The 112,482-nt window shown below is 72.4% G+C and carries 104 protein-coding genes and 1 tRNA gene (1 of these 105 only partly in view); 43 read left to right on the top strand and 62 right to left on the bottom strand.

Going from position 1 to position 112,482, the window contains the following annotated elements:
• Positions 1-684 carry the 3' portion of a TDT family transporter gene (locus ABZ898_RS15565; protein WP_361658023.1) on the top strand. Its footprint begins 438 nt before the window's first position, so 684 of the gene's 1,122 nt are visible here — the last part of the coding sequence; its start codon lies off the left edge, out of view; its stop codon occupies positions 682-684.
• Here ABZ898_RS15565 and ABZ898_RS15560 read toward each other — a convergent pair.
• The 4 genes from ABZ898_RS15560 to ABZ898_RS15545 all read right to left on the bottom strand — a co-directional run bounded on the left by ABZ898_RS15560 (position 596) and on the right by ABZ898_RS15545 (position 5,092).
• Positions 596-1,315 (bottom strand): helical backbone metal receptor, encoded by a 720-nt coding sequence (locus ABZ898_RS15560; protein WP_361658020.1) that lies wholly within the window; start codon positions 1,313-1,315, stop codon positions 596-598. The two genes, ABZ898_RS15565 and ABZ898_RS15560, sit on opposite strands and share 89 nt — an antisense overlap.
• Positions 1,315-1,887 carry an XRE family transcriptional regulator gene (locus ABZ898_RS15555; protein ID WP_361658017.1) on the bottom strand — a complete coding sequence of 191 codons (573 nt, stop codon included), beginning with the start codon at positions 1,885-1,887 and terminating at the stop codon, positions 1,315-1,317. Before ABZ898_RS15555 ends, ABZ898_RS15560 begins: the two co-directional genes overlap by 1 nt.
• 330 nt (positions 1,888-2,217) lie before the next feature.
• On the bottom strand, positions 2,218-4,017 hold the full coding sequence (locus tag ABZ898_RS15550; protein ID WP_361658014.1) for an ABC transporter permease/substrate binding protein: 1,800 nt from the start codon (positions 4,015-4,017) through the stop codon (positions 2,218-2,220).
• The gene (locus ABZ898_RS15545) at positions 4,010-5,092 is read right to left on the bottom strand and encodes a betaine/proline/choline family ABC transporter ATP-binding protein (protein ID WP_361658012.1); all 1,083 of its coding nucleotides are present in this window, start codon (positions 5,090-5,092) and stop codon (positions 4,010-4,012) included. Before ABZ898_RS15545 ends, ABZ898_RS15550 begins: the two co-directional genes overlap by 8 nt.
• Positions 5,093-5,279: 187 nt before the next feature.
• On the opposite strand from ABZ898_RS15545, the gene ABZ898_RS15540 reads away from it, so the two are divergent.
• Together ABZ898_RS15540 and ABZ898_RS15535 are read left to right on the top strand one after the other, a co-directional pair.
• Positions 5,280-6,200: a 5'-3' exonuclease gene (locus ABZ898_RS15540; protein WP_361658009.1), complete on the top strand. Its 921-nt coding sequence runs from the start codon at positions 5,280-5,282 to the stop codon at positions 6,198-6,200.
• Positions 6,201-6,313: 113 nt separating this feature from the next.
• Positions 6,314-7,162: a siderophore-interacting protein gene (locus tag ABZ898_RS15535; RefSeq protein WP_361658006.1), complete on the top strand. Its 849-nt coding sequence runs from the start codon at positions 6,314-6,316 to the stop codon at positions 7,160-7,162.
• A 15-nt stretch (positions 7,163-7,177) separates the two neighbouring features.
• Here ABZ898_RS15535 and ABZ898_RS15530 read toward each other — a convergent pair whose 3' ends face one another.
• On the bottom strand, positions 7,178-7,759 hold the full coding sequence (locus ABZ898_RS15530) for a GNAT family N-acetyltransferase (protein ID WP_361658003.1): 582 nt from the start codon (positions 7,757-7,759) through the stop codon (positions 7,178-7,180).
• A gap of 69 nt (positions 7,760-7,828) precedes the next feature.
• Between ABZ898_RS15530 and ABZ898_RS15525 the strand changes: the two genes are divergently transcribed.
• A complete protein-coding gene (locus ABZ898_RS15525; protein WP_361658002.1) occupies positions 7,829-8,782 on the top strand; it encodes a pseudouridine synthase in 954 nt (317 codons plus the stop codon).
• Between the two features lie 21 nt (positions 8,783-8,803).
• On the opposite strand, the gene ABZ898_RS15520 is transcribed toward ABZ898_RS15525, so the two are convergent.
• The 16 genes from ABZ898_RS15520 to ABZ898_RS15445 all read right to left on the bottom strand — a co-directional run bounded on the left by ABZ898_RS15520 (position 8,804) and on the right by ABZ898_RS15445 (position 25,158).
• Positions 8,804-10,315 (bottom strand): cytochrome P450, encoded by a 1,512-nt coding sequence (locus ABZ898_RS15520; RefSeq protein WP_361658000.1) that lies wholly within the window; start codon positions 10,313-10,315, stop codon positions 8,804-8,806.
• A 47-nt stretch (positions 10,316-10,362) separates the two neighbouring features.
• Positions 10,363-10,995, bottom strand: coding sequence for an ATP/GTP-binding protein (locus ABZ898_RS15515; protein ID WP_361657998.1), 633 nt, complete (start codon positions 10,993-10,995; stop codon positions 10,363-10,365).
• On the bottom strand, positions 10,976-11,386 hold the full coding sequence (locus tag ABZ898_RS15510; protein ID WP_361657995.1) for a DUF742 domain-containing protein: 411 nt from the start codon (positions 11,384-11,386) through the stop codon (positions 10,976-10,978). Before ABZ898_RS15510 ends, ABZ898_RS15515 begins: the two co-directional genes overlap by 20 nt.
• Positions 11,383-11,790 (bottom strand): roadblock/LC7 domain-containing protein, encoded by a 408-nt coding sequence (locus ABZ898_RS15505; RefSeq protein WP_361657992.1) that lies wholly within the window; start codon positions 11,788-11,790, stop codon positions 11,383-11,385. The genes ABZ898_RS15510 and ABZ898_RS15505 overlap by 4 nt, the downstream gene beginning before the upstream one ends.
• Positions 11,787-13,430 (bottom strand): ATP-binding protein, encoded by a 1,644-nt coding sequence (locus tag ABZ898_RS15500; protein ID WP_361657989.1) that lies wholly within the window; start codon positions 13,428-13,430, stop codon positions 11,787-11,789. Before ABZ898_RS15500 ends, ABZ898_RS15505 begins: the two co-directional genes overlap by 4 nt.
• A 299-nt stretch (positions 13,431-13,729) precedes the next feature.
• On the bottom strand, positions 13,730-16,582 hold the full coding sequence (locus ABZ898_RS15495; protein WP_361657986.1) for a DEAD/DEAH box helicase: 2,853 nt from the start codon (positions 16,580-16,582) through the stop codon (positions 13,730-13,732).
• A gap of 113 nt (positions 16,583-16,695) precedes the next feature.
• The gene (tatC, locus tag ABZ898_RS15490; protein ID WP_361658405.1) at positions 16,696-17,592 is read right to left on the bottom strand and encodes a twin-arginine translocase subunit TatC; all 897 of its coding nucleotides are present in this window, start codon (positions 17,590-17,592) and stop codon (positions 16,696-16,698) included.
• 90 nt (positions 17,593-17,682) lie between these two features.
• The gene (gene tatA, locus ABZ898_RS15485) at positions 17,683-17,967 is read right to left on the bottom strand and encodes a Sec-independent protein translocase subunit TatA (protein ID WP_361657983.1); all 285 of its coding nucleotides are present in this window, start codon (positions 17,965-17,967) and stop codon (positions 17,683-17,685) included.
• 257 nt (positions 17,968-18,224) lie between these two features.
• Positions 18,225-18,419 (bottom strand): hypothetical protein, encoded by a 195-nt coding sequence (locus ABZ898_RS15480; protein ID WP_361657980.1) that lies wholly within the window; start codon positions 18,417-18,419, stop codon positions 18,225-18,227.
• Positions 18,420-18,439: 20 nt separating this feature from the next.
• Positions 18,440-18,673, bottom strand: coding sequence for a hypothetical protein (locus ABZ898_RS15475; RefSeq protein WP_361658402.1), 234 nt, complete (start codon positions 18,671-18,673; stop codon positions 18,440-18,442).
• Positions 18,674-18,738: 65 nt separating this feature from the next.
• Positions 18,739-19,773, bottom strand: a complete 1,035-nt coding sequence (locus ABZ898_RS15470) for a WYL domain-containing protein (RefSeq protein ID WP_361657977.1) — start codon at positions 19,771-19,773, stop codon at positions 18,739-18,741.
• Between the two features lie 20 nt (positions 19,774-19,793).
• Positions 19,794-20,747: a WYL domain-containing protein gene (locus ABZ898_RS15465; protein WP_361657974.1), complete on the bottom strand. Its 954-nt coding sequence runs from the start codon at positions 20,745-20,747 to the stop codon at positions 19,794-19,796.
• 177 nt (positions 20,748-20,924) lie between these two features.
• Positions 20,925-21,305, bottom strand: a complete 381-nt coding sequence (locus tag ABZ898_RS15460; RefSeq protein ID WP_361657971.1) for an FKBP-type peptidyl-prolyl cis-trans isomerase — start codon at positions 21,303-21,305, stop codon at positions 20,925-20,927.
• A 74-nt stretch (positions 21,306-21,379) separates the two neighbouring features.
• Positions 21,380-22,381: an FKBP-type peptidyl-prolyl cis-trans isomerase gene (locus ABZ898_RS15455; RefSeq protein ID WP_361657969.1), complete on the bottom strand. Its 1,002-nt coding sequence runs from the start codon at positions 22,379-22,381 to the stop codon at positions 21,380-21,382.
• Positions 22,382-22,527: 146 nt separating this feature from the next.
• Positions 22,528-23,889 carry a Pup--protein ligase gene (pafA, locus tag ABZ898_RS15450; RefSeq protein ID WP_026249154.1) on the bottom strand — a complete coding sequence of 454 codons (1,362 nt, stop codon included), beginning with the start codon at positions 23,887-23,889 and terminating at the stop codon, positions 22,528-22,530.
• A gap of 9 nt (positions 23,890-23,898) precedes the next feature.
• Entirely contained in the window at positions 23,899-25,158 is a 1,260-nt protein-coding gene (locus ABZ898_RS15445; protein ID WP_361657966.1) for an MFS transporter, read from the bottom strand.
• Positions 25,159-25,307: 149 nt separating this feature from the next.
• On the opposite strand from ABZ898_RS15445, the gene ABZ898_RS15440 reads away from it, so the two are divergent.
• Positions 25,308-26,324 carry a LacI family DNA-binding transcriptional regulator gene (locus ABZ898_RS15440; protein ID WP_361657964.1) on the top strand — a complete coding sequence of 339 codons (1,017 nt, stop codon included), beginning with the start codon at positions 25,308-25,310 and terminating at the stop codon, positions 26,322-26,324.
• Positions 26,325-26,418: 94 nt separating this feature from the next.
• Here ABZ898_RS15440 and prcA read toward each other — a convergent pair whose 3' ends face one another.
• From prcA to arc, 6 genes are all read right to left on the bottom strand, one after another.
• A complete protein-coding gene (gene prcA / locus ABZ898_RS15435) occupies positions 26,419-27,201 on the bottom strand; it encodes a proteasome subunit alpha (protein ID WP_361657961.1) in 783 nt (260 codons plus the stop codon).
• Positions 27,202-27,265: 64 nt separating this feature from the next.
• Positions 27,266-28,111, bottom strand: a complete 846-nt coding sequence (prcB, locus tag ABZ898_RS15430) for a proteasome subunit beta (protein ID WP_361657958.1) — start codon at positions 28,109-28,111, stop codon at positions 27,266-27,268.
• On the bottom strand, positions 28,063-28,320 hold the full coding sequence (locus ABZ898_RS15425; protein ID WP_361657955.1) for an endonuclease VII domain-containing protein: 258 nt from the start codon (positions 28,318-28,320) through the stop codon (positions 28,063-28,065). The genes prcB and ABZ898_RS15425 overlap by 49 nt, the downstream gene beginning before the upstream one ends.
• Before the next feature lie 186 nt (positions 28,321-28,506).
• Positions 28,507-28,725: a ubiquitin-like protein Pup gene (locus tag ABZ898_RS15420; protein ID WP_188339892.1), complete on the bottom strand. Its 219-nt coding sequence runs from the start codon at positions 28,723-28,725 to the stop codon at positions 28,507-28,509.
• 167 nt (positions 28,726-28,892) lie between these two features.
• Complete coding sequence (gene dop / locus ABZ898_RS15415) at positions 28,893-30,404, bottom strand: depupylase/deamidase Dop (protein WP_361657951.1); 1,512 nt, start codon at positions 30,402-30,404, stop codon at positions 28,893-28,895.
• A gap of 234 nt (positions 30,405-30,638) precedes the next feature.
• Complete coding sequence (arc, locus tag ABZ898_RS15410) at positions 30,639-32,405, bottom strand: proteasome ATPase (RefSeq protein ID WP_361657948.1); 1,767 nt, start codon at positions 32,403-32,405, stop codon at positions 30,639-30,641.
• Positions 32,406-32,915: 510 nt separating this feature from the next.
• Here arc and ABZ898_RS15405 point away from each other — a divergent pair.
• Complete coding sequence (locus ABZ898_RS15405) at positions 32,916-33,218, top strand: ferredoxin (RefSeq protein ID WP_361657946.1); 303 nt, start codon at positions 32,916-32,918, stop codon at positions 33,216-33,218.
• 69 nt (positions 33,219-33,287) lie between these two features.
• Here ABZ898_RS15405 and ABZ898_RS15400 read toward each other — a convergent pair whose 3' ends face one another.
• From ABZ898_RS15400 to ABZ898_RS15390, 3 genes are all read right to left on the bottom strand, one after another.
• On the bottom strand, positions 33,288-33,875 hold the full coding sequence (locus ABZ898_RS15400; protein ID WP_361657944.1) for a hypothetical protein: 588 nt from the start codon (positions 33,873-33,875) through the stop codon (positions 33,288-33,290).
• 195 nt (positions 33,876-34,070) lie between these two features.
• Complete coding sequence (locus ABZ898_RS15395; RefSeq protein ID WP_030812697.1) at positions 34,071-34,973, bottom strand: tRNA (adenine-N1)-methyltransferase; 903 nt, start codon at positions 34,971-34,973, stop codon at positions 34,071-34,073.
• Positions 34,974-35,037: 64 nt separating this feature from the next.
• On the bottom strand, positions 35,038-36,423 hold the full coding sequence (locus ABZ898_RS15390) for a site-2 protease family protein (protein ID WP_361657941.1): 1,386 nt from the start codon (positions 36,421-36,423) through the stop codon (positions 35,038-35,040).
• A 288-nt stretch (positions 36,424-36,711) separates the two neighbouring features.
• Here ABZ898_RS15390 and ABZ898_RS15385 point away from each other — a divergent pair, with 288 nt between their 5' ends.
• Together ABZ898_RS15385 and ABZ898_RS15380 are read left to right on the top strand one after the other, a co-directional pair.
• Positions 36,712-37,518 carry a PD-(D/E)XK nuclease family protein gene (locus ABZ898_RS15385; protein ID WP_361657938.1) on the top strand — a complete coding sequence of 269 codons (807 nt, stop codon included), beginning with the start codon at positions 36,712-36,714 and terminating at the stop codon, positions 37,516-37,518.
• Between the two features lie 14 nt (positions 37,519-37,532).
• Entirely contained in the window at positions 37,533-38,204 is a 672-nt protein-coding gene (locus ABZ898_RS15380) for a response regulator transcription factor (protein ID WP_361657936.1), read from the top strand.
• An 83-nt stretch (positions 38,205-38,287) separates the two neighbouring features.
• Here the strand turns inward: ABZ898_RS15380 and ABZ898_RS15375 are convergent, their stop codons facing one another.
• The 4 genes from ABZ898_RS15375 to metH all read right to left on the bottom strand — a co-directional run bounded on the left by ABZ898_RS15375 (position 38,288) and on the right by metH (position 46,374).
• A complete protein-coding gene (locus tag ABZ898_RS15375; protein WP_361657933.1) occupies positions 38,288-39,868 on the bottom strand; it encodes an ABC transporter substrate-binding protein in 1,581 nt (526 codons plus the stop codon).
• A gap of 63 nt (positions 39,869-39,931) precedes the next feature.
• Complete coding sequence (locus tag ABZ898_RS15370; RefSeq protein ID WP_361657930.1) at positions 39,932-41,536, bottom strand: ABC transporter substrate-binding protein; 1,605 nt, start codon at positions 41,534-41,536, stop codon at positions 39,932-39,934.
• Between the two features lie 433 nt (positions 41,537-41,969).
• Positions 41,970-42,671 carry an HAD family phosphatase gene (locus ABZ898_RS15365; protein ID WP_361657927.1) on the bottom strand — a complete coding sequence of 234 codons (702 nt, stop codon included), beginning with the start codon at positions 42,669-42,671 and terminating at the stop codon, positions 41,970-41,972.
• A gap of 184 nt (positions 42,672-42,855) precedes the next feature.
• A complete protein-coding gene (gene metH / locus ABZ898_RS15360) occupies positions 42,856-46,374 on the bottom strand; it encodes a methionine synthase (protein ID WP_361657924.1) in 3,519 nt (1,172 codons plus the stop codon).
• Between the two features lie 291 nt (positions 46,375-46,665).
• Between metH and ABZ898_RS15355 the strand changes: the two genes are divergently transcribed.
• The 6 genes from ABZ898_RS15355 to ABZ898_RS15330 all read left to right on the top strand — a co-directional run bounded on the left by ABZ898_RS15355 (position 46,666) and on the right by ABZ898_RS15330 (position 56,010).
• Positions 46,666-47,430, top strand: coding sequence for an IclR family transcriptional regulator (locus ABZ898_RS15355; protein WP_361657921.1), 765 nt, complete (start codon positions 46,666-46,668; stop codon positions 47,428-47,430).
• A 220-nt stretch (positions 47,431-47,650) separates the two neighbouring features.
• The gene (locus tag ABZ898_RS15350; protein WP_361657919.1) at positions 47,651-48,442 is read left to right on the top strand and encodes an MIP/aquaporin family protein; all 792 of its coding nucleotides are present in this window, start codon (positions 47,651-47,653) and stop codon (positions 48,440-48,442) included.
• 88 nt (positions 48,443-48,530) lie between these two features.
• Positions 48,531-50,069, top strand: a complete 1,539-nt coding sequence (gene glpK / locus ABZ898_RS15345) for a glycerol kinase GlpK (protein WP_361657916.1) — start codon at positions 48,531-48,533, stop codon at positions 50,067-50,069.
• Positions 50,070-50,122: 53 nt separating this feature from the next.
• Entirely contained in the window at positions 50,123-51,742 is a 1,620-nt protein-coding gene (locus tag ABZ898_RS15340) for a glycerol-3-phosphate dehydrogenase/oxidase (RefSeq protein ID WP_361657913.1), read from the top strand.
• 211 nt (positions 51,743-51,953) lie between these two features.
• Positions 51,954-54,923, top strand: coding sequence for a hypothetical protein (locus tag ABZ898_RS15335; RefSeq protein ID WP_361657911.1), 2,970 nt, complete (start codon positions 51,954-51,956; stop codon positions 54,921-54,923).
• Positions 54,924-55,017: 94 nt separating this feature from the next.
• Positions 55,018-56,010 carry a PAC2 family protein gene (locus tag ABZ898_RS15330; protein ID WP_361657908.1) on the top strand — a complete coding sequence of 331 codons (993 nt, stop codon included), beginning with the start codon at positions 55,018-55,020 and terminating at the stop codon, positions 56,008-56,010.
• Positions 56,011-56,088: 78 nt separating this feature from the next.
• Here ABZ898_RS15330 and mshC read toward each other — a convergent pair whose 3' ends face one another.
• From mshC to ABZ898_RS15310, 4 genes are all read right to left on the bottom strand, one after another.
• Positions 56,089-57,318 (bottom strand): cysteine--1-D-myo-inosityl 2-amino-2-deoxy-alpha-D-glucopyranoside ligase, encoded by a 1,230-nt coding sequence (mshC, locus tag ABZ898_RS15325; RefSeq protein ID WP_361657905.1) that lies wholly within the window; start codon positions 57,316-57,318, stop codon positions 56,089-56,091.
• 113 nt (positions 57,319-57,431) lie between these two features.
• Positions 57,432-58,277, bottom strand: a complete 846-nt coding sequence (locus tag ABZ898_RS15320; RefSeq protein ID WP_361657902.1) for an SCO1664 family protein — start codon at positions 58,275-58,277, stop codon at positions 57,432-57,434.
• Positions 58,241-58,831, bottom strand: a complete 591-nt coding sequence (locus ABZ898_RS15315; RefSeq protein WP_361657899.1) for a DUF3090 domain-containing protein — start codon at positions 58,829-58,831, stop codon at positions 58,241-58,243. The genes ABZ898_RS15320 and ABZ898_RS15315 overlap by 37 nt, the downstream gene beginning before the upstream one ends.
• A 114-nt stretch (positions 58,832-58,945) precedes the next feature.
• A complete protein-coding gene (locus tag ABZ898_RS15310) occupies positions 58,946-59,632 on the bottom strand; it encodes a histidine phosphatase family protein (protein ID WP_361657896.1) in 687 nt (228 codons plus the stop codon).
• Between the two features lie 98 nt (positions 59,633-59,730).
• Here ABZ898_RS15310 and corA point away from each other — a divergent pair, with 98 nt between their 5' ends.
• On the top strand, positions 59,731-60,729 hold the full coding sequence (corA, locus tag ABZ898_RS15305) for a magnesium/cobalt transporter CorA (RefSeq protein ID WP_361657893.1): 999 nt from the start codon (positions 59,731-59,733) through the stop codon (positions 60,727-60,729).
• A 12-nt stretch (positions 60,730-60,741) separates the two neighbouring features.
• Here the strand turns inward: corA and ABZ898_RS15300 are convergent, their stop codons facing one another.
• Together ABZ898_RS15300 and ABZ898_RS15295 are read right to left on the bottom strand one after the other, a co-directional pair.
• Positions 60,742-61,530 (bottom strand): ferritin-like domain-containing protein, encoded by a 789-nt coding sequence (locus tag ABZ898_RS15300; protein WP_361657891.1) that lies wholly within the window; start codon positions 61,528-61,530, stop codon positions 60,742-60,744.
• A 207-nt stretch (positions 61,531-61,737) separates the two neighbouring features.
• The gene (locus ABZ898_RS15295; RefSeq protein ID WP_361657888.1) at positions 61,738-62,793 is read right to left on the bottom strand and encodes an LLM class F420-dependent oxidoreductase; all 1,056 of its coding nucleotides are present in this window, start codon (positions 62,791-62,793) and stop codon (positions 61,738-61,740) included.
• A 160-nt stretch (positions 62,794-62,953) separates the two neighbouring features.
• On the opposite strand from ABZ898_RS15295, the gene ABZ898_RS15290 reads away from it, so the two are divergent.
• Complete coding sequence (locus ABZ898_RS15290; protein WP_361657885.1) at positions 62,954-63,937, top strand: aldo/keto reductase; 984 nt, start codon at positions 62,954-62,956, stop codon at positions 63,935-63,937.
• Positions 63,934-66,240 carry a helix-hairpin-helix domain-containing protein gene (locus ABZ898_RS15285; protein WP_361657882.1) on the top strand — a complete coding sequence of 769 codons (2,307 nt, stop codon included), beginning with the start codon at positions 63,934-63,936 and terminating at the stop codon, positions 66,238-66,240. Before ABZ898_RS15290 ends, ABZ898_RS15285 begins: the two co-directional genes overlap by 4 nt.
• An 84-nt stretch (positions 66,241-66,324) precedes the next feature.
• Here ABZ898_RS15285 and ABZ898_RS15280 read toward each other — a convergent pair whose 3' ends face one another.
• Positions 66,325-67,002 carry a hypothetical protein gene (locus ABZ898_RS15280; protein ID WP_361657879.1) on the bottom strand — a complete coding sequence of 226 codons (678 nt, stop codon included), beginning with the start codon at positions 67,000-67,002 and terminating at the stop codon, positions 66,325-66,327.
• A gap of 47 nt (positions 67,003-67,049) precedes the next feature.
• Between ABZ898_RS15280 and ABZ898_RS15275 the strand changes: the two genes are divergently transcribed.
• Entirely contained in the window at positions 67,050-67,238 is a 189-nt protein-coding gene (locus ABZ898_RS15275) for a DUF5703 family protein (protein WP_361657876.1), read from the top strand.
• Positions 67,239-67,322: 84 nt separating this feature from the next.
• On the opposite strand, the gene ABZ898_RS15270 is transcribed toward ABZ898_RS15275, so the two are convergent.
• The 3 genes from ABZ898_RS15270 to ABZ898_RS15260 all read right to left on the bottom strand — a co-directional run bounded on the left by ABZ898_RS15270 (position 67,323) and on the right by ABZ898_RS15260 (position 70,223).
• Complete coding sequence (locus ABZ898_RS15270; RefSeq protein ID WP_361657873.1) at positions 67,323-68,396, bottom strand: chaplin family protein; 1,074 nt, start codon at positions 68,394-68,396, stop codon at positions 67,323-67,325.
• A gap of 120 nt (positions 68,397-68,516) precedes the next feature.
• A complete protein-coding gene (chpH, locus tag ABZ898_RS15265; RefSeq protein ID WP_361657870.1) occupies positions 68,517-68,750 on the bottom strand; it encodes a chaplin ChpH in 234 nt (77 codons plus the stop codon).
• Positions 68,751-68,897: 147 nt separating this feature from the next.
• On the bottom strand, positions 68,898-70,223 hold the full coding sequence (locus ABZ898_RS15260) for a M20/M25/M40 family metallo-hydrolase (protein ID WP_361657867.1): 1,326 nt from the start codon (positions 70,221-70,223) through the stop codon (positions 68,898-68,900).
• Positions 70,224-70,410: 187 nt separating this feature from the next.
• Between ABZ898_RS15260 and ABZ898_RS15255 the strand changes: the two genes are divergently transcribed.
• Both ABZ898_RS15255 and ABZ898_RS15250 read left to right on the top strand, forming a co-directional pair.
• Positions 70,411-70,498 (top strand) — tRNA-Leu (locus tag ABZ898_RS15255).
• 63 nt (positions 70,499-70,561) lie between these two features.
• Positions 70,562-70,984, top strand: coding sequence for a YchJ family metal-binding protein (locus tag ABZ898_RS15250; protein ID WP_361657865.1), 423 nt, complete (start codon positions 70,562-70,564; stop codon positions 70,982-70,984).
• Between the two features lie 4 nt (positions 70,985-70,988).
• On the opposite strand, the gene ABZ898_RS15245 is transcribed toward ABZ898_RS15250, so the two are convergent.
• Positions 70,989-71,690, bottom strand: coding sequence for a FadR/GntR family transcriptional regulator (locus ABZ898_RS15245; protein WP_361657862.1), 702 nt, complete (start codon positions 71,688-71,690; stop codon positions 70,989-70,991).
• A 142-nt stretch (positions 71,691-71,832) separates the two neighbouring features.
• On the opposite strand from ABZ898_RS15245, the gene ABZ898_RS15240 reads away from it, so the two are divergent.
• The 3 genes from ABZ898_RS15240 to ABZ898_RS15230 are packed head-to-tail and all read left to right on the top strand — an operon-like array spanning position 71,833 to position 74,584.
• Entirely contained in the window at positions 71,833-72,351 is a 519-nt protein-coding gene (locus ABZ898_RS15240; RefSeq protein ID WP_361657859.1) for a gluconokinase, read from the top strand.
• A gap of 57 nt (positions 72,352-72,408) precedes the next feature.
• Complete coding sequence (locus ABZ898_RS15235) at positions 72,409-73,806, top strand: gluconate:H+ symporter (protein WP_361657856.1); 1,398 nt, start codon at positions 72,409-72,411, stop codon at positions 73,804-73,806.
• A gap of 13 nt (positions 73,807-73,819) precedes the next feature.
• The gene (locus ABZ898_RS15230) at positions 73,820-74,584 is read left to right on the top strand and encodes an SDR family oxidoreductase (RefSeq protein ID WP_361657854.1); all 765 of its coding nucleotides are present in this window, start codon (positions 73,820-73,822) and stop codon (positions 74,582-74,584) included.
• 31 nt (positions 74,585-74,615) lie between these two features.
• On the opposite strand, the gene ABZ898_RS15225 is transcribed toward ABZ898_RS15230, so the two are convergent.
• The 3 genes from ABZ898_RS15225 to ABZ898_RS15215 are packed head-to-tail and all read right to left on the bottom strand — an operon-like array spanning position 74,616 to position 76,933.
• Positions 74,616-75,242 carry a cytochrome b/b6 domain-containing protein gene (locus ABZ898_RS15225; protein WP_361657851.1) on the bottom strand — a complete coding sequence of 209 codons (627 nt, stop codon included), beginning with the start codon at positions 75,240-75,242 and terminating at the stop codon, positions 74,616-74,618.
• Positions 75,226-75,984: a molybdopterin-dependent oxidoreductase gene (locus tag ABZ898_RS15220; RefSeq protein WP_361657848.1), complete on the bottom strand. Its 759-nt coding sequence runs from the start codon at positions 75,982-75,984 to the stop codon at positions 75,226-75,228. Before ABZ898_RS15220 ends, ABZ898_RS15225 begins: the two co-directional genes overlap by 17 nt.
• Before the next feature lie 4 nt (positions 75,985-75,988).
• A complete protein-coding gene (locus ABZ898_RS15215) occupies positions 75,989-76,933 on the bottom strand; it encodes a hypothetical protein (protein WP_361658399.1) in 945 nt (314 codons plus the stop codon).
• Positions 76,934-77,354: 421 nt separating this feature from the next.
• Here ABZ898_RS15215 and ABZ898_RS15210 point away from each other — a divergent pair, with 421 nt between their 5' ends.
• The 6 genes from ABZ898_RS15210 to ABZ898_RS15185 all read left to right on the top strand — a co-directional run bounded on the left by ABZ898_RS15210 (position 77,355) and on the right by ABZ898_RS15185 (position 81,882).
• The gene (locus ABZ898_RS15210) at positions 77,355-78,248 is read left to right on the top strand and encodes a DMT family transporter (RefSeq protein WP_361657845.1); all 894 of its coding nucleotides are present in this window, start codon (positions 77,355-77,357) and stop codon (positions 78,246-78,248) included.
• A gap of 18 nt (positions 78,249-78,266) precedes the next feature.
• Positions 78,267-78,782 carry an NUDIX domain-containing protein gene (locus ABZ898_RS15205; protein WP_361657842.1) on the top strand — a complete coding sequence of 172 codons (516 nt, stop codon included), beginning with the start codon at positions 78,267-78,269 and terminating at the stop codon, positions 78,780-78,782.
• 21 nt (positions 78,783-78,803) lie between these two features.
• Positions 78,804-79,196 carry a DUF202 domain-containing protein gene (locus tag ABZ898_RS15200; RefSeq protein WP_361657840.1) on the top strand — a complete coding sequence of 131 codons (393 nt, stop codon included), beginning with the start codon at positions 78,804-78,806 and terminating at the stop codon, positions 79,194-79,196.
• Positions 79,193-79,513 (top strand): DUF202 domain-containing protein, encoded by a 321-nt coding sequence (locus tag ABZ898_RS15195; protein WP_361657837.1) that lies wholly within the window; start codon positions 79,193-79,195, stop codon positions 79,511-79,513. The genes ABZ898_RS15200 and ABZ898_RS15195 overlap by 4 nt, the downstream gene beginning before the upstream one ends.
• A 125-nt stretch (positions 79,514-79,638) precedes the next feature.
• Positions 79,639-80,661 carry a phosphotransferase family protein gene (locus tag ABZ898_RS15190; protein ID WP_361657834.1) on the top strand — a complete coding sequence of 341 codons (1,023 nt, stop codon included), beginning with the start codon at positions 79,639-79,641 and terminating at the stop codon, positions 80,659-80,661.
• A 6-nt stretch (positions 80,662-80,667) separates the two neighbouring features.
• Positions 80,668-81,882, top strand: coding sequence for an acyl-CoA dehydrogenase family protein (locus ABZ898_RS15185; protein WP_361657831.1), 1,215 nt, complete (start codon positions 80,668-80,670; stop codon positions 81,880-81,882).
• Between the two features lie 55 nt (positions 81,883-81,937).
• Here ABZ898_RS15185 and ABZ898_RS15180 read toward each other — a convergent pair whose 3' ends face one another.
• Both ABZ898_RS15180 and ABZ898_RS15175 read right to left on the bottom strand, forming a co-directional pair.
• Entirely contained in the window at positions 81,938-82,531 is a 594-nt protein-coding gene (locus tag ABZ898_RS15180) for a TetR/AcrR family transcriptional regulator (RefSeq protein WP_361657828.1), read from the bottom strand.
• A 111-nt stretch (positions 82,532-82,642) separates the two neighbouring features.
• A complete protein-coding gene (locus ABZ898_RS15175) occupies positions 82,643-83,416 on the bottom strand; it encodes an SDR family NAD(P)-dependent oxidoreductase (RefSeq protein ID WP_361658396.1) in 774 nt (257 codons plus the stop codon).
• 182 nt (positions 83,417-83,598) lie between these two features.
• Between ABZ898_RS15175 and ABZ898_RS15170 the strand changes: the two genes are divergently transcribed.
• Complete coding sequence (locus ABZ898_RS15170) at positions 83,599-84,840, top strand: DUF1343 domain-containing protein (RefSeq protein ID WP_361657825.1); 1,242 nt, start codon at positions 83,599-83,601, stop codon at positions 84,838-84,840.
• Positions 84,841-84,880: 40 nt separating this feature from the next.
• Here ABZ898_RS15170 and ABZ898_RS15165 read toward each other — a convergent pair whose 3' ends face one another.
• Positions 84,881-87,673, bottom strand: a complete 2,793-nt coding sequence (locus ABZ898_RS15165; protein WP_361657823.1) for a penicillin acylase family protein — start codon at positions 87,671-87,673, stop codon at positions 84,881-84,883.
• A gap of 256 nt (positions 87,674-87,929) precedes the next feature.
• On the opposite strand from ABZ898_RS15165, the gene ABZ898_RS15160 reads away from it, so the two are divergent.
• Both ABZ898_RS15160 and ABZ898_RS15155 read left to right on the top strand, forming a co-directional pair.
• On the top strand, positions 87,930-88,532 hold the full coding sequence (locus ABZ898_RS15160; RefSeq protein WP_361657820.1) for a hypothetical protein: 603 nt from the start codon (positions 87,930-87,932) through the stop codon (positions 88,530-88,532).
• Between the two features lie 22 nt (positions 88,533-88,554).
• A complete protein-coding gene (locus ABZ898_RS15155; RefSeq protein ID WP_361657817.1) occupies positions 88,555-89,280 on the top strand; it encodes a 3-keto-5-aminohexanoate cleavage protein in 726 nt (241 codons plus the stop codon).
• Positions 89,281-89,309: 29 nt separating this feature from the next.
• Here the strand turns inward: ABZ898_RS15155 and soxR are convergent, their stop codons facing one another.
• Positions 89,310-89,765, bottom strand: coding sequence for a redox-sensitive transcriptional activator SoxR (gene soxR / locus ABZ898_RS15150; protein WP_361657814.1), 456 nt, complete (start codon positions 89,763-89,765; stop codon positions 89,310-89,312).
• A gap of 105 nt (positions 89,766-89,870) precedes the next feature.
• Here soxR and ABZ898_RS15145 point away from each other — a divergent pair, with 105 nt between their 5' ends.
• Positions 89,871-90,332 carry a MaoC family dehydratase gene (locus tag ABZ898_RS15145; RefSeq protein ID WP_361657811.1) on the top strand — a complete coding sequence of 154 codons (462 nt, stop codon included), beginning with the start codon at positions 89,871-89,873 and terminating at the stop codon, positions 90,330-90,332.
• A gap of 22 nt (positions 90,333-90,354) precedes the next feature.
• On the opposite strand, the gene ABZ898_RS15140 is transcribed toward ABZ898_RS15145, so the two are convergent.
• From ABZ898_RS15140 to ABZ898_RS15130, 3 genes are all read right to left on the bottom strand, one after another.
• Positions 90,355-90,978 (bottom strand): TetR/AcrR family transcriptional regulator, encoded by a 624-nt coding sequence (locus ABZ898_RS15140; protein WP_361657808.1) that lies wholly within the window; start codon positions 90,976-90,978, stop codon positions 90,355-90,357.
• A 57-nt stretch (positions 90,979-91,035) separates the two neighbouring features.
• Positions 91,036-91,347 (bottom strand): YiaA/YiaB family inner membrane protein, encoded by a 312-nt coding sequence (locus ABZ898_RS15135; protein WP_361657805.1) that lies wholly within the window; start codon positions 91,345-91,347, stop codon positions 91,036-91,038.
• Positions 91,348-91,417: 70 nt separating this feature from the next.
• Positions 91,418-92,569 carry an acyl-CoA dehydrogenase family protein gene (locus tag ABZ898_RS15130; protein ID WP_361658393.1) on the bottom strand — a complete coding sequence of 384 codons (1,152 nt, stop codon included), beginning with the start codon at positions 92,567-92,569 and terminating at the stop codon, positions 91,418-91,420.
• 100 nt (positions 92,570-92,669) lie between these two features.
• Between ABZ898_RS15130 and ABZ898_RS15125 the strand changes: the two genes are divergently transcribed.
• Genes ABZ898_RS15125 through ABZ898_RS15115 form a run of 3 tightly spaced genes read left to right on the top strand, consistent with a single transcriptional unit; the run spans position 92,670 to position 95,068 of the window.
• A complete protein-coding gene (locus ABZ898_RS15125; protein ID WP_361658391.1) occupies positions 92,670-93,326 on the top strand; it encodes a TetR/AcrR family transcriptional regulator in 657 nt (218 codons plus the stop codon).
• 40 nt (positions 93,327-93,366) lie between these two features.
• Positions 93,367-94,080: a helix-turn-helix domain-containing protein gene (locus tag ABZ898_RS15120; protein WP_361657802.1), complete on the top strand. Its 714-nt coding sequence runs from the start codon at positions 93,367-93,369 to the stop codon at positions 94,078-94,080.
• Between the two features lie 55 nt (positions 94,081-94,135).
• Entirely contained in the window at positions 94,136-95,068 is a 933-nt protein-coding gene (locus tag ABZ898_RS15115; RefSeq protein WP_361657800.1) for a DMT family transporter, read from the top strand.
• Between the two features lie 28 nt (positions 95,069-95,096).
• Here ABZ898_RS15115 and ABZ898_RS15110 read toward each other — a convergent pair whose 3' ends face one another.
• The 4 genes from ABZ898_RS15110 to ABZ898_RS15095 all read right to left on the bottom strand — a co-directional run bounded on the left by ABZ898_RS15110 (position 95,097) and on the right by ABZ898_RS15095 (position 100,657).
• Entirely contained in the window at positions 95,097-96,179 is a 1,083-nt protein-coding gene (locus ABZ898_RS15110) for a Zn-dependent alcohol dehydrogenase (RefSeq protein ID WP_361657797.1), read from the bottom strand.
• A 13-nt stretch (positions 96,180-96,192) separates the two neighbouring features.
• Entirely contained in the window at positions 96,193-97,581 is a 1,389-nt protein-coding gene (locus ABZ898_RS15105; protein ID WP_361657794.1) for an aldehyde dehydrogenase family protein, read from the bottom strand.
• Positions 97,582-97,679: 98 nt separating this feature from the next.
• Positions 97,680-99,938, bottom strand: a complete 2,259-nt coding sequence (locus ABZ898_RS15100; protein WP_361657791.1) for a molybdopterin oxidoreductase family protein — start codon at positions 99,936-99,938, stop codon at positions 97,680-97,682.
• 104 nt (positions 99,939-100,042) lie between these two features.
• A complete protein-coding gene (locus tag ABZ898_RS15095) occupies positions 100,043-100,657 on the bottom strand; it encodes a TetR/AcrR family transcriptional regulator (RefSeq protein WP_361657788.1) in 615 nt (204 codons plus the stop codon).
• 184 nt (positions 100,658-100,841) lie between these two features.
• Here ABZ898_RS15095 and hmgA point away from each other — a divergent pair, with 184 nt between their 5' ends.
• The 4 genes from hmgA (at position 100,842) to ABZ898_RS15075 (ending at position 105,403) form a co-directional block, all read left to right on the top strand.
• Positions 100,842-102,155 (top strand): homogentisate 1,2-dioxygenase, encoded by a 1,314-nt coding sequence (hmgA, locus tag ABZ898_RS15090; protein ID WP_361657785.1) that lies wholly within the window; start codon positions 100,842-100,844, stop codon positions 102,153-102,155.
• 61 nt (positions 102,156-102,216) lie between these two features.
• Positions 102,217-102,966 carry a GntR family transcriptional regulator gene (locus tag ABZ898_RS15085; protein ID WP_361657782.1) on the top strand — a complete coding sequence of 250 codons (750 nt, stop codon included), beginning with the start codon at positions 102,217-102,219 and terminating at the stop codon, positions 102,964-102,966.
• A gap of 45 nt (positions 102,967-103,011) precedes the next feature.
• Complete coding sequence (locus ABZ898_RS15080; protein ID WP_361657780.1) at positions 103,012-104,160, top strand: type ISP restriction/modification enzyme; 1,149 nt, start codon at positions 103,012-103,014, stop codon at positions 104,158-104,160.
• 46 nt (positions 104,161-104,206) lie between these two features.
• The gene (locus tag ABZ898_RS15075) at positions 104,207-105,403 is read left to right on the top strand and encodes a CaiB/BaiF CoA-transferase family protein (protein ID WP_361657777.1); all 1,197 of its coding nucleotides are present in this window, start codon (positions 104,207-104,209) and stop codon (positions 105,401-105,403) included.
• Positions 105,404-105,498: 95 nt separating this feature from the next.
• Here ABZ898_RS15075 and ABZ898_RS15070 read toward each other — a convergent pair whose 3' ends face one another.
• From ABZ898_RS15070 to ABZ898_RS15060, 3 genes are all read right to left on the bottom strand, one after another.
• Positions 105,499-105,768: a hypothetical protein gene (locus ABZ898_RS15070; protein ID WP_361657774.1), complete on the bottom strand. Its 270-nt coding sequence runs from the start codon at positions 105,766-105,768 to the stop codon at positions 105,499-105,501.
• A 128-nt stretch (positions 105,769-105,896) separates the two neighbouring features.
• The gene (locus tag ABZ898_RS15065; protein ID WP_361657771.1) at positions 105,897-106,718 is read right to left on the bottom strand and encodes an anti-sigma factor; all 822 of its coding nucleotides are present in this window, start codon (positions 106,716-106,718) and stop codon (positions 105,897-105,899) included.
• Positions 106,715-107,302 carry a sigma-70 family RNA polymerase sigma factor gene (locus tag ABZ898_RS15060; RefSeq protein ID WP_361657769.1) on the bottom strand — a complete coding sequence of 196 codons (588 nt, stop codon included), beginning with the start codon at positions 107,300-107,302 and terminating at the stop codon, positions 106,715-106,717. Before ABZ898_RS15060 ends, ABZ898_RS15065 begins: the two co-directional genes overlap by 4 nt.
• Before the next feature lie 157 nt (positions 107,303-107,459).
• Here ABZ898_RS15060 and ABZ898_RS15055 point away from each other — a divergent pair, with 157 nt between their 5' ends.
• The 3 genes from ABZ898_RS15055 to ABZ898_RS15045 all read left to right on the top strand — a co-directional run bounded on the left by ABZ898_RS15055 (position 107,460) and on the right by ABZ898_RS15045 (position 112,330).
• Positions 107,460-108,995, top strand: coding sequence for a DUF4331 domain-containing protein (locus ABZ898_RS15055; protein WP_361657766.1), 1,536 nt, complete (start codon positions 107,460-107,462; stop codon positions 108,993-108,995).
• Between the two features lie 102 nt (positions 108,996-109,097).
• The gene (locus ABZ898_RS15050; RefSeq protein WP_361657763.1) at positions 109,098-110,573 is read left to right on the top strand and encodes a tetratricopeptide repeat protein; all 1,476 of its coding nucleotides are present in this window, start codon (positions 109,098-109,100) and stop codon (positions 110,571-110,573) included.
• The gene (locus ABZ898_RS15045; RefSeq protein WP_361657761.1) at positions 110,570-112,330 is read left to right on the top strand and encodes a nickel transporter; all 1,761 of its coding nucleotides are present in this window, start codon (positions 110,570-110,572) and stop codon (positions 112,328-112,330) included. The genes ABZ898_RS15050 and ABZ898_RS15045 overlap by 4 nt, the downstream gene beginning before the upstream one ends.
• Positions 112,331-112,482 lie beyond the last annotated feature (152 nt).

The following is a 112,482-nucleotide window of genomic DNA, read 5'->3' as shown; positions in this document are numbered from 1 at the left end:
CCGGTGTGGCTGCTGCCGCTGGTCGCGCCGATGGTGTCGGCCGCGCTGGGGCCCGCCCTGGTGCCGTATCTGCCGCCCGGCCCGCCCCGCGAGACCATGCTGCTGGGCTGCCTCGCCCTGTTCGGGCTGAGCATGCTGGCCACGCTGCTGATGCTGCCGCTGCTCCTGGCCCGCCTGCTGTTCCACGGCCCGCTGCCGCTCGCGACGACCCCGGCCCTGTTCCTGGTCCTCGGCCCGCTGGGCCAGTCCACCACCGCGACCGGCGCGCTCGCGGATCAGGCGCCGGGCGTCGTACCGGCGCCGTACGACGAGGGGCTGGCGGTGTCCGCCGTGCTGTACGGGGTGGCGGTCATGGGGTTCGCGCTGCTGTGGCTGGCCTTCGCCGGCGCGCAGGTGGTGCGGGCGCGGCGGCTCGGCATGCGGTTCTCGATGACCTGGTGGGCGTTCACGTTCCCGGTGGGCACCTGTGTGACCGGCGCGGCCTCCCTGGCCCGGCACACCGGGCTCGCCGCGTACACGGGGCTCGCGGTCGGGCTGTACGCCCTGCTGCTGCTCGCGTGGGCCGCGGCGGCGACCGGTACCGTGCGCGGGCTGCTCAGCGGAGCGCTGCTGCCAGCGCCCCGGCCAGCACTTGGGGAGCTTCGGCCAGCGAGGGTCCGTACCAGGTCAGGTGCCGTCCGCTGACGAGGGCGCAGGCGGGACGGGGGAACGCCTCGGGGCCGTCGTCGGCGGTGAAGCGGTACGGCTCGTCGGGCAGCACCACCAGGTCGGGGTCGGCCGCGTTCAGCTCGTCCAGGGGCACGCGGGGGTAGCGCTCGGCGTGGGCGGCGTACAGGTGGCGTACGCCGAGGCGGGCCAGGACGTCGCCCGCGAAGGTGTCCCGGCCCAGCACCATCCACGGGCGGCGCCAGACCGGTACGACGGCGGTGAGCGGCCGCCGCGGCCGGGGCGGCGCGGCCCAGGCGGCCTCGGCGGCGTCCAGCCAGCCGGGGCGGGACGCGGCGCCGCAGGCCCGCAGCACCCGCTCCAGCTCGGCGAGGGCCTGCGGCACCGTCCGCACCTCGGTGACCAGCACCGCGAGGCCCGCCGCGCGCAGGGCGTCGAGGTCGGGGGCGCGGTTCTCCTCCTCGTTGGCGATCACGAGGTCGGGGGCGAGGGCGGCGATCCGGGCGGTGTCGGGGTTCTTGGTGCCGCCGATCCGGACGACGTCGAGACCGGCCGGACGCTCGCACCAGTCGGTGGCCCCGGCGAGGCCACCGGGAAGCGTCACGGCGATCGCCTCGGTGAGGGACGGGACGAGGGAGACGACCCGCACTAGCGGGACCGGTCCTGGACCGCCTCGATGTGCTCGGCGACGGCCACCACGATCACCCGGGTGTCCGGCACGGTGGCCCGCCAGCGGTGGCGGACGCCTCCGGTCAGGTACAGGGTGTCGCCCCGGCCGAGGCGGTACGCGCGGCCCTCGGCCTCGATCTCGACCGCGCCGTCCGCGACGTACATCAGCTCGTCGTTGCGGTGCTGGAACTCGCGGCCCGCGTCGTGGTCGCCGGTGAACTCCGAGGCGTGCAGTTGGTGGTGGCCGCGCACCAGGGAGCGGGTGCGGGCGGTGAAGTCGCCGTCGGCGGTCTGCTCGCCGCGCACGACGTCGACGCTGCACGCGGGGTCGGCGGCGGCGAGCAGTTCCACCGCCGTGGTGCGCAGGGCGTCGGCGAGCTTCTCCAGGGAGGTGCGGCTCGGCCGGGCCCGGTCGTTCTCGACCTGGCTGAGGAAGGGCACCGACAGACCGCTGCGCTCGGCCACGACCGCGAGGGTGAGTTCGAGCGTCCGGCGGCGCCGCCGCACGGCCGCGCCGACCCGCACGGGCTGTCGCTCCTTGTGGTCGCCCATCGCTGCGGCTCCCTCCTTCACGCGTGGCGCGGCTGCCCGGACGCCTCGTGCCGGGCGTCCCTGTCCTGAGTTGTCTGCACCCTACGCATGTTCGGCAAACCGTTTCACGCGCCTCTCACATCCCGCGCCGTCGCGAGCCCGCCGTCCTTCCGTCCCGCTTCGCGGTTCCGCGCCGTTCACCTGCTTCAAGGCCGGGGCGGGCCCGGGTGTTCCCGCCGGGCGGGGTCCGTGGCACTGCGTGGTTGACCGGATCTCCACGGTGGCCGAAAGCCGCCCAGGGGACGGACACGATGCCCGCCCCCTGTCACCGAGTGCCCCTTGGGGCGCGGTTCACCCGGCCGCGCCGCCGCGGGCCGGCGCCCAGGTGTCGGCGAGCTTCGGACGCTCCTTGAGCCAGGCGCGGACGGCGTCCTGCTCCTTGCCCTTGCCGGCCTTCTGGATGCGGGCCTCCAGACCGGTGAGCTGCTCCTCCGTCATGGAGAAGTCCTTCAGCCACTTGGCGACCTCGGGGTGGTCGGCGCCGAACCCCTTGCGCGCGAGGGTGTGCACGGTGTCGCCCTTGCCCCAGGCACCCGCCGGGTCCTTGAGCTTCTTCAGCTTGTAGTCGCTGTAGGCCCAGTGCGGGGACCACAGGGTGACGAGCACGGGCTCCTTCCTGGCGTAGGCGCGCTTCAGCTCGGTCAGCATCGCCGGGGTGGAGCCGTCGACCACCTCGTACTTGTCCTTGAGGCCGTACTGCCCGAGGACCTTGTCCTTGAGCAGGCTCATCATGCCCGCGCTGGGCTCGATGCCGATGATGCGGCCGTCGAACTCGCCGGCGTGCTTGCCGAGGTCGGCCAGGGAGTTCACGTCCTTGACGTAGGACGGGACGGACAGCTCCAGGGAGGTGGAGCCGTACCAGTTGCCGAGGTCCTCCATCCGGTCGCCGTACTTCTTCCAGTACTCGGCGTGCGTGGTGGGCAGCCAGGAGTCGGTCTCGAAGTCGAGGCGGCCGGTGGCGAGGCCGGTGTAGAGCGGTCCGGCGGCGTACTGGGTGACGGTGACCTTGAAGCCCCGCCGCTCCAGCAGCTCCTTCCAGAGGAAGGTGGAGGCGATGCCCTCGTCCCAGGGGATGTACCCGAGCTTGATCTCCTGGCCCTTGCCGATGTCCGTGCCGGAGGCGGTGGACTTGGTGGCGCCGGGGCCGAAGACGCCGAGGCCGCCCGCGACCAGCGCGAGGACGACCACCGCGACGACGGCGACGGCCGGGCGCGGCCGGTAGGACCAGGCGGTGGGCCGGGCCTTGGCGGCGGCGCGGCGGCCCAGCGGGGAGAGGTGGGTGCCGAGCGCGCCGGTCACCCGGTCGAGGTAGATGGCGAGGACGACGATGCCGACGCCCGCCTCGAAGCCGTAGCCGATGTCGAGCTGGCCGATGGCCTCGTTGACGGCTCCGCCGAGGCCGCCGGTGCCGACCATGCCGGCGATGACGACCATGGACAGGCCGAGCATGATGACCTGGTTGACGCCCGCCATGATGGTGGGCAGGGCGAGCGGGAGCTGCACCCGCCACAGGGTGTCGCGCGGGCTGGTGCCGAACGCCTCGGCGGCTTCGACCAGTTCGGCGTCGACCTGGCGGATGCCCAGCTCGGTCATGCGGACGCCGGGGGCGAGCGCGAAGATGAGGGTGGCGACGACACCGGCGGCGGTGCCTAGCCCGAAGAAGAGCATGGCCGGGATCAGCAGCACCATCGACGGCATGGTCTGGAGCAGGTCCAGCGCGGGGCGCAGGGTGGCGCTCACCGCGCGGGAGCGGGCCGCCCAGATGCCGAGCGGGATCGAGATGACCAGCGCGATGATGGTGGCGACCAGGACGAGCGCCAGGGTGGACATGGCCTTCTCCCACAGGTCGAGGGAGTCCACGAGCGCGAATCCGGCGAAGGCGAGGACACCGGCGAGCAGTCCGCGCAGCCACCAGGCGACGACGGCGAGGATGCCGGCCAGCAGCAGCGGCTGGGGGGCGTTGAGGGCGGCGTCGATGCCGTCGTACATGCCCTCCAGTACGGCGCGGATCGCGTCGAAGAGCCAGGAGAGGTGGTCGACCAGCCAGTCGACACCGGAGTCGACCCAGTCGCCGAGCGGGAGCCTAGGCACGGGCGGTCACCTTCCTCTCGTCGCGGGGGTGGTCGCAGGCGATCGGGTCCGACCGCTCGTCGCCGAGGAAGCCGACGAGGCGGCTGCCGGGGACGACACCGACCAGGGTGCGGTCGGCGTCGACGACGGCGACCGGGTGGCTGAGGCGGGCGCTGAGCGCGCACAGTTCGGTGAAGGGCGTGCCGGGCGCGGCGGTCTGGCAGCCGCAGTCGGCCTCGTCGCCGCGTACGTCGGTGTCCATGACGGCGGACGCGGTCAGGACGCGGGAGCGGTCGACGTCCTGGATGAAGGAGGCGACGTAGTCGTCCGCGGGGCGCAGCAGGATGTCCTCGGCGGTGCCGGTCTGCACGATGCGGCCGTCGCGCATGACGGCGATGCGGTCGCCCAGGCGCATGGCCTCGTTGAGGTCGTGCGTGATGAAGACGATCGTCTTGCGCAGCGTCTTCTGCAGTTCGAGGAGCTGGTCCTGCATGTCGCGGCGGATCAGCGGGTCCAGCGCGCTGAAGGACTCGTCCATCAGCAGCAGGTCGGCGTCGGTGGCGAGGGCGCGGGCGAGGCCGACGCGCTGCTGCATGCCGCCGGAGAGCTCGTCGGGCCAGGAGTCCTCCCAGCCGGCCAGGCCGCACAGGGCGAGCGCCTCGTCGGCGCGGCGTTCGCGCTCGGCGCGGGGCACGCCCTGCACGGCCAGGCCGTAGGCGGCGTTGTCGCGGACGCTGCGGTGCGGGAAGAGCGCGAAGTGCTGGAACACCATGCTGATCTTGTGGGCCCGGACCTCGCGCAGCCCGCTGTCGTCGAGCGCGGTGAGGTCCTGCCCGTCGAAGAGGACCCGCCCCGCGGTGGGCGTGAGCAGCCCGTTGAGCATGCGCAGCAGGGTGGACTTGCCCGAGCCGGACAGGCCCATGACAACGAAGATCTCGCCCGGCGCGACGGCGAAGGACGCGTCGACCACGGCGGCCGTGGTGCCCTCCCCTCGCAGTTCGTCCCGGCCGGCGCCCTGCTGAAGTCGTTCGACGGCCTGATCCGGTCGTCCGCCGAACACCTTGTAGAGATGTTCCGCTTCGATTCTCGCGGTCATGCATGTCCCTCGGCTAGGCGGCAAGGAGCGGGAGACGAGGGATGGTTGTCGCTGGGAAAGCGATCTCCCCGCTCCGGCGCGCGGCGCCTGCCCGGTCATATTTGAGCCGAACTCAGAAGTGTCCCAGGTCACACCCCCTGGCCCGGTGCGCGGGCCCGCTGTCGGTGCGGTGCGGCATGATGCGAGCGTGACCGGACGACTGATGCTTCTCGACACCGCCTCGCTGTACTTCCGCGCCTACTTCGGCGTGCCGGACTCGGTCAGGGCGCCGGACGGCACCCCCGTGAACGCGGTGCGCGGACTGCTGGACTTCATCGACCGCCTGGTCAAGGACCACCGCCCGGAGAAGCTGGTGGCCTGCATGGACGCCGACTGGCGCCCCCAGTGGCGGGTCGACCTGATCCCCTCCTACAAGGCGCACCGGGTCGCCGAGGAGCACGAGGGCGCCCCGGACGCCGAGGAGGTCCCGGACACCCTCTCCCCGCAGGTCCCGGTGATCGAGCAGGTGCTGGACGCGCTCGGCATCGCCCGGGTCGGCGTGGCCGGTTACGAGGCGGACGACGTGATCGGCACCTTCACCGCCCGCGCGGACGGACCGGTCGACATCGTCACCGGCGACCGCGACCTGTACCAACTGGTAGACGACGCCCGCGGGGTCCGCGTCCTGTACCCCCTTAAGGGCGTCGGCACCCTCCAGCTCACCGACGAGGAGTGGCTGCGCGAGAAGTACGGCGTGGACGGCCGGGGGTACGCGGACCTGGCGCTGCTGCGCGGCGACCCGAGCGACGGCCTGCCGGGCGTGCCCGGCGTCGGGGAGAAGACGGCGGCCAAGCTGCTCGCCGAGTTCGGGGACCTGGCCGGGATCGTCGCGGCCGTGGACGACCCGAAGGCGAAGCTCACCCCCACCCAGCGCAAGCGCCTGACCGAGGCGGCGCCCTATCTCGCGGTCGCCCCGAAGGTGGTCCGGGTGGCCGGTGACGTCCCGCTGCCCGCGGTGGACACCGCGCTGCCGCACGCCCCGCGCGACCCCGCGGCCCTGGACGCGCTGGCCGCCCGCTGGGGCCTCGGCGGCTCGCTCCAGCGCCTGCTGACCACCCTGGAGGCGTGATCCGGGCGGGCCGCCGAAGGGGATTTTCCGGACGAGGGGGCCCACGGGAACAGGGAACCGGCGGCGCGGGATGCTAGCTTAGGTAAACCTAACCAAGGCAGCAGGAGGCCGTCATGGCAGAGCGTCCGGGGCGCAAGCCGCGCAAGCTCCATTCCGCCCAGGTGGTGCGCACCGAGCGGCTGACCGAGCACGTCCAGCGGATCGTGCTCGGCGGCGACGGCCTCGCCGACTTCTCGGCCGGCACCTGCACCGACCATTACGTGAAGCTGCTCTTCGCCCCGGTGGTCGGCATGACCTATCCGGAGCCGTTCGACCTGGAGCGGGTCCGCGCCGAACTCCCCCGCGAGCAGTGGCCGGTGACCCGTACGTACACCGTGCGCGCCTGGGACGCCGAGCACCGCGAGCTGACCCTCGACTTCGTGATCCACGGCGACGAGGGCCTCGCCGGCCCCTGGGCCACCCGGGTCCGCCCCGGCGAGACCCTGCGCTTCTTCGGCCCCGGCGGCGCCTACGCCCCCGATGTGACGGCCGACTGGCACCTGCTCGCCGGGGACGAGAGCGCGCTGCCCGCCATCGCCCGGGCGCTGGAGACCCTCCCGCCGGGGACGCCCGCGCACGCCTTCGTGGAGGTGTCCGGCCCCGAGGAGGAGCAGAAGATCGACTCCGACGTGGAGGTCGTCTGGCTGCACCGCGGGGACCGCCCGGTGGGCGAACTCCTCATTCAGGCCGTGCGGACGCTGGACTTCCCCGAGGGCCGCCCGCACGCGTTCGTGCACGGCGAGGCGTCCTTCGTGAAGGAGCTGCGCCGGATGCTGCGCGTGGAGGCGGGCATCGCGCGCGAGGACCTGTCGATCTCCGGGTACTGGCGCCTGGGCCACAACGAGGACGGCTGGCAGGCCAGCAAGCCGGAGTGGAACGCGCGGATCGAGGCCGAGCAGGAGGGCACGGACGCGGCCGCCTGACCCGGCCGGGGCGGCTCAGTCGCCCCGGAGCCGGGCGTGCAGGTGCATGTCGTGCCAGCCGTCCGGGTGCAGCAGTGCCCGGCGCCGGGTGCCCTCCACCGCGAACCCGGCCTTCGTCGCGACCCGGCAGGACGCCTGGTTGGCCGTGGCGTGCATCAGCTCCAGCCGGTTGAAGCCGATCTCCTCGAACGACCAGCGCGCCAGCGCGTCCGTGGCGTGCCGGGCGACGCCCTGCCCGCGCGCCCCGGCCACCGTCCAGTACGCCACCTCCGCCACGCCGTCCCGCAGCCGGATCTCCCGCAGCGCGGCCCGGCCGCGCAGTTCGCCGGTGTCGGCGCGGACCACCGCCCACTGGGCGTCGCACTCGCGCGCCCACTGCTCGTGCCAGCCCTCGATCCAGCCGGCCGCCTCCTCGGGGGAGTCGCAGGACCTCGCGTGCCACTGGTTGAGCACCGGGTCCTGGAACGCGGCGTGGACGGCGGGCGCGTCCCCGGCCCGCCAGGGGCGCAGGAGCAGCCCGGCGTCGGCCGGGATCTCGGGCTGCGGCAGTCGGCTGAGGGTTCCTTCGGGCAGCACCGGGCTGGTGAGAAACGGCATGTCCGGCATCCTGCCAAGCGTCCGGCACGCGGCCAACCGGACAAGGCCGCGCCGTACCCTGGAAGCCTGATGAGACGCCGTACGCAGCCCCCGCCCGCCCCGCTCCCCCAGCGCCGGGGTGTCGACCCCGTGCGGGTGCGGCTCCCGGCCGGCGGGGCGTGGGAGACGGTGCGCGAGCATCTCGTGGCGCGGCTCACCGGCGCCGGGCCGGGCGTGGTCGAGGCGATGTTCCACGCCGGCGCGGTCGTGGGCGCCGACGGGCTGCCGGTGGGGCCCGACGCGCCGTACCGGCCCGGGATGTCCGTGTGGTTCCACCGCGAGCTGCCGCCGGAGGTGCCGGTGCCGTTCCCGGTCGAGGTGGTGTACCGGGACGAGCACATCGTCGTCGCCGACAAGCCGCACTTCCTGGCCACCACCCCGCGCGGCTCCCATGTCGGCGAGACCCTGCTGGCCCGGCTCCGGCACGACCTGGACCTGCCCGCCCTGGGCGCCGCGCACCGGCTGGACCGGCTCACCGCCGGACTGGTGCTGTTCACCGTGCGCCCCGCGGAACGCGGCGCCTACCAGGGGCTGTTCCGGGACCGCCTGGTGCGCAAGGAGTACGAGGCGGTGGCCCGGCACGACCCGGCGCTGGAGCTGCCCCGGACCGTGCGCAGCCGCATCCTGAAGGAGCGCGGGGTGCTGGCGGCGCGGGAGGTCGAGGGCGAGCCCAACGCGGTGACCCTGGTGGAGCGCGCCGCGCACCGCGAGGAGGACGGGCTGGCCCGGTACCGTCTGCTGCCCCGCACCGGCCAGACGCATCAGCTCCGGGTGCACCTGAACTCGCTGGGCGTCCCCATCCTCGGCGACCCCCTCTACCCGGAGGTGGCCCCCGCGACGGCGCCCGGCGACTTCCGGCGCCCCCTCCAGCTCCTGGCCCGGCGGCTGGAGTTCACCGATCCGGTCACCGGCGCCCGGCACGACTTCGTCAGCGGGCGCACCCTGACGGCGTGGACCTCGCCGCGGGACTGGGCCCGCGACTGAGGCCCGGCCGGCGAGCGGCCCCTATTCGCCGAGCAGCCACCGCCACAACCGCTGCCAGCGGGTGCGCGGCTCGCCCGGCGGGTCGGGCCAGGACACGGCCGGGGCGACGGGCAGGACCGGCTCCGCCCGCTCCTCGGGCCTGGCCTCCGCCCTCTCGTCCGTACCGTCCTCCCGCCGCTCCCGCAGCGGCTCGACCGGGCGCCCCACCCGGTGCGGATGCAGGGAGGACATGCTGGGCGCCCGGTTGACGTCCTGCTTCGGCTTGGGCTCGAACAGCACCGGCAGCGCGACCAGATGACGGGACGCGATCGAGGACCGCCAGCGCAGATCCTCCTCGGCGCACTCCAGCCGGATGTCCGGCAGCCGGGTCAGCAGGGCGTCCACCCCGATGTCGGCGATGGCCCGCCCGATGTCCTGGCCGGGGCATTCGTGGGCGCCGCCGCCGAACGCGAGATGCGAGCGGTTGCCCATCATGTGCGCGGTCGGGTCGGGGCGTACCCGCGGGTCGACGTTGCCCGGCGCGGGCGCGAACAGCAGCCCGTCGCCCCGCCGGATGCGCTGTCCGCCCAGCTCGGTGTCCTGCTTGGCGAAGTAGCCGAGGACGGTGCTGAACGGCGGCTCGTCCCACAGGGACTGCTCGATCGCCTCCGGCACCGTCATCTGCCCGCCGTTGAGCCGGGCACGGAACCCCGGTTCGGTCAGCACCATGCGCAGCGCGTTGGCCAGCAGGTTGGCGGTGGTCTCGTACGCGGCGAAGAGGACCAGCCGCAGATGCTCGCGGACCTCGTCGTCGCTCAGCCCCGCCTCGTGGGTGATCAGATGGCTGGTGACGTCGTCCTCGGGCCGGGCCCGGCGCCGGGTGGTGAGCCTGCTCAGCGCGCCCATGACGTAGGCGTGGCTCTCGATGGCGGTCTCGGTGCCCTTGAGCGCGTCGCGGGCGCACTGCACCATCCGGTCGCTGTACTCCTCGGGCATGCCGAGGATCTCGCACATGACGGCCATCGGCAGATGCTCGGCGAACTGCGGGACCAGGTCGGCCCGGCCCCGCCCGCAGAAGCCGTTGACGAGTTCCTGGGTGGAGCTGTGGATGGAGCGGCGCAGACCGCGGTGGTCGATGGTGTCCATCGCGGCGGTCACGGCCGCGCGCAGCCGCTGGTGCTCGTCGCCCTCGGCGTGGGCGCAGATCGGCTGCCGGGCGATGTGCGGCATCAGCGGGTGGTCGGGCTTGACCATGCCCTCCAGCAGCGGTGTCCAGCCCCGGCTGTCGCGGGTGTACTGCGAGGGGCTGCGCACCATGTGCAGGTTCTCGGCGTGCCCGAGGACCACCCACATGGGCACGTCGTCGTGCAGGAGCACGGGGGCCACGGGGCCGTGCTTCTCGCGCAGCCGCTCGTAGAGGTCGTCCAGGTCGGGGGCGTCCGGCCCGTACAGCCGGTGCAGGCCGCCGGGTCCGGTGCCGTGCGCGGGGCAGCCGGGCGGCGGGCCCGCCGCGGTGTCGGGGGTGCCCGTAGGGGTCTGGGGTTCAGGCGTCACAGTGATCGCTCCGAAAGACGGCGGGGTGGGCCCGTGGGGCCGCGGGGTCAGGTCAGGGCGCCGGACCGGGCGAGGGAGTGCAGGAAGTGCATCAGCGTCAGCAGGGCGTCCCGGCTGGAGGCGCGCCGGCGTACGTCGCACTCGATGATCGGGATCTCCGGGGCCAGGTCGAGCGCGCCGCGCAGCTCCTCGATCGCGTGGCGGGGCGCGTCCGGGAAGGAGTTGACGGCGACGACGAACGGCACGCCGCGCTCCTCCAGGCGGCCCATGACGTCGTAACTGACGTCCAGCCGGCGGGTGTCGACCAGGACGACCGCGCCGAGCGCGCCCTCGAACAGGCGGTTCCACAGGAACCAGAAGCGTTCCTGGCCGGGGGTGCCGAAGAGGTAGAGGACGAGCTTCTCGGTGATGGTGATGCGGCCGAAGTCCATGGCGACGGTGGTGGCCGTCTTGGTCTCGGAGCCGTAGTCGTCGTCCACGCCGATCCCGGCCTGGGTCATCGTCTCCTCGGTGGTCAGCGGCCGGATCTCGCTGACCGAGCCGACCATGGTGGTCTTGCCGACACCGAATCCGCCGACGATCACGATCTTCACCGCGGCCTGGGCGGTCTGCGGGAGCCGGTCCTCGCTGCGCGGGCCGGGGATCGGGGCGGGGACGGCGTCAGAGCCGTTGAAGTCCATGCATCACCGCTTCGAGGAGGGACCGGTCGGGGAGCGCCTGGCGGACGATCGGGGCGCGCGCCTGCACCAGGCCGGCGCCGATCAGCTCGGTGAGCAGCGCGGTCATCGCGCCGAAGGGCAGGTCGAGATAGGCCGAGAGTTCGGCCACGGACAGCGGATGGGAGCACAGGCGGAGCACGGCCGCCTGTTCGGGGGTGCCGGAGGGCGGGGGCGCGGAGCGCGCCACGATCAGGGTGACCAGATCGAGTCGCGCCCGCCCGCCCTCGTGCAGGCCGGTGACGGCGTAGAGCCGCTCGGGATTGCCGCTCTCCCCCTCGCCGTCCGCCCCGGGGGCCGACGGCGGCGGGGAGGGCGCCTCCCGCGGCAGGCGCCGTTTGCGTCGCGGGGTCATACGGGCTGCCCGCCGTGCCGGGGCGGAGAGGTGAGGTGGGCGCCGATCCGGACGACGAGGTCGCGCATCATGCCGCCCATCCGGCCGGGCTCGCACACGACGTCGGCGAGCACGGCGAGGTAGGCGTTGTCCCCGGCGGCCATCAGGTAGAAGTAGCCGCCGTCGATCTCGATGACGACGAGCTTCATCTCGCCGCTGCTGCCGGGCAGTTCCTGGGCGACCGCCCCGGCCAGGCTCTGCACGCCCGCGCAGGCGGCGGCCACCCGGTCGGCGGCGTCCGGGTCGCCGCCGTAGCGGGCGATGCGCAGGCCGTCCGAGGAGAGCACGACGATCATCTCGATGCCCGGTACGCCGTCGTGCAGTTGCTTGAGCATCCAGTCGAAGTTGGCACGCTGCTGGATCACTTGGGCTCCCCCTCGTCACCGGCCCCGGTGTCGGCCGGGTCGTCGATCAGATGCAGGTAGGCGGTCGGATTCCGGGTGAAGTCGGTCGGGTGGGCGCCCTCGTTGCCCTTCTTCATGCCCTCCCAGAACGCGTCGACCCACATGCCCGGTTCACGGTCCAGCAGCTTCTGCCGCTCGGGGTCGGTGCCCACAACGGGCTCAGGGGCGGGCGCGGGGCTGGACCAGACGGTGGGCCGGCCCTCGCGTTCGGCCTGTTCGGCGGCCGCCTGTTCGGCGTAGCGCTGGCTGAGCGGGACCGTCGCCCGGCTGCGGCGCTGGGGCAGTCCGTTCGCCGTCCACTCGGTGACCTCGGGGCGGTCGTCCTCCGCCGTGGCCGGGGCGGGGACGCGGGGCGCGGTGGGACGGCGGCGCTTGGGCGGGCGCTTGGGGCCCTCCAGGGCGCCGAGTTCGGGCATGGGCACGGCGGTGGCCCCGATGCCGTGCGCGGCGCCGACGCCGGGCTCGGTGGTGAGCATGTCGCGGGGGACGACGAGGATGGCGCGGACGCCGCCGTAGGCGGAGGCGCGCAGCGAGACGTCCATGTCGAAGGCGTTGCAGAGGCGGCCGACCACGGCGAGGCCGAGGCGGGGGCTGTCGCCGAGGTTGTGCGCGTCGTCGTCGGCGCGGGCGTCCAGGATCATCTGTTCGACGCGGGCCCGCCCCTCCTCGCTGAGGCTGACCCCGGCGTCCTCGATCTCGATGGCGAGACCGGTCTGCACCTCGAAGGCGGTGACGTGCACCTTGGTCGAGGGCGGCGAGTAGCGGGTGGCGTTGTCGAACAGTTCGGCGGCGGCGTGGATGACCGGCTCGACGGAGGTGCCCTTGATGTTGATGTTGACGATGGAGGCGAGGTTGATGCGGGGGAACTCCAGGATGCGGGACATCGCGCCCCGCAGCACGCTGTAGAGCGAGACGGGCACCGGCCACTGGCGGCCCGGACGGCCGCCGCCGAGCACCGAGATGGAGTCGGCGAGGCGGCCGATCAGCGCGGTGCCGTGGTCGACGCGCAGCAGGTCGTCGAAGACCTCGGCGTTACGGCCGTGGTCCTCCTCCATCTCCCTGAGTTCCTTGGCCTGCTGGTGGACGATGGCCTGCACCCGCCGGGCGGTGGTGACGAAGGCCCGCTGGGTGGCGTCCCGCATGTTGATCTCGTGCTCGGCGCCGCGCAGCGCGATCCGCAGCAACTCGCGCTGGGAGGCGGGGAGATGACGCAGCTCGGGGTCCTCGTCGACGACGTGCCGCAGGACGTCCCGCAGCCGCTCGCCCCTGCGCAGCCGGCCGAGGGCGACGGGGAGCACCTCGGAGCCGAGGCGGACGATCTCCGCGTCGTGGGCGGCGATGCGCTGCTCCAGACGCGCGGTGTGCCGGGCGTTCTCGGCCTGCACGGAACGGAGTTGACGCCCTCTGCGCACGACTTCGCCCGCGGTGGCGAGCACCAGCAGCGTGGCCACCGCCCCGCAGCAGCCGACGGCCGTCCGGGCGGTCCCCGGCACCAGGAACACGGCGACCGCGGTCACCGCGGCCATCACCAGGGCGGGCGGCAGCAGTGCCTGCGCGTAAGGACGTTCACGGACACCGGGAGGTTTCTGAACACTCACCATGGATGCCTTCTGGGAAGGAACGGTATATAGGGGAACAGGCGCCCGAATTCCATCTCAACCGGGTCCGCCGCGGGCGAGCCTATTCCGACCGGGACAGCCCCGTGTCATATTCGGCAAGCACCTGAAATCCCCCGCGCAACAGGAGTACCGTCGCCCCTATTTACACGTTCGGCATCCACTCGAACACTCTTGGTAGCGTAGGCCAGGCATGCAAAAGGGCCGGCACAAGCCGACCCTTTTCTTGGGGGCGCGGGGAACTGCGCGACAAGCCACAACCCACCCGCACTCGCCCGGGGACCTCACCCCACGGACGAGTAGGCGACAACCCCCCGCAGCAGTTGATCGACAGCCTTACGGGCGTTCTTGGCCACCGTCGAGCCCTCCGCAGGAGCAGCCGCGGCGATCTGCCCGAGAACGTCGATCACCTGCTTGGTCCAGCGGACGAAGTCCCCGGCGGGCATCTCCGCCTCGCGCAGCACCTCGTCCAGGCCCTTGCCGGACGCCCACTCGTGGGCGACCCAGGCGAACCCGAGATCGGGCTCCCGCTGCCCGACCCCCTCGGTCTGGCTGATCCGGAAGTCCTCCTCCAGGGCGTCCAGCCGGCCCCAGATCCGCACCATCTCCCCCAGCGCGGCGCGGGCCGGACCGGAGGGCAGCTTGGGCGCCATGGCGTCGTCGCCGACCCGCGACTCGTACACCAGCGCCGAGACGCAGGCCGCGAGGTCGGCGGGGCCGAGCCCCTCCCAGACGCCCTCGCGCAGGCATTCACTGGCCAGCAGGTCCAGCTCGCCGTAGAGACGGGCGAGCCGCTTGCCGTTGGCCGTGACCTCGTCGCCGCGCAGATAGTCCAGTTCGGTCAGCAGGGCCACGATCCGGTCGAAGGTCCGCGCGATGGTGTTGGTGCGGCCCTCGATGCGCCGCTCCAGCTGCGAGGTGTCACGCTGGAGCCGGTGGTAGCGCTCGGCCCAGCGGGCGTGGTCCTCGCGGTCGTCGCAGCCGTGGCAGGGGTGCGCGCGGATCGCGGTGCGCAGCCGGGCGATCTCCCGGTCGTCCGCGGCCTGCGAGCGCTTCTTGCGGGCGCGCTCGGGCGGGATGTGCCCGGCCTTGGTGCGCAGCGCGGAGGCGAGGTCCCGACGGGACTGCGGGGAGCGCGCGTTGAACGTCTTCGGGATGCGCATCCGGTCCAGCGCCTCCACCGGGACGGGGAAGTCGATCGACGCCAGCCGCTTGACCTGCCGTTCGGCGGTGAGCACCAGCGGGCGCGGCCCGTCGTGGTGGTCGAAGCCCCGGTGGCCGCCGGTCCGCCCGGCGGGCAGCCCGGGGTCGAGGACCAGGGCGAGGCCCGCGAACTTGCCGGTGGGCACGTGGATGATGTCGCCCGGCTTGAGCTTCTCCAGCGCGACGGCGGCCTCGGCGCGCCGCTCGTTGGCGCCCTGCCGGGCCAGCTCGGTCTCCCGGTCCTTGAGTTCGCGGCGCAGCCGCGCGTACTCGTCGAAGTCGCCGAGGTGGCAGGTCATGGAGTCCTTGTAGCCCTCCAGCCCCTCCTCGTTGCGCTGCACCTGCCGGGAGATCCCGACGACCGACTTGTCGGCCTGGAACTGCGCGAACGAGGTCTCCAGCAGCTCCCGCGAGCGGTGCCGCCCGAACTGCTCCACCAGGTTGACCGCCATGTTGTACGACGGCTTGAAGCTGGAGCGCAGCGGATAGGTGCGGGTGCCCGCGAGCCCGGCCAGGTGCTCGGGGCTCATCCCTCGCTGCCACAGCACCACGGCGTGGCCCTCGACGTCGATGCCGCGCCGCCCCGCACGGCCGGTGAGCTGGGTGTACTCGCCCGGGGTGATGTCGGCGTGCTGTTCGCCGTTCCACTTGACGAGCTTCTCCAGCACCACCGAGCGGGCGGGCATGTTGATGCCGAGGGCGAGGGTCTCGGTGGCGAACACGGCCTTGACCAGGCCGCGCACGAACAGCTCCTCCACGACCTCCTTGAAGGTCGGCAGCATGCCCGCGTGGTGGGCCGCGATGCCGCGCTCCAGCCCCTCCAGCCATTCGTAGTAGCCGAGGACGTGCAGGTCCTCGGACGGGATGTTGGCGGTGCGCTCCTCGACCAGGGCACGGACCTGGTCCCGCGCCTCCTCGTCGTTCAGGCGCAGGCCCGCGTGCAGGCACTGCTGGACGGCCGCCTCGCAGGCGGCACGGCTGAAGATGAAGGTGATGGCGGGCAGCAGGCCCTCGGCGTCCAGGCGTTCGATGACCTCGGGGCGCCCCGGCGTCCAGACGCGCGAGCGCTGCCTGCGCTCCCGCTCCCGGTCGGCCTCGCGCATCGCCCGGCCACGCCTGCGGTCCTGGTAGGAGGGCCGGGTGGCCTCCGTACGGGCGAGCCGGACGAGGTCGGGGTTGACGGCCTTCTTGCTGCCCTCGCCCTCCTCGAACAGGTCGTACGTCCGCCGTCCGGCCAGCACGTGCTGGAACAGCGGCACCGGCCGGTGCTCGGAGACGATCACCTCGGTGTCGCCGCGCACGGTGTCCAGCCAGTCGCCGAACTCCTCGGCGTTGGACACGGTGGCCGACAGGGACACCAGGGTCACCGACTCGGGCAGGTGGATGATCACCTCTTCCCAGACCGCGCCCCGGAAGCGGTCGGAGAGGTAGTGCACCTCGTCCATGACCACGTAGCCGAGGCCCAGGAGGGTCTGGGAGCCCGCGTACAGCATGTTCCGCAGCACCTCGGTCGTCATGACGACGATCGGGGCGTCGGAGTTCACGCTGTTGTCACCGGTGAGGAGGCCGACCTTGTCGGCTCCGTAGCGGCGGCACAGGTCGGCGTACTTCTGGTTCGACAGCGCCTTGATGGGGGTCGTGTAGAAGCACTTCTTGCCCTGCTCCAGGGCGAGGTGGACGGCGAACTCGCCCACGATCGTCTTGCCCGAGCCGGTGGGGGCGGCCACCAGCACGCCCTTGCCGCCCTCCAGCGCCTTGCAGGCGTCCACCTGGAAGTCGTCGAGGCCGAAGTCGTACATCTCGCGGAAGCCGGCGAGCGCGGTGGCCTGCTCGGCTGCCCGCACTCGGGACGCCGCGTACCGCTCGGCCGGTGAGAGGTCCTCTGTCATCGTGCTTTCGAGCGTACCGGGCCGCACCGACAACAGGACGATCATTATCGCTTCCCACGCCCACCGAAACGGACCGATCGACTCCGAGCGGGCCGCGCACACGGTGAAGGGGCCGGACGGAAGATCCGTCCGGCCCCTTCACCCGGGTCCTGCTGCGTTCAGGTGACGTCGTCGTACCCGTCGTACTGTCCGGGCGGCAGCGCCTCGACCGGGCGGCCCTGCTCGGGCACCGCGGCGGACAGCCGCTCGGGGCTGGAGACGGGCTCGGGCCGGTGGTCCAGCGGGGAGGCCTCGTCGTCGTCCAGCTCGGCCGCCTCCTCGGCGCGCTCGCGGCGCCGGTCGTTCAGCAGCGCGATGCCGACGGCGATGAAGTACAGCACCACGATGGGGCCCGCGAGCGCGATCATGCCGAAGGGGTCGGTGGTGGGGGTGGCGACGGCGCCGAAGACGAAGACGCCCATGACCACACCGCGCCACCAGCCGGCCATCCGGCGCCCGGTCACCACACCGGCGAAGTTCAGCATGACCAGCAGCAGCGGAAGCTCGAAGGCGCCGCCGAAGATGAGGATCATCCGGACGATGAAGTCCAGGACCTTGTCCATCGGCAGGATGTTCGCCGAGCCGTCGGGGGTGATGCCCAGCAGCACCCGCATGCTGATCGGCAGGATCGTGTAGGCGAGCCAGGCGCCCGCCATGAACAGCGGCACGGCCGCCGCCACGAACCCGTAGGTGTACTTGCGCTCGTTGCGGTGCAGACCCGGCGCGACGAACGCCCACAGCTGGTAGAGCCAGACGGGGCTGGAGAGGACCACGCCCGCCATGAAGCAGACCTTCACCGTGGTGGTGAAGGGCGACAGCAGGTCGGTGTAGGCGATGACGGCGCAGGAGCCTCCGGTGGACTCACCCAGGCCCTCGGTGCAGCGCGGAACCGGTTGCGAGAGGAAGGACATCAGGTTCTGGCTGTAGAAGGCGGCCACCACGGACACGACCGTGATCGCCAACATGCCCTTCGCGAGCCGGTTGCGCAGCTCACGCAGATGCTCCACGAGGGGCATCCGCCCCTCGGGGTCCTTCTCTTTCTTGCGGGCAGACTTGAGCAACCCACGTCCTCATCTCGTGCGGCAGGCCGGAAATGCGGCCGCGGGTCAGCGCTGGGTGGTGTCCGTGGGCTCGTTGACCGGGCGGGCGCTGTTCACGTCGCCGGGAGCGGCCTGGATGGTGCGCTGCGCGGGGGGCTGCTCGCCGGGGGCGGGCTGACCGGCCGGGGCGGAGGTGTTGCTCTCGTCCTTCATCGCCTTGGCCTCGCTCTTGAGGATGCGCGCGGACTTGCCCAGCGAGCGGGCCATGTCCGGAAGCTTCTTCGCGCCGAAGAGCAGGAAGACGACGACGAGGATGAGAATGATCTCGGTAGGACCGAGCCTTCCGATCATGAGTTAGTACCTTCTCACCGAGGCGGGGGTGGGGGTGCTGCCCGACCGTTCGGACGAGTGTCCGGATGGTCGCGCCGGCAGCGATCGTAACGCTCAGGGGTAAACGAGAGGCAATCCCCGTGCGTACTCCCGGTCAGCGGTACGCGCCTCGTTATCCGCACCGCGACCAGCAGCGTACCCGCACGCCTGTCCCGCATGACAGGGCGAAGTGACGCAAACCGCTTCTGGCGTGTCCGCCGCCCCGCGGACGCCGCAGGTCAGAGCGTCTCGGCGGCGCGGGCGGTGCTCACCGCGGCCCGCTCCAGGTCCTCCGCGGCCCGGCTGATCCGGCGCCCGGAGTCGGCCACCTGGGCGCCCAGCCGCCGCGCCTCCAGGAACACCCGGACGGCGAGCACCCCCAGAACCGCCAGACCCAGGAACCCCACAGCCACCGCGAACATCGCCCAGAACATGGCGACGAGCCTAGACGGTCCTAGAGCGCGGTGTGCAGCCGCAGGGTGCTCACCCCGGCCCCGCTGAGCAGCTGCACGATGCGTTCACCGGCCGGCTTGCGCACGGCCGTGCCGCACCCGGGGCAGGTGAAGGAGTAGAACGTGGTGCGGCTGGAGCCGCCGATCGCCAGGCGCAGCGCACCCGCGGCGAGCTCGAACCGGCCCCGGCAGTCGGGGCAGCCCGCCTTGAACATCACCGGGACGACGCGCCGCATCCCGGCGAACGCGGCGGCCGCCGTCACCCGCTTCGTGGTCGTCGTCCCGGGCACCGAGGTCTCGCTCACAGGGCACGCTCCGGCCTCTCGTACGGTTCGTCCCCCGCTCCGTGCCCCGCTCCGCCCTCGTACGCGGCCAGAGCCTCACTGGCGGCTCGGCGGGCGCGGTCGGCGAGGTCGGACGGCGACACGATCCGGCCGTCCGGGCCGAGCCGCAGGGCCAGCCGCCTGAGCGAGGCCGGGTCGGGGGTGCGCAGCGTGATGCGCAGACCGCCGTCGGGCAGCTCCTCGGCCTGGTCGTGCGGGTAGTACTCGGCGACCCACCGGCCACCGGGGCCGACCTCGACCACGACCTCCGGGTCCTCGACCGCGGGCTGCACCAGCCCCTCGGACAGGTCGCGCGGCTCGATCTCGGGCGGCGCGGACGGCTCGTCCAGGACCCGGATCTCCGCGACCCGGTCCAGCCGGAAGGTGCGGCGCGCCTCCGAGCGGCGGCACCACGCCTCCACGTAGGTGTGCCCGACGCTCACCAGGCGGATCGGGTCGATCTCGCGCTCGGTCAGCTCGTCGCGGGCCGGGGAGTAGTAGCGCACCCACAGCCGGCGCCGCTCGGAGATGGCCCGGTCGACATCGGCGAAGACCCCGCCCTCGGACTCGAAGGTCACCGACAGGCGGGAGCTGGCCCCGGCCGCCTCGCCGGCCGCGGTCTCCACCTTGGCCGTCGCCCGCACCAGCGCCTGCCGGTCGCTCTCGCGCAGCCCGGGCAGGGTGGCCACCGCGCGGGCGGCCACCAGCAGCGCGGTCGCCTCGTCGGCGGCCAGCCGCAACGGCTCGGCCGCGTCCTCGCCGAGCGCGGCGGCGTTGTGCCACCAGATGCGCTCGCCGTCGGTGTCGATGTCCAGCAGGTCGCCGCCGCGGAAACTGGTGCCGCACATGGGCAGCACGTCGAGGTCGCCGACGAGCTCGTCCTCGGTGACGCCGAAGGCGCGGGCCACGTCCGCGATCCGGGCGCCGGGGCGCTCGCGCAGATACGTGACCAGCGACAGCATCCGCCGGGTCTGGTCGATGGCGTTCACGGGCCTAGCCGGTTTGCCTGCCATGCTCTTGGTTCCGTTCCCCCTCAGCCCTTGGCCACGGCACGCAGCCGGTCCACGACGTCCGCCCGCAGCTCGGCCGGTTCCAGCACCACCACGTCCGGCCCGAACTCCACCAGCCAGGCGTCCAGTCCGTGCCCGTACGGGATCTCCAACTCGTCCCAGCCGTCGCCCAGTTCCCGCACCTTGGTGGCCTTGGCCCGCAAGGGGTAACCGGCGCCCGCGCGCAGCCGGATCAGCGCGGAGCGGTCGGCGGTCTCCCCCGCCCAGCCCCGCACGGTCTCGCGCACCGTCACCACGTCCGGCACCGGCGCGGTGAAGCCCGCGCCGCGCGCGCGGACCTTGCCGGTGATCCGGGACAGCCGGAAGACCCGCTCTGCGCCCCGGTCCCGGTCGTAGCCCGCCAGGTACCAGTGGCCGCGCCAGCACTCCAGCGCCCACGGCTCGACGGTCCGGGTCTCGGGGCGGGCGGCGGTCGCCTTGCGGTAGTCGAAGACCACCGGACGGCGGTCCCGGCAGGCCAGCATCAGCGGTTCGAAGGCGGCCTCGTGCACCGGGATGCGCGGCTCCAGCGCGCCGTGCGAGCCGTACGGGTCGACGTCCTCGGGCAGCCCGGCCGCGCGCAGCTTCTGCAGCGCGCCGCTGGCCGCGCCGGCCAGCCGGGCCTGCTGCCAGACCTTGGCGGCCAGGCCCAGCGCCGCGGCCTCCTCGGCGTCCAGGGTGATCGCGGGCAGCCGGTTGCTGTCGCGGCGGGCCAGATAGCCGACCTCGCCCTCGATGTTCTCCACGGTCTCGATGACCAGACCCAGCTCGCGCAGATCGTCCTTGTCCCGCTCGAACATGCGGTTGAAGGAGTCGTCCGACCCCGCTTCCAGGTACGCCTCGATGGACCCGCGCAGCTCGCGCTTGCTGAGCGGCCGCCGTGTGCCGAGCAGGCACAGCGCGAGGTTCATCAGCCGCTCGGCCTTGGCAATGGCCATCGACGCCCTACGCCTTTCCTCATGTGCTTCCGACCGTCGACCGTACCGCCCACAGGTGGCGTGGCAAAAGCCGAAGCAAAGAACGAGGGCCGATACGGACGACAAGGGTCGAAGAAGAGGGGCCCGCGCACCAGGCGCGAGCCCCTCTTCGATCAGAACCGGTCGGACCGGATCAGGTCAGCGCTTGCCCACGGCCACGAGGTCGCAGACGAAGATCAGCGTCTCACCCGGGGCGATCCGGCCACCGGCACCCCGGTCGCCGTACGCGAGGTGCGCGGGGATCACGAGCTGGCGGCGACCGCCGACCTTCATGCCCTGCACACCCTTGTCCCAGCCCGAGATGACCTGGCCGATACCGAGCTGGAAGTCCAGCGGCGTGCCGCGGTTCCAGGAGGCGTCGAACTCCTCACCCGTGGAGAACGCGACGCCCACGTAGTGAACCTTGACGAGGTCGCCGGCCTCGGCGACCTCGCCGTCGCCCTCCCAGATGTCCTTGATCTCGAGGTCCTTCGGCGGCTCGCCGCCCGGAAAGTCGACCTCGGGCTTGTCGATGCTCACGTCAAAAGCTCCTGCGTGTGTACGAAACGAAACACGGACAGTCTGTCATCCCCGCAGCTCCGGCGCCCGGAGCGCTACATCGCCGCGAGGATGTCCACCGTGAAGACCAGCGTGGCGCCCTTCTTGATCCCGCTCCCGCTCGGCGGATTGTCGCCGTAGCCCAGGTCCGGCGGCACCACGACCAGAACCCGGCTGCCCACCTTCTTGCCCGTCACACCCTGGGCGAGGCCCTTGACGACCTGCTCCATCTGCTCCACCGAGAACTGGCTCAGCCGCCCCGAACCGTACGTCTGCTGGAACACCCGGCCGCCCTGCCACTCCAGCCCCTGGAACTGGCACAGGATCGCCTGCTTCCGGGTGACCTCCTCCCCGTCACCCTCCAGCACGTAGTTCGACACCAGCTTCTTCGGCGGCGCCGACTTCGGCAGCGTCACCTTCGGCACCTTGCCGTCGGTGTTCACCGCCACCTTCGGCAGCGCCGCGTCCGTCTGCGGGATCTCCTTGCCCTTGGCCGAGCTCTTGTCGTTGTAGGAGTCCAGCAGATCGATCACGAACACCAGCGTGTCGGTCCCCTTGATGCCCGCCTGCTCGTTGCCCGAGGGGCCGTACCCCCAGGTCGGCGGCACCGCGATCTCCACCCGGCTGCCGATCTTCTTCCCCGTCAGCGCGTACCGCCAGCCGTCGATGATGCTGCCCTGCGCCAGCTGCAGCACCAGCGGATTGCGGTCGTAGGAGTTGTCGAAGACCTTCCCCGAGCTCCAGATCTGGCCCAGGTAGTTCGCCTTGATGAAGTCGTTCTCCGCCACCGCGCGCCCGCTGCCCGCGATCACCGTGCGGACCGCCAGGTCCTTCGAGGGGTCCCCCGAGCCCTTGGCGACCGTCGGCTTCTCCCCGAACTTCGTCCCCGCCGTGATGGCCGGCAGCGGCCCGTCCACGATCTTCGGCGGCGGAGGCGCCGACGGCGACGCCGAGGGGGACGCACTGGTCTTGCTCGACTTCGCATCACCGTCGCCGCAGCCGGCGAGCGTGACCAGTCCAGCGGGAACGGCGGCCATGAGGAGTGAGCGTCGGCGCACGGGAGATGCCTCGTAATCGGTCGATCTTGCGGATTGGCGTGCGCGCAACTCTACGGCGTGACAAGGGCGCCGTACGGGAAACGTACGGCGCCCGTGTGGCGCCCCGCCGGCCGGCCGCCGAAAACCCGCGGCCCGCACCGGCCGGACTACATTCCGGCGATCAGTTTCTCCACCCGGTCGTCGACCGAACGGAACGGGTCCTTGCACAACACGGTGCGCTGAGCCTGGTCATTGAGCTTCAGATGCACCCAGTCGACCGTGAAGTCCCGGCGCTGTTCCTGCGCCCGCCGGATGAAGTCACCGCGCAGCCGCGCCCGAGTCGTCTGCGGCGGCACCGACTTGCCCTCGAAGATCTTCAGGTCATTGCAGATCCGCGCCGCCTGACCCTTCTTCTCGAGCAGGTAGTAAAGCCCCCGCCGCCGGTGGATGTCGTGATACGCGAGGTCTATCTGCGCGACCCGCGGATGCGACATCGTCATGTTGTGCTTCTCGCGGTACCGCTCGATGAGCTTGTACTTCATCACCCAGTCGATCTCGGTACCGATCCGGTCGAGCTCCTCCGTCTCGATCGCGTCCAGCGTCCGGCCCCACAGCTCCAGCACCTGCGCGACCGTGCCCGTACGGATGCCCCGGCGGTCGCAGAAGTCCACCGCCTTGTCGAAGTACTCGCGCTGCACCTCCAGCGCCGACGCCTCCCGGCCACTGGCCAGACGCACCTTGCGCCGGCCGGTGATGTCATGACTGACCTCGCGGATCGCCCGGATCGGGTTCTCCAGCGTCAGATCCCGCATCACCGTGCCCGCCTCGATCATGCGCAGCACCAGATCGGTGGCGCCGACCTTCAGCAGCATCGTCGTCTCGGACATGTTCGAGTCGCCCACGATGACATGCAGCCGCCGATAGCGCTCGGCGTCCGCGTGCGGCTCGTCACGGGTGTTGATGATCGGCCTCGAACGCGTCGTCGCCGACGACACGCCCTCCCAGATGTGCTCCGCCCGCTGGCTCACGCAGTACACCGCACCGCGCGGCGTCTGCAGCACCTTGCCCGCCCCGCACAAAAGCTGCCGGGTCACCAGGAACGGGATGAGGATGTCCGCGAGCCGGGAGAACTCCCCGTGCCGCGCCACCAGATAGTTCTCGTGGCAACCGTAGGAGTTGCCCGCCGAGTCGGTGTTGTTCTTGAAGAGGTAGACGTCGCCCGCGATTCCCTCCTCGTGCAGGCGTCGTTCCGCGTCCACCAGGAGTCCCTCGAGAATGCGCTCCCCGGCCTTGTCGTGGGTGACCAGCTCGGTCACATTGTCACACTCGGGTGTCGCGTATTCCGGATGTGAGCCCACGTCGAGATACAGCCGGGCGCCGTTCCGCAGAAAGACATTGCTGCTGCGGCCCCATGACACGACACGGCGGAAGAGGTACCGCGCCACCTCGTCAGGAGACAGACGCCGCTGTCCCCTGAACGTGCACGTGACGCCGTACTCGTTCTCCAGCCCGAAAATGCGGCGGTCCATGACTGAACATTACGCCCGATCCCCTGAACTGAAACGGGGTTCGGCAGCACGATCTGGATCATTTTCCGATGAAGCCGCAACCACACCGCCCCCGGCCGGAGCCGACAGCACCCGCCCCGTGGCCAGCAGCACCAGCAACGACACGCCCCCGGCCACCCCCGGCAACGCGAACCCCCACGCCGCACCACCCGACTGGACCACCGGCCCCGCCAGCCCCGTACCCACCGACGCGCCCACCATGAACGTCGTCACAAGCCACGAGAACGCCTCCGTCACCGTCCCCGCCGGAGCATGCCGGTCCACGATGATGAACGCGCACGCGATGCACGGCGCCAGGAACACCCCCGCCACCACCGACAGCAGCACCATCGCCACCGCGCCCGGCATCAGAAGCAGCGGCAGATAACACACCGCCAGCAGCGCCACCAGCACCCGCAGGCGCCGCTCCGGCTCCCCGGACCACGGCCGCGCCCCGTACACCGTCCCGCCGGCCAGCGCGCCCAGGCCCAGCCCCGCCATCATCCAGCCGTACACCGCGTCCCCGCCGTGCCCGTCCGCGTACGACACCGACGCCACCGTGATCGACCCCATCGCGATCCCCACGAACAGGAACGCGCCCAGCAGCGCCAGCAGCCCCCGCGAACTCAGCGCACCCAGCCAGTGCGCCTCCCGCGGCTGAGACCGCCACGCCCGCGACGGCGCCGACACCACCACCCACAGCGCCCCGAGCACCCCCAGGGCGTTCAGCACCAGCAGCGCCGCCCGCTCCGACCACACCGAGACGCACAGCGTCACCAGCAGCGGTCCGACCGTGAACATCACCTCCTGCGCCACCGCGTCCAGCGCGTACGCCGTGTGCACCTGGTCCTCCCGGCGCAGCACCGACGGCCACAGCGCCCGCAGACCGCCCTCCAGCGGCGGCGTGCACAGACCCGACAGCGCCACCAGCGCGTACGCCAGACCCAGCGGACCGATCCCGCAGAACGCGAACCCCGCCATCGCCAGCGCCGACGCCACCGCCGCCGGCAACTGCACCCGCGGCTGCCCGTACAGGTCCACCAGCCGCCCCAGCAGCGGCTGCCCCACCGCGTTCGCCACCCCGTACACCGCCGCCAGCGCGCCCGCCAGGCTGTACGTGCCGCCCTCCGCGCGCACGAACAGCACCATGGCGATCGGCGCCACCGCGTTGGGCAGCCGGCCCACCAGCGTCCCCGTCAGCAGCCGCAGCGCGTGCCGCGCCCGCAGGATCTCCAGATAACCCGTCGCCATGTCCCGCCCCTTCAGCGGCCGCTCCGGCACCCCCGACCGCCGTCGCGCGATGTCCCCGAAGTGTTACGTATAACTAACGCTTTCATACGTACCATGTGCGCTGTCCGACCGTCCACACAGCACCCAGCACCCAGAGGAGCACGACCGCGGTGGCACGCAGCAGCACGCGCCCGACCAGCCGTGACGTCGCCCGCGAGGCGGGAGTCAGCCAGGCCGCCGTCTCCCTCGTCCTCGGCGACAAATGGCGCGGCCGCGTCTCCGAGACCACCGCCCGGCGCGTACGCCAGGCCGCCACCGACCTCGGCTACCGCCCCAACCTCGCCGCCCGCAACCTCCGCCTCGGCCACACCCGCACCGTCCTGCTCGTCGTCCCCGCCCTCACCACCGAGTTCTTCGCCGGCGTCTACACCGGAGCCGCCCGCGTCGCCGCCGAACACGGCTTCGGCGTCGTGCTCTACCCCTCCCCCGAAGGCGTCGGCCCCGCCCGCGACCCCTTCGCCAGCGCCCAGGCCGCCCTCGACGGCGTCATCGCCTCCTCCATGGCCGCCGACGCCCTCACCGCCATCAGCGGCGACCAGCTCCCCCTCGTCATGCTCGACAGCGACCCCGCCGGCAGCCTCGGCGCCGCCACCGTCAACCTCGACATCACCGACGGCGTCCGCCAGGTCACCGACCACCTCCTCGGCCTCGGCCACCGCCACGTCCTGCACCTCGCCGCCGACGTGCCCTCCTGGACCTTCCAGATCCGCGCCCGCGAACTCGCCGACCGCCTCGCCGCCACCCCCGGCACCCGGCTCACCACCGCCCGCGCGCCCATCACCATCGACGCCGCCCGCGCCGCCGCCGAAGCCGCCCTCAGCACGCCGGGACCCCGCCCCACCGCCATCGTCTGCGACGACGACAAGCTCGCCGCCGGCGCCTACAAGGCCGCCCGCCGCCTCGGCCTGCGCATCCCCGACGACATCTCCGTCACCGGCCTCGACGACCTCGCCCTCGCCACCGCCCTCGACCCCGAACTCACCACCGTCCGCCTCGACGCCGAACTCTTCGGCGAACGCGGCATGCAAGCCCTCCTCGCCGTCCTGGACGGCCGCGAGCCGGAACACGGGGACATCCCCGTCCACCTCGTCACGCGAGCCTCCACGGCCCCTCCACGGCCCTCCTAGACCCCTCCACGGGCCCGCAACAGGCCCACAACGGCAGGTGCCCCCGACCGGAGACCGGCCGAGGGCACCTGAACCACACCACGCGGGACGCGCCTCACTCCTTCCCGGAGCCCGACGCCCCCGAGGCGCCGTCCGGGTCGTCCGGGTCCTCCGCGCTCTCCGCCTCGGTCGCGGCACCGTTCGCCGCCAGCAACCGCGAGAGCTGACCGCCCACGATCCGCTTGAACTTCCGCTTCTGCGGCCGCGTCCGGTCCAGCACCGCCACCTCCAGACGCTCCGCCGGGATCTCCCGCTCGCCGCCGTTGGTGTCCCGCGACAGCGCCTGCACCGCGAGCTTCAGCGCCTCCGCCAGGCTCATCCCGTCCCGGTGCCGCTGGTCCAGGAACGTGCTGATCTGCTCGGAGTTGCCGCCGACCGCCACCGAACCGTGCTCGTCCACGATGGAACCGTCGTGCGGCAGCCGGTAGATCTGGTCGCCCTCCGGCGTCTCACCGACCTCCGCCACCACCAGCTCCACCTCGTACGGCTTCTCGGCCGCCGAGGAGAAGATCGTGCCCAGCGTCTGCGCGTACACGTTCGCCAGGCCGCGCGCGGTCACGTCGTCCCGGTCGTAGGTGTAACCCCGCAGGTCCGCGTACCGCACACCGCCGATGCGCAGGTTCTCGTACTCGTTGTACTTGCCGGCGGCCGCGAAACCGATCCGGTCGTAGATCTCGCTGAACTTGTGCAGCGCACGGGACGGGTTCTCGCCGACGAACACGATCCCGTCGGCGTACTGCATGACCGCCAGGCTGCGACCGCGCGCGATGCCCTTGCGGGCGTACTCGGCGCGGTCCGCCATGGCCTGCTGGGGTGAGACATAGAACGGCGTCGACACCGGTTATCCGTCCCTTTCTGTCATGGTCACTGGGATCACCTCACTGCGAAGACAGGACGCCCGCTCAGAGCAGGGCGGCCCGCGGACCGTCCGGCTCCTCCAGCCGCCGCTGGAGCACCGCGCGGGACAGCTCCGACGCCTCCTGCTCGGTCAGCCTGCGGAAACCCTCGTCGGTGATCACCGTGATGATCGGATAGATCCGGCGGGCGACGTCGGGACCACCGGTCGCCGAGTCGTCGTCTGCCGCGTCGTACAGCGCCTGCACCACCAGCGTGGTGGCCTCGTCCTCGCTCAGGTCGTCCCGGAACAGCTTCTTCATCGCACCGCGCGCGAACACCGAGCCCGAACCCGTCGCCGCGTAGTTGTGCTCCTCGCTACGGCCGCCCGTCACGTCGTACGAGAAGATGCGGCCCTTCTCGCGGTCCAGGTCGTACCCCGCGAACAGCGGCACCACGGCCAGGCCCTGCATGGCCATGCCGAGGTTGGAGCGGATCATCGTCGACAGACGGTTCGCCTTGCCCTCCAGGGAGAGCTGCGCGCCTTCGACCTTCTCGAAGTGCTCCAGCTCCAGCTGGAAGAGCTTCACCATCTCCACGGCCAGACCCGCCGTGCCGGCGATGCCCACCGCCGAGTGCTCGTCCGCCGGGAACACCTTCTCGATGTCCCGCTGGGCGATGACGTTGCCCATGGTGGCCCGGCGGTCACCGGCCAGAACGACGCCTCCGGGGAAGGTGACGGCCACGATCGTCGTGCCGTGCGGGGCCTCGATCACACCCTGCACCGGCGGCAGCGTCCGCTTGCCCGGCAGCAGCTCCGGCTGGTGGTCCGACAGGAAGTCCATGAAGGAGGACGACCCAGGCGTCAGGAAGGCAGCTGGTAGACGCCCGGTGCCACGAGTATTGGCTTCCACGAGTTTCCTTCCAGATAGGCGGCGGCCCGGCGTACGGCCTCGGGATCGTCCCCCAGCTTGCCGATGGCCGAATTGCAGTTGAAGCACAGTACGCCACGGACCCTACCCGTCTTGTGGCAGTGATCCACATGTGCGGCCGGGGCATTCAGACAGATCACACAGAGCCCGCGCTGCGCGGCGACCATGGCGTCGCGCTCGGCCTCGGTCATGCCGTAGTTCCGCTTCAGATGATGTGCGCGCCCCTTGGCAGCCCGGCAAGCTTTGCAAGCCGTCACGAGCCGACTTGTTACTGGCGAACGCCGCCCGCGGCTTTGTGGCATTGCACCGCGAGCAGCGCTTCACCTCCGCACTCCTCACTTACACCCCCGCACCTTCGATTCGAAGGCCGAATCGGCTTACTGCCCGCCCTTCTGAACGAAGCTTCGTACGAAGTCCTCGGCGTTCTCCTCGAGCACATCATCGATTTCGTCCAGGACCGAGTCGACGTCGTCGCTCAGCTTTTCCTGTCGTTCCTTGAGGTCCTCGGAGCCCTGTGCTTCCTGGGTCTGCTCCTCGACCTCTTCGGTGGAGCGTGTGGCCTTCTGCTGGCCGCCGCCGGTGTCCTTGGTCGCCATAACCCTCACCCCGCTCAGTTCGCCGTTCGGTGATGATCAGACCCTACAAGCCGGGTCCGACATCGGCCCCGTAGTTCCGGGAACGTACGGGGGCCATCTCGATGATTCCCTGACGCCGGGTTTTCCACCCTGCGAAGGGAGCCGAATCAATGCGCCGGACAGGGGTTTCAATTACCGGAGAGCACCCTGACCAGCTCGTCCGCCGTCCGGCACCGGTCCAGCAGCTCCTTGACGTGATTTCGCGTTCCGCGAAGCGGTTCCAGGGTTGGCACCCGCTGGAGCGAGTCCCGCCCCGGGAGGTCGAAGATGACCGAGTCCCAGGAGGCCGCGGCGACGTCGTCCGCGTACTGCTCCAGGCACCGGCCCCGGAAATAGGCCCGGGTGTCCTCCGGCGGCTTCGTACGCGCCCGCTCGACCTCCGACTCGTCCAGCAGCCGCTTCATGCGGCCCTTGTCGACCAGACGGTTGTAGAGGCCCTTCTCGGGGCGTACGTCGGCGTACTGGAGGTCGACCAGGTGCAGCCGCGGCGCGTCCCAGTCGAGGTCGTCACGGCGCCGGTAGCCCTCCATGAGCTGCCGCTTGGCGACCCAGTCGAGTTCCGCGGCCAGGCTCATGGGGTCCCGCTCCAGCCGGGTGAGGGTGTCCTCCCAGCGGACGAGGACGTCCCTTGTCTGGTCGTCGGCGTCGGCACCGTAGCGCTCCTCGACGTACTTGCGGGCCAGCTCGAAGTACTCCATCTGCAGCTGCACGGCGGTGAGCGTGCGGCCGCTGCGGAGCGTGACGAGGTGCTTGAGGGAGGGGTCGTGGGAGACCTGGTGGAGAGTGCGTACGGGCTGGTCCACGGCGAGGTCCACCGCGATGAAGTTGTCCTCGATCATGGACAGGACCAGTGCGGTGGTGCCCAGCTTGAGGTAGGTGGAGATCTCCGAGAGGTTGGCGTCGCCGATGATCACGTGCAGGCGGCGGTACTTCTCGGCGTCGGCGTGCGGTTCGTCGCGGGTGTTGATGATGGGCCGTTTGAGGGTGGTCTCCAGTCCCACCTCGACCTCGAAGTAGTCGGCGCGCTGGCTGAGCTGGAAGCCGTGTTCGTGGCCGTCCTGCCCGATGCCGACGCGGCCGGCGCCCGCGAAGACCTGCCGGGAGACGAAGAAGGGCGTCAGGTGGCGCACGATGTCCGAGAAGGCGGTCTCCCGCTTCATCAGGTAGTTCTCGTGCGTGCCGTAGGAGGCGCCCTTGTTGTCGGTGTTGTTCTTGTAGAGGTGGATGGGCTGGGCTCCGGGCAGCGCGGCGGCGCGTTCGGCGGCCTCGGCCATGATGCGCTCGCCGGCCTTGTCCCACAGGACGGCGTCACGCGGGTTGGTGACCTCGGGGGCGCTGTATTCGGGGTGGGCGTGGTCGACGTAGAGCCGGGCGCCGTTGGTGAGGATGACGTTGGCGAGGCCGATGTCCTCGTCGGTGAGCTGGCTGGAGTCGGCGGCCTCGCGTGCGAGGTCGAAGCCTCGCGCGTCGCGCAGCGGGTTCTCCTCCTCGAAGTCCCAGCGGGCCCGTCGGGCCCGGTGCATCGCCGCCGCGTAGGCGTTGACGATCTGGGACGAGGTGAGCATGGCATTGGCGTTGGGGTGGCCGGGGACGGAGATGCCGTACTCCGTCTCGATGCCCATTACTCGCCGTACGGTCATGCGGCCCTCCTTGCCCGGCGGCACCCTCTGTCTTGGATGCCGCTCGCGTACCGCTGGCGCTCCGGTGCGTGTGCGGTGCCCGTCCCCGCACTGCGCGACTCGGCGGTAGGAAAGAGCCTAGAACGCCTTTGCACTGGTGGGGAGATCATTTGCGTCATTGACTGCTCCGGTCGTGGCCTGAAAAAGCGAGCGGCTGCGGATGCCCGAGGCGGGCATCCGCAGCCGCTCCGCCTTTTACAGGTACTGACCGGTGTTCGCCACCGTGTCGATGGACCGTCCGGTGTCCGCGCCCTGCTTTCCGGTGATGAGGGTGCGGATGTAGACGATCCGCTCGCCCTTCTTTCCGGAGATCCGGGCCCAGTCGTCGGGGTTGGTGGTGTTGGGCAGGTCCTCGTTCTCCTTGAACTCGTCCACGCAGGCCTGGAGGAGGTGGGAGACGCGGAGACCCTTCTGGCTCTTGTCGAGGAAGTCCTTGATCGCCATCTTCTTGGCCCGGCCCACGATGTTCTCGATCATGGCGCCGGAGTTGAAGTCCTTGAAGTAGAGGACTTCCTTGTCACCGTTGGCGTAGGTGACTTCCAGGAAGCGGTTCTCCTCGGATTCCGCGTACATCTGCTCGACCGCCGTCTGGATCATGCTCTGGACAGTGATCTCCTTGTCGCCGCCGTGCTCGCCGAGGTCGTCGGAGTGCAGCGGGAGGCGCTCGGTGAGGTACTTGCCGAAGATGTCCTTGGCCGCCTCGGCGTCGGGACGCTCGATCTTGATCTTCACATCGAGCCGGCCGGGCCGCAGGATGGCGGGGTCGATCATGTCCTCGCGGTTGGAGGCACCGATCACGACCACGTTCTGCAGGCCCTCGACACCGTCGATCTCCGCGAGGAGCTGCGGGACGATGGTGTTCTCGACGTCGGAGCTGACGCCGGAGCCGCGGGTGCGGAAGAGGGATTCCATCTCGTCGAAGAAGACGATGACGGGGGTGCCCTCGCTGGCCTTCTCACGGGCACGCTGGAAGACGAGGCGGATCTGCCGCTCGGTCTCACCGACGTACTTGTTGAGCAGCTCGGGGCCCTTGATGTTGAGGAAGAAGCTCTTGCCCGCGGCCACTCCGGTCACTTCCGCGACCTTCTTGGCGAGCGAGTTGGCGACGGCCTTGGCGATCAGGGTCTTACCGCATCCGGGGGGGCCGTAGAGGAGGACGCCCTTGGGCGGCCGCAGCTCGTGCTCCTTGAAGAGGTCGGGGTAGAGGTAAGGGAGTTCGACGGCGTCGCGGATGGCCTCGATCTGGCCGCCGAGTCCGCCGATCTGTTCGTAGCCGATGTCGGGGACTTCTTCGAGGACGAGTTCTTCGACCTCGCTCTTGGGGACGACCTCGTAGACGTAGCCGGAGCGGGGTTCGAGGAGGAGGGCGTCGCCGGGGCGGATGGTGATGCCCCTGAGCGGTTCGGCGAGCCGGACCACGCGTTCCTCGTCGGTGTGTCCGAGCACCAGGGCGCGTTCGCCGTCCTCGAGGATCTCCTTGAGGGTGACGATGTCGCCGACGCTCTCGTACTCCATGGCCTCGACCACGTTGAGCGCCTCGTTGAGCATGACTTCCTGGCCGCGCCTGAGGTTGTCGAGTTCGACGCTCGGGCTGACGTTGACGCGGAGCTTGCGGCCGCCGGTGAAGATGTCGGCAGTGCCGTCCTCGTTGGCCTGCAGGAAGGCTCCGAAGCCGGCCGGCGGCTGGGCGAGCCGGTCGACTTCCTCCTTGAGGGCCACGATCTGGTCGCGGGCCTCGCGGAGTGTGTTGGCCAGGCGCTCGTTCTGCGCGGAGACGCCGGCCAGGTTGGTCTGCAGCTCGACGATCCGCTCCTCGAGAATCCTCGTGTGCCGCGGAGAGTCGGCGAGCTTGCGGCGCAGGACGGCGATCTCCTGCTCAAGATAGGCGATCTGCCCGGCCGGGTCGTCGGACCCTCGTCCCGGGCGGATGCCGCGGTTCATGTCGTCGTCGTGGGCTGCCACGGTCCTCACCTCCTCCAAGGGGAGCTGGACGCTTCCAGACCCTACCTGGGTGGGTGTCGATTGAAACCCCTAGATCACAAAGACTGTCAAGGTGTGTCGTCGGTCACCCGGTGCGCTCCCTCTCGCACGGAGGGGATACCCACTGAACGTGATGCGGAAGCCGCTTGTTCCGGGTCGGTGGGTGTCAAGACCCTCCAGGAGTGGCCGGAGTTGTCCTCAGCGGGGTGTCCGGGCGGTTCCGGGGCGGGGTGGAGGGGGTTCGTACGGTCATCACACTGAGCGACGGGGCGGGCCGGGTGGTGCGGGGTCCGGGGTGGCCGGATGTGATCGTCGGCGGCCTCTCCCCCGTCGGCCGTCCTCCTGAGCGGGCGGCGTCCTGAAGGTGCCGTCGAGGGGTGGGAGGAACCCCCCACCGCTTCGCACACGGCGGGAAAGCGGGCGGCGGAGGTAGGGTCGTGGTTGTTCGACAGCCGCCGGGCGGGTCCGTCCGGCGAACCGAGGTCAGGAGAGATGAGCGTGCAGCAGGAGGCCCCGGACGGCGAGGCGCTGGAGGTCTGGATCGACCAGGACCTGTGTACCGGCGACGGGATCTGCGTCCAGTACGCGCCGGAGGTGTTCGAGCTGGACATCGACGGGCTGGCCTATGTGAAGGACGCCGGCGACGAGCTGCTGCAGGACGTGGGGGCGACGACGCCGGTGCCGCTGCCGCTGCTCACGGATGTCGTGGACTCGGCGAAGGAGTGCCCGGGGGCGTGCATCCATGTGCGCCGTGTTTCGGACAAGGTCGAGGTGTACGGGCCCGAGGCGGACTGAGTCCGGCCGGCGGTTCCCTGCGATGACGCGCGCGTGCGACCGCATGCGCGCGTCTTGTGCGTTGTGGGGTCAGACGCCCCGGGTGTCGGCGGGGGTGGAGCGCAGGAAGGCGTGGCCGTTCCACTTCCAGGCGGCGGGCTTGCGTACGTCGGGGCAGCAGCTCGGTACGTCGTCGGAGGAGTAGCCGAGCAAGGTGGCGGTGACGGTGCGGGCGTCGAGGCCGAGGTCGGTGACGGTGAGGCGGTCGGCCGGCTGGACGAGGGTGGCGACGACGCGGGGGCTGCCGTCGGTGGCGTTGCGGGTGAGGACGTAGACGGCGTCGGGCGGGGTGCCCATGGGGGCGTCGCAGTGGACGACGGCGACGGTCTCGGGTTTGCCGTCGCCGTCGAGGTCGCCGTCGGCCTGGTGGGCGACGACGGCTTTGACGGGGCCGCAGTCCAGGGGGAAGCGGACGCCGGTGGTGCCGGGCGGGGTGGTGGCGACGGGCGCGGGGGCGGGCCTGGCCTCGGTGGTGCCGGAGGGCTGGGCCGCGGTGGCCGGGCCGGGCTGTACGAGGGAGGACAGTGCGATCACGCCGGCGACCGCGGTGGCCGTGGCGACCCAGTGGATGGGCCGGGTGTCCGTGCGGGCGAGCTCCGGGACGGCGGATTGCTGCACTAGGAGGGTCTCCTGTGGGGCTGTGCCGGTGAAGGGGTGGCCAGCATGGTGTCACACGTCACGGTGGGTGGGAACGGCGGGGCGGGTGCGGATTCGGCGGAGGTGTGGCGGGGGAACGCGAGGGCGCCGTGCCCGGGTTCCCGCGGCTGCGGGTACGGGGCACGGCGCCTTCGTGGAGTGCCGGGTGGGTGCGGGTCAGCGACCGGCGCCGCCGTCGGCGTTGGGGCCGGCGTAGTCCTCGCCGTAGGCGCCCTTGGCGGGGCGGCGGCGGCGCATGGGCGGCTCGACGCCGTCGGCCAGGCGGCGGGCGGTGAGGAGGAAGCCGGTGTGGCCGATCATGCGGTGGTCGGGGCGGACGGCGAGGCCCTCGATGTGCCAGTTGCGGATCATCGTCTCCCAGGCGGTCGGCTCGTTGAAGCAGCCGATCTCGCGGATGGACTCGACGGTCCGGGCGAGCTGGGTGGTGGTGGCGACGTAGGCGCAGAGGATGCCGCCGGGGACGAGTGCCTTGGAGACGGCCTCGAGGCATTCCCAGGGGGCGAGCATGTCGAGGATGACGCGGTCGACGTCGGTGTCGGACAGGTTGTCCTGGAGGTCGCCGACGGTGAGCTGCCAGGCGGGGTGTTCGCCGCCGAAGTAGCGCTCGACGTTCTGCTTGGCGATCTCGGCGAAGTCCTCGCGGCGCTCGTAGGAGTGCAGCATGCCCTGGTCGCCGATGGCGCGCAGCAGGAAGCTGCTCAGGGAGCCGGAGCCCACGCCCGCTTCGACGACGCGTGCGCCGGGGAAGATGTCGGCGAAGGCCAGGATCTGCCCCGCGTCCTTGGGGTAGACCACGGCGGCGCCGCGGGGCATGGACAGGACGTAGTCGGGGAGCAGGGGGCGCAGCGCGAGGTAGGCGACGTTTCCGGTGGTGCGGACAACGCTGCCCTCGGGTGCGCCGATCAGCTCGTCGTGCGGGAAGGAGCCCTTGTGGGTGTGGAAGTTCTTCCCGGCTTCGAGCGTGAACGTGTAGTGGCGGCCCTTGGGGTCGGTCAGCTGAACCTGGTCCCCGACCTTGAAGGGCCCGCGCCTGCGGGCGGCACCGGTCGGTTCGGACATGTGACCAGCCTACCGGCAGCGGAGGGGGGCGCCGACCACGGTGCCGCTGCCGTCAGGGCTGCCGTCAGGAGGGCCGTGCCATGGCCTTGACGAAGGCGCGTTCGACGTCCGCCGCGGAGAGGACGCCGTAGATCTCGCCGGTGTTCTCGATGACGAGGTACTCGGTGGCGGGGGTGGCGCGGAGGGTGTCGAGGAGTTCCTCGCCGGAGAGTTCGGCGGAGACGCGCATGCCGTCGGTGAGGTCCTGGGCGAGTTCGCTGACGGCGACCCAGGGGCGGCGGTGTTCGGGGACGCCGACGATGGCGGCTTCGCGGACGAGGGAGAGGGGGGTGCCGTCGGCGTCGACGACGACGAGGGCGCGGGCTCCGGCGGCGTTGGCGCGGCGCAGTCCTTCGGACAGGGGGGTGTCGGTCTGGACGGGGACGGCGCGGCGGGTGAGGGTGCGGGCGCGGAGGTCGGGGAGGTGTTCGCGCAGGCGGGCCATGCGGAGGCTGTTTCCGGCGCCGGTCCAGATGATGGCGGCGAGGATGGCGGCGAGCAGGGCGTCGGTGACGGTGTCCATGCCGCTGATGTCCTGGTCGCCGCCGAGGGCGCCGGACTGGTTGAGCAGGGGCAGTCCGATGAGGACGGAGACGGCGAGGGCGCGGCCGACCCAGGCGGCGGCGACGGTGCCGGTCATGGGCTTGCCGGTGATCTTCCAGACGACGGCGCGGAGCATGCGTCCGCCGTCGAGGGGGAGGCCGGGCAGGAGGTTGAAGACGGCGACGATCAGGTTGGAGATCATCAGTCCGGCGAGGAGGACGCCGGGGACGGTGCCGGGCGTCACGGGTTTGAGGGCGAGGTAGAAGAGTCCGGCGAGGACGAGGGAGAGCAGGGGGCCGACGAAGGCGAGGACGAATTCGCGGCCGGGTGTCTCGGCTTCCTTCTCGATCTCGGAGACGCCGCCGAAGAACTGGAGCTGGATGCGGCGGACGGGGAGTTTGAAGCGGAGCGCGGCGATGGTGTGGGCGAGTTCGTGGACCAGTACGGAGGCGTAGAAGGCGACCGCGAAGAAGAGGGAGACGAGGTAGCGCAGGGCGCCGAGTTCGGGCAGGACGCGGTCGAGCTGGCCGCCGAAGACCCAGGTGATGAGGGCGGCGACGAGGAACCAGCTGGGGGCGACGTAGACGGGTACGCCGAAGGGGCGGCCCATGAGGATGCCGCCGCCGGGTTCCTTGGGGCGCTCGGGGGGCGGGTCGGTGCGGGCGATCCCGGCGTGGGCGAGGGAGCGGTGTTCGTGGTCGGCGCGGTCCGCGGTGTCGGCGGGTCCGGGCCGGTCGGGGGTGTCCCGGCCCTGTCCGGGGCTGTGTTCGGGGTCGTGTTCCGGGTTCGGGGTCGGAGGCACTGGGGGGTGCTCGGCCGGGTGGTTCTCGTCCGGCCGCGGCTGCCCGTTCCCGCCGCTCACGTCCACGCTGTCCCCTCGTTCGAAGCGTCTTCCGCGCGTGACTGGGCGGAAGGGGTCTCGCCTCGATGGTATGCGGCCCGGGTGGCGTGGTCCGCTTCGGCACCCTGGTGTCCGCGGGGCGGGGGTGCGGGGCTGGGTGACTGTCGGTGCCGGGCCGTATGGTCTTGGGTCATGGAGAGCAGTGGTGAGGACAGGGGTCCTGAGGGCGTTCGGGCCGGCGAGGGCGGCGCGGAGGGTGTCGTGCGGGCCGTCGTGGCGCCTTCGTCGCTGTCTCCGTCGCGGGCGAGTGATTTCATGCGGTGTCCGCTGCTGTACCGGTTCCGGGTGATCGACCGGTTGCCGGAGAAGCCGAGCGAGGCGGCGACGCGGGGCACGCTGGTGCACGCGGTGCTGGAGCGGTTGTTCGACGCGCCGGCGCGGGAGCGTACGGCGCCGCGGGCGAAGTCGTTGGTCCCGGCGCAGTGGGACCGGTTGCGGGAGAGCCGTCCGGAGGTCGCGGAGCTGTTCGAGGGCGATCCGGAGGGTGAGCGGCTGGCGCGCTGGCTGGGTGAGGCGGAGCGGCTCGTGGAGCGCTGGTTCTCGCTGGAGGACCCGACGCGGCTGGAGCCGGCCGAGCGTGAGCTGTTCGTGGAGACGGAGCTGGATTCGGGGCTGCGGCTGCGCGGGATCATCGACCGGGTGGATGTGGCGCCGACGGGTGAGGTGCGCATCGTCGACTACAAGACGGGCAAGGCGCCGCGGCCGGAGTACGCGGAGGACGCGCTGTTCCAGATGAAGTTCTACGCGCTGGTGGTGTGGCGGCTGAAGCGGGTGGTGCCGCGGCGGCTGCAGCTCGTGTATCTCGGCAGTGGTGACGTGCTGACGTACGACCCGGTGCCGGCGGATCTGGAGCGGGTGGAGCGCAAGCTGCTGGCGTTGTGGGCGGCGATCCGGGAGGCGACGGAGACGGGGGTGTGGCGGCCGCGGCCGACGAAGCTGTGCGGCTGGTGCGATCACCAGGCGGTGTGTCCGGAGTTCGGGGGGACTCCCCCGCCGTATCCGCTGGCGGTGAGGGCGGCGGAGTCGGGTGCCGGTGGCGAGGGCACAATGGGCCCGGTCTAGCGAAGGAGTGTCACGTGGCCATCCGCGTCCTTTTGGTCGATGACCAGCCGCTGTTGCGTACCGGGTTCCGGATGATTCTGGAGGCGGAGCAGGACATCGCGGTCGTCGGTGAGGCAGGTGACGGTCTTCAGGCGCTCGATCAGGTGCGTGCGCTGCAGCCGGATGTGGTGCTGATGGACATCCGTATGCCGCGGATGGACGGGGTGGAGGCGACGCGGCAGATCACGGGTCCGGAGCGGGACGGTCCGGCAAAGGTGCTGGTGCTGACGACATTCGATCTGGACGAGTACGTGGTGGAGGCGCTCCGGGCGGGGGCGAGCGGGTTCCTGCTGAAGGACGCTCCGGCGGACGAGCTGGTGCAGGCGATCCGGGTGGTGGCGGCGGGTGAGGCGATGCTGGCGCCGAGCATCACGCGGCGGCTGCTGGACAAGTACGCGACGCATCTGCCGTCGGGTGAGGAGCCGGCGCCGAGCACGCTGCACACGCTGACGGACCGTGAGGTGGAGGTGCTGAAGCTGGTGGCGCGGGGGTTGTCGAACGCGGAGATCGCGGCGGATCTGTTCGTGTCGGAGACGACGGTGAAGACGCATGTGGGGCATGTGCTGACGAAGCTGGGTCTGCGGGACCGGGTGCAGGCGGCGGTGTACGCGTACGAGAGCGGTCTGGTGCGGCCGGGCGCGCAGTAGCGGGTCCTGGTACGGCCGAGGGCGCCCCTTCCTGGTGGGAGGGGCGCCCTCGGTGTTGTGCGGGCGGGTGTGTCCGGGCGGGGTCAGCTCTTGCTGAGTTCCCAGAAGCGGAACACGGTGGAGGCGTCGAGGCAGTATTCGAGGCCGTAGACGCCGTCGCGGACGACGGCGTACTGCTTGGCCTGCCAGACGGGCAGCAGGGGCAGTTCGTCGGCGACGATGTCCTGGAGCTGGCCGAAGTCCCTGTCGGTGGCGGCGCGGTTGCTCTGGGCGGCGGTGGCGGGGAGCAGGGTGCCGGTGAGGCGGGTGTTGTCGTAGTGGTTGGCGAGGACGTTGCCCTTGCCGAAGAAGGGGGCGGTGAAGTTGTCGGCGTCGGGGTAGTCGGGCACCCAGCCCTTGACGTAGACGCCGTACTTGCCGTCGGCGATGTCCTTCTCGTACTGGCCGAAGGCGACGGACTGGACGTCGGCTTCGAAGAGGCCGCTGGCGTTGAGCTGGTCGGCGACGGCGCGCAGTTCGGCGTCGGTGGCGGGGCCGTAGCGTGCGGGGGTGGACCAGAGGGTCAGCTTGACCTTGCCCGTGATGCCGTCGGCGCGCAGGGCCTGGGCGGCCTTGGCCTTGGAGGGGCGGGCGCCGTAGGTGTCGAAGAAGGCGGTGTTGTGGCCGATGATGCCGGCCGGGATGATCGAGTACAGCGGGGTGGCGGTGCCCTGGTAGACGTTGTGGATGAGGGCGTCGCGGTCGAGCAGGTGGGCGATGGCCTTGCGGACGCCGAGCTTTCCGGCGACGGGGTCCTTCATGTTGAAGACGAGGTGCTGGACCTCGGCGCTGCTGCCCTCGATGACCTCGATGCCCTTGGTGCCTTCCTGGCTGTCGATGTCGGTGATGTCGCGGGCGCTGAGGCCGCGGTAGGCGAGGTCGATGTCGCCGCCGAGGAGGGCGGTCTTCAGGGCCTTCTGGTCGCCGTGGAAGAACTTGAGGGTGACGCCGTTGTTCTTGATGTCGGCGGTGCCCTGGTAGTGCGAGTTGACCGAGAAGACGGCCTGGCCCTTGTCGAAGGAGTCGAGCTTGTAGGGGCCGGAACCGATGGCCTTCTTGTCGGTGCGCAGCCGGCCGGCGTCGTACTGGCGGTGGTCGACGATGGAGCCGGCGCCGGAGGCGATCTTGCTGGGGAAGGTCGCGTCGGGGGCGTTGAGGCGGAAGACGACGGTCTTCTCGTCGGGCGTCTCGACCTGCTCCAGCGTCGGGAACATGACAGCCGGACCGGCGGGGTCGTTGATCTTCAGCAGGCGGTCGAAGGAGAACTTGACGTCCTCGGAGGTGAGGGAGTCGCCGTTGCTGAACTTCAGGTCGTCCTTCAGCTCGCACTTGAAGACGGTGGCCCGGGTGTCACGGAACGAGCAGGACCTGGCGAGCTCCGGCTCGGGCTGGGTGCCGCCGTTGGGGAAGCTGAGAAGCGACTGGAAGACGTTGTTGAACAGCAGCCAGGAGCCTGGGTCGTAGCCGGATGCCGGGTCGGTGGCCAGGACGTCGTCGGACATCCCCATCACCATCGCCTGGCCGGTGCCCTCGGCGTCGCCGGTCTCGGAGCCGCAGCCGGTCAACAGGCCGCAGGCCAGCCCCGCCACCACGGGCAGGACCGGCCACTGGTTGCGCATGTTCACAGCAGTGCCTTGTCGTCGGTTCGTGGCCCGGAGCCGCCGTCGCGGCTCCGGGTACGGGAGACGTCAGCCGCTCACACCACGGCCGAGCTCCCACAGCTGAAGCGTCGAGGAGGAGTTCAGGGCGTACGAGGTGCCCGTGATGTCGTCCCGCGCGGCGACGTACTGCTTGCCCTGCCACAGCGGCAGCACGGGGACGTCCTCGGCGACGGTGTCCTGGATGTCGGTGAGGATCTTGTCGGCGTCGATCCGGTTCGCCTCGCGGCGGGACTCGGGGATCAGGCTCCGCTCGATCTCGCTGTTGCTGTAAGGCGAGTTGAGGAAGTTGTCCTTGTCGAGGAAGGGCGCGAGGAAGTTGTCGGCGTCGGGGAAGTCGGGGAACCAGCCCATGCCGTAGACGTCGTAGCGGCCCTTCTGCTCCGCGGGGCGGAAGGTGGCCCAGGGGTGGCCCTGGATGGTGACGTCGAAGACTCCGCTGTCGTTGAGCTGCTTCTGCAGGACCTCGAACTCCTGCTTGGTGGCGGAGCCGTAGTGGTCGGTGGTGTAGTGCAGGGTCAGCTTGACCGGGGCGGTGACGCCGGCCTTGGCGAGCAGCGCCTTGGCCTTGGCGGAGCTGGGGTCGCCGTACTTGTTGAAGAACGAGTTGGAGTGGCCGGCGAGGGTGGCGGGCACCAGGGAGTACAGCGGCTCGGCCTGGGTGCCGTAGACCTTGGAGATCAGCTCGCCGCGGTTGATGACCTGGGCCATGGCCTGGCGGACGGCCTTGTCCTTGACGGTCGGCGCGTCGGTGTTGAAGGCGAGGTAGCGGATCTCCAGACCCGGCATGTCGACCAGGTCGGCGTTGGAGTCGGCGCCGCCGTCGAGCTTCTGGATCTGGCCGGGCGACATGGTGCGGCTCATGACGTCGATGTCGCCGCGGTCGATGGCGGCACCCATGGCGTCGGCGTCGTCGAAGGAGCGGATCTCCACCTTGTCGTTGTTCACCGTGGAACTCCCCTTGTACGAGGGGTTCTTGGTGAAGACGCCGCTGACCATGGCGTCGCCCTTGACCTCGGCCTTGAAGGTGTACGGGCCGGAGCCGTCGACCTCGAAGCCGTCGCGCAGCTTGTCCTTGGAGTACGTCTTGGGGCTGACGATGCCCGCGACCGGGGTGGACAGCTTGAACGGGAAGGTGGCGTCGGCGGTCTTCAGGTGGAAGATGACCTCGCGGTCGCCCTGCGTCTCGACGGTGTCTACGGTGTTCAGCAGGGCCGCCACACCGCTGTCGGCCTGGAGCTTGAGCGCGCGGTCGATCGAGAACTTCACGTCGGCGGCGGTGACGGGCTCGCCGCTGGCGAACTTCAGTCCGCTGCGCAGCTTGCAGGCGTAGCGCTCGTTGCCGGTGTCGGTGAAGCTGCAGCTCTCGGCGGCCTCCGGGACGGGGCTGCCCTCACCCTTGGGCTGGGTCATCAGGGTCTGCACCGTCTGGCGCAGGATGTTCCAGGTGCCGACGTCGTAGGCGTAGGCGGGGTCCAGGGGCGCGGGAGCGTCGCTCGTGGCCGTGAACCGGTCCGTGGTGCCGACGACGATGGGGTCGCCGTTCTTGGCCCCACTGTCGGTTCCGCCACACGCGGCGAGAACCGGCGTGAGCAGGCCGGCCACTGCCGGCAGCACCAGAGTCTTGCGGTTCATGCGGGACTTTCTCCAGAGCTGTTCGATTCCGTGAACCCGGCAAGCGAGGGTGGCGCGGCGGATCACGGGGGTTGCTGCGATGTTGTCGCGTCGACATTAGTCCGCGCCCGCAGCGCGGTTCGAGGCCGCCCGAGTTGAGGGTTCATCACGGAGTGAAACCGGGTGCGGACGCACCGAAAAACCGACAGCGACAGGATTCGTACAACGGTTCATCAATGCGGACACAACGGCCCGCGGACGGCGGGCGCGGCGGGGATTTCTGCACACGCGGGCAGCCTTGTCGAGGCCGCCGGGAGTGGCGAACGTCACAGTGTCAACTGCGGTCCGGAATACCGGAATTAAGCCACCCGGGCGGCCCGGGAATTCGCTCCGGGGCACGGATTCCGGGGAATTGCGCCCTGGTCAGCATTGTTTTCGCACGCTGGGTGAACGCCTAGTGCGTGAGCGTCATCAGCCCGCGCAGAAAAGACAGGTCGACCTGTTCCAGTGAGGGTACGACGGTGCGGCGTTCGGCCGGGACGATGGGTGCGATGGAGGGGACGGCGACCACGTGGCAGCCGGCCGCCTCGGCGGCGGCGACTCCGGTCGCGGTGTCCTCGATGACGGCGCACCGGGCCGGGTCGGCGCCGAGTCCGGCGGCCGCGAGGAGGTAGGGGTCGGGGTGCGGCTTGGTGCGGGAGACCTCGTCGCCGCCGATGGAGAGGGTGAAGTGGTGCGGGCCGAGGGTGGTCAGCACGCGGTCGATGATGCGCCGGTGGGAGGCGGAGACCAGGGCGGTGGGGATGCCGTGCTCGTGGAGTTCGGCGAGCAGCCGGGCGGCGCCGGGCATCAGCGGGAGGTGGCTGCCGATGCGGGCCTCGAAGCCGTCGTTGAGGAGGACGGAGAGTTCGGCGAGGGTGATGGCGGCGCCGGTGGCCTCGATGAGGAAGCCGGCGCTGCGGGTCATGGGGCCGCCGACGACGACGTGCCGCCAGGACTCGTCGAGGGTGTGTCCGAGGGCGGCGAAGACCTCGACCTCGACGTCCCACCAGAAGCCCTCGGTGTCCACCAGGGTGCCGTCCATGTCGAGGAGGACCGCTTGAAGGGCGGAGCCTTCGGCCGTACAGGTTCCGAGCGCGGGGACCGTGCTGGTCATCCGGGCGCACCTCCTTGAGGGACGATCAGGCCGGTTCCCGGAAAGGGAACCGGCCTGCGGTGGACCGATAAGCATACGTCGCCGGCGCGCGAAGCGCCTCGTTTACGACCGGCGTGGCGGGGTACGCGGCCTTTTCTCCCGGCGTGGGGCGCCGGAGGCAGGCGCGTGTGCCCGTTTCGGCAGGTCAGCGGGCGTTGAAGTACTTCGCCTCGGGGTGGTGGATCACGATGGCGTCGGTGGACTGCTCGGGGTGGAGCTGGAACTCCTCGGACAGGTGGACGCCGATCCGCTCGGGCTGGAGCAGGTCGGCGATCTTGGCGCGGTCCTCCAGGTTGGGGCAGGCGCCGTAGCCGAGGGAGAAGCGGGCGCCCCGGTACTTCAGGGCGAACATGTCCTCGATGTCGGCGGGGTCCTCCCCGGCGAAGCCGAGTTCGGCGCGGACGCGGGCGTGCCAGTACTCGGCCAGCGCCTCGGCCAACTGGACGGAGAGGCCGTGCAGTTCGAGGTAGTCGCGGTAGGCGTTGGCCTCGAAGAGCTTGGCGGTCTCCTCGCCGATGCGGGAGCCGACGGTGACGACCTGGAGGCCGACCACGTCCCGCTCGCCGGACTCCTCCGGGCGGAAGTAGTCGGCGAGGCAGAGCCGGCGGCCCCGGCGCTGGCGGGGGAAGGTGAAGCGGGTGCGCTCGTTGCCGTCCTCGTCCAGGATGATCAGGTCGTCGTCCTTGGAGACGCAGGGGAAGTAGCCGTGGACGACGGCGGCTTCCAGCAGGTTCTCGGTCTGGAGGCGGTCCAGCAGGCCGCGCAGGCGGGGGCGGCCCTCGGTCTCGGCGAGTTCCTCGTAGGTGGGGCCGTCACCGGCGCGGGCCTGCTTCAGGCCCCACTGGCCCTTGAAGAGGGCTCCCTCGTCCAGCCAGGAGGCGTATTCCTTGAGCTGGATGCCCTTGACGACGCGGGTGCCCCAGAAAGGCGGGGCGGGCACCGGGTTGCCGGTGCTGACGTCGGAGCGGACGTGGCCCTCCTGCGCGGGCTCCTCCGGGAGATCCGCGGCGGGGGTGGCGCGGACCCGGCGCTGCTTGAGCTCGGGGAGCTGGGCACCGGGCACTCCGCGCTTGACGCCGATGAGGGCGTCCATCAGGCGCAGGCCCTCGAAGGCGTCGCGGGCGTAGCGGACCTCGCCCCCGTAGATCTCGTGGAGGTCCTGCTCGACGTAGGCGCGGGTGAGGGCGGCGCCGCCGAGGATTACCGGGTAGTCGACCGCGAGGCCGCGCTGGTTCAGCTCCTCCAGGTTCTCCTTCATGATCACCGTGGACTTGACCAGGAGGCCGGACATGCCGATGACGTCGGCGCGGTGCTCCTCGGCGGCGTCCAGGATCGCGGAGACGGGCTGCTTGATGCCGAGGTTGACGACGTTGTAGCCGTTGTTGGACAGGATGATGTCGACGAGGTTCTTGCCGATGTCGTGGACGTCGCCGCGCACGGTGGCCAGCACGATGGTGCCCTTGCCCTCGGCGTCGGACTTCTCCATGTGGGGTTCCAGGTGCGCGACGGCCGTCTTCATGACCTCGGCGGACTGGAGCACGAAGGGCAGCTGCATCTGGCCGGAGCCGAAGAGCTCGCCGACGGTCTTCATGCCGTCAAGCAGGGTGTCGTTGACGATGTCGAGGGCGGGCCGGTCCTGGAGGGCTTCGTCCAGGTCGGCTTCGAGGCCGTTGCGCTCGCCGTCGATGATGCGGCGCTTGAGGCGCTCGTCCAGGGGCAGCGCGGCCAGTTCCTCGGCCTTGCCGGCGCGCAGGGACTTGGCGGTGGCGCCCTCGAACAGGGCCATCAGCTTCTGCAGCGGGTCGTAGCCCTCGGCGCGCCGGTCGTGGATGAGGTCGAGGGCGGTCCGCACCTCTTCCTCGCTGAAGCGGGCGATGGGCAGGATCTTGGAGGCGTGCACGATGGCCGAGTCCAGGCCCGCCTTGACGCATTCGTCGAGGAAGACGGAGTTCAGCAGGATGCGGGCGGCCGGGTTGAGGCCGAAGGAGATGTTGGACAGGCCCAGTGTGGTCTGGACGTCGGGGTGGCGCCGCTTGAGTTCGCGGATCGCCTCGATGGTGGCGATGCCGTCCTTGCGGGACTCCTCCTGGCCGGTGCAGATGGTGAAGGTCAGGGTGTCGATGAGGATGTCCTCCTCATGGATGCCCCAGTTCCCGGTGAGGTCGTCGATGAGCCGTTCGGCGATCTCGACCTTCTTCTCGGGGGTGCGGGCCTGGCCCTCCTCGTCGATGGTGAGCGCGATCAGGGCGGCGCCGTGCTCGCGGGCGAGGCGGGTGACCTTGGCGAACCGGGACTCGGTCCCGTCGCCGTCCTCGTAGTTCACCGAGTTGATGACCGCGCGGCCGCCGAGCTTCTCCAGGCCGGCCTGGATGACGTCGACCTCGGTGGAGTCGAGCACGATCGGCAGGGTGGAGGCGGTGGCGAGGCGGCCGGCGAGTTCCGCCATGTCGGTGACGCCGTCGCGGCCGACGTAGTCCACGCACAGGTCGAGCATGTGCGCGCCCTCGCGGATCTGCTCGCGGGCCAGCTCCACGCAGTCGTCCCAGCGGGCCTCCAGCATGGCCTCGCGGAACTTCTTGGAGCCGTTGGCGTTGGTGCGCTCGCCGATGGCGAGGTAGGAGGTGTCCTGGCGGAACGGCACGGACTGGTAGAGCGAGGCGGCGCCCGCCTCGGGGCGGGGCTGCCGCTCGGACGGGGTGAGGTCGCGCACCCGCTCGACGACCTGGCGCAGGTGCTCGGGGGTGGTGCCGCAGCAGCCGCCGACCAGGGAGAGGCCGTACTCGTGGACGAAGGTCTCCTGGGCGTCGGCCAGCTCGGGGGCGGTCAGCGGGTAGTGCGCGCCGTTCTTGCCGAGGACGGGGAGGCCGGCGTTGGGCATGCAGGCCAGCGGGATGCGGGCGTTGCGGGCGAGGTGGCGCAGGTGCTCGCTCATCTCGGCGGGGCCGGTGGCGCAGTTCAGGCCGATCATGTCGATGCCGAGGGGCTCCAGCGCGGTGAGCGCGGCGCCGATCTCGGAGCCGAGCAGCATGGTGCCGGTGGTCTCGACGGTCACGGAGACGATGACGGGCACGTCGAGGCCGAGGGCTTCCAGGCCGCGCCGGGCGCCGAGGACGGCGGCCTTGGTCTGCAGCAGGTCCTGGGTGGTCTCCACCAGCAGGGCGTCGGCGCCGCCGGTGATCAGGCCCTCGGCGTTGCGCTGGTACGCGTCGCGCAGGGTGGTGTACGGGGCGTGCCCGAGGGTGGGCAGCTTGGTGCCGGGGCCCATGGAGCCGAGCACCCAGCGGGGCCGACCGTCGCGGGCGGTGAAGGCGTCGGCGGTCTCGCGGGCGACGCGGGCTCCGGACTCGGAGAGTTCGTGGACGCGCTCGGGGATGTCGTACTCGCCGAGGGCGGAGTGGTTGGCGCCGAAGGTGTTGGTCTCGACACAGTCGACACCGACCTCGAAGTACGCCTCGTGCACGGAGCGGACGATGTCGGGGCGGGTCAGGTTGAGGATCTCGTTGCAGCCTTCGAGCTGCTGGAAGTCGTCGAGGGTCGGTTCCTGGGCCTGGAGCATGGTGCCCATCGCTCCGTCGGCGACCACCACACGGGTGGCGAGTGCCTGGCGGAGCGCGGACGCGCGGGTCCGGCTGTCGGCGGAAGGGGACGTCGGCGACGAGGCCATGAAGGGGCTCCCTTGAGTGCGACGGCTGTCGGCTATGCGCCTGCCCAGGCGGACCTGGCGTGGGGCACGGCGCCAGAGTAACCGCCCGTGGGCTTGGATGGGCACAGGCGTCCACGACACGGACGCGGATGGCGGAGTCCGGCCGGGCGGGTGCCGTGGCCGGGAACATGGGTTGTCCGGGACGGTCCTGCTCAATGGCGGGAGGTCGACATCGACCGGTAGTGTTCGGCATTGCCGAACGCGTATATGACAGCTCGGCGAGCGGCCGAAGCGGACGGAGGCAGGACGGCGATGGCACGGAACATCCAGTCGCTCGAACGGGCGGCCGCGATGCTGCGTCTGCTCGCGGGCGGCGAGCGGCGGCTCGGCCTCTCCGACATCGCCTCGTCGCTGGACCTGGCCAAGGGCACCGCGCACGGCATCCTGCGCACCCTTCAGCACGAGGGCTTCGTGGAGCAGGACGAGGCGTCGGGCCGCTACCAGCTGGGCGCGGAGCTGCTGCGCCTGGGCACCACGTATCTGGACGTGCACGAGCTGCGGGCGCGGGCGCTGGTGTGGACCGACGACCTGGCCCGGTCCAGCGGGGAGAGCGTGTACGTGGGCGTGCTGCACCAGCAGGGCGTGCTGATCGTGCACCACGTCTTCCGCCCGGACGACAGCCGGCAGGTGCTGGAGATCGGGGCGATGCAGCCGCTGCACTCCACGGCGCTGGGCAAGGTGCTCTCGGCCTACGACCCGGTGGCGCACAGCGAGGCCCTCGACTCCTCCCGCAAGGCGTTCACCGACCGTACGGTGTGCGCGCCGGAGGACTTCGAGCACGTCCTGGACCTCACCCGGGCGCGCGGCTACGCGGCCGACGTGGAGGAGACCTGGGAGGGGATGGCGTCGATCGCGGCGCCCATCCACGACCGGCGCCGGATGCCGGTGGGCGCGGTGGGGATCGCGGGCGCGGTCGAGCGGCTGTGCCGCGACGGCGAGCTGCGGCCCGAGCTGATCGCGGCGGTGCGCGACTGCGCCCGCGCGGTGTCCCGGGACCTGGGCGCGGCCCGCTTCTGATCACCGGCTCCGCGTGCGGGGCCGGTCTGCTGTCCCCCCGTCCGTAACGATCCTGCCCTCTGCGTTCTTTTTCGTCCCCGGAACCCTTGACGGGTGTGCGCGGCGAAAGCAAGACTCCCGTCCGTCGGTCGGCATTGTCGAACACCTATCGGTATTAAGCGTTAGGGTGTGACTGCGCCTAGGGCCGGCTTCCCCTGGACGAAGGACAAAGGAGTCGCGGGTGTCCAGCTCCGACATCTTCATCGGCGAGACCATAGGTACCGCCATACTCATCCTGCTCGGCGGCGGTGTGTGTGCCGCCGTGACGCTGAAGGCGTCCAAGGCGCGCGGCGCCGGATGGCTGGCCATCGCCTTCGGGTGGGGTTTCGCCGTTCTGACGGCCGTCTACACCTCGGCGCCCCTCTCCGGCGCGCATCTCAACCCGGCCGTGACCCTCGCGTTGGCGATCAAGGATCACGACTACGGCAACCTCCCCGCCTACTGGGGCGGTCAGCTCCTGGGCGCGATGATCGGCGCGACGCTGGTCTGGGTGGCGTATCTCGGCCAGTTCCACGCGCACCTCACCGACCGGGAGATCGTCGGCGGTCCCGGTGCGCAGGACACGGCCAAGGCGGTCGAGGCGCAGGAAGCGGCCGCGGGCCCGGTGCTGGGCATCTTCTCCACCGGTCCGGAGATCCGGAACGCGGTGCAGAACCTCCTGACGGAGATCATCGGCACGATCGTGCTGGTGCTGGCGGTCCTCACGCAGGGCCTGAACAACGAGGGCAACGGCCTCGGCCCGGTGGGCGCGCTCATCACGGCCCTGGTGGTCGTCTCGATCGGTCTGTCCCTGGGCGGTCCGACGGGGTACGCGATCAACCCGGCGCGCGACCTCGGCCCGCGCATCGTGCACGCCCTGCTGCCGCTGCCCAACAAGGGCGGTTCGGACTGGGGCTACGCGTGGGTCCCGGTCGTCGGTCCGCTGATCGGCGGCGCCATCGCTGCGGGCATCTACAACGTCGCTTTTGCTTGATGAGTAACGATTTGCGCAAAAAGAGCCGATCATTCGAGTAAGCGCCGTCCGCACCGCACCCTCACCTCGGACCTCCCAGGAGCACACAGTGACCGACGCCCACACCGCAGGACCCTTCATCGCGGCGATCGACCAGGGCACGACCTCCTCGCGCTGCATCGTCTTCGACCGGGACGGCCGCATCGTCTCCGTCGACCAGAAGGAGCACGAGCAGATCTTCCCCAAGCCCGGCTGGGTCGAACACGACGCGAACGAGATCTGGACGAACGTCCAGGAGGTCGTCGCCTCCGCCATCGCCAAGGCCGGCATCACCCGCGACGACATCAAGGCCATCGGCATCACCAACCAGCGCGAGACGACCGTGCTGTGGGACAAGAACACCGGTGAGCCCGTCCACAACGCCATCGTCTGGCAGGACACCCGCACCGACGGGCTCTGCCGGGAGCTGGGCCGCAACGTGGGCCAGGACCGGTTCCGCCGCGAGACGGGCCTGCCGCTGGCCTCCTACTTCGCCGGACCCAAGGCCCGCTGGCTGCTGGACAACGTCGAGGGTCTGCGCGAGCGCGCGGAGGCCGGGGACATCCTCTTCGGCACCATGGACAGCTGGGTCATCTGGAACCTGACCGGCGGCACGGACGGCGGACAGCACGTCACCGACGTCACCAACGCCTCGCGCACCATGCTGATGAACCTGCACACGATGCAGTGGGACAAGAAGATCTGCGAGTCCATCGGCGTGCCCGAGCAGATGCTCCCCGAGATCCGCTCGTCCGCCGAGGTCTACGGCGAGATCACCGGCGGCAGCCTCGGCGAGCTGCTCGGCGGCATCCCCGTCGCCTCCGCGCTCGGCGACCAGCAGGCGGCCCTGTTCGGCCAGACCTGCTTCTCCGAGGGCGAGACGAAGTCGACGTACGGCACCGGCACGTTCATGGTGATGAACACCGGCGAGAAGATCATCAACTCCTACGCCGGTCTGCTGACCACCGTCGGCTACAAGATCGGCGACAAGCCGACGGTGTACGCCCTGGAGGGCTCCATCGCCGTCACCGGCTCGCTGGTGCAGTGGATGCGCGACCAGATGGGCCTGATCTCCACCGCCGCCGAGATCGAGACGCTCGCGCTCTCGGTCGAGGACAACGGCGGCGCCTACTTCGTACCGGCCTTCTCCGGCCTGTTCGCCCCGCACTGGCGCTCCGACGCGCGCGGTGTGATCGCGGGCCTGACCCGGTACGTCACCAAGGCGCACCTCGCGCGCGCCGTCCTGGAGGCCACCGCCTGGCAGACGCGGGAGATCGCGGACGCCATGACGAAGGACTCCGGCGTCGAGCTGACCACGCTCAAGGTGGACGGCGGCATGACCGCGAACAACCTGCTGATGCAGCAGCTCGCGGACGTGCTGGACGCGCCGGTGGTCCGCCCGATGGTCGCCGAGACCACCTGTCTCGGTGCCGCCTACGCCGCCGGTCTCGCCGTCGGCTTCTGGTCCAGCACCGACGAGCTGCGCGCCAACTGGCGCCGGGCCGCCGAGTGGACCCCCCGCATGGACGCGGAGACCCGCGACCGTGAGTACAAGAGCTGGCTCAAGGCCGTCGAGCGGACCATGGGCTGGCTCGAGGACGAGAGCTGACCGGTCCGGCGCAGCCGGCAGGCCAGCCTCCGACGAGGAGCTAAGTACCCGACATGACCAGTCCCACCACCCTGAAGTCCGTACCTGCCCTGGGCACGCACCCGGCCTACGGCTCCAACCCGAGCCGTGCCGAGACCCGGGAGCAGCTCGCCGGGGCGTCGTACGACCTACTTGTGATCGGCGGCGGCATCCTGGGCATCTCCACCGCCTGGCACGCCGCGCAGTCCGGGCTCAGGGTGGCGCTGGTCGACGCCGGTGACTTCGCCGGCGCCACCTCCTCCGCCTCGTCCAAGCTGCTCCACGGCGGTCTGCGCTACCTGCAGACCGGCGCGGTGAAGCTGGTGGCGGAGAACCACTTCGAGCGGCGTGCGGTCTCCCGCCAGGTGGCCCCCCACCTGGCGAACCCGCTCACCTTCTACCTTCCGGTGTACAAGGGCGGCCCGCACGGCGCCGCCAAGCTCGGCGCGGGCGTGTTCGCCTACTCGGCGCTCTCCGCGTTCGGTGACGGGGTGGGGCATCTGCTCTCGCCCTCGAAGGCGGCGCAGGACGTGCCCGAGCTGCGTACCGAGAACCTGAAGGCCGTGGCCGTGTACGGCGACGACCAGATGAACGACGCCCGCATGGCGCTGATGACGGTCCGCGCGGCCGTCGACGCGGGTGCGGTCGTGCTCAACCACGCCGAGGTGACCGGGCTGCGCACCACGCGCGGCCGGGTCACCGGCGCCGAGCTGAAGGACCGGCTCGGCGGCGAGGAGTTCGGGGTCAACGCCCGCCTGGTGCTGAACGCGACCGGGCCCTGGGTGGACCACCTGCGCCGGATGGAGGACCCGCACGCGGCCCCCTCGATCCGCCTCTCCAAGGGCGCGCACCTGGTCCTCAAGCGCACCGCCCCCTGGAAGGCGGCGCTGGCCACCCCGATCGACAAGTACCGCATCACCTTCGCCCTGCCCTGGGAGGACATGCTCCTGCTCGGCACGACGGACGAGATGTACGAGGGCGACCCGGCGGACGTGTCCGTCACCGAGTCGGACATATCCCAGATCCTGGACGAGGCCGCGTTCTCCGTGCGGGACCAGCAGCTCCGGCGGGACCTGATCGCCTACTCCTTCGCCGGGCTGCGGGTGCTGCCGGGCGGCCCCGGTGACACCGCGAAGGCGAAGCGGGAGACCGTGGTCACCGAGGGGCCGGGCGGGATGCTCTCGGTGGCGGGCGGCAAGTGGACCACGTTCCGGCACATCGGGCGGACCGTGCTGAAGAAGCTGGAGACGCTGCCGGGCCGGCCGCTCGGCGACGACTTCGAGCCGGTGTCGGAGCTGCCCAAGCGGCTGCCGCTGCCCGGTGTCGCCAACCCGCGCGCGGTCGAGCACCGGCTGCTGGTGGACCGCCCGGCGCCCGGGCCCCGGATGGCCGCCGACACCGCCCGCCATCTGGCCACCCACTACGGCTCGCTCGCCTTCGACATCGCCCGCCTGGCCAACGAGCACCCCGAGCTGGCCGAGCGGGTCCACCCCGACGCGCCGGAGATCTGGGCGCAGGTCGTGTGGGCCCGTGACCACGAGTGGGCCGAGACGGCGGACGACGTGCTGCGCCGCCGTACCACGCTCACCATCCGCGGACTGGCCACGGACGACGTGCGCGCCAAGGTGCGCGACGTCCTGGACGGCAAGCGGTAACAGGCGGTCTCAGGGGGCGGTTCCGTGTCGCGGAACCGCCCCTCGCGCATACCCGCACTTCCACCTGCCCCCCAAACACTTCCGCGCGCTCCCTCGAACGTGTTTCGAAGTGTGCGTTTAATAGCCGCTCTACGGCTAAAACGGATCTTTCCGACAGTGGTGGTCCGATGGCGGCGGAGTGGGGCGAGGCCCAGGTGCGGGGAGCGGTCATATGCGAGGCGGTTGGCACACTGCGCGGGCGCGGCGGCGCCTGGGGTTCGCCGCGTGCGGGGCCGCGCTCGCCGCGCTCGCGGCGGTCCTGCGGTTCTGGTGGCTGGACGCGGCGGTCGCGGGCGTCCTGATCTCCGCGATCGGCGCGTTCGTCTCGGTGGTGGCCCTGGTGGCCGACATCCTGCGCGGCGACGGGGACCCTCCGCTGCGTTCGGCGGCCGAGGACCGGCAGCGGGCCGCCGACGCGCTGGCCGAGGCGGTCCAGGAACAGTGGGCGGCGGAGGCGCGCGCCCGGCGGCTGCGGGACCCGATGCCGATCGAGGTCCGCTGGGGGGCGGCCGACCGGCGGCTCGCGGACCATCCGGAGAACATCCGCCGCGCCCAGCCGCTGCCCGCCCCGCGCGACGCCGTGGTCGAGCACGTCGCGGACCCCTTCCCGGTGCCGTCCGGGCGCCGGCTGGTGGTGCTGGGCGGTCCGGGCTCGGGCAAGAGCGTGCTGGCGCTGCGGTTCGTCCTCGGCAGGCTGGCCGTCCGGGCCCCGGGCGGCCCGGTCCCGGTGATCGTCCCGCTGGCCGGATGGGACCCCTGGCGCACGGGGTTGCGCGACTGGCTCGCCGAGCGGCTCGCCGACGACTATCCCCCGCTCGCCGCCACCGACGGCCGCCGCACCCTGGCCCGGGCCCTGCTGGACTCGGGGCTCGTCATGCCGGTCCTGGACGGCTTCGACGAACTGGCCCGGCCGGGCTGGGCGGAGGCCGTGCGGCGCGTCAACGCCGAACTGGACGACGATCTGCCGCTGCTGCTGACCAGCCGCAAGGAGGCGTGGACGACGGCGGTGGCCGAGGGTGACGTGCTCACCGCGGCCGAGGTGGTCGAGCTGCTGCCGCTGGACCTGGAGCAGGCGGCGGCCCACCTGGAGCGCACGGCCCGCCCGCTGCACACGGCGGACGGCACGCGGGCCACGGTGTGGACGCCGGTGCTGCGGGAGCTGCGCGAGCGGCCGGGGTCGGTCCCGGCGCGGGCGCTCACCACGCCCCTGATGGTGTCGCTGGCCCGTGCCGTCTACGGCGACACCTCCGGCGACCCCTCGGAGCTGCTGGACGCCGGGCGTTTCCCCACGGTGGCCTCGGTCGAGGAGCATCTGCTCGGGGCGTTCGTGCCCGCCGCGTTCGCCGGTTCCGGGCCGCGGGCCACCTCGGACGCGGCGCGGCGGCTGACCGTGCTGGCGCGGGCGTTGCAGCAGCGCGGCACCGGGCGGCTGGCCTGGTGGGAGCTGGAGTCGATGCTGCCGCGCGCGCTGCGGGTGTACACGCCGGGGCTGCTGGCGCTCGCCGTGCAGGCGCTGCTGGTGCTCCCGGTGATGCTGGCGCGGGTGGTGAGCGGTCAGGCCGGGACGGAGGACGTGGTGTCGGTGGGCGCCACGCTGTTCGGCCAGACGCTGGGGTTCGCGTTCGGCGCGGCCTGTCTGCTGCCGCGTGACGGCGGGCCGCCCAGAGGGAGGTTCATCCTCCGGCAGACCCTGCTGACCGCGCTGGTGAGCGGTCTGCTGTGGGCGGCGTTCGCCTGTACCGACGATCTCCGGTTCGGCTTCCGCTACGGCACGGTGACCGACGGCTGGATGCCGGACCTGCTCGGCGGGTGCCTGTTCTCCCTGCTGTTCACGCTGTTCTTCGGCATCGCGGGACTCCCCCGGCGGCCGGTGCCGCTCAGCCTGCCGTGGAGCGGGGCCGCGGGCCGGGCGGTGGCCCGTGTGCTGGGTGCCACCCTGGTGCTGGGCGGCGCCGGTTCGGCCGGGTCGGTGCTGCTGGACTCCTCGCGGGACCCGTGGACCGCGCTGATCGGCACGACCTGCATGGCGGCGGGCACGGCGCTGCTGGTCAGCGGCACGCACTGGCACGACGGCCCGCATCCGGGCCGGGCGGGCCGGGTCGGCCAGCGGTTCGCGGCCGGTGCCGTACGGGGCGCGGCGGCCGCGCTGCTGATCGGGATCACCGCGTGCACGACCGCCGGGCTGACCGCGGTCGGGGTGACGGTGCTGAAGTCGGGCGGCGCGGAGAACCTGGCGGGCAGACGGATCGACGGCTGGCGGTTCGCGGTGCGGGACGGGGTGCGTACGGCCGTCACCCAGCGGCCGCTGCGGGGCAGGATGCTGATCCCCGGCGAGGGGGCGCGGCCGGTCGCCTATCCCGGTGACGCGGAGCCGCCCGACTGCACGATCCCGATGCTGCACGACCGCGTCTGCCGTCCCTTCCTCTCCCGGCGCACGGAGTTCGAGTCGCGGAACGGGGTCGTGGTGGTGCGGCTCGCCCTCGGCGGCGGCGCGCCGACGGTGGCGCACCCGGCGAATCTGCGGTCCGTGCTGCCGCCGCCCGCGCGCGGCTGGCTCACCCAGGGGCCGGCGGCGGGTCTGCTGGCCCGCTGCCTGCCGCCGTTCGTGGCCAGCGGTGTGCTGATCGGTCTGGTGGGCGGATGCGTGTGCGGGGTGTACCGGGCGCTGAGCGTGCCGTCGGACATCATGCGGGCCACCGGTCCCGGCTCCTCGCTGCGGACCGACCGTACGGCGTCGTTCACGCGCGCGGGGGTGGTCGCGCTGCTGGTGGCGCTGGTCTGTGTGCCGGTGATGGTGCTGCCCGGCGACTGGGGCGGGATGGCGCACGTCGGGACCCGGCTGTGGCTGCCGCTGGGCGCGGCGGCGCTGGCGCTGAGCGCGTGGGGGCGGTTCGCGGTGGCCCGGGTGTGGCTGGCGGCGACCGGGCGGCTGCCGTGGCGGCTGATGGCGTTCCTGGAGGACGCCCACCGGCGGGGTGTGCTGCGCAGGTCGGGGGCGTGCTTCGAGTTCCGGCACCTGCGGCTGCAGTCCCATCTGGCGGGCGGCGGGGCGCCGGAGGCGCGGCACGGGGCGGGTCCGCCGGACGGGGCCTGGGAGCGGGCTCCGCTGCGGGGTGTTCCGGGCCGGGGTTCGGGGCAGTGATCCGTTCAGCCCCTTGCGAGGGGGCTGCTGAGGCTCCCGCAGGACGCCGTAAGGTTGGGTGGTCAGGCGAGAGCACGTCGGAAGGAGGCACTGGGTGATCGAGCTGGAGGGTGTTCCCGAGCTGATCGACCCAGTCATGGTGGCCGCGTTCGAGGGCTGGAACGATGCCGGTGACGCCGCCTCCACGGCGGTCGCGCATCTGGAACGCGAGTGGAAGGGCGAGGTGTTCGCGGCGCTGGACGCCGAGGACTACTACGACTTCCAGGTGAACCGCCCCACGGTCTTCATGGAAGGCGGCGTACGCAAGATCACCTGGCCGACGACCCGGCTCTCGGTGGTCCGCGTCGGCGGGGACAAGCCCCGTGACCTGGTGCTGGTGCGCGGGATCGAGCCGTCGATGCGCTGGCGCTCGTTCTGCAACGAACTGCTGGGCTTCGCCCATGAGCTGGGCGTGGAGCTGGTGGTGATCCTGGGCGCCCTGCTGGGCGACACCCCGCACACGCGTCCGGTGCCGGTCAGCGGGGTCACCTCGGACGCCGATCTGGCGCGCCGGATGAACCTGGAGGAGACCAAGTACGAGGGTCCGACGGGCATCGTCGGTGTGCTCCAGGAGGCCTGCACGCACGCCGGCGTCCCGGCGGTGTCGCTGTGGGCGGCGGTGCCGCACTACGTCTCCCAGCCGCCCAACCCGAAGGCCACGCTGGCGCTGCTGAACCGGCTGGAGGACCTGCTGGACCTGCGGATACCGCAGGGCGAGCTGCCCGAGGACGCGCGTGCCTGGCAGACCGGCGTGGACCAGCTGGCCGCCGAGGACAGCGAGGTCGCGGAGTACGTGCAGACGCTGGAGGAGGCCCGGGACACCGCCGAGCTGCCGGAGGCGTCCGGCGAGGCCATCGCGCGCGAGTTCGAGCGGTATCTGCGGCGCCGGGACGTGGGCGGGCCCGGCGGGCACGCCACGGCGGACGGCTCGGACAGCGGGCCCTTCCGGCGTGACACGCCGAGCGGACGCACCCGTCCGCCCAAGCCGCCGAAGCCGGAGGCGCCGGGCGCGTCCGAGGGCGACGAGGCGGACAACCCGGAGGACTGAGCGGGCCCGCGAGCGGGCTCACGGAAGAGAAGTGGGGCGGTACCCGGCCGGGTACCGCCCCTGCTTTTGTCCCTCGGCTCAGAGAGCCACGCCGAGCAGTGCGTCGACGGTACGGCTGACCACGCCGGGGGCGCCGATGTCGGTGCCGCCCTCGGCCTCCTGGCGGGCCGTCCAGCGGTCCACGGCCTCCAGGGCGGCGGGCGCGTCGAGGTCGTCGGCGAGGGCCTCGCGGACCTCCTCCACCAGCGCGTCGGCGGACGGGCCGTCGGGCCGGGAGACGGCGGCGCGCCAGCGGCCGAGCCGGTCCACGGCGTCCTGGAGCACCTGGTCGGTCCACTCCCAGTCCGCGCGGTAGTGGCGGGAGTGCAGGGCGAGCCGGATGGCGGCCGGGTCGACGCCCTCGCGGCGCAGCGTGGACACGAAGACGAGGTTGCCCTTGGACTTGGACATCTTCTCGCCGTCCAGGCCGACCATGCCCGCGTGGACGTACGCCTTGGCCATGGGGAACTCGCCGGTGAGCACCTGGGCGTGGGAGGCGCCCATCTCGTGGTGCGGGAAGGCGAGGTCGGAGCCGCCGCCCTGGACGTCGAAGCCCATGCCGAGGTGGTCCAGCGCGATGGCCACGCACTCGATGTGCCAGCCGGGCCGGCCGCGGCCGAGCGTGCCGCCGTCCCAGCTCGGCTCGCCCTCGCGGGCCGCGAGCCACAGCATCGGGTCGAGCGGGTTCTTCTTGCCCGGCCGGTCCGGGTCGCCGCCGCGCTCGGCGGAGAGCAGCCGCATGGCGGCCGCGTCCAGGTTGGACACCTGGCCGAAGTGCGGGTCGGAGTCGACGGAGAAGTAGATGTCGCCTTCGAGGTCGTAGGCGGCGCCCAGTTCCCGCAGCCGTTCCACCAGCGGGACGATGCCGGGTATGGCCTCGACTGCGCCTATGTAGTGCTGGGGAGGCAGCATCCTGAGGGCGGTCATGTCCTCGCGGAACAGGGTGGTCTCCTGGTCGGCGAGCGCGGCCCAGTCGACGCCGTCGCGCGTCGCGCGCTCCAGGAGCGGGTCGTCGACGTCGGTGACGTTCTGGACGTAGTGGACCTGCCGCTTGGTGTCGAGCCACACGCGCTGGACGAGGTCGAACGCGTTGTAGGTCGCCGCGTGACCCATGTGGGTCGCGTCGTACGGCGTGATGCCGCAGACGTAGATCCGGGCGACGGGACCGGGGTCGAGGGTGACCGGACCGTCGGTCGCGGTGTCGTGAATCCTCAGGTCGCGGCCCTGACCAGGCAGGGCGGGGACCTCGGAAGCGGGCCAGGCATGCATGTACATGAGCCTAACCGGCCATGAGCCGGCGCTACGAACCGGATCACGCCGCGGGGCGGCCGGATGGCCGGACGGGCGCTCTTGCGCCCGGCCGTCCGCCGTGCGGGTCCGCCTCAGACCGGGGGCCAGGGGATGGCGGGCCAGTCCCCGGCGGGCTCGGGGTGGACACCGGTGGCGAGGAGGGCGTCGACCCGTGCGCGGGTGGCGTCGATCTCGGCCGGGGTGAGCAGCGGGGCCAGCTTCACGGCCAGGGCGCCGCGTTCGGCGAGGGCGTCGCGCAGAGCGGCCAGGACCTCGACGGCGTCCTCGGTGAGGGGTTCGCCCGCCCAGCCCCACAGCAGGGTGCGCAGCTTGTTCTCGGCGTTGAAGGAGACGCCGTGGTCGATGCCGTAGAGCCGTCCGGCGACGGTGGGCAGGAGGTGGCCGCCCTTGCGGTCGGCGTTGTTGATCACGGCGTCGAGGACGGCGAGGCGGCGCAGCCGCTCGTCGTCGGCGTGCACGAGCAGCGCGGTGCGGCCTTCGCCGACCTCGGCGAGACCGATGGCCTTCCAGCCGGGTCCGGCCTCCTCGCCCTCGGCCAGGGCGAGGAGTTCGGCCTCGGTGCTGACCTCGATCCAGAGCTGGCACATGCCCTCGCCGAAGGGGCCGTCGCGCAGCACGGTCGGCGGGATCAGGCCCCAGCCGGTGGCCTCGGAGACCTCGTAGGCGGCGACCTCGCGGCCCGCCAGGGTGCCGTCGGGGAAGTCCCACAGCGGGCGTTCGCCGGCGACGGGCTTGTACACGCACGTGGCCTCTCGGCCGTCGAGGGCGACGGTGCAGAACAGGGCGGCGTTGGAGGCGTCCCGGATGCGGCCGCGCACGGTCAGCTCGCCGCGGGCGAGCAGTTCGGCGGCGTCCGCGTCGGTCCCCGTCCGCGCGGCGCTCACGCTCCCCGGCGGTATCCGTTCTGGCGCGGACATACGTGTCCTTCCGGGTCGAGCGGGAGGCTGCACAGCGGGCACGGCGGCCGCCCGGCGTTGACGACGTCGAGGGCGCGCTTGGCGAAGGCACGGGCCTGCGCGCCGGTCAGGCGGACCCGCAGCATCGGGGGCCCGTTCTCCTCGTCCTGGAGGAGGCGTTCCTCGGCCTCGGCGAGGTCCTCGGCGGTCTCGGCCTCCAGTTCCACCAGGGCCTGGGCCTCGACGACCATGCGCTGTTCCTCGCCGTCCCAGGCCAGGGCCATGGTGCCGACGCGGAACTCCTCGTCGACGGGGCTGTCCAGCGGTCCGGTGTCGGAGATCTCGACGGGGGCGACGGCGGGGACCGCGGCGTTGCCGCCGCTGCGGCGCACGACCTCGTCGAGGAGTTCGTCCATGCGTTCGGCGAGCGCGGCGACCTGGGCCTTCTCCAGGGCCACGCTGGTCACTCGCGGGCCCGCCGTGGCCTGGAGGAAGAACGTACGGCGTCCGGGCAGTCCGACCGTGCCGGCCACGAAGCGGTCCGGCGGGTCGTAGAGGAACACCTGACGGGACACGTCCTGTCTCCATTGGGGTCGGGATCGTTCGAGCGGTCGGAGCGTTTCACGCGGTCGGTACGGGTGTGCGGGCACCCCGCACGGCCGACCGCCTCACCCTACTGCGGGCGGCGATCACGGTGCGCCCGCACCGCCCCCGACCGGTGCGTCGTCGTCGGGGGGAGTCTCGCGGGGGGCGAGGGAGGCGAGGTCGCCGGTCTCGCCGAGGCGGACGAGATAGGGCCGCAGCCGGGTGTAGCGGATGGCGGTGACGGAGCAGGGTTCCACGGAGACGCGCTGGAACAGGTCGAGGTGGAGCCCGAGGGCGTCGGCGACGATCGACTTGATGATGTCGCCGTGGGAGCACATGAGGTAGACGGCGTCGGCGCCGTGCTCGCGCTCCACGCGCGCGTTCCAGTCGCGCACGGCCTCGACCGCGCGGGCCTGCATCTCGCGCATGGACTCGCCGCCGGGGAAGGCCGCGGCCGACGGGTGGGTCTGGACGACCTCCATCAGCGGTTCGTCCTTCAGCTCGGCGAGCTTGCGGCCCGACCAGTCGCCGTAGTGGCACTCCCCGATCCGGTCGTCGGTGCGGGGGCTGAGGCCGGGGCGGGCGTCCAGCAGCGGCTGGACGGTCTCCTGGCAGCGCTGGAGGGGGCTGACGACGATCTCGGCGAGCGGCAGCCCGTCGAGCCGGCCCGGCAGTGCGGCGGCCTGCTGGGCGCCGCGTTCGTCGAGGGTGACACCGGGTGTCCAGCCGGCGAGCAGACCCGCGGTGTTGGCGGTGGAACGGCCGTGCCTAACGAGGATCAGGGTGGGCATGCGGCCCAGCGTAGACCGGCGCCGCCGGGTGGTGATCCGGGGCGCTCCATCACGGTCCCCGCGTGCGCGCGGGGCGGGACGGCGGGACAATGCACTCCGTGATCTTCGACTGTGCCATCTACCGCGACGGACATCGGACCGATTCGTCCGACGACCCCGCGAAAGCGCTGCGGGAGGCGCGGGCGGCGGACGACGCGTTCGTGTGGATCTCGCTGCACGATCCGTCGCCCGCGGAGTTCGACCGGGTCCGCGAGGTCTTCGGCCTGCACCCGCTGGCCGTCGAGGACGCCCTGAAGGCCCACCAGCGCCCGAAGCTGGAGGTCTACGACGACTCGCTGTTCGTGGTGCTGAAGCCGGTGTTCTACGAGTCCTCCCGCGACGAGGTGTCCACGGGCGAGGTCATGCTCTTCCTCGGCGACTCCTTCGTGCTGACGGTGCGTCACGGCGAGGCGTCCCCGCTGCCGGAGGTACGGCGCCGGCTGGAGGCGGACCCGGACAAGCTGCGGCACGGTCCCACCTCGGTGCTGTACGCGGTCGCGGACGCCACGGTCGACGAGTACCTGGAGGTGGCGACCGAGCTGGGGACGGACCTGGACGAGCTGGAGGCGGAGGTCTTCTCGCCGTCCGACGCCGGTTCGCGGGGCACCGCGTCCCGGATCTACCTGTTCAAGCGGCAGGTGCTGGAGTTCCGCCGGGCCACCGTGCCGCTGGCGGTGCCGCTGACCCGGCTGTCGGGGATGGCGCCGTCGACGGCCGGGGTGCCGTTCGTGGACGCGGCGGCGCGGCCGTTCTTCCGGGACGTCAACGACCATCTGACGCGCGTCAACGAGTCGGTGGAGGGCCTGGACCGGCTGGTGTCCGACATCCTCTCGGCGCATCTGGCGCAGATGGGGGTGCGGCAGAACGACGACATGCGCAAGATCTCGTCCTGGGCGGCGATGGCCGCGATCCCGACGCTGATCGCGGGGATATACGGCATGAATTTCGAGCACATGCCGGAGCTGCGCTGGGTGTGGGGCTACCCCACGGTGGTCGCGGTGATGGTGGCGCTGGAGCTTCTGCTGTACCGGAACTTCAAACGCCGCGGCTGGCTGTAGCCGCGCCGCCGCTCACGCGAACTCCGTGGCCCTGGGCGCGGGGCCGCCGAGCGCGTCGCGCCGCTCGGGCATCTCCAGGGTGACCATGCGGCGCCAGCCGAAGGCCCGCTCCCACACGTACAGGGCGTGGATGCCTGCGGCCAGGAGCGCGCTCCTGGCGCGGGACCAGCGAAGGAGGCGGCCCATGTGGGCCATCACGGCGAGGCTGACGTCCCGGTAGATCCGGATCTCGGCCAGCGCGCTCTCGCGCAGGACGCGCTGGATGGTGCGGCCGTGGCCCGCGTAGGCGAGGCGCAGCAGTTCCTCGTGGCAGTAGGCGAGGTGGTTGTCCTCGTCGTGGGAGATCATGCGCACCGCGCGGCCGATGTCGGGATGGTCGCCGAAGTGCTTGAGGAGCATCCGCATCTGCTCCGAGGCCCGCTGCTCGGTGACGCGGCTGTGCGCGAGGTAGGTGACGATGTCGCTCTCGGTCAGCGGCCGGTCGGCCTTGAGCTTGTCGTGGGACAGCCCGATGCCGCGCCGTTCGAGGAGCATCGTGTAGTCGGTGTCCGGCGGGACCTCCACGGGCTTCAGTCCGCGCTTGCGCAGCAGTGCCTCGAAGATGCGTCCGTGCTTGTCCTCGTCGGCGCCGTGCCGGGCGATCCTGGGCGCGAGGCGGCGGGCGCCGGGCGGCACCAGGGCGGCGATCCTGCCGTTCTCCCAGCCGCCCTGGGACTCGCCGCCGGCGGCGATGGAGCAGAAGAGCCGGAAGGACGCGTCGTCGTCGAGGATCTCCTCAAACAGGCTTCTGGCCGAAAGCATCGCGGGCCCCTCTCTGCACGATTCCGCAGAGAAGTAGTCAAATGCGGGTCAAGGGGGCGCGCAACAGGAGGACGGCGGCGCTGGGCCGAAGGAGGGACGGGCGGGGGCGTAACCCCGTCCGTCCCGGCGCGTTGTTCCGCGTGACGGCCGTGGCGGGGAAGACCCCCCGAGCCCCCACCACGGCCGCGAATCTTTTCCCGGCCCCCGTCAGGCGAGGCCGGCGCGCTCCAGGGCCTCGGCGCCGCCGCGCAGGGCGGCGAGCCGCTCGTCGAGGGTGAAGCCGGCCGGAGCGAGGGTGAGGGTGGTGGCGCCCGCCGCCGCGTAGGCCTTCATCCGGTCGGCGATGCGGTCGACGGAGCCGAGCAGGGTGGTCTTGTCGATGAGGTCGTGCGGGATCGCGGCCGCGGCGCCGTCCTTGTCGCCGGCGAGGTACTTGTCCTGGATCTCGGCGGCCTCCTTCTCGTACCCCATGCGCTGGGCGAGCCGGTTGTAGAAGTTCTGCTTGCGGCTGCCCATGCCGCCCACGTAGAGCGCGGTGTAGGGGCGGAAGGTGTCGGCGAGGCGGGTCACGTCGGCGTCGTCGCCGAGCGCGAGCGGGACGGTCGGGCAGATGTCGAAGCCGTCGAGGGTCTTGCCCGCCTTCTCCCGGCCGGCGCGCAGGTAGGTGACGGCGGTGTCCTCCAGGTGCTCGGCGGAGGGGAAGATCAGCAGGGCGCCGTCGGCGATCTCGCCGGTCTGCTCCAGGTTCTTCGGGCCGATGGCGGCGATGTAGAGCGGGATGTGCTCGCGCTGGGGGTGCACGGTCAGCTTCAGCGGCTTGCCGGGGCCGCCGGGCAGCGGCAGCGTCCAGTGCTCGCCCTCGTACGACAGGCGCTCGCGGGTCATCGCCTTGCGGACGATCTCGACGTACTCGCGGGTGCGGGCGAGCGGCTTGTCGAACTTGACGCCGTACCAGCCCTCGGAGACCTGCGGGCCGGAGACGCCGAGGCCGAGGCGGAAGCGGCCGCCGGAGAGGGAGTCGAGGGTGGCCGCGGTCATCGCGGTCATGGCGGGCTGGCGGGCCGGGATCTGGAAGATCGCCGAGCCCACGTCGATCCGCTCCGTGCGGGCCGCGACCCAGCTCAGCACGGTGGCGGCGTCGGAGCCGTACGCCTCGGCGGCCCAGCAGACGCTGTAGCCGAGCCGGTCTGCCTCCTGCGCCACGGCGAGGTTGTCCCCGTCCATCCCGGCGCCCCAGTAGCCGAGGTTGATCCCGAGCTGCATGACCGATCCCCTTACTCGCAAGTAACGTTCCGCGGCCGACCTTAGCGACCCATTCCCGCGCGGCCCACCCCCCTCGGGTGTCCGGTGGGGCACGCGGGCCGGTCTCCACGTTGTCCACAGGCAACCCACGGCACCACCTCTGGCCAGTAATCTCGCGCACATGGAGCAGAGGCATCTCGGCCGTACCGGCCTGCGCGTGTCCCGGATCGGACTCGGCACCCTCACCTGGGGCCGGGACACCGACGAGCACGACGCCGCGGACATGCTGAAGACGTTCTGGGAGGCGGGCGGCACCCTCGTCGACACCGCGGACGTGTACGGCGACGGGGCCGCCGAATACCTGCTCGGACAGCTGACGGACTCCCTGGTGCCCCGCGAGGACCTGGTGATCTCCACCAAGGCGGGCAGCGTGCCGGACCCCGAGCGCCGGGCCGACGGCTCGCGGGGGCATCTGCTCGCCGCCCTGGACGCCTCGCTGGAGCGCCTGGGCACCGACCACGTCGACCTGTGGCACATCCACTGCCACGACCCCGACACCCCGCTGGAGGAGACGCTCCAGGCGCTGGACCTGGCGGTGAGCAGCGGCCGCGCCCGGTACGCGGGAGTGTCGAACTTCTGCGGCTGGCAGCTCGCCAAGGCGGCCACCTGGCAGCTCGCGGCTCCGGGCATCCGCACCCGGCTGGCCGGGACCCAGCTCGAGTACTCCCTGCTCCAGCGGGGCATCGAGCGCGAGGTGCTGCCCGCGGCTCTGGACCTCGGCATCGGGCTGCTGCCCTCCTCCCCGCTGGGCCGGGGGGTGCTGACGGGGAAGTACCGGACCGGCGTGCCGGCGGACTCGCGCGGCGCCTCCGAGCACATGGCGCCGTTCGTCGAGCCGTATCTGGACGACACCGCCGGCCGCATCGTGGACGCGGTGACCACGGCCGCCGACGGGCTCGCGGTCACCCCGCTCCAGGTGGCCCTGGCCTGGGTCCGCGACCGTCCGGGCGTGACCGCACCGGTGGTCGGCGCGCGCAACGCACGGCAGCTCGCGGCGGCGTTGTCGGTGGAGGCGCTTAGTCTTCCTGACGAGATCTGCCGGGCGCTGGACGACGTGTCGGCGCCCGTGCACCGCTATCCCGATCACGACTGGAGCACCCTGTGACCACGGAGCAGACGCCTGCCGGCGGCGCGGAGGCGGCCGCCGCGGACACCGACGGCGCCACCCCGGCCGAGGGCACCTCCGGCGCAGCGGCAGAGGCCGGCCCGGCATCGTCCGGCGAGAGTGCCGGAGACGCGGAGGCGCCGGCCGGCGAGGCGGGCACCGCCACCGAGGACACCGAGGACAGCCAGGCTTCCGAAGACACCGACGACTCCGAGGACACCGAGGACACCGAGGACACCGAGGCATCCGAAGACGCCGGGACTCCGGAGGCCGCCGAGGGCGCGGGCGCGCGCTCCGAGGCGGCGGCCGAGCTGGCCGCCCAGCGGGTGGAGCGGGACCGGATCGCCCGGCGCAAGGCCGAGCGGCAGGGTCCCGTGGCGAGCGGGGGCAAGCTGAGCGGTACGGCGGCCGACCTGCTGGCCGCCGTACGGGCGGTGGAGAGCGGGGAGAAGCCGGTCGCGCCGGCGTTCACGGAGCCCGCTCCGGCCCCGCGCCGTCCCGCGCCCGAACCCGTGCGGCGCCCGGAGCCCGTCCGGGCGGCTCCGGCGCCGGACGCCGAGGCCGTGGGGTCCGTGCGCGCGGTGCTCGCCCGGGGCGGGGCGCCGGAGGGCCTGGCGGCCCAGGTGGCGGCGGCGCTGGGCGAGGGCGCCGAGGAGGCGCTGTCGGCCGATCCCTGGCAGTTGCTGCGGGTGGCGGGCGTGCGCCCGGAGCAGGCCGACGGCTTCGCGCGGGCCCTGCTGGGCGCCGAGTGCCGTCCCGACGACGAGCGGCGCGGACGCGCGCTGACGGTGTGGCTGCTGGAGCAGGCGGCCCTGGCCGGGCACACCGCGCTGGACCTCCCCGCGCTCGTCGAGGCCCTGGGCAAGCGGGGCGTGCCGGACCCGGACGAGGCCGTGCAGAGCGCGCTGGCCGAGGGCGACGCGCTGGTCTTCCAGGACGCCCTGGAGCCGGGAGCCCAGCCCGCCGCCCCTGCGGCTGCGGCTGCGGACGACGGCGAGGAGACCGTGGAGGAGGTCCCGGTCCGCGTGCTGGCGGGTCTGGAGCGGTACGCGCTCGCCGAGGAGAGCCTCGCGGACACGCTGGCCCGGCTGGTCAACTCGGCCGGCAAGGAGACCGCCGAGCCCTGGGAGGCCGCCGCGGCGGCCCTGAGCGGCGGCGCGGCCGAGCTGGCCCGCCAGGTCGCCGGGCACGGCCTGGTGCTGCACACCGGCGGCGAGGCGGCCCGCGCCGAGCCCGCCGCGCTGCTCGGCGCCGCCCGCGAGGCGGGTCTGCGCGCGTTCGCGGTCTGCCACACCCCCGACGGAGCGCGCCGCTTCGCCGCGCACCTCGGCGAGGAGCCGGGCACGGGTGCCGTGGGCACCGTCGCGGGCCTGCTGTCCGGCGCGTCGGGCCCCGGCCGGGACGCGGAGGGCGCGCTGGACCTCGATCTGCTGATCGTGCTGGACGCGCCCCAGCTGGACGTCGAGGGCGCCGCGATGCTGGCCGAGTCGCTGCCGGACGGTGCGCGGCTGCTGCTCAGCGGTGACCCGGCGGTGCTGTGGTCGACCGGTCCCGGCCGGGTCTTCGCCGACCTGCTCGCCGTGTCCGCCTGCCCGCGCGTCGCCTCCCGCGTCCCCGACCCCGGTCCGCTCGGCGAACTGGTCTCGGGCATCGGCGTGGGTGAGCTGAACCAGGTCGAGGCGCCCGGCAAGGAGGTCGTGATCGTCCCGGTGCGGGACGCGGGCGAGGCCGTGCACCGCACGGTGCAGCTGGTGGCGGACTCGGTGCCGCGCGCGTTCGGGGTCCCGCCGGAGGAGACGGTGGTGATCACTCCGGGGCACGGGGGCGCCGCGGGCACCCGCGCGCTCAACACGGTCCTGAAGGAGCGGCTGAACCCGGGCCCGGGCCGCTTCGGCGGCTTCGACCCCGGCGACCGGATCGTGCACTCCCCCGCGCCGGGCCGTCCGGTGCCGGGCCGGGTGGTGCGGGCGGACGAGGCGGGACTGCACCTTGAGTGCGCGGGCGCGCCCGTGGTCGTGCCCAGGGAGCTGGTGGAGAGCCGGGTGCGGCACGGCTGGGCGGTGACCGCGCACCAGGCGGTGGGCGGCCGCTGGCCCGCCGCCGTGGTGGTGCTGCCCGGTGACGCGGCGGGGATGCTGACCCGGCCGTGGGTGTACACCGCGTTCGGCCGGGCCGAGCGGCATCTGTCCGTGGTGCACGGCGTGGAGCAGGCGCTGCCCAGGGCGGTCGCGGAGGGCGTGGCCAAGCCGCGGACGACCCGGCTGCGCACGCTGCTGGAGGTCCAGCTCACCCCGGCGGGCTGAGCGGCCGACACGCAGAAACGGCGGTGCCGTACCGGAGGGCTCCGGTACGGCACCGCTGTTTCGTCCGCGTTCACCGCCGCCAGGTCACCGGTCGTGGTCGTCGGGCTCCGCGTCGTCGTCCTGCTCGTGCGCCTCGTGCGGCTCGTCGCTGTCGTCCCGGTCGAAGACGGCGCTGACGTCGAAGCGGCAGATCACCTGCTGGGGGTCGGCGTCCTCGAAGGGCGCGCCCAGCCATTCGCCGGGCTCGGGCGCCTCCTCGGCCGCGGTGACCCAGAGCGTGGAGTCGCCCTCCTCGAGGCCGAACTCCCGGTGCCGGGAGGCGATCTCGTCGGGCTCGTACTCGCCGAACAGGATGCCGAGCGCGCCCGGCACCGTGGTCGCGGTGTCGTCGTCCGTGAGGGTCTCCTCGAACTCCGCGGCCTCCACCCGCTGGGCCTGGGCCAGCAGCCGCCGGGGTTCGGCCACCGTGTAGTCGCGGCGGATCAGGACGCTGACGGCGTGGGGCTCCTCCGGGCCCGCGTACGGCGGCAGCGCGTCGTCGGCGCCGGGGATCTCGAAGGGGGTGACCTCGTCGTAGCGGTCGTAGAGCAGCTCGTCGTACACCTCGCCGGCCGCCGCAAGCTGATTGAACGCCTCGTGGACGGCCGAGTCGTCGTCACCCGTCCTGCGTTCGACGGCCGCCAGGTGACGGTCGAGCGCGGTCTTGACCGCCTCGGCGGCGGCGCGTACCTCGGCAGCGGTGGGCTGCGCAGCATCAGACATAGTGCAGACGCTATCCGTACCGGGCACCAGCCCGCACAATAGATGCGATGCCGGAATACGAATTCGTCGACGTGTACGTCCCCCGCGGGGTGTCCCGCCAGGAGGCCACGCGTCTACTCACGGACCATGCCGAGTACGGACACTGGGAGTTGGACCGACTGAGCCTGATGCGCGACGGCAGCCGCAGGGTGCGGTTGCGCCGGCGGATCATCCGCCAGGTGCGGGCCACGTGGTGAGGGCGCGCGAGTCGAACACTGATCGGAGCGGGCCCCGCCGGGTGTACGGCAGGGGCCCGCTCCGGTCTCGGTCACGCTCCGGGATCAGGCAGCGTTGCGCGCCTTGCGGTACAGGACCGCGCCCGCGAGCACCGCGCCGGCGCCGGCCGACAGCGCGAGGCCGAGCGGCAGGTCACCACCGGTGTGGGCGAGCTGGCCCCCGGCGGAGGCGCCGCCCTGGTACCCGGCCTGGGAGGCCCCCTGCGGGGTGTGGCCACCGCCGGTGGACGGGGTGGTGGGGCCGGCCGGGGTGGACGGCGCGGCCGGGTTCGCGGGGGTGGCGGGCTTGCCGGGCGCACCGGGTCCGCCCGGCTGGCCGGGCTTGCCCGGGGTACCGGGGTTTCCGGGAGTGCTGGGGTTTCCGGGATTCCCCGGCGTCCCGGGATTGCCGGGCGTACCTGGATTCCCCGGAGTACCGGGGTTCCCAGGCGTGCCCGGGTGTCCGGGCGTACCCGGGTTGCCCGGGTGACCGGGGTGGTGGCCGTGGTGGCCGGGGGGACACGGCTCGTCCCCGTGGTGACCGGGGTGGCCCGGGTTCCCCGGATGTCCGGGCGTGCCCGGCTGGCCCGGATGTCCGGGCGTGCCCGGGTGGCCCGGGTGGCCCGGCTGGCCGGGGTGGCCCGGGTGTCCCGGCGTACCAGGATTCCCCGGGTGGCCCGGCGTGCCCGGGTTCCCCGGCGGGTTCTGGTGGTCGCGGCCGTGGCCGCCTCCCCCGCAGCGGTTGCCCGCCGCCGCGTTCCCCACGCCGATCACGTCGACGCTGTTGCCGCACAGGTCGACCGGGATGTCGATCGGCGCCTGGACGGTGTTGCCGGAGCCGATGCCCGGCGAGTCGGTGGTGCGGCCACCGGCGTGCGCGCCCCCGGAACCGCTTCGCGCCCCGTTGCCGCAGGCGTTGCCCGCGGCCGGGTTGAGCAGTCCTACGACGTCGACGGTGTTGCCGCAGACGTTCACCGGTACGTGGACCGGGGCCTGCACGGTGTTGCCGGACAGTACGCCGGGCGAGCGGGCGGCGGAGCCGGCCGCGCCCGAGTCGGCGTGTGCGTATCCACTGGCGGCGGCGATCACTCCGGTCGCGGCCGCCATGGTCATCAGGCCCTTGCGGGTGCCCTGTCGCATGTTCTGATCCCCCCTGGGATTTCCCTGCTTCGACTGGGTGCGAGACCGGTCGGCCCCGGAGCGCGTGAGATGCGCTCCGGGGCCGACGGTTCGCTGAAGACGCCCCTCGAACCGCTGACGTCAGTCGTTGACGCAGGTGTTGCCGAAGGCGGGGTTCAGGAGCCCGATCACGTTGACCGTGTTGCCGCAGACGTTCACCGGGACGTGCACCGGCACCTGGACCACGTTGCCGGACAGGACGCCGGGCGAACCCACGGCGGCACCGTTGGCACCCGCGTCGGCGGCGGCCATGCCAGCGCCCGCGAGAACGAGTCCACCGGTGGCGACCGCGGCGGCGACGACCTTCTTGATCATTATTCCTCCTAGTTGGAAACGCGGCCCCAAGGTGCGGGGTCGCATCACCTGTAACGAGGAGGAGCTAATCGAGCTACGAGCTTATCGTCGCATTCACTCTTCTCAGTCGATCTCGCACGCCTGCCTGATTCCCCGTCACCTACGGGTTCAGGAGGCGTCGAGGAACCGGTCGAGCACCCGCACCCCGAACTGCAGCCCGTCGACCGGAACCCGCTCGTCCACGCCGTGGAACATTCCGGCGAAGTCCAGCTCCGGCGGCAGCTTGAGCGGCGCGAAGCCGAAGCCCCGGATGCCGAGGTCGTCGAACGACTTGGCGTCCGTACCGCCGGAGAGCATGTACGGCACCGCACGCGCGATCGGGTCCTCGGCCAGCAGTGCGGACTGCATGGCCTCCACGAGGGCGCCGTCGAAGCTGGTCTCGACCGCCTTGTCCGCATGGACGTCCGAGCGGCGCACGTTCGGACCCAGCAGCCGGTCGAGGTCGGTGAGGAACTCCTCCTCGTGGCCGGGCAGGAAGCGTCCGTCGATGTGCGCGGTGGCCTCGCCCGGGATCACGTTGACCTTGTAACCGGCGTTCAGCTGCGTCGGGTTGGCGGTGTTGCTCAAGGTGGCGCCGATGAGCTTGGCGATGCCGCCGAGCTTGGCGAGGGTCGACTCCATGTCCTCGGGGTCGAGTTCGGTGCCGAGAGCGTCGCCGAGTTCGTCCAGGAAGGCACGGGTGGTCTTGGTGACCCGGACCGGGAACTTGTGGCGGCCGACGCGGGCGACCGCCTCGGACAGCTCGGTGATGGCGTTGTCGCGGTGGATCATCGAGCCGTGCCCGGCGGTGCCGGCCACGGTCAGCTTCATCCAGTGCATGCCCTTCTCGGCCGTCTGGATCAGGTAGAGCCGCCGCTGGTCGTTCACCGTGAAGGAGAACCCGCCGACCTCGCTGATGGCCTCGGTGACCCCCTCGAAGAGCTCGGGGTGGTTGTCGACGAGGTAGCGCGCGCCGTAGGTGCCGCCCGCCTCCTCGTCCGCGAGGAAGGCGACGACGACGTCCCGCGGGGGCTTGCGCCCGCTGCGCAGCCGGTCACGGACGACCGCGAGGGTCATCGCGTCCATGTCCTTCATGTCGACGGCCCCGCGCCCCCACACGCACCCGTCGGCGACCTCGCCGGAGAAGGGGTCGTGGGTCCAGTCGGCGGCGTTGGCCGGCACGACGTCCAGGTGGCCGTGGATCAGCAGGGCCGGCCGGGACGGGTCCTCGCCCTCGATGCGGGCGACGGTCGAGGCGCGCCCCGGGTGCGACTCGAAGATCTTGGGCTCAAGGCCGACCTCGGCGAGCTTCCCCGCGACGTACTCGGCGGCGGCGCGTTCGCCGGGCCCCGAGTGGTCGCCGTAGTTGCTGGTGTCGAACCGGATCAGCTCGCGGCAGAGGTCCACGACCTCGTCCTCACCGGTGACGCCCTTGGCCGTGTCCGTCTCGCTCACGCTGTTTCCTCCCGCTGTCACTGCTGGTGGGTCTCCCCCATCCTCCCCCCGCACGGCCGGTACGCGTCCACCCCGCCACCGTGCGTTCACACGGCGGGGGCCGGGGCAGGGGGTGATCGGACACCCCCGAAAGCCTGGTAATGTTTCCTTCGTCGCCGCGGGGAACACCCCGCACGACAGACACCTTGTCCGGGTGGCGGAATGGCAGACGCGCTAGCTTGAGGTGCTAGTGCCCTTTATCGGGCGTGGGGGTTCAAGTCCCCCCTCGGACACCACTGAAGGACCCCTGTGGATCAGGGGTCCTTCTGCTTTCCCCGGCCCCCGGGCGGTCCGGCACAATGGCCCGCATGGCCCGACGCACCTCCCGCACCCCCTCCCGTACCGCCGCTCCCGCCTCCTGCCCCTGCGGGCTGCCGGGCGCCTACGCCGACTGCTGCGGGCGGTTCCACTCGGGGGCGGCCGCCGCGCCCAGCGCCGAGGCGCTGATGAGGTCGCGGTACAGCGCCTTCGTGGTGGGGGACGCGGGCTATCTGGTGCGGACCTGGCATCCGCGCACCCGGCCCGCCCGGCTGGACCTGGACCCGGGCATGCGGTGGACGGGGCTGGAGATCCTGGACACCGGCGACGGGTCCGCCTTCCACACCACGGGGACCGTGACGTTCCGGGCCTCCTACCGGGGCGGTTCGCTGCACGAGCGGAGCCGGTTCGAGCGGGTGGAGGGGGCGTGGGTGTACGTCGACGGGGAGTTCCTCGAGGACTGAAGCCCTACGGCACCAGGATGTCCAGCTCCTGGAGCGCGCCCATGGTGATCTCCCTGGTCAGTTCCTCGGCGCGGACGCCGTCCCCGGCGCGGACGGCCTCGGCGACCCGGACGTGCAGGGTGACGGCCGGCGGGTCGGGGTCGGCGAACATCACGTCGTGGTGGGTGCGGCCGGCGAGGACCTCGGCGACGACGTCCCCGAGGCGGGCGAACATCTCGTTGCCGGAGGCCGTGAGGATGATCCGGTGGAAGGCGATGTCGTGGATCAGGTACTGGTCCAGCTTGTGACCGCGTGAGTTGGCGACCATGCCGAGGGCGCACTCGGTGAGTTCGGCGCACTGCTCGGCGGTGGCGTTGCGGGCGGTGAGGCCCGCGGCGACGGGTTCGATCGCGGAGCGCAGCACGGTCAGCGAGCGCAGCTGGTGCGGGCGGTCGGCCCCCTGAAGGCGCCAGCGGATGACCTGCGGGTCGTAGACGTTCCACTCGTGCTTGGGGAGCACGGTGACGCCTACCCGGCGGCGGGAGGCGACCAGGTGCATGGATTCCAGGACCCGCACGGCCTCACGCATGACGGATCGGGAGACGTCGAAGGACTGCGCCAGTTCGTCGGTCCGCAGCACGCTTCCCGGCGGGTACTCGCCCGCCGTGATCGCGGGGCCGAGGGTGTCCAGTACGCGGCCGTGCAGCCCCCGGCCCGGTGTGCTCATGCACTCAGCGTACGGCCTGGATCACAGACACAAAAAGTCAGACTTATATGTCACAGGCACTTGAATTTGTCGTACCTAATAGGTTTCAGTGTGGCGACGCCGGAGTTCGGCGTCGATGTCGAAGAAGACAGCGAGGCAAGTCATGCGCACCCCCCAGGTCGTCGTCGTGATGGGCGTCGCCGGGACGGGCAAGACCACGATCGGTCCCCTGCTCGCCGCCCGGCTGGGCGTCCCGTATGCCGAGGGCGACGACTTCCACCCCCAGGCCAACATCGACAAGATGTCGGCCGGGACCCCTCTGGAGGACGCCGACCGGTGGCCGTGGCTCGACGCCATCGGGCGCTGGGCGCAGAGCCGGGCGGGCCTCGGCGGGGTGGTGAGCAGCTCGGCGCTGAAGCGGTCCTACCGCGACCGGCTGCGGGCCGAGGCCCCGGGCGCCGTGTTCGTCCACCTGACCGGTGACCGTGAGCTCATCGAGGGCCGCATGTCCCAGCGCCAGGGCCACTTCATGCCGACGGCGCTGCTGGATTCCCAGTTCGCCACGCTGCAGCCGCTGGAAGCCGACGAGGCGGGAGTCGCCGTCGACGTCAGCGGTTCGCCGGAGGAGATCACCGAGCGCGCGGCCGAGGCTCTCGCCGCGTACGCCGCCGCCTCCGCGTAGCACCCCTCGCTGCACCCCCTCAGTTCCCCCGAATCCCCGTATCTGCAAGGGAATCCCGTGACCAGACTCAGCGTCGAGATGCTGGCAGCGGACACCGTCCAGCCGATCACCTCGGCAGGCCACGCCCAGCTGGGCATAGCCGTCCTGGCGGGCATCGCCGTCATCGTTTTCCTCATCACCAAGTTCAAGCTCCACGCCTTCCTCGCCCTGACCATCGGTTCGCTGGTGCTGGGCGCGGCGGCGGGCGCGCCGCTCGACAAGGCCATCGTGAGTTTCACGACCGGTCTGGGCAGCACGGTCGCCGGTGTCGGTGTGCTGATCGCGCTGGGCGCGATCCTCGGCAAGCTGCTCGCCGACTCCGGCGGCGCGGACCAGATCGTCGACACGATCCTCGCCAAGGCGGGCGGCCGTGCGATGCCGTGGGCCATGGTGCTCATCGCGTCCGTGATCGGTCTGCCGCTGTTCTTCGAGGTCGGCATCGTGCTGCTGATCCCGGTCGTGCTCATGGTCGCCCGGCGCGGCAACTACTCGCTGATGCGCATCGGCATCCCGGCGCTGGCCGGTCTGTCCGTGATGCACGGCCTGATCCCGCCGCACCCCGGCCCGCTGGTCGCCATCGACGCGGTCAAGGCCAACCTGGGTGTGACGCTGGCCCTCGGCATCGTGGTCGCCATCCCGACCGTGATCATCGCCGGTCCGCTGTTCTCGAAGGTCGCCGCCCGCTGGGTGGACGTGCAGGTGCCCGACCGGATGATCCCGGAGCGCGCCTCGGAGAGCCTGGAGCGCCGTCCGGGCTTCGGCGCCACGCTGGCCACCGTGCTGCTGCCGGTGGTGCTGATGCTGGCCAAGGCCCTGGTGGACATCGTCGTGGACGACCCGGCGAACATGACCCAGCGGGTCTTCGACGTGGTCGGCTCCCCGCTGGTCGCGCTGCTGGCCGCGGTGATCCTCGCCTTCTTCACCCTGGGCCGCCCGGCGGGCTTCACCAAGGGCCGTCTGCAGCAGACCGTCGAGAAGAGCCTGATGCCCATCGCGGGCATCCTGCTGATCGTCGGCGCGGGCGGTGGCTTCAAGCAGACGCTGATCGACTGCGGTGTGGGCCAGATGATCCTGGAGATCTCCAAGGACTGGTCCATCCCCGCGCTGCTGCTGGCCTGGCTGATCGCGGTGGCGATCCGGCTGGCGACCGGTTCGGCGACGGTGGCGACGGTCTCGGCCGCCGGTCTGGTCGCGCCGCTGGCCGCCGACATGTCGACGACGCACACGGCCCTGCTGGTGCTGGCCATCGGTGCCGGTTCGCTCTTCTTCAGCCATGTCAACGACGCCGGCTTCTGGCTGGTGAAGGAGTACTTCGGGCTGAGCGTCGGCCAGACGGTGAAGACCTGGTCGGTGATGGAGACCATCATCTCGGTGGTCGCCGGCGGCCTGGTCCTGCTGCTGTCCCTGATCATCTAGGGGCGGTACGGCGATGACGGCTCACCCTCTCTTCGACATCAGCGGCCGTACGGCCCTGGTCACCGGTTCCAGCCGGGGCATCGGACTCGCCCTGGCCCGTGGTCTCGCCGAGGCGGGCTGCACCGTGGTCCTCAACGGACGTGACGGTGAGCGCCTCGCGCGGGCCGCGGCGGAACTGCCGGGCGACCGGGTGCACACGGCGGTGTTCGACGTGACCGACGGTCCCTCCGTGGCCGCCGGGATCGCCGGGGTCGAGGAGCGGGTGGGCCCGCTCGACATCCTCGTCAACAACGCGGGGATGCAATTGCGGGCGCCGCTGCTGGAGTTCACCGACTCCGACTGGCACCGCGTTCTCGACACCAATCTGACCAGCGCGTTCCTCACCGGGCGCGAGGCCGCCCGGCGGATGACCGAGCGCGGGCGCGGCAAGATCGTGAACGTGTGCTCGCTGCAGAGCGAGGTGGTCCGCCCCGGCATCGCGCCGTACGCGGCGGCCAAGGGCGCGCTGAAGATGCTCACCAAGGGCATGTGCGCGGACTGGGGTCCGCGGGGCGTGCAGGTCAACGGGCTGGGGCCCGGTTACATCGAGACCGAGCTGACCCGGCCGCTGGTCGAGGACGCCGAGTTCAGCGCGTGGGTGCGGGGGCGGACCCCGGCCGGGCGCTGGGGGCGTACCGAGGACCTGGTCGGCGGGCTGCTGTTCCTGGTCTCCCCCGCCGCCGACTTCGTCACCGGCCAGGTGCTCTACGTCGACGGCGGCATGACGAGCGTGCTCTGACGCGTCCGCGTGCTCTGACGCTCTTCCGCGCTCAGCGGCGCCACAGCGGGTGTTCCCGCTGAGCCCACTCCCGGCTCACGGTGCCGGTGCGCAGTCCCCGCCGCGCCTCGGGGTCACCGAGCGCCTTGCCGATGTGTCCGGCGAGGACCACTCCGGCGGTGAGGGCCAGCCAGTCGTGGACGAAGGTGGCCGAGGTGCGCCACACCAGCGGGGCGAGGTGGGTGAACCACATCAGCAGGCCGGTGCCGAGCATCACCAGGACGGCTCCGGCGATCCAGGCCGTGTAGAGCTTCTGCCCCGCGTTGAACTTGCCCGCGGGGCGTTCCGTGTACCGCTTGTCCCGGCGCAGGGCGGCGCGCAGCCAGCGCCGGTCGTGCGGGCCGAAGCGGTTGAGGGCGCCGAGGTCGGCGCGGAACGCGCGGGAGGCGAGCCCCAGCAGGACCGGCAGGGGCAGGGCGAGTCCGGCCCATTCGTGGACGCGTACGACGAGTTCGCGGCGTCCGGCCAGGACGGCGAGCTGGGGCACGTACAGGCAGGCGGCCGTCAGGACGCAGACGGCCATGAGGGCGGCGGTCGTGCGGTGCACCCAGCGTTCGGCGGGGGTGAAGCGGCGGACGCGGGCCGCGGCGGGTGCCGGGGCGTCAGCTCGTAGGGTCATCGGTCCGTCCGTTCGATCGGCCGACCCAGGCGTCGACGTCGTAGCCGCGCGTCTCCCAGTAGCCGGGCTGGACGTGGTCGGTGACGGTTATCCCGGAGAGCCACTTGGCGGACTTGTAGAAGTACATCGGGGCGACGTACAGGCGGACCGGGCCGCCGTGGTCGTGGCCGATGTCCTCGCCCTGCATGCGCAGGGCGACCAGGACGTCGGGGCGGCGGGCCTGGTCGAGGGTGAGGCTCTCCGTGTAGGTGCCGTCGAAGCAGGTGAAGCGGACGGCCTTCGCGGTGCGGCGCACTCCGGCCGCCTCCAGCAGGTCGTCCAGCCGCACGCCCTCGAAGGGCGTCTTCGGCACGCGCCAGCCGGTGACGCACTGGACGTCCCTGGTCAGCCGGGTGCGGGGCAGGGCGCGCAGGTCGGCGAGGGTGTAGGCGCGCGGGCGGTCGACGAGGCCGTCGACGGTGAGCCGGTAGTCGGCGGGGCTCTTGCGCGGGACGGACGCGGCGACGGAGTAGTACCGGAAGCCGCCGCCGTTGGGGAGCAGGCCGCTCAGTCCGGTGGGGTCCTGTCCGGAGAGCGATCCGAGCGTGCGTTCGGCGCCGCGTTGCAGCCAGGGGGCGGTGGCGACGCCGAGCGCGCCCAGGCCGAGGGTGCCGAGGAAGACGCGGCGGCCGACGGGCTTGCCGTGGGCGTCGGGGTCGTCGGGGGCTTCGGCCGGGGTGTGCCGGTCCGGATCGGGGGTCACGTCGTCATTCGAGCACGTCCGGGGCCGCCGGGGCCAGTGTGGCGTGGGTCCGGCCGAGGGCCAGGGCGTGGGCGCGGGCCCGGTGGAAGGCGGTCCGGGGGGCCTGGCCGGTGTAGGACCAGGGGGCGGGGGTGGCGTGGGGGCCGATGCGCTGGAAGAGGGCGGCGGCCTCGGCGGGGCGGCCGGCGGCGGACATGGCGAAGGCCAGGTGGTTGAGGTCGATGTGGCGTCTGGGGTGTTCGTCGTGCTCCCACTCCAGCCACCAGTCGAAGGCGCCCGCGAGGATGCGGCGGGCCCGGGGTCCGCTCCAGTGGGCGCAGGGGGCGGGGCCGGGGACGGCCGGTGCGAGGCCGGCGGCGGCGAGGACGCGGTGGCGTTCGGCGTACGCGACGACCGGGAGGACGGCGAGCGGGGAGTCGGCGGGCGCCTCGGCGGCGGCACGCTCGGCCGCGTCGTACGCCTCGTGGGACTCGGGGCCGCCGGGCGGGCGTTCGGCGAGGGCGGCGATGAGCAGGTGGTGGCCGTGGTGGTGCTCGGGATGCCGGGCGCGCAGCTCCTGGAAGGCGGCCGTCAGGTCCGCCTCGGGGCCCTGGGCGCGGGCCAGCATGAGCAGGCCCAGCCAGGGGGTGGGGTCGGCGGGGGCCAGCCCGGCGGCGGTGCGGCAGGCGGCGCGGGCGCGGCCGGGGTCCTCCTGGCCGGCCAGGGCGCGGTGGACCAGGGCCAGGGCGAGCAGGGTGGCGGCGTCGGCGGAGCCGGGCTCGTCGAGCAGCCAGTGGGCGGCCCATGTGTGGGCGCCGGGTACGGCGGCGAGCACGGTGGCGCGGTGGCCGCGCCGGTCCCAGTCGTCGCCGGTGTGCGGCAGCAGCGAGCGGGCGGAGTGCGGGCGGTCCTGGGACAGGGCGGCGCGCGCGGCGTGGAGTTCGGCGTCGCCGAGAGCGGCGTCGAAGATGCCGGGGTGCTCGGGGGCGGTGCCGCCGGGCGGTGGGGCGGGGGCCCGGTCTGTGACGGGCGGGGGCGGGGTCAGGGGCACCGCAGGACTTCCTGTTTTTCGGGCTGCCATCGGCCGATCACTCACAGCAAACTCCCCGCCCTGGTTTGCGTCAAGCGGAATCAGGGTGTTGCTGGGTTCAACCACCGCGGCAGCATGGGCACTTGGGACACAGGTGCCCAGGTCGGCGCCGGACAGGCCGGTCCGGGGGGCGGCGGTTGTGGCGTACGCCATGGCGCCGGAGGGCGGGGCACCGGAACATGACCGGACGGTTCCCCCGAAACGTGCGCCGTTTCGGGCACTCTCCCCAGTCATGCCCTTGTGGGGCGCTACAGTCGGCCACTACGCATTCGTGGCCCGGCCGATGATCGAGGTACGCAGCGTGTCCGTTCCGGTAGTCCTCCTCGCCGTGGGTGCCGCGGGGTGCCTGGGGTTCGGGTTCGTGCTCCAGCAGAACGTGGCGCGCGACGCGCCGCCCGGCGACTTCCTCTCCTTCCGGCTGCTGCTGGACCTGATGCGGGTGCCGCGCTGGCTGGGCGGTACGGCGCTGATGGTGGCCGGCATGGCGCTGGGCGCGGTGGCGCTCGGCAACGGCGAGATCTCGCTGGTGGAGCCGCTGCTCGCCACCAACCTGCTGTTCGCGCTCGCCCTGTCCCGCCGGCAGACCGGCCAGCCGGTGGGCCGGCAGGGCTGGACGGGGCTGGTGCTGCTGGCGGGCGGGGTGAGCACGTTCATCCTGGCGGGCCGCCCCCGCGGCGGCACCGCAGTCACCGATCCGGTACGGCACTGGCTGATCCTCGGTGTGATGGTGGGGGTGGCTCTGGCGCTGGCCGGCTGGGCGAAACGGTCGCGGACCACGTGGAGCCCGGTGCTGCTGGCGACGGCCGCCGGGCTTCTCTACGGCGTGCAGGACGCGCTGACCCGGGTGAGCAGCATCCGCTTCCGGGAGGGCGGCTTCACGGAGCTGTTCACCGGCGGGCATCCGTACGCGGTGCTGGCGCTGGGGGTGACCGGACTGCTGCTGGTGCAGAGCGCGTTCGAGACGGCTCCCCTGCGGATGTCGCTGCCCGCGCTGACCGCGGCGCAGCCGCTGGCGGGCATCCTGTGCGGGGTCGGCTTCCTCGGCGACCGGCTGCACACCGACACCGGGGCGCTGGCCTGGGAGGCGGCGGGGCTCGCCGCGATCGTCGCGGGCATCGTGCTGCTGGGGATGCATCCGGCGATGCCGTGCGGTGCGGCCGAGGAACGGCCGGTGCGGGATCTCCAGCGGAACTGAGCTGCTTGGATGGCGGGCATGAATCCCGCCGACGAGATCCTCGACATCGTGGACGAGCACGACCGTGTCGTCACCCAGGCCCCGCGCGGTGAGGCGTACGCCCGGGGGCTGCGTCACCGCTGCGTCTTCATCCAGGTCCGCGACGCGGCGGGCCGGCTCTTCGTGCACCGGCGCACCGCCACCAAGCTGGTCTTCCCCGCGCTGTACGACCTGTTCGTCGGCGGCGTGGTGGGGGCGGGCGAGTCCTACGACGAGGCGGCGCTGCGCGAGGCGGAGGAGGAGCTGGGGGTGAGCGGGCTGCCCGAGCCGGCGTTCCTCTTCAAGTTCCTCTACGAGGACGGGGCGGGGCTGAGCTGGTGGTCGGCGGTGTACGAGGTGCGCTGCGAGCTTCCGGTGCGGCCGCAGGCGGAGGAGGTGCAGTGGCACGCCTTCCTCACCGACGAGGAGGTGGCCGAGCGGCTCGGCGCGTGGGAGTGGGTGCCGGACGGACTGGCCGCGCACGAGCGGCTGCGGGGGTTCCGGGCGGCCGGGTGAGGGGCCGGTAGGGTCCGGCGTGTGAGCGGATTCGTGCGCAACGCCCGGCTCTGGTTCGCGCCCGAACGGGTGCGGGACGAGGGCACCACCCCGGACTACCGGTTCTCGCTGGCCAACGAGCGGACCTTCCTGGCCTGGCTGCGGACCGCGCTGGCGCTGATCGGCGGCGGTTTCGCGGTGGACCAGTTCCTGCCGCATCTGCGCTGGGCGTGGCGGGTGGGGCTGGCGCTGGCGCTGCTGGGCGCCGGGGTGCTGTGCGCGCTGCGCGCGGTGCATCACTGGGTGCGCTGCGAGCAGGCGATGCGGCGGGGCGAGGATCTGCCGGTGTCCCGGTTCCCGGCGCTCCTGAGTCTGCTGGTCGCGGTGGTGGCCGTGGCGATGGTCGTGGTGGTGCTGGCCGGATGGGCGGGATGACCGGGACCGCTCCGGCCGGCGACCCCGGGCTGCAGCCGCAGCGCACCCGGCTGGCGTGGCGGCGTACGACGTTGTCGGGCACGGTGACCGCGGTGCTGGCCATGCGTGCGGCGGTGCGCGCGGCGAGTCCGCTGACGGGGGCGGTGCTGTGCCTGCTGTGCTGCCTGTGCTGGCTGGCCTTCCTGGCGCTGGCCCATCTGCGCATCAGCACCCTGGCGGCGAGCCCGGAGCCGGCCGCGGCGACACCGCGCCTGGCGTGGGCGGCGACGGGATGCGCGGTGGCGCTGGCGGTGTGCGCGGCGGTACTGGTGACCTAGGGGCGGTCTCCGTGCCGCCCCTGTACGCCGTCTCACAGGACGGTTCCGGTGAACACACTGGACGACATACCGACCGGTCGGCATCATGTGACGCGTCCCTGTTCGCCCCTTCGTAGGAGTGCTGAATGAGCGCCGACCACCCGCCCGGACTGGATCTCGACCGGCTGCGCGCGCTGCTCGACCGTGAACGGCCCGGCCTGGTGACGGGCCCCCTGACCGGGCGGCTGATCGAGGGCGGCCGGTCCAACCTCACCTACGCCGTCTCCGACGGCACCTCGCGCTGGGTCGTCAGACGGCCCCCGCTCGGCCATGTGCTGGCCACCGCGCACGACATGCGGCGCGAGCACCGGGTGATCAGCGCCCTGCACCCCACCCGGGTGCCCGTCCCCCGGCCGGTGCTGCTGTGCGAGGACGACGAGGTGCTCGGCGCGCCGTTCTACGTCATGGAGTTCGTCGAGGGCACCCCGTACCGCACGACGGACCAGCTCGCCGCGCTCGGCCCGGAGCGCACCCGGGACGCGGTGCTGTCGCTGGTGGACACGCTCGTCGAGCTGCACGCGGTGGACCCCGCCGAGGTGGGCCTCGCCGACTTCGGCCGCCCCGAGGGCTTCCTGGACCGCCAGCTCCGCCGCTGGGGCAAGCAGCTCGACGCCTCCCGCAACCGCGAACTGGCGGGCGTGGACGAGCTGCACGCGGCCCTCGGCCGCTCCCTGCCCACCTCCCCGGCCCCGGCCGTGGTGCACGGCGACTACCGCCTGGACAACGTCCTGATCGGCGAGGGCGACCGCATCGAGGCGATCCTCGACTGGGAGATGTCGACCCTGGGCGACCCGCTGACCGACCTGGGCCTGCTGGTGATGTACAGCCGGCCGCTCGGCATGACCCGCTCCCCCGTCTCCACCACCGCCGAGGCCCCCGGCCACCCCACGCCCGCCGAGCTGATCGAGCGGTACGCGGAGCGCTCCGGGCGGGACGTCTCGGACGTCAACTGGTACACGGCCTTCGCCTGGTTCAAGCTCGCCGTGATCCTGGAGGGCATCCACTACCGGTACACCCTCGGCCAGACGGTCGGGCGCGGCTTCGACCGCATCGGGGATCTGGTGCCCGTCTTCATCGACCACGGACTGACCACCCTTCAGGAAGGCTGAGAAAAGATGGACTTCGCGTTCGACGCGCGCACCGAGGAACTGCGGGACAGGCTCCTCGCCTTCATGGACGAGCACGTGTACCCCGCCGAGCCGGTCGCCGAGGAGCAGCGGGCGCTGCTGGCCTCCCCCTGGGACACCCCGGCGGTGGTGGAGGAGCTGAAGGCCGAGGCGCGCAGGCAGGGTCTGTGGAACCTCTTCCTGCCCGACTCCGAGTACGGCGCCGGGCTGACCAACCTCCAGTACGCGCCGCTGGCCGAGATCACCGGCCGCTCCCCGCAGCTGGCGCCGACCGCGCTGAACTGCGCGGCGCCGGACACCGGGAACATGGAGGTGCTGGCGCAGTTCGGCACCGACGAGCAGAAGAAGCGCTGGCTGGAGCCGCTGCTGGCCGGGGAGATCCGGTCGGCGTTCGCGATGACCGAGCCGGAGGTGGCCTCCTCGGACGCCACCAACATCACCACGCTCATCGAGCGGGACGGTGACGAGCACGTCATCACGGGGCGCAAGTGGTACATCTCGGGGGCGATGAACCCGGACTGCGGGATCTTCATCGTGATGGGCAAGACCGACCCGGACGGCGCGGACATCCGCCGTCAGCAGTCGATGGTGCTGGTCCCCCGTGACACGCCCGGCGTGACCGTGAAGCGGGCCATGCGGGTCTTCGGGTACGAGGACCACTCGCACGGCGGGCACGCGGAGGTCGTCTTCGACCACGCGCGCGTGCCGGTGGCCAACCTGGTGGGCGAGGAGGGCGGCGGCTTCGCCATCGCGCAGGCCCGGCTGGGTCCGGGGCGCATCCACCACTGCATGCGGCTGATCGGCATGGCCGAGCGGGCCATCGAGCTGATGTGCCGGCGCGCGGTGGGCCGTACCGCGTTCGGCAAGGCGCTGGCGCAGCAGGGCGTGGTGCAGAACTGGATCGCGGACGCGCGGGTGACGGTGGAGCAGCTGCGGCTGCTGGTGCTGAAGACGGCCTGGCTGATGGACACCGTCGGCAACCGGGGCGCCCACACCGAGATCCAGGCCATCAAGATCGCCACCCCGCGCGCGGTGGTGGACATCCTGGACCGGGCGATCCAGCTGCACGGCGCGGGCGGGGTGAGCCAGGACTTCCCGCTGGCGGAGCTGTACGCGGGGGCGCGCACGCTGATGCTGGCGGACGGCCCGGACGAGGTGCACCAGCGCTCGCTGGCCCGGCGTGAGCTGAAGAAGTACCTGTAGCCCGCAGGCGGTCGTAAGGGGCGCTCGCCGTTGCGGGCGCCCCTTACGCGTGCGGTCAGGGGCGCAGGGCGCGCAGGAGGAGGTCGGCGAGGTGGTCGGCGACCTGCTGCGGGGTGAGCGGGCCCTTGGGGCGGTACCAGGTGGACAGGTGGTGCACCGAGCCGAAGTGGTAGTCCACAACGAGGTCGGCCGGGGTGGCGGTGGAGAACACGCCCTCGCGCTGGCCCTCCTCGATGAGCGCGCGGAACCGTTCGTGGTAGCGGCGGCGTTCGGCGCGGACCTGCTTGTTCTTCTCCGGGCTCAGGTGGTGCATCGAGCGGAAGAAGATCATCGCGTCGTCGAGGTTCTCGATGGTGGTGACGACGACGTCGGCGGCCGCGTCCCGTACGCGCTTCTCCACCGGCTCGTCGGCGCCGGCGAAGGTGTCCAGGCGCTCCTGCTGGAGCCGCAGCACGCGCGCGTAGACCTCGTGCAGGAGGTCGTCCTTGGAGCCGAAGTAGTGGTAGAGCGCGCCCTTGGTGACTCCGGCGGCCTCCACGATCTCCTGCACCGAGGTGCGGTCGTACCCCTGCTCGGCGAAGAGGCGGGTCGCGGCGTCCAGCAGCCGCCGCGGGACGGGCGTCCCGTCTCCGTCCGTGGTCCTGGGCACTGCCGCCACCTGCCTCTTTCGTCGTGTGTCGCTGTCGTCACCTGGCGCGGGAACGCTCCCCCGCCGGAGGATCTTCCCATCCCGCGGCGGCCGCGCCGGGCCCGGGCCGGGTCAGCGGGACTCCTCCCAGGCCCGCTGGAGGCGGTTCATGCCCCCGAGCCACTTGTCGGGCAGGGCCGCGCGGGCCTGGTAGTAGTCGGCCACCTCGGGGTGGGGCAGGATCAGGAAGCGGTCCTCGGCGATGCCCGTGAACAGGGCGTCCGCGACCTCGGCCGGTTCGATCGCGGTCGGCTGGAGCACGAGGTCGCCGGCGCTGCCGGTGGCGGCCAGCATGTCGGTGCGCACGCCCTGCGGGCAGATGGCGTGCACCTTCACGCCCCGGTGGCGGTAGGTGAGGGACAGCCATTCGGCGAAGGCCAGCGCGCCGTGCTTGGTGACGCTGTAGGAGGGCGCGCCGATCATGGTGAGCAGTCCGGCGGCGGAGACGGTGGAGACGAACCGGCCGCTGCCCTTCTCCAGCCAGTCGGGCAGCAGTTCGTGGGCGGCGCGGACGTGGGCCATGACGTTGACGTCCCAGGACACCGCCCAGGACCGCTCGTCCAGGGGGGCACCGGGGGCCCCGTCCTCGAAGGCGACGCCCGCGTTGGCGCAGTACACGTCGATGGTGCCGCCGAGCGCCGCGCGGGCCTCGGCGACGATGCCGGAGGCGTCGCCGGGCACGGCCATCGCCCCGATCTCCTCGGCCACGGCCTTGGCCTTGTCCGCGTCGAGGTCGTTGACGACGACGCGGGCACCCTCGGCGGCGAACCGGCGGGCCAGCGCGGCACCGATCCCTCCGCCCGCCCCGGTGACGACGACTCCGGCGTCCTGCACGGCTTCCACCAGCGGCCTCCTCAAGGCAACGGCTCACACGGCGGTCCGGCCGCCGCGGCGCCAGACTAACCAGTCGGTATGCCGGAGGGAAGGGGAATCCCCCGGCGGCCCCGGTCCGGCGCGTTCCCTGCCGGGCCGCCAGGCGCTAGCGTCCCCGTGGTCATGACACCCGCCGCGCTCAGGGAGGTCCTCGTATGACGCTGTCCAGACGGAGCCTGCTCGCCACCACCGCCACGGCCGGGGTCGGAGCCGCGATCCCGGCACCCGCCTCGGACGCCGGTGCGGGGCACGGCCCGCGCACCGGGTTCGAGCGGCTGGCGGCCGACGGCTACGCCCCGCTGTCCGGGCAGAAGGTCGGCGTGGTCACCAACCCGACCGGTGTCACCCGCGACGTCCGGCACATCGTGGACGTGATGCACGCCGACCACCGCGTCCGGCTGACCGCGGTCTTCGGCCCCGAGCACGGCTTCAGGGGCACCGCACAGGCGGGCGGCTCCGAGGGGCGCTACGACGACCCCGCGACCGGGCTGCCGGTCTACGACACGTATCTCAAGAGCGGCCAGGCGCTCGCCGACATCTTCACCGCCTCCGGTGTGGACACGGTCGTCTTCGACATCCAGGACGCGGGCGCCCGCTTCTACACGTACATCTGGACGCTGTACGACTGCATGGAGGCGGCCGCCCTCGCGGGCAAGCGGTTCGTGGTGCTGGACCGGCCGAACCCGGTGACCGGGCGGGCGGCGCTGGGGCCGGTGCTGCACGAGGAGTTCGCCACGTTCGTCGGGCGGCGGCCGATCGCGCAGGCGCACGGGATGACGGTGGCGGAGCTGGCCCGGCTGTTCAACGGCGAGTTCCTGGACAAGCCGGTCCCGCTGGAGACCGTGGCCATGACGGGCTGGCGGCGCGGGATGTTCTTCGACGACTGCGCCCTGCCCTGGGTGCCGCCGAGCCCGAACATGCCGACCCCGGACACGGCGCTGGTGTACTCGGGCACCTGCCTGTTCGAGGGCACCAACCTCTCGGAGGGCCGGGGCACCACGCGCCCCTTCGAACTCCTCGGCGCGGAGGGGGTCGACGGGCGCTGGGCCGAGGCGGCGGACGAGGAGGGGCTGCCCGGGGTGCGGTTCCGCGAGGCGTACTTCGCGCCGACGTTCTCCAAGTTCGCGGGGAAGACGGTGGGCGGGGTGCAGCTCCATGTGCACGACCGGGCGGCGTTCGACCCGGTGCTGACCGGGGTGGCGCTGCTGGTGACGGCCAAGCGGGCCTGGGGCGGGTTCGCGTGGCGGCCGGACAACTGGATCGACAAGCTGACCGGTTCGGAGCAGGTGCGCACGATGATCGACGCCGGGGCCGGGGCGGCGGAGGTGGCGGCCGCCTGGCGCGGGGAACTGGCGGCCTTCCGCCGGGTGCGGGCCCGCTATCTGATGTACCGCTGAGGGCGGCGGTCCCCGCGCGGGGACCGCCGCCCTCACGGGCTCACCGGTGGGAGGTGAACTCCACGACCTGCTGGTAGGTCGGCCGGTTCTGCCAGCTGATGTTGCCGTGCTTGATGCCGCCCAGGGCGCGCTGCTGGATCGAGTCGGCGCACCACTGGTTCCCGGCCGCGCACAGCTCGTCGCCCGGGTAGACCTGGGCGGCGGTGAGCCCGGCGGCCTGTTTCAGCGTGCCGAGCAGGGTGTCCCGGCAGGCGGTGAGGCTGCCGTCGCCGCAGTACTTCCGGGTGAGTCCGCCCTGCACGGGCTCGCCGAGGACCGCCCGGATGTCCTTGTGGACGTAGCTCCACCAGCCGTACTGGAAGGAGCTCCCGGCGTGCGCGCCGGTCGGGCCGTGTCCGGCGGACGGCGCCTCGTCCACGGGCAGGTTGGCGGTGAGGGCGCCGTACAGGCCGCTGCCGAGCCCGGGTTCGAACTCGGCCTTCACCAGCAGCGGCCACCAGGCGTCCAGGATGCGGATCGCGTCGGCGTCGGCGTACTTCTTCGACCCCGCCGACGTCTCGGTGCGCTTGGCACCCGCGTTCAGCCACGCCTGGAGCCTGGCCGCGGCCGCGGCTGCCGTCGGGTCGCTGATCTGCGCGGAGTTGACGACCTTCAGCAGCCCCGGCAGCACGTCCTCGGCGCGCAGGTCGGCCAGGGCCGCGTCCGCCATGGCCTGCACCAGCTTGGTCCGGGTGACCCCGCCCTGTGCGACCAGCCTGCTCACCCGGTCGTCGAGGAGGTCGCCCCGGTGCACCGAGCCCTCGCCCCAGGGCGCGGCGGTGTAGCCCTCGGCCTGTTTGTTGTTCCAGGAGATGTAGTAGTCCTGGCCGACGGAGTTGGGGTGCGCGCTCGCCGGGGTGTAGTCGGCGATGTTGGCGGCCGGGTCCCAGCCGCGCCACTCGTAGGCCGGCTGGGCCCACACCGGGAACTCGGCGTCGACGCCGGCGGCGCGGACGGGGTTGTCGCCGCTGTTGTAGTACGCGGTGTGCGACGAGTCGGCGTAGAACCAGTTGAAGGTGAAGTTGATGTGCTGGGCGGCCTTCTGGAAGTCCTCGGGGCTCTTGACGTAGCCGGGGTCGTTCAGCATCTGGAAGCCGATGATGGAGTCGGCCTCGTGCAGGTAGGAGGAGCGCAGGGTGGTGTAGGCGACCTTCTTCCCGCCGACGGTCGCCCGGTACTGCACGGGCCCGTACTTGGTCCGCCACACGCGCATGGCGTACGAGCCGGCCGCGGTGCCGTCGGCCACGGTGGGCTTCCAGGCGTTCTTCCGCTCGACCTGCTCCATCGCGGTGCAGGTGCCCCGGTAGAGGTAGTGGTGGTCGTCCTGGCACAGCTCGACCGCGTAGGTGTCGATGATGTCCTGGCCGGAGGTGGTCGCGCTCCAGGAGTAGTCCTGGCCGCGGCCGAGTTCGACGTACATGCTCAGGCCGGCGAAGGAGGCGCCGCGGGCGCTGATGCCGGGGCCCTGGATCTCCTGGAGCAGCAGCAGCTGGGGCGCGAAGTAGCCGGTCTGGGGGCCGAAGACGGCGATGGGGTGACCGCTGGCCGTGTGCTCGCCGCTGACCACGAGGGCGTTGGACATGCCGCGTCGGGCGGAGCTGAGGGTGTCCTTGGCGGCGCTGGTGGAGGTGCCCCTGGCCCTGGCGGTGGCGGCGCTGCCGGTGCGGTCGTACACCAGGGGCTCCTGGGTGACCGAGCCCGCGTCGGGCAGGGCGCGGCCCTGGGGGCTGTCGGGGCGGGTGGCGTAGGGGAAGCGCTGGCCGTCGTGGAGGGTGAGGACGGCCTCGGGGTCGTTCCGCATCCGGAAGGACTCCCAGACGCGGGTGCCCTCCTCCACGCCGTACCTGGACTGGGCGGCGATCAGGGAGAGGGCGTTGTTCACCTCGCCGCCCCCGCCGGAGCCGAACAGGGTGCCGACGACCGAGGCGAGCGCGACCAGGTCGGTGGTCTTGAAGTGGTCGATGGTGCCCGCGTTGGTGATGGAGTCCTTGTGGCCGGTGAGGACGTACTCGCCGGGGAAGTAACGGCCGCTGTCGGAGGCGTCGATGTAGGCGTTGATGCCGGCGAGGTAGGCGTCGACGTCGGCGAGGGCCTGCTGTCCGCGCTCGCCGTTCCTGGCCACGGCGCTGTCGATCTGCGCCTGGAGGTCGGCCTCGGTGTAGGGGGCCTGGCGGTAGAACTCCTGCTCCAGGCCCTGGTTGGCGGGGGCGCCGCCGGCGAAGCCGGTCAACTGGCCGCGTCCCACGTGCCGGAAGACGTCCATCAGCCACAGCCGGTCCTGGGCGGCGGCGTATCCGGCGCCGAACTCGGTGCCGTAGCGGGTGGTGCCGGTGATGTGCGGCACGCCGGTCTTCCGGTCCCGGACGATCGTGACGTCGGTGCGCCCGGCGGGCTTCTCGGTGGAGGCGACCTGGTCGGCGGGGACGCCGAAGGAGGCGTCGTTGAAAAAGTTGTTGATCTTCGCGTCGGTCAGGCCGGGGTGTCCGGTGGCGAGATTCGCGTAGGGCCCGAGCTGGTCCTCGGCGTGCGCGGGCTGGGTGCCGAAAGCCTGGTTGAGCAGGATCTGCGCCAGGGTGGCATTGCCGTTCTCACCCGGCGGAAGGATGTCCGAACACTGGCCGGAACAGTGGTCGTTCGCGGCGGTGGGAGCGCTTGTGGCGGCCACCGCCTGACCGAGCGGTGAGAGACAACCGGCGATCAGGACGCATATCGACGCCGTCTTCAGGAACCCGGAGAGTGTGCGAGGAGTTCTGAGTCTGTCGGACAACACGTTACGTGGGGTGCGCCGTGGCATGGCAGCTCCTCCCGACGGGGGTGGGCCGGACGTTACCGCCGGTATCCCCGCGAACGAAGATGAACATGCGTCAAGTTCGGTGGCCACTGAGGCCGGTGCCCGGCGGTCAACACGGAGCGCGTTATGGGAGGGCATCGGAAATCGGATGGAGCCGGATCGGCCCGCGACACGTCTATCCGGCGACGTCGCGCCAGAGCCGTACGGCGACGCCGAGGTGACCGGAGAGCGGACACAGGTGTGATGGAGGTGCAGGGCGATGGCCGGATTCCGAAGTCTGGCGAGACAAGTGCGCGACCCTCGATGCGATCTGGCGCTGCGGCGCTACTCACTGCGTAAGTGCCTGGAGCGGTTCGCTCCTTACGGGCACCGGGCCACCTGGGACCATCTGTGCGAACGGGCGGGTTTCGGCCCGGAGGACCGCTCCCCCGACCCGGTGCGGCTCGTGGCCGCGCTGGAGGAGCTGGAGCAGGCGCGCGGTGTGTGGCTGGCCTACGAGGCGGAGTTCGCCGAACGCCGGAGGAAGGAGAAGCACGACGGGCTGCGCAGGCCGGGCAGTGTGGACGACTGGCACCGGATGACCTGGGGCGGCTTCGGCGTCGCCTGGTGCGACGACCCGCGGCTGCACCCCCGTGAGCCGCTGGCCGAGGTACTGCACCGGCTGACCGGGGCGCTGGAGCGGCAGCCGGGGGCGGTGTGCCCGGTGTGCGACGGCGAACGGCTGGTGTGGCGGTACGGCCTGGACCACGAGCCGTCCGCCGGACCGGTGTGCGCGGACTGCGGCATCCTGGTGCCCCGGCCGGTGCTCACACCCGGTGCGCTGGCCTCGGCCCGGCGGGAGCGGCTGCTGATGTCGGCCTGACCGGGTACGGCACCATGGGACGGTGCAGGTCTGTCTGAACGGCGGGAGGTCGGCGGCGGACGGGGCTCATGTCCCGCTGACACCGGACGAGTTGGCGCGGTCGGCGGCGGAGGCCGTCGCCGCCGGGGCCACGGAGGTGCATGTGCACCCCCGGACACCGTGCGGGCGGGAGTCCCTGTCCGCGCGGGTGGTCGGGCCCGTCGTCGCGGCGTTGCGCGCGCGGGCCGGGGTGCCCGTCGGGGTGACCACCGGCGCGTGGGCCGAACCGGACCCCGAGGCGCGGCTGGAGCGGGTGCGGTCCTGGACGGTGCTGCCCGACTTCGCCTCCGTCAACTGGCACGAGCCGGGCGCCGGGGAGCTGGCCGGGCTGCTGCTGGCGCGGGGTGTCGGCGTGGAGGCGGGCATCTGGTCCGGCACGGACGGCGCGGCCCGCTTCGCGGCCTCGCCGCTGGGGCCGCGGGTCCTGCGGGTGCTGGCGGAGGTGACGGACCCCGGCCCGGCGGCCGCGGAGGTGTCGGCGCACGCCCTGCTGACCGCGCTGGGCGCGGCCCACGGCCGCCCCGTGCTGCTGCACGGCGAGGAGGGCGGAGCCTGGCCGGTGCTGCGGCTGGCCGCCCGGCGGGGCCTGGCGACCCGCATCGGCCTGGAGGACACCCTGCGCCTCCCCGACGGCCGTCTCGCCCCGTCCAACGGGAGGCTGGTGGCGGCGGGACTGGCCCAGTACGGCGCCGCCCGGCGCGGGGCGTAGCGGCACGGGGCCGGTGCGTGCGGGAGTCCTCACTTCTCCCGCAACAACCTTGAGCCGGCGCCGCGTTCGCCGATGACGTCGTCGGGGTTGGACAGCACGCAGGTGGCCAGGGAGAGGCAGCCGCAGCCGATGCAGTCGGTGAGGTGGTCGCGCAGCCGGTTGAGCTGGTCGATCCGGTCGTCGAGTTCGGAGCGCCACGCCTCGGAGAGCCGGGCCCAGTCGGCGCGGGTCGGGGTGCGCTCCTCGGGCAGTTCGGCGAGGGCCTCGCGGATGGTGGCGAGCGGGATGCCGACCCGCTGGGCGGCGCGGACGAAGGCGACCCGGCGCAGGGTGTCGCGGCTGTAGCGGCGCTGGTTGCCGGAGGTGCGGCGGCTGCCGATCAGGCCCTTGGACTCGTAGAAGTGCAGGGCGGAGACGGCCACGCCGCTGCGCGCGGACAACTGGCCTACGGTCAGCTCGTGGATCTTCTCGGGAAGCTGGGGCACCGTGCCGAGCCTACCGACCCGCCAGGGGGCCGAGCCGTTGACAGGTGCCGCGCACACCACCATGCTAAGCAGTTGCTTAGACACGCGACGCGAGAGGCCGGGATCATGGCAGAACCGAGGACCTTCACCTCCCCCGACGAGCTGAAGGCGGCCGTGGGCGAGCAGCTCGGCCACACCGACTGGCTGGAGGTCGACCAGAAGCGGATCGACCTGTTCGCGGAGGCCACGGGCGACCACCAGTGGATTCACGTGGACCCGGAGAAGGCGGCCGCGGGCCCGTTCGGCACCACCATCGCGCACGGCTACCTCACCCTCTCCCTGCTCCCCCTGTTCGGGCCGCAGCTCATCGCGGTCGAGGGCGTGCGGATGGGCGTCAACTACGGCACCAACAAGGTCCGCTTCCCCGCTCCGGTGCCGGTCGGCTCCCGGCTGCGTTCCACGGCGGTGATCACCGGTGTGGAGGACGTACCGGGCGGGGTCCAGGTGTCGGTCGCCTTCACCGTGGAGCGCGAGGGCGGCGACAAGCCGGTGTGCGTGGCGGAGTCGGTGTCCCGCTACTACTTCTGACCCCGGAGCGCGGGCGCCGGGGTCAGCGGGCCCCGACCATCCGCAGGACGAGGCCCGCGTACAGCTCGCCGACCTGGTCGGGGGTGCGCGGGCCGTCGACGCTGAACCAGCGGGCGACGTCGATGCAGAGCGACAGGACGGCGAGGGTGGTGCCCTGCACGTCGGGCACGTCGAACTCGCCGGCGGCCACGCCGTCCTCGATGATCCCGCGCACCTCGGCGTCCACCTGGCGGCGCAGCGCGACGATCTCGGCGCGGGCGCCGGGGCCGAGCGCGTCCAGTTCGTACTGGACGACCCGCGCGGTGGTGCGGCGTCCGGCGTGCCAGCGGACGAAGGAGCTGACGCCGTCCGCGAGCCGCTCGGCGGCCGTGCCCTCGCCGCGCGCGGCGGTGCGCAGGATGTCGAGCGCCTTGTCGTGACCGATGCGGCTGATCCGGTGGAGCAGCTCTTCCTTGGTCTTGTAGTGGATGTAGAGCGCGGCGGGGCTCATCCCGGCGCGTCCCGCGATGTCGCGTGTGGTGGTGGCGTGGTAGCCGCGCTCGGCGAAGGCCTCCACGGCGGCGACGAGCAGCCGCCGGGCCGCGTCAGGGGTGACCTCCGCCCACGGCTCGGCCTCGCCGCCGACCGTCTCCTCCGCCGCACTCATCGCTCGCCCCTCCTCGGTGACCGGAGCACCACCATACCGCCGAAGGTGAGCGCCCGCTTAGCGAGACTGCTGCCGGGGGTCGGGGGTCTTGCGGTACGGGTCGTGGGCGGTGAGGAGTTCCTCCATGCGGGCCTGGTCGACTCTGCTGACGATCTCGCCGGCCTCCTGTCTGTCCCGGATCACCTTGGCGAGGGTGAAGGCGGAGGTGACGAGGTAGAGGACGGCGATGGCGAGGAAGCCGCGCACCCAGGCGCTGGCTTCGAGCCGGTAGACGCCGATCGCGGTGGCCGTCATGGCGACGGCGAAGGAGGCGACGGCCTGGCCGTAGAAGGCGGACGTGGACTGCTGCTTGACGGGTGTGTCGCTCATGGAACGAGTGTCGGCGGACGCGGTGCGGGCCACATCCGCCGAGGTACTCAGTACCGGTACTCAGAAAGCCTCAGAATGCGGAGACACCGGTCAGCGCCCGGCCGATCAGCAGCTTCTGGATCTGGCTGGTGCCCTCGTACAGGGTCATCACCCGGGCGTCGCGCAGCAGTTTGCCGACCGGGTACTCGTCGATGTAGCCGTAACCGCCGAACACCTGGAGGGCGTTGGAGGCGGCGCGCACGGCGGCCTCGGAGGCGAACAGCTTGGCCTTGGAGGACTCGGTGGCGAACGGCTCGCCCCGGTCGATCAGGTCGGCGACCCGCCAGGTGAGCAGCCGGGCGGCGTCCACGTCCACGGCGATGTCGCTGATCAGCTCCTGGACGAGCTGGTGCCCGGCGATGGAGGTGCCGAACTGCTCGCGCTCACCGGCGTATCCGACGGCCGCGTCCAGGGCGGCCTGGGCTATGCCGACGCAGCCCGCCGCCACCGACATCCGGCCCTTGGCGAGCGCGGACATGGCGACGGAGAAGCCCTTGCCCTCGGCGCCGACCATCGCGGAGGCGGGCACCCGCACGTCCTCCAGCACCAGTTCGGCGGTGGCCTGGCCGCGCAGGCCGAGCTTGCCGTGGATGGTGCGGCGGGTGAGGCCGGGCGTGTCGGTGGGGACGAGGAAGGCGGAGACGCCCTTGTGGCCGGGGGCGTCGGTGGAGCGGGCGAAGAGCAGGACGACGTCGGCCCAGGTGCCGTTGGTGATGAACATCTTGGTGCCGCTCAGCACATAGTCCTCGCCGTCCCGTACGGCCTTGGTGGTGAGGTTGCCCGCGTCGGAGCCGGTGCCGGGTTCGGTGAGGCCGAAGCAGCCGATCAGCTCGCCGGAGGTCAGCCCCGGCAGCCAGCGCCGCTTCTGCTCCTCGCTCCCCCACCCGGCGACGGTCTTGGCGACCAGGCCGAGGGAGACGGAGACGATCCCGCGCACCGAGGAGTCGCCGCGTCCCAGTTCCTCGGTGACCAGGCAGTACGCGAGATGGTCGCCGCCGGAGCCGCCGTACTCCTCGCCGATGGTCAGCCCCAGGAAGCCGACCTCGCCGAGCTTCTTCACGATGCCCCGGTCGACCTCCTCCGCGCGGTCCCAGGCGGTCGCGTTCGGGGCGATCTCGCGCTCCACGAAGTCACGGGCCAACTGCCGTACGGCCGCCTGTTCCTCGCTCAGGCCCAGGTTCACCACGCGATCACCCCACACGGCCCCGGCGGGAACCCCGCGCAAGGCCCTTGAAAGACGTACATTTAAATTAGCACTGCTAGTTTCCGTGCGCAGCCCTACTATGTGCGCCATGGCCCGACCGCGCAAGCCCCTGCTCAGTACCGACCGGATCGTGAAGACGGCGCGGGCCCTCGTGGACGCGGAGGGTCTCCAGGCCGTCTCCACCCGGCGGCTCGCCGCCGAACTCGGCGTCAGCGGGCCCTCCCTCTACAACCACTTCCGCACCAAGGACGAGATCCTGGAGGCGGTCGCGGACTCGGTGAGCGCACAGGTCGACCTGTCGATGTTCGAGGACGGCCGGGACTGGCGGACGGCGCTGCACGACTGGGCCGTCTCCTACCGGTCGGCGCTGCGCGAGCACCCCAACATCGTCCCGGTCCTGGCGCACGGCCCCGGCCGCCGCCCGGCCGGACTGCGCCTGGCGGACGCGGTGTACGGGGCGATGGTCGACGCGGGCTGGTCCCCCGCCCAGGCGACCTCGATCGGCGCGCTGATGCGGTACTTCATCATGGGCTCCGCGCTCGGCTCGTTCGCCGCGGGCTTCGTCGACGACGCGAGCGCCTACGACCCCGCCGACTATCCCCACCTCGGCCAGGCCCACCTCCTCGCCGAGCAGCAGGAGAAGATCGACGAGCGGGCCTTCGAGACGGGGCTCGCGGCACTGCTGGCCGGGCTGGAGGCCCAGTACGGGCAGGCGGAGCCGGGCGCCCTCCCATAATTCGGCGGCCGCCGAAGTGTCCGTACCGCATGCTGTGCACATGACCGCCAGGGAACCGTGCGCCACCGCCCTCGCCTCGCTCGCCGCGCTGCTCGCCGACGAGACGCGGGCCGGCTGTCTGCTGGCCCTGCTGGACGGCCGCGCGTGGACCGCCGGGGAGCTCGCCCGGCACGTCCGGGTCGCGCCCTCCACCCTCACCGGGCACCTGAACCGGCTGGTGGACGGCGGCCTGCTCGCGACGGAACGCCAGGGGCGGCACCGCTACGTCCGGCTGGCCGACCCGCGCACCGCACAGCTCGTCGAGGATCTCGCGGCGCATCTGCCGCAGGAGGCGCTGCTCCAGGTCCCGCGCACCCTGCGGGAGGTCCGCACCCGGTCCGCCCTGGCGCGCGGCCGCACCTGCTACGACCACCTGGCCGGCCGGCTGGGCATCGCGGTCACCGACGCGCTGACCGCGCGCGGGCTGCTGCGCCAGGACGCCGGGTTCGCCCTCACCGACGCGGGCCTCGCCTGGTTCGGCGAGGCGGGCATCACCGTGGACCGCTCCACGCGCCGCCCGCTGGCCCGCTCCTGCCTGGACTGGACCGAGCGCCGCCCGCATCTCGGGGGCGCGGCGGGCGCGGCGCTGTGCCGGTACGCGCTGGACACCGGCTGGTGCGTGCGCGTGGGCACGGGGCGCGCGATCCGGGTGACGCCCGCCGGGGAGAGCGCGCTGGCGGACCTGCTGGGCATCGACCGGCGGGCGCTGGCCTGACGTCCCTCGCTTCCCTCCCCCTCCCGTCTCCCCCTCCACCGATCCGAGGAGTCCGATGGACCTCAGTCCGCGTCACCGTCTGCTGCCCGCGGCCGCCGCCGGCGTCACCGTGCTGCTGTGGGCGTCCGCCTTCGTGGTGATCCGCAGCGCCGGGGACGCCTACTCGCCGGGCGCGCTCGCGCTCGGCCGGCTGCTCGCGGGCGGTCTCACCCTGGCCGCGCTGTGCGCCGTACGGCGCGAGGGGTGGCCGCCGCGCGGAGCCTGGCCCGGCATCCTGGTGTCCGGGGTGCTGTGGTTCGGCTTCTACATGGTCGCCCTGAACTGGGGCGAGCAGCGGGTGGACGCGGGCACCGCGGCCCTGGTGGTGAACGTCGGCCCGCTGCTGATAGCCCTGTTCGCCGCCCGGTTCCTCGGTGACCCGATGCCGCCCCGGCTGCTGGCGGGCATGGCGGTGTCCTTCACCGGCGCGGTGGTCGTGGGCCTGTCGATGTCGGCCGGCGGCGGCGGTTCCTCGGTGCTCGGCGTGGTGGCCTGCCTGCTCGCGGCGGTCGCGTACGCCGCCGGGGTGGTCGCGCAGAAGCCCGCCCTGGCCCGCGCGAGCGCCCTCCAGGTGACGGCGTACGGCTGCCTGGTCGGCGCGGTGGCCTGCCTGCCGTTCGCCGGGCAACTGGTGTCGGAGGCCGCTCACGCGCCGCTGACGGCCACGCTGGGCATGGTGTACCTCGGTGTCTTCCCGACCGCGCTCGCCTTCACCGCGTGGGCCTACGCGCTGGCCCGCACCAGCGCCTCCCGGCTGGGCGCGACGACGTACGCCGTGCCCGCGCTGGTGGTGGTGATGTCCTGGCTGGCCCTGGGCGAGGTACCGGGTCCGGTCATGCTGGGCGGCGGTGTGCTGTGCCTGGCGGGCGTGGCCGTGGCCCGGTCGCGCGGGCGCACGGCACCGGCCCGGGTGACGGACGCGGTGCCACGGCCCGACCGGGTGCGCTGAACCCGGAACGGGGGACGCTGAACCCGTATCAGAACACCACCAGGGCGCGGCCGCCCCGGCCCGCGAGCATGGCCTCGAAGGCGGCCGGGATGTCCTCCAGGGTGATGCGGTCGGTCACCAGCGAGGACAGGTCCAGCCTGCCCTCGCGCACATGGGCGGCGATGACGGGGAGGTCGCGGGCCGGGTCGGAGTCGCCGTAGACACAGCCGGTCAGGGTGCGGCCCCAGTGGAAGAGTTCCAGGGCGTTGAAGGTGACCTGCTGGTCCTTGCCGCCGATGCCGACGACCGTGGTGCGCCCGCCCCGGCGGGTGGACTCCCAGGCGGCCCGGATGCTCCGCGCGCGGCCCGCGCACTCCACGGCGACGTCGACGCCCTGCTTGTCGGTGAGGGAGCGGATCGTGCGCGGCGTCCGCTCGTCGGCGATCAGGAAGTCGGTGGCGCCGCAGGCACGGGCCAGCTCCTCCTTGTGCGGGGTGACGTCCACGGCGATGACGCGGGACGCGCCCGCGATCCGGGCCGCCTGGAGGGTGGCGAGACCGACCCCGCCGACGCCGAACACGGCGACGCTCTCGCCGGGCCGGACCCGGGCCGAGTGGTGGACGGCGCCGTAGCCGGTGAGGACGGCGCAGCCGAGGAGGGCCGCGTCGGTGAGGGGGACGCCCTCGGGGAGCGGCAGCGCGCAGGCCGCGGGGACGACCGTCTCCTCGGCGAACGCGCCCACGTTGAGCCCCGGGTGGAGCGCGGTGCCGTCGGCGGTGTGCGCGTGGACGCGCGCGGCGCCGTCGAGGGCGTTGCCGCACAGCCAGACCTCGCCCCGCGCGCAGGCCGGGCAACCCCCGCAGGCGGGGGCCCAGTTGAGGACGACCGGCGTGCCGGGAAGCAGCCCCGCGACCCCCTCGCCCACGGCGGTCACAGTGCCGGCGCCCTCGTGGCCGAGGACGGCGGGGACCGGCACCCGCATGGTGCCGTCGGACAGGGACAGGTCGGAGTGGCAGACCCCGGCGGCGGCCAGGCGCACCCGCACCTGGCCGGGCCCGGGCTCGGGCAGTTCGATGCCGGTGATCTCCAGCCCGGCTCCGACCGCGGGCAGGACGGCGGCTCGTACGGTCATCGCGCGCGCTCCTCTAGAACTGCAGGGACTTGGTCTGGAGGTACTCGGCGAGTCCGTGCGCGCCGAGTTCCCGGCCGACCCCGGACTGCTTGTACCCGCCGAAGGGGGCGAGGGGGTTGAAGCGGCCGCCGTTGATGTCGACCTGTCCGGTGCGCATCCGGCGGGCGAACGCGGCCGCCTCCTCGGCGGTCCCGGCCCAGACGGCGCCCGCGAGGCCGTAGACCGTGCCGTCGGCGATGCGCAGCGCGTCCTCCTCGTCCTCGTAGGGGAGCACGCACAGTACGGGGCCGAAGATCTCCTCCTGCGCGATCGTCATACCCGGGGTGACGTCGGCGAAGACGGTGGGGCTGACGAAGTACCCCTTCTGGCGCGGGGTCTCGGCGCCGCCCGCGACCAGCCGGGCGCCCTCGGCGACGCCCCGCTCGATGTGGCCGCGCACCCGGGCGTGCTGCCGGGCGCTGACGACGGGCCCGATGCGGTCGCCGTACTTCGCGGCGGCCTCCGCGGCCAGCCCGACCGCCTCCTCGTACCGGTCGCGGTGGACCAGCATCCGGGTCCAGGCGCTGCACGTCTGGCCGGAGTTGGCCATCACGTTGGCGACGCCGACGGCGACGGCCTTGGCGAGGTCGGCGCTCGGCAGGATGACGTTGGCGGACTTGCCGCCGAGTTCGAGCGCGACCCGTTTCACCCCGGCCCCGGCCGCGGCTCCGATCTCCCGGCCGACCGCGGTGGAGCCGGTGAAGGAGACCATGTCGATGTCGGGATGCCCGGCAAGCGCCCGTCCGGCTTCCGTGCCGAGGCCGGTGACCAGGTTGAACACCCCGGCGGGCAGGCCCGCGTCATGGACGGCCTCGGCGAAGAGCTGGGCGGTGAGCGGGGTGTCCTCGGCGGGCTTGAGCACGATCGCGCAGCCCGCGGCGAGTGCCGGGGCGACCTTGGCGACGATCTGGTGGAGCGGGTAGTTCCAGGGGGTGATCGCGCCGACGACCCCGACGGGCTCGTGCAGGACGGTGGAGTTGCCGACCCGCTCCTCGAAGGGGTGGGCGGCGGCCAGTTCGGCGTAGGAGGCGGCCACGGCGAGCGGCAGGCCGACGTGCACGGCGCGCGCGAACGGGGCGGGGGCGCCGAGTTCGGCGGTGACCGTCTCGGTGAACTCGTCCTCGCGGGCCGCCAGCGCGTCCCGCAGGGCGGCCAGCCGCGCGGCGCGCTCGGCCGGGGGCGTGGCGGCCCAGCCCGGCAGCGCGGCACGCGCGGCCTGGACGGCGGCGTCGACGTCGGCGGCTCCGGCGGCCGGGACGCGTCCGATGACCTGCTCGTCGGCGGGGTCGATCACCTCGACGGCGTGCGTGCCGAGCGCGGGGCGCCAGGCGCCGTCGATGTAGAGACCGTCGTGCGGCTTCATGGTGCTTCCTCCCGGCGTGTGGCGTGCGTTGCGGCCCGGCCAGAAGACTCCCAGGAGCGCGGCGTCTTCGGGGGTGACCGCGCACCAAACTAGCGGTGTTAGTTTTCCGGCGCCAGGGATTCCCCGACGCGTCCCGGGCCGATCCGGACCGGGATCGCGTTGAGGACGGCGTTGCCGGACAGGGGATCGAGGAGGGTGCCGTCGAGAAGCTGGTTGACGTTGACACCGGGTTCGCGTCCGGCGTGGCCGAGGCGGGTGCCGTCGCGGTCGTGGCCCCAGCCGTGCGGGAGGCTCACCACGCCCGGCCGGACGGTGTCGGTGACCTCGGCGGGCGCGGTCACCTCTCCGCCCGCGCCCTTGATCCGCACCGGCTCGCCGTCGCGGACGCCGAACCGCTCGGCGTCCTCGGGGTGCAGGTGCAGGGTGCAGCGGTTGGTGCCGCCGGTCAGGGCGGGCACGTTGTGCAGCCAGCTGTTGTTGGAGCGCAGATGGCGGCGGCCGACGAGGACGAGCCCGACGGGCCGCTCGCGCAGGGCCTCGCGCAGCCGGGGCAGGTCGTCGGCCAGCGGGCCGGGCAGCAGTTCGACCTTGCCGCTGCGCGTCCTCAGCGGCTGGGGCAGTCGGGAGCGCAGCGGGCCGAGGTCGATGCCGTGCGGGTGGTCGAGCAGCCGGGCGAGGGTGAGGCCGTCGGGACGGGCGTCGAAGCCGTCTCCGTAGGGGCCGAGGCGCAGCATCATGTCGAGGCGCCGCTCGGGGCCGTCGACGCCGGTGAGCAGGGCGGCGAGTTCACGCGGGTCGCGGCCGTGGACCGGGGAGGCGGGGTCCTGGACGGCCTTGCCGAGGGTCTGGTCGACGACCATGGAGTCGACGGTGTCCGGGGCGGCCCCGTGCATGCCGCCCGCGGCCAGGACCAGCCGGGCGAGTATCTCGGTCTCGGCCATCCTGCCGGGCTCCAGCGGGACGGCGGGCCGGGTGTAGCGCACCTGGTTGCGGACGGCGAGGGTGTTGAACGCGAAGTCGTGGTGCGGGCTCTGCGCGGGCGGGGGCGGGGGCAGCACGACATGGGCGTGCCGGGAGGTCTCGTTGAGGTAGGGGTCGACACTGACCATGAAGTCCAGGGAGTCCAGGGCCTTGTCGAGCCTGGCGCCGTCCGGCGCGGACAGCACCGGGTTCGCGGCGATCACGATCAGCGCGCGGACGGGTTCGCCCTCGGGGGTGGCGGTGTCGATCTCCTCGGCGAGCGCGGAGAGCGGCAGCTCCCCCTTGGCCTCGGGGAGCCGGCGGACCCGGGAGTGCCAGCGGCCCAGTGCGAAGCCCCTGCCGGGGCCCGCGGGACGGGGGGCGCGGTCGGTGGCGGCCTGGGGGAAGAGGGCGCCACCGGGGCGGTCGAGGTTGCCGGTGAGGATGTTGAGCACGTCGACCAGCCAGCTCGCCAGGGTGCCGTGCGGGACGGTGCAGCTGCCGATGCGGGCGTACACGGCGGCGGTGGGCGCGGCGGCGAGTTCACGAGCGAGGGCGCGGACGGTGTCCGGTTCGACGTCGCAGGCCCCGGAGACGGCCTCGGGGGTGAAGTCCTTGAGGGCCTCGCGGAGTTCCGGCAGTCCGTCGACGTGCGGCGCGAGATCCCCGAGGTCGGCCAGCCCCTCCTCGAAGAGCACGGTGGCCATGGCGGCGAGGAGCAGGGCGTCGGCGCCGGGCCGGATGGCGATGTGGCGGTCGGCGAGGGCGGCGGTGCGGGTGCGGCGCGGGTCCACGACGGTGAGCGTGCCGCCGCGTGCCCTGAGCCGCCTGAGCCGGCCGGGGAAGTCGGGCGCGGTGCACAGACTCCCGTTGGACTCCAGGGGGTTGGCGCCGATCAGCAGCAGGTGGTCGGTGTGGTCGAGGTCGGGTACAGGGATGGCGTTGGCGTCGCCGAACAGCAGGCCGCTGGAGACGTGCTTGGGCATCTGGTCGACGGTGGAGGCGGTGAACAGGGAGCGGGTGCGCACCGCGCCGAGCAGCAGGGCCGGGTACAGGGCGCCGGCCATGGTGTGCACGTTGGGGTTGCCGAGGACCACACCGAGGGCGTCGGCGCCGTACCGCTCCACGACCGGGCGCAGGCCCAGCGCGACGGCGTCGAAGGCCTCTTCCCAACTGGCCTCGCGCAGCTCGCCGTTCTCGCGGACCAGCGGGGTGCGCAGGCGGTCGGGGTCAGCGTCGAGGGCACCGAAGGCAGCGCCCTTGGGGCAGATGAAGCCATTGCTGAACACGTCGTCGCGGTCGCCCCGGGCGCCGGTGACCCGGGTGCCCTCGACGGTGAGGGTCAGCCCGCAGGTGGCCTCGCACAAGGGGCAGATGCGCAGAGCGGTGCGGGACACGGGTCCTCCCGGAGGGTCGGCGGCGCTGCCGGACGGGCACGGGCGTGCCGGCCCAGGCGAGCATACCGACCGGTAGGCATGGTGGGGAGCCCTGTGCGGCCGGTTCAGTCCAGAACGCGGCCCAGATAGGCCCGCAGGAGTTCCCTCGTCTCGTGGATGATCGCCGGATCGCCGTCCGGGTCGCCGCGGAAGGCGAGCTGGACGAGGGTGTCCGCGCTCTCCACGGCGACCAGCAGGACACGGCGCAGGTCGTCGTCGGGGACGCGGCCCAGGTAACCGGCGACGAGTTCGGCGAGCCGGTCGGCGACGCGGGTGTTGGGCGCCGTGCGCCGGGAGCCGACCGGTATCTGGTTGCCGAAGTCCACGAGGGCGAACCCGGGGGCGGTGCGCTTCATGCCGAGGTACTCGTCCAGGACGACGTCCATCGCGGCCCGCCAGTCCCCGGGCGGCGCCTCCTTCAGCCGGGCGGTGACGTGCTCGGCGTAGTGGCGCAGGTTGCGCTGGGCGAGGGCGTCGGCCATCTGCCGTTTGTTGCCGAAGAAGCGGTACACCGAGCCGATGGGCACCGCCGCGCGCTCGGCGACCGCGCGGGTGGTCAGGGCGTCGTAGCCCACCTCGTCCAGGAGGGCCGCGCAGGCGTCGAGGATGCGGGTCAGCCGTTCGGTGCTGCGCCGCTGTACGGGGGTGCGGCGGAGCGATGTCACATGGTGCACGGCCACATGATGCCTGCACACATGGTGGCGGTGAAGGCCGGGAGTCGGGTCCGCCTTCCCGGGAGCCGGGCCCGCTCCCCCGGGCGGCTGGTTGTCGCGCTCCCCCGGGTGAAGGGCGCGCCTGCCTCTTGCGCACACCCACCAGCATTCCTACGGTGCTGCATAGGAATCGGGACGCAAGGGAGCGATCATGACCGGGGACGCGCGGAAGACCGCCGAGGGGCTGACGTACCTGACCGGCTTCGGCAACGAACACGCCTCGGAGGCGGTGCCCGGCGCCCTGCCCGAGGGCCGCAACTCACCGCAGCGCGCGCCGCTCGGCCTGTACGCGGAGCAGCTCAGCGGCACGGCCTTCACCGAGCCCCGGGCGCACAACCGCCGCTCCTGGCTGTACCGCGTCCGCCCGTCGGCCGCGCATCCCGCCTTCACCCGGACCGCCAACGGCTCCCTGCGCACGGCCCCCTTCGCCGACTCGGTGCCTGACCCCAACCGGCTGCGCTGGAGTCCGCTGCCCGAGCCGGAGCCGGGCACCGACTTCCTGGCGGGCCTGTGGACCCTGGGCGGCAACGGGGACGCGACCCAGCGCAGCGGCATGGCGGTGCACCTGTATCACGCCAACTCCTCGATGGACCGGGTCTTCTCGGACGCCGACGGAGAGCTGCTGATCGTGCCGGAGCGGGGCGGACTGCTGCTGCACACCGAGTTCGGGCGACTCCATGTGGAGCCGGCATATGTGGCGCTCGTCCCCCGGGGAGTCCGCTTCCGTGTGGAGCTGCTGGACGACTCGGCACGGGGTTATGTGTGCGAGAACTACGGGGCGCCCTTCCGGCTGCCCGACCTCGGCCCCATCGGCGCCAACGGCCTGGCCAACGCACGTGACTTCCGGGCCCCGGTCGCCGCGTACGAGGACACCGAGGGCCCGGTGGAGGTGGTCAACAAGTTCTGCGGCAACCTCTGGACCGCCACCTACGACCACTCCCCGCTCGACGTGGTCGCCTGGCACGGCAACTATGTGCCGTACACCTATGACCTGCGCCGGTTCAATGTGATCGGCACCATCTCCTACGACCACCCGGACCCGTCTATCTTCACCGTCCTGACCTCCCCCTCGGACACACCGGGACTGGCGGGCGCCGACTTCGTGGTCTTCGCGCCCCGCTGGCTGGTCGGTGAGGACACCTTCCGGCCGCCGTACTTCCACCGGAACGTGATGAGCGAGTACATGGGCCTGATCGAGGGCGCCTACGACGCGAAGGCGGAGGGCTTCGTGCCCGGCGGCGGCTCGCTGCACAACATGATGTCGGCGCACGGCCCGGACCGGGAGACCTTCGACCGGGCGAGCGCGGCCGAGCTGCGCCCGCAGCGGATCGACGACGGGCTGGCGTTCATGTTCGAGACCCGCTGGCCGATCACCCTCACCCCGGACGCCGCCCGCGCGGACCATCTCCAGCAGGGCTACGACGACGTGTGGCGCGGATTCCGCCCGCAGTTCCGCACACCGTGACAACCGCTGTGTGCGACCGCTCCGTTGCGCCGCACGAACCACCACAGGTACGGATAGCCGCGTGACCTCTTTCGCCCCGGACTCGATCGTCCTGAACCGCAAGCTGCCGCTCTGGTACCAGGTGTCGCAGTCGCTGCGCGCCTCCATCCTGGGCCGTTCGGCCGAGGACCCGCTGCGGCTGCCCACCGAGGAACGCCTGGCGGAGCACTACGGGGTGAGCGTGCTGACGATGCGCCAGGCGCTGAAGGAGCTGGAGGACGAGGGGCTGATCAGCAGGCACCGGCGGCGCGGCACGTTCATCGAGCCGGACGCGCGGCGCGGGGCGCCGGTGCGGCTGCTGGGCTCGGTGGACGCGATCGTGGCCCAGCAGTCGGGGATGACGGCCGAGCTGCTGGACCACGCGCGCGTGCCCGTGCCGCCCGCGCTGGCCGAGCACTTCCCCGGCCTGCCCGAGGTGGCCGTCTACCACCGGCTGCGCGGGGACGCCGCGACGGGGGAACCGACCAACCACGCTGTCAACCACGTACGCCCCGAACTGGCCGACCGGATCGACCCGGCGGACCTGGCCCGCTGGCCGATGACGAAGGTGCTGCGGGACGTGGTGGGCGCCGACATCAGCCGGATCACGGACACGGTGGAGGCCCGGCTCGCCGACCCGGAGACCGCCCGCCTGCTGGGCGTGCCGCTGCTGAGCCCGATCCTGCACTACACGGGCGTCACCTACGACTCCGCGGGCCGCGTGCTGGACGTCGCCGTCATCCATTACCGGGGCGACCGCTTCTCCTTCACCGTCACGCTGGAGGCCACCTGAGCCGCGCCCGCGTTCCCGTGCCCCGCCCGGGAGCGAGGACGTAGCATGCCGGGCGTGACGAACGAGGACGCACCGCCCCTGGCGGACCTCATGCCGTGGTCCGTCGCACCGCCGCGGCTGGGCCGTGCCTGGCCGACGGCACCCGACCCGGCGTCCCTGAAGGCCCGTTGGACGGCCCTGCTCGCGGCCGAGGGGGCCGGGCGGTCGGCCCTGTTCGAGCCGACCCGGTCACGTGACATCCGGTCCTCGGTGGCCCAGCTGCCCGGCCGGCGCACCGGGACGGAACGGCTGGCGCGGGCGTCGGGGCCGTGCCCGGAGCCGGTGCGGGTGCTCGCGGCGCCGTTCGACGAGCGGTGGCTGATCCCGGACCAGCGGCTCATCGACGCCGCCCGCCCGGAGCTGTGGCGGGTGGCGGACGAACGACAGGTGTTCCTGGTCGAGGCGGGGGCCGGCGCACATCCCCTGCTGGCGACCTCGCTCCTGCCGACCCTGGCGGGGGGCCGCGTCCGCCCGCTGTACCGGCGTCCCGGCGGCGCCGAACCCAATCTGGCGCCGGGCCTGACGGACCGGCTGGCCGCGCGGCTCGGCTCCCGGCCCACGGAGACGGACGTGCTGGCGTGGGTCCTGGCCGCCGTCCGCGCCGACCTGACCGTCCCGCTCACCGGGGACCCGGAGGTGTGGGCGCGGGGCGTCGCGTCGGGCCGGCGCACGCTGTGGCTGATGCGCCGGGACGGGGAGCGCCCCAAGCTGCCCGGCGGCCGCCGCCCCTACGTCCGCGCGCCGCTGCCCCCGAACCCGCGCGCCCTGCGCTACGACCCGGAGGAGGAGACCCTCCACCTCGACGAGGGCCGCGTCTCCCCCGTCCCGGTCGCGGCCTGGGAGCACGAGGTGGCCGGGGTGCGCACCCTGGAGTCCTGGTTCGCGGCCCGCACGACCCCGGGCACCCCCGGCACACTGGCCGCGATCGGCCCGGCGGCCTGGCCCCAGGGCTGGACCTCGGAGCTGCTGGAGCTGATCACGGTGCTGTCCCTGCTGGCGGAGCCCCGCGAGGCCCTGGACCCGGTGCCGGCCCCGGTCACCGCGGCCTTTCTGCGCGCGGACGGAGTCCTCCCGCCGGCGCCCCGCACCCGCCGCCCCGCCTCGGTCCTGGACCACCAGGAGGAGGGCCCTGAGGGGCAGTTCGCCCTGCTCTGACGGGGGAACCGGTGACAGCCGGGGCCCGGCGGGAGATCATCGCGGGATGGATCTGCTGCCGCCGCCCCTGGAGGGCGTGACCGTCGTCGCCGTGGAACAGGCCGTGTCCGCCCCCTTCGCCACCCGTCAACTGGCCGATCTGGGCGCACGGGTGATCAAGGTGGAGCGGGTCGACGGCGGTGACTTCGCGCGCGGCTACGACACCGCCGCCGGGGGTCTCGCCTCGCACTTCGTGTGGTGCAACCGGGGCAAGGAGTCCATCGCTCTGGACCTGAAGGACCCGCGCGGCCTGGACGTCGTACGGCGGCTGATCGCGGACGCGGACGTGTTCGTGCAGAACCTGGCGCACGGCGCGGCGGCCCGGCTCGGCCTGGACGCGGCGACCCTGTGCGCGGCGGACCCGAGGCTGGTCGCCGTGGACATCTCGGGTTACGGCGGCTCGGGCCCGTACGCGGACAAGCGGGCGTACGACATGCTCGTGCAGTGCGAGGCGGGGCTGGTGTCGGTCACCGGCACCTCGGAGCGGCCGGTGAAGGCGGGCATCCCGGCGGCGGACATCGCGGCGGCCATGTACGCCTTCTCCGGGGTGCTGGCCGCGCTGGTGCGGCGCGGCACGACCGGGCGGGGCGGTCCGGTGGAGGTGTCGATGCTGGAGGCGCTGGCCGAGTGGATGGGCCATCCGCTGCACCACACGATGCACGGGGGCGAACCCCCCGCGCGCACCGGCCTCGCGCACGCCGTGATCGTGCCCTACGACGCCTACCCGACGGCGGACGGCGGCCGGGTGCTGCTGTCGGTGCAGAACGACCGGGAGTGGCGCCGGCTCGCCGAACAGGTGCTGGACGAACCGCGGTTGGCGGACGACCCGGCGTACGCGACCAACGCGGCGCGGGTGGCGGGGCGGGAGCGCACCGACGCCCTGGTCGCGGGGGTGCTCGGAAAACTGGGGACGGACGAGGCGCTGGCGCGGCTGGAGGCGGCGGGGATCGCGTGCGCACGCATCAGGGACCTGACCGAACTCGCGGAGCATCCCCAGCTGGCGGCACGGCAGCGGTGGCGGCGGGTGGGTTCGCCGGTCGGACCGTTGCGCGCGCTGCTGCCGCCCATCACCCTGCCGGGCGGCGAGGAGACGCGACCGGGGGACGTGCCCGCGCTCGGCCGGCACACCGACGCGCTGCTCCGTGCCGTGGGGATGACGGACGAGGAGATCGTGGCGCTGCGCCGGGACGGTGTGGCGGCCTGAGCGTGACGTGCGTACGGGCCCTCGGGTGACGCCGGTTCACTCGGGCCGAGCCGGAACCGGGCGGAACTCCGGGGAGTCCGCGCACCCGGTGCGGCTCAGTGGTTGCCGAAGAGGGACCGGCGAAGCCGGCGCAGGGGTGCGAAGAGGGAGACCCGGCTGACGCGGACACGCCGGTCGCTGCGCTGGCGCACGGTGTCCCGCGCGGTCAGTTCACGCATCAGCGACGTCGCCTCGACCGTCTCCCGCTGCGGTATGGCGGGTCCGCCCAGCACCGCGAGGTGGCGGTCCAGACGCCTGCTGGTCGCACCGCTGCCGCAGGTGATCGCAGGGACCCGGGCCCTGCCGCGCGCTGTTATCTGCTCCATGTCACTCCCCACCCGTACAAAATCCACCCGGCCCACGGGCAGAGTAACCCTATCGTCCCGATAGGGCATGCGTGTTCTCGGCCACGGGATTCACCTTCCCCACAAGGAGGTTGATCATCCCTATTTGACTACTCTCCGAATCCGATTGATTTCAGGGTGAGTTGGACAACTGGCTGGCCAGTGGGGTGCGTCGAGCCGCCGTTCGGCTCCACGGTCACGGCGAGTGACGTGGCGGACTTGTCGAGGCCCTTGGTGACCAAGGGCGTGTCGCGGCCCAGAAGCCCGAGGGAGCGGGGTTGTGCGCCGGGGCGCATGAGCCAGAGCTGATGCACCCGGCCACCGGAAGGGGTGCCGTATCCGCTCAGGGTGACGACGGCGCGGCCCTCGGACGGCGAGGCGATCACAGCGAGCGCGCGTCCCCGCGCGTCCGTCCCGGCCGTGGCGCGGGCGTCGGGAGCGGCCAGAACGTGGGCGATGTCACGTGACCGCGCCCGCTCGGCGGCGAGCCGGTCCGCGGTGCGGTGGGCCTGGACCGCGAAGAGCGAGGCGACGACCAGGGCGGCCGCGGCGGTCACGGTGGCGAACGGCACGAACAGCGGGCGCCGCCCGGCCCGGCGGCTGCGGGCGGGCGGCGGCTGGACCCCCCAGACGTGCGGCGGGAGTTGGGCCGCGCGCTCCCGGCCGGCGGGGCGGGGCGCCGGCTCCTGGGGCGTGGTGCGTACGGCGGCCAGCACGCGGTCGCGCAACGCTGGCGGGGCCGGTACGGCGGTGGACCAGGCCAGCCGGACGGCGTCCTCGGACAGTTCGCGGACCTCGGCCGTGCAGCGGCCGCAGCCCGCGAGGTGTTTGTCGAAGCGGCGCCGCTCGCCGGGTTCGAGGGCGTTCAGCGCGTAGGGGGCGGCCATCGAGTGCGGGTCCTCGCGGCGGGTCAGCCGGGCGATGAGGCTCACGCGGCACCTCCCAGGCAGCCGCGCAGCCGGGTCAGGCCGTCCCGCATGCGGGTCTTGACGGTGCCCAGCGGCAGGGACAGCCGTTCGGCGACCTCGCGGTAGGTGTAGCCGTCGTAGTAGGCGAGGGTGACGGACTGGCGCTGAAGGTCGGTCAGCCGTCTCAGACAGCGCCGCACCCACTCGCGTTCGAGTCCGGCCTCGACTTCTTCGGTGACCTGGTCGAAGGCGGGTTCCCCGGAGCGCAGGGCCTCGCGCTGCTCGCGTTCGCCGGCCGCGCGGGCGCTGCGCACCCGGTCGACGGCGCGGCGGTGGGCCAGGGTGAGTATCCAGGACAGGGCGCTGCCCCGCGCGGGGTCGAACCGGGCGGCGGAGCGCCACAGTTCGAGCAGCACCTCCTGGACGACCTCCTCGGACTGGGCGGGGTCGCGCACGACCCGCCTGACCAGCCCGAACACCGGGCCGGACACCATCGCGTACAACTCCTCGAACGCCTGGTGATCGCCGCCCGCCACCCGTACCAGCAGTGTCTCCGCCCCCTCGCCCCGGCCGTGGCCGCACCCGGCCCTGCCTGTGACCCCTCGCATCCGCACGAACGCACACCTCCCGCGATTGATACGGATCGGAGAGGCGGAAACGCGGGTCGGAAAACGGAAAAAGAAAGTTCCTCCCCGGCCAATCCGCGGCGGCCGATCGCTCCGTATATCCGTCCGTCAAGGCAAGTCGCACCCAAGGACGGACGGCATGACTCTCTTCGCCAGAAGCGGCACGGCACGCAAGGGGCTGGTCCCGCTCATCTGCGGCGCGCTGGCCGCCGGTGGGCTCGCGGCCGCCGGTGTCGCCACGCTGGAGCCGGGGGTGGCCGCCGCCTCCTCCCACCGGGAGGCCCCGCTGATCTCGGGCACCCCGCAGTACGACAACACCGACCTGTACGCGTTCGTCAGCCCCGACAAGCCGGACACGACGACGATCGTGGCCGACTGGATACCGTTCGAGGAGCCGGCGGGCGGCCCGAACTTCTACACCTTCGCCGACGACGCGCAGTACGACCTGCACATCGACAGCGACGGCGACGCCCGGGACGACCTCCTCTTCCGCTACACCTTCAAGACGCGGACGAAGAACGGGAAGACGTTCCTCTACAACACCGGGCCCGTCACCAGCCTGGACGACCCCGACCTCAACATCACCCAGACCTACGACCTGGAACTGGTCCGCATGAAGGGCGGCCACGCGATGTCCAGGACGAAGGTGGCCGACGACGTGCCGGTCGCGCCCTCCAACGTGGGCAAGGCGTCCATGCCGGACTACGGCAAGCTCCGCTCCCAGGCGGTGTACAAGACCGCGGGCGGCGCCGCGACCTTCGCGGGCCAGGCGGACGACCCGTTCTTCCTGGACCTGCGCGTCTTCGACCTGCTGTACGGGGGCAACCTCAGCGAGGTCGGCCGGGACACCCTCAAGGGCTACAACGTCAACAGCATCGCCCTGCAGGTCCCCAACGACCTGATCCGGCAGTCGGCCGACCAGCCGGTCGTCGGCATCTGGACCACCACCCAGCGCCGCAACGCGCAGGGCTACTACAGCCAGGTCTCCCGCCTGGGCAACCCGCTGGTCAACGAGGTCGTCAACCCGCAGGCGGACAAGGACCGGTTCAACGCCTCCCAGCCCTCGCACGACGCCCAGTTCCTGAAGAACGTCACCAACCCCGAGCTGCCCAAGCTCATCGAGGGCATCTACAAGATCGACGCCCCGGCCGAGCCGCGCAACGACCTGGTCGACGTCTTCCTCAAGGGCGTCAAGGGGCTCAACCAGCCCCCGAACGTGCGCCCTTCGGAGCAGCTGCGGCTGAACACCTCGATCAAGCCGGCCATGCACCCCAAGCGCCTCGGCGTCCTGGACGGCGACAACGCGGGCTTCCCCAACGGCCGCCGGCTCACCGACGACGTGATCGACGAGGCCCTCCAGGTGGTCGAGGGCGAGCTGCTGGGCGCCAAGAACGACCTGGGCGACGCGGTCGACGCCAACGACAAGAAGTTCGAGAAGTCGTTCCCCTACGTGGCCCAGCCCACGGCGGGTTCGCGCGGTGCGCTGGCCAAGGGCACGACGGCGGGCGCCGATGTGAAGAGCCAGCTCGGTGACGCGCTGAGCCCGGCCTCGGCGACCGGCGGCACGGACAACACCGTGCTGGTCGCGGGCTCGGCGGCCGCGGGCGCGGCCGGAGTCCTGCTGCTCGCCACCGTCGTCGGCTGGTGGCGCCGCCGGATGCGGCGCGCGTACTGACGCGAGCCCGCTCAGAGACGACCGGCACGGCCCGTACCCCTTCCCCCACGGCGGGCCGCGCCGGTCCCTTCCGGACCATCATCAGGCGAGCTAGGAGAGGGCATGGGCCCGCGTAGGAATGACGCCTCGGACACGAACGGTGCCGAGGAGACCGGCGAGACCGGCATCGCTTCGGCCGGGACCGGCGGCGCTTCGGCCGGGACCGGCGGCGCTTCGGCCGGGACCGGCGAGAAGGCGGCCGCGGGCACGAGCGGGCGCCGGACGGCCCGGCGGGTGTGTTCGGCGGCCCTGCTGGCCGTCGCGCTGACCGGCGGTGCGGTCGCCCTCGGGGCCGCGCGGGGCGGCGGTCAGGTCGCTCCGGCCGCCGCCTCCGCCGCCGCCATGGACCCCGGCGCGCTGGCGGGCGGCGACCCGGACGCGGCCGTCACCGCGCTCCAGACCCACCTGCGCGCGCAGCCGAAGGACCACGACGGCTGGGCCACGCTCGGCCTCGCCTACGTGGAACAGGCCCGCACCAAGGGCGACCCGGCCCGCTACCCGCAGGCCGCGGCCGCCCTGAAGCGCTCGCTGACGCTCGCCCCCGGCAACGACAAGGCGCTGGCCGGCCGGGCCGCCCTGGCCGCCGCCCGCCACGACTTCACCGGCGCCCTCGCCGACGCGGACCGGGTGCTGAAGCACAACCCCTACGACGAACGCGCCCTGTGCTCCCGCATCGACGCCCTGGTCGAACTCGGCCGGTACGCCGAGGCGGCGCGGGCCGCCGACACCGCCGACGCGCGCAGGCCGGGCACCCCCGTCTTCACCCGGTACGCCTACGTCCACGAGCTGCGCGGCGACGTCACCACGGCCCGCCGCGTCCTCGAGCAGGCACTGTCCGGCGCGACCTCCCCCGGAGACATCGCCTACGTGGCCACCCAGCTCGGCCAACTCGCCTGGAACCAGGGCGACTACAAGACCGCCCTCACCCAGTACGCCCGCGCCCTGGCGGCCGACGACACCTACCTCCCCGCGCTGGAGGGCCGGGCCCGCGCCCAGGCGGCGAGCGGGCAGCGGGCGGCGGCCGTGAAGGGGCTGGAGGACGTGGTCGCCCGCGCCCCGCTGCCCGGCCCGCTGGTCGCGCTCGGCGAGCTGTACGAGGCGCGCGGCGACGCCGGTGACCGGGAGCAGGCGCGCCGGCAGTACACGCTGGTCCAGGCGTGGACCGCGCTCGCCCGCGCCAACGGCGTCGACGTCGATCTCGACACCGCGCTGGCCGCCGCCGACCACGGCGACAAGGCCGCCGCCCTGCGCGCGGCCCGCGCCGAGTGGGAACGCAGGCACACCGTCCACACGGCCGACGCCCTGGCCTGGGCGCTGCACGTCAACGGCCACGACACCGAGGCCCTGGCACACGCCCGCGAGGCCACCGCCACCGGGTACCGCAACGCGTCCTTCCTCTACCACCGGGGCGTCGTCGAACTCGCCACCGGCCACGCGAAGGAGGGCCGGGCCTCGCTGGCGGCGGCGCTGAAGCTGAACCCCGGCTTCTCCCCGCTCGGCGCCGCCGAGGCCCGCAAGGCACTGGAGGCGGCCAAGTGAGGCTCCGCCGCGCCCTCGCCGTCCTCGCCGGCGCCTGTGCCGTCCTGCTCGGCTCCGCACCGGTGGCGGACGCGCATCCGCTGGGCAACTTCACCGTCAACCGGTACGACGGCCTGGTCGCCGCTCCCGGACAGCTCCGGGTCACCCATGTCGAGGACCTGGCGGAGATCCCGGCGACGCAGGCCGAGCCGGACCTGAAACGGCTCGGCACCGCCCGGTGGGCCGGGCTGCGCTGCGCGGAGGCGGCGCGCGGCAGCGAACTCACCGTGGACGGACGCCGCGTCACCCTCACGGTCACCGCCGCGCGGGCCATACGCCGGCCCGGTCAGGCCGGGCTCGACACGCTGCGCCTGGAGTGCGCGGAGTCGGCCCCGCTGCCGAGGGGCTCGACGCTGAGCCTCGGCTTCCGGGGCGCGGACCGGTCCTCCGGACCGGGGTGGCGGGAGATCACCGCGCGCGGCGACCGCATGACGCTCAGCCGCTCCGACGTGCCGGCGAAGTCCGTCTCCCACGAACTCACCTCCTACCCGGCGGACCTGCTGTCCTCGCCCGCGGACACCTCGGCCGCCCGGCTCACGCTCCGGCCCGGCGGAACCCCGCTGACCCCCGAGCGGGACGCGCCGGGCGCCTCGGTGCTGCCGCGCGGCGCCGACCGCTGGACCCAGGCCCTGAACGACCTGGTCGCCCGGCGCGACCTGACCGTCGGCTTCGCCGCGCTCGCGCTGCTCATCGCGGTCGCCCTCGGCGCGGCCCACGCCCTGGCGCCCGGACACGGCAAGACCCTGATGGCGGCGGCGGCCGCGGCACGCGGCGGCCGGGCCAGGATGCGGGACGTGCTGCCGCTGGCGGCCTCGGTCACCGTCACCCACACCCTGGGCGTGATCGCCCTCGGGCTGCTCGTGACGGCGGGGTCCGCCGCCACTCCCTCGGTGGTCGCCTGGCTGGGCGTGGCCAGCGGCGCACTGGTCCTCGGCGCGGGCGCGAACCTCGTACGCCGGGCCTGGCGGACACGGGCGGCCGAGGCGAGCCACACTCACACGCACGTCCCGCCGTCCGGCACCGTGCCCGCCGAAGAGGCGGCGCCGGTGCGGGCGTTGGCGCTGGTGGGCGGAGGACATGGCGAGTCGGACCATGGGGCGGGCGGACATGGGGTGGACGCACATGGGCCGCGCCCACATGGCGACGCCTCACATGTGGCCCACGACCACCCGCATGACCACCCGCACGGCCATGCCCACCACCCCACACACGATCACGCGCATGCCCACGACCATGCCCACTCCCATGACCACTCCCACGGGCGCGACCACGACGACGCCCACCCACACCCACACACCCACCCCCACCAACACTCACACCCCCACACCCTCGTCCACACCCACGGCGGCCACACCCACTCCCACCCCGTCGCCCCCACCCTGAGGGGCACGATCCTGCTCGGCTTCGCGGGCGGGCTCGTACCGAGTCCCTCCGCCGTCGTCGTGCTGGTCGGCGCGGCGGCGCTCGGGCAGGCGTGGTTCGGGCTGCTGCTGGTCGTCGCGTACGGCGCCGGGCTGGCGCTGACGCTGACGGCGGCCGGCTTCGCCGTGGTCCGGCTCGGCTCGCTGGCCGGGCGGCTGCTGGACCGGCACCCGGCGCGCCGCGCCCACCCGGCGACCGCGCTGCTGCGCCGCACGATCCCGCTGGCCTCGGCGCTGGCGGTGCTGCTCCTGGGCGCCGGATTGATGCTCAAGGGGGTCGCAACCGCCCTCGGCTGAGCTACTTTGGCTAGGTCGTGTCCGCAAAGTGGCGTCGTCTGCCCGGAGGGCAGGGCTCGCGGCGTCTGGTGCGTGCGATCGCAAGGCGGAGGGTCGCCCTCGTACTGGATGTACGAGGGCGATCCCGACAACGCGGCGAGCGTGCGTGCCAG

Origin of the sequence: Streptomyces sp. NPDC046860 (assembly GCF_040645115.1) — a bacterium.
In the GTDB taxonomy this organism is placed as follows: Bacteria; Actinomycetota; Actinomycetes; order Streptomycetales; family Streptomycetaceae; genus Streptomyces.
The sequence above is the reverse complement of the archived record's forward strand: the minus strand, read 5'-3'. Positions and strand labels throughout refer to the sequence as shown.

Bases quoted from the DNA above. Each gene is read 5' to 3' on its own strand.
- ABZ898_RS15555 (WP_361658017.1), bottom strand. From the start codon at position 1,887: ATGGGCGACCACAAGGAGCGACAGCCCGTGCGGGTCGGCGCGGCCGTG.
- ABZ898_RS15545 (WP_361658012.1), bottom strand. From the start codon at position 5,092: ATGACCGCGAGAATCGAAGCGGAACATCTCTACAAGGTGTTCGGCGGA.
- ABZ898_RS15535 (WP_361658006.1), top strand. From the start codon at position 6,314: ATGGCAGAGCGTCCGGGGCGCAAGCCGCGCAAGCTCCATTCCGCCCAG.
- ABZ898_RS15530 (WP_361658003.1), bottom strand. From the start codon at position 7,759: ATGCCGTTTCTCACCAGCCCGGTGCTGCCCGAAGGAACCCTCAGCCGA.
- ABZ898_RS15525 (WP_361658002.1), top strand. From the start codon at position 7,829: ATGAGACGCCGTACGCAGCCCCCGCCCGCCCCGCTCCCCCAGCGCCGG.
- ABZ898_RS15515 (WP_361657998.1), bottom strand. From the start codon at position 10,995: ATGGACTTCAACGGCTCTGACGCCGTCCCCGCCCCGATCCCCGGCCCG.
- ABZ898_RS15510 (WP_361657995.1), bottom strand. From the start codon at position 11,386: ATGACCCCGCGACGCAAACGGCGCCTGCCGCGGGAGGCGCCCTCCCCG.
- ABZ898_RS15500 (WP_361657989.1), bottom strand. From the start codon at position 13,430: ATGGTGAGTGTTCAGAAACCTCCCGGTGTCCGTGAACGTCCTTACGCG.
- ABZ898_RS15495 (WP_361657986.1), bottom strand. From the start codon at position 16,582: ATGATCGTCCTGTTGTCGGTGCGGCCCGGTACGCTCGAAAGCACGATG.
- tatC (WP_361658405.1), bottom strand. From the start codon at position 17,592: ATGCCCCTCGTGGAGCATCTGCGTGAGCTGCGCAACCGGCTCGCGAAG.
- tatA (WP_361657983.1), bottom strand. From the start codon at position 17,967: ATGATCGGAAGGCTCGGTCCTACCGAGATCATTCTCATCCTCGTCGTC.
- ABZ898_RS15480 (WP_361657980.1), bottom strand. From the start codon at position 18,419: ATGTTCTGGGCGATGTTCGCGGTGGCTGTGGGGTTCCTGGGTCTGGCG.
- ABZ898_RS15475 (WP_361658402.1), bottom strand. From the start codon at position 18,673: ATGCGGCGCGTCGTCCCGGTGATGTTCAAGGCGGGCTGCCCCGACTGC.
- ABZ898_RS15470 (WP_361657977.1), bottom strand. From the start codon at position 19,773: ATGGCAGGCAAACCGGCTAGGCCCGTGAACGCCATCGACCAGACCCGG.
- ABZ898_RS15465 (WP_361657974.1), bottom strand. From the start codon at position 20,747: ATGGCCATTGCCAAGGCCGAGCGGCTGATGAACCTCGCGCTGTGCCTG.
- pafA (WP_026249154.1), bottom strand. From the start codon at position 23,889: ATGGACCGCCGCATTTTCGGGCTGGAGAACGAGTACGGCGTCACGTGC.
- ABZ898_RS15445 (WP_361657966.1), bottom strand. From the start codon at position 25,158: ATGGCGACGGGTTATCTGGAGATCCTGCGGGCGCGGCACGCGCTGCGG.
- ABZ898_RS15425 (WP_361657955.1), bottom strand. From the start codon at position 28,320: ATGACCGAGGCCGAGCGCGACGCCATGGTCGCCGCGCAGCGCGGGCTC.
- ABZ898_RS15420 (WP_188339892.1), bottom strand. From the start codon at position 28,725: ATGGCGACCAAGGACACCGGCGGCGGCCAGCAGAAGGCCACACGCTCC.
- dop (WP_361657951.1), bottom strand. From the start codon at position 30,404: ATGACCGTACGGCGAGTAATGGGCATCGAGACGGAGTACGGCATCTCC.
- ABZ898_RS15405 (WP_361657946.1), top strand. From the start codon at position 32,916: ATGAGCGTGCAGCAGGAGGCCCCGGACGGCGAGGCGCTGGAGGTCTGG.
- ABZ898_RS15395 (WP_030812697.1), bottom strand. From the start codon at position 34,973: ATGTCCGAACCGACCGGTGCCGCCCGCAGGCGCGGGCCCTTCAAGGTC.
- ABZ898_RS15385 (WP_361657938.1), top strand. From the start codon at position 36,712: ATGCGGTGTCCGCTGCTGTACCGGTTCCGGGTGATCGACCGGTTGCCG.
- ABZ898_RS15370 (WP_361657930.1), bottom strand. From the start codon at position 41,536: ATGAACCGCAAGACTCTGGTGCTGCCGGCAGTGGCCGGCCTGCTCACG.
- ABZ898_RS15365 (WP_361657927.1), bottom strand. From the start codon at position 42,671: ATGACCAGCACGGTCCCCGCGCTCGGAACCTGTACGGCCGAAGGCTCC.
- metH (WP_361657924.1), bottom strand. From the start codon at position 46,374: ATGGCCTCGTCGCCGACGTCCCCTTCCGCCGACAGCCGGACCCGCGCG.
- ABZ898_RS15355 (WP_361657921.1), top strand. From the start codon at position 46,666: ATGGCACGGAACATCCAGTCGCTCGAACGGGCGGCCGCGATGCTGCGT.
- ABZ898_RS15340 (WP_361657913.1), top strand. From the start codon at position 50,123: ATGACCAGTCCCACCACCCTGAAGTCCGTACCTGCCCTGGGCACGCAC.
- ABZ898_RS15335 (WP_361657911.1), top strand. From the start codon at position 51,954: ATGCGAGGCGGTTGGCACACTGCGCGGGCGCGGCGGCGCCTGGGGTTC.
- mshC (WP_361657905.1), bottom strand. From the start codon at position 57,318: ATGCATGCCTGGCCCGCTTCCGAGGTCCCCGCCCTGCCTGGTCAGGGC.
- ABZ898_RS15320 (WP_361657902.1), bottom strand. From the start codon at position 58,277: ATGTCCGCGCCAGAACGGATACCGCCGGGGAGCGTGAGCGCCGCGCGG.
- ABZ898_RS15310 (WP_361657896.1), bottom strand. From the start codon at position 59,632: ATGCCCACCCTGATCCTCGTTAGGCACGGCCGTTCCACCGCCAACACC.
- ABZ898_RS15300 (WP_361657891.1), bottom strand. From the start codon at position 61,530: ATGCTTTCGGCCAGAAGCCTGTTTGAGGAGATCCTCGACGACGACGCG.
- ABZ898_RS15295 (WP_361657888.1), bottom strand. From the start codon at position 62,793: ATGCAGCTCGGGATCAACCTCGGCTACTGGGGCGCCGGGATGGACGGG.
- ABZ898_RS15290 (WP_361657885.1), top strand. From the start codon at position 62,954: ATGGAGCAGAGGCATCTCGGCCGTACCGGCCTGCGCGTGTCCCGGATC.
- ABZ898_RS15280 (WP_361657879.1), bottom strand. From the start codon at position 67,002: ATGTCTGATGCTGCGCAGCCCACCGCTGCCGAGGTACGCGCCGCCGCC.
- ABZ898_RS15275 (WP_361657876.1), top strand. From the start codon at position 67,050: ATGCCGGAATACGAATTCGTCGACGTGTACGTCCCCCGCGGGGTGTCC.
- ABZ898_RS15270 (WP_361657873.1), bottom strand. From the start codon at position 68,396: ATGCGACAGGGCACCCGCAAGGGCCTGATGACCATGGCGGCCGCGACC.
- chpH (WP_361657870.1), bottom strand. From the start codon at position 68,750: ATGATCAAGAAGGTCGTCGCCGCCGCGGTCGCCACCGGTGGACTCGTT.
- ABZ898_RS15250 (WP_361657865.1), top strand. From the start codon at position 70,562: ATGGCCCGCATGGCCCGACGCACCTCCCGCACCCCCTCCCGTACCGCC.
- ABZ898_RS15245 (WP_361657862.1), bottom strand. From the start codon at position 71,690: ATGAGCACACCGGGCCGGGGGCTGCACGGCCGCGTACTGGACACCCTC.
- ABZ898_RS15240 (WP_361657859.1), top strand. From the start codon at position 71,833: ATGCGCACCCCCCAGGTCGTCGTCGTGATGGGCGTCGCCGGGACGGGC.
- ABZ898_RS15230 (WP_361657854.1), top strand. From the start codon at position 73,820: ATGACGGCTCACCCTCTCTTCGACATCAGCGGCCGTACGGCCCTGGTC.
- ABZ898_RS15225 (WP_361657851.1), bottom strand. From the start codon at position 75,242: ATGACCCTACGAGCTGACGCCCCGGCACCCGCCGCGGCCCGCGTCCGC.
- ABZ898_RS15205 (WP_361657842.1), top strand. From the start codon at position 78,267: ATGAATCCCGCCGACGAGATCCTCGACATCGTGGACGAGCACGACCGT.
- ABZ898_RS15195 (WP_361657837.1), top strand. From the start codon at position 79,193: ATGACCGGGACCGCTCCGGCCGGCGACCCCGGGCTGCAGCCGCAGCGC.
- ABZ898_RS15190 (WP_361657834.1), top strand. From the start codon at position 79,639: ATGAGCGCCGACCACCCGCCCGGACTGGATCTCGACCGGCTGCGCGCG.
- ABZ898_RS15185 (WP_361657831.1), top strand. From the start codon at position 80,668: ATGGACTTCGCGTTCGACGCGCGCACCGAGGAACTGCGGGACAGGCTC.
- ABZ898_RS15170 (WP_361657825.1), top strand. From the start codon at position 83,599: ATGACGCTGTCCAGACGGAGCCTGCTCGCCACCACCGCCACGGCCGGG.
- ABZ898_RS15165 (WP_361657823.1), bottom strand. From the start codon at position 87,673: ATGCCACGGCGCACCCCACGTAACGTGTTGTCCGACAGACTCAGAACT.
- ABZ898_RS15160 (WP_361657820.1), top strand. From the start codon at position 87,930: ATGGCCGGATTCCGAAGTCTGGCGAGACAAGTGCGCGACCCTCGATGC.
- ABZ898_RS15145 (WP_361657811.1), top strand. From the start codon at position 89,871: ATGGCAGAACCGAGGACCTTCACCTCCCCCGACGAGCTGAAGGCGGCC.
- ABZ898_RS15140 (WP_361657808.1), bottom strand. From the start codon at position 90,978: ATGAGTGCGGCGGAGGAGACGGTCGGCGGCGAGGCCGAGCCGTGGGCG.
- ABZ898_RS15135 (WP_361657805.1), bottom strand. From the start codon at position 91,347: ATGAGCGACACACCCGTCAAGCAGCAGTCCACGTCCGCCTTCTACGGC.
- ABZ898_RS15125 (WP_361658391.1), top strand. From the start codon at position 92,670: ATGTGCGCCATGGCCCGACCGCGCAAGCCCCTGCTCAGTACCGACCGG.
- ABZ898_RS15120 (WP_361657802.1), top strand. From the start codon at position 93,367: ATGACCGCCAGGGAACCGTGCGCCACCGCCCTCGCCTCGCTCGCCGCG.
- ABZ898_RS15115 (WP_361657800.1), top strand. From the start codon at position 94,136: ATGGACCTCAGTCCGCGTCACCGTCTGCTGCCCGCGGCCGCCGCCGGC.
- ABZ898_RS15110 (WP_361657797.1), bottom strand. From the start codon at position 96,179: ATGACCGTACGAGCCGCCGTCCTGCCCGCGGTCGGAGCCGGGCTGGAG.
- ABZ898_RS15105 (WP_361657794.1), bottom strand. From the start codon at position 97,581: ATGAAGCCGCACGACGGTCTCTACATCGACGGCGCCTGGCGCCCCGCG.
- hmgA (WP_361657785.1), top strand. From the start codon at position 100,842: ATGACCGGGGACGCGCGGAAGACCGCCGAGGGGCTGACGTACCTGACC.
- ABZ898_RS15080 (WP_361657780.1), top strand. From the start codon at position 103,012: ATGCCGGGCGTGACGAACGAGGACGCACCGCCCCTGGCGGACCTCATG.
- ABZ898_RS15075 (WP_361657777.1), top strand. From the start codon at position 104,207: ATGGATCTGCTGCCGCCGCCCCTGGAGGGCGTGACCGTCGTCGCCGTG.
- ABZ898_RS15070 (WP_361657774.1), bottom strand. From the start codon at position 105,768: ATGGAGCAGATAACAGCGCGCGGCAGGGCCCGGGTCCCTGCGATCACC.
- ABZ898_RS15060 (WP_361657769.1), bottom strand. From the start codon at position 107,302: ATGCGAGGGGTCACAGGCAGGGCCGGGTGCGGCCACGGCCGGGGCGAG.
- ABZ898_RS15055 (WP_361657766.1), top strand. From the start codon at position 107,460: ATGACTCTCTTCGCCAGAAGCGGCACGGCACGCAAGGGGCTGGTCCCG.
- ABZ898_RS15050 (WP_361657763.1), top strand. From the start codon at position 109,098: ATGGGCCCGCGTAGGAATGACGCCTCGGACACGAACGGTGCCGAGGAG.